We start from the raw sequence: 113970 nt of genomic DNA on the forward strand, positions 1-113970 counted from the left end.
AACCAGATGTCGCCGATGATGACCGGATTGCTGGTCACGATGTTGCATTTGCCGGTGGCGCGGTTGCCGACCACCCAGAACAGTCCGTCGGCGAGACTCACCGTTCCCGACGCGAGCAACAAGCTACCCGCAAAAATCAAACGCTTCATGGCTTTGCTCCTGCCATGCAGGTAGGCCTGCGGCCGCATTGACGATACCCCAGCTCATGCGACGCGTGTGATCGTGGTTAATCCGCGTGCGCCGCAATCGCTCGGGAAATGATCAAACTATCCCTTTGCGCTGGCGCGGCCCTTCGGGTCCGGATCGTGCTCTAGATGTCGCGGCCTTCGACCTTTTCGGTCAGCGCCTTGACCTGATCGGGGATCTTCTCGAGGTACGGATTGACGGCGAGCGCCTTGCGGTAGGCCTCGAGCGCGCGCTTCTCGTCGCCGACCTCCTGCATGATCATGCCGAGCCCCGCGAGCGCGCCGAAATGGCGGGGTTCGCGGATCAGCACTTGCTGGATGTCGGCGAGCGAGCGGCCGTAGTCGTTCTGCATGTAGTAGAGCGTGGCGCGCCGGTTCCAGGCCTCGATGTAGTCGGGCCTGAGCTTGATGACCGAATCCAGCAGCTTGATCGCGACGTCGATCTTCTGCGCGTCGACCGCGGTCTTGGCCCGCGCCATCAGCAGCGAGGCGGTATCGCTCGGGGTCTGGAGCCAGATCGCCCAGATCCGCGCCTCGACATGCTTGGCGCTGACATCGTCGGGCGCCGCCTTCAGCGCGCCGAACAGGAAATCGAGATTTTTGGTGCGATCGACCTTGGGCAGCTTGGCCGGCGCTTCGGGAAGCTTCTTCTGCTTGCCGGGCGGGGACGGCGGCTCAACCTGCTGCGCCGCGGCCGGCGCGAGGCCGGCGGTTCCCAGGGCAAGGGCCAGACACAGGGTGCGCGCGAAAACGAATCTCACTGCCAGGACTCTCACTGCCATGACCGAAGTCTAGACGCGTAAAGCCGCCCTTGCAAAGCAAAGGCGGCGTCAAACTCGTGTGAGACCGTGGTCTTGCGGGGCGCGCGGGGCGTCCGGCAGGGCTAATCAGCCCTGGCGAGCCTTGAAGCGGCGCTGCACCTTGTTGATCACATAGACCCGGCCCTTGCGGCGGACCAGGCGGTTGGCGCGATGGCGACCGCGCAGCGATTTCAGCGAGTTACGGACCTTCATGGCAGAATCCTGAACGTTCGAAAGGCCGTGTTCGGCACTACCGTTTCGGCACGCGCGAATGTGGCAAAATGAGATTTTTCCCGCTGGCGGACGACCGCCCGGGACGGGGCGGTTCTTAAGGCATGGCGGGAGGTCATGTCAATGTTAACTGCCCGGTTCCGAACCGGCAATTTCGCGAAAACAACCCCATGCACAGTAGAAACGGCCGGATCGGCCCGATCTGCCGCATCAGAGGCCAGGCACAGCAAAGACTTTTGCGGGCTGCGGTTTTGCTTCCAGCGACGCCTTGCCAAATTCGTTATATCATATAATCAATTTGGCAACCCGTCGGGAGGAAACCAATGCCGAAGCTGAAGCTGCCCAACATCGACGATGTCGTCGCCATCGACATCCACACCCACGCCGAAGAGCCCTGCGGCTGCCACGCCGACGACGGCTATGACGACTTCCAGGCGCAGATGGCGGAGTACTTCAAGTCGCCGAACAAGCATCCGCCGACCGTGCCGGAGACCGCCGCCTACTATCGCTCCAAGAACATCGCCGCCGTGATCTTCCCGGTCGACGCCGAGCGCGAGACCGGTTTCCGCCGCTACAACAATTACGAGATGCTGGAGGTCGCCTCCGACCATCTCGACGTCCTCATCCCGTTCGTCTCGATCGACCCGCACAAGGGCAAGCTCGGGGCGCGCGAGGCGCGCAAGCTGATCGAGGAATACGGCGTGCGCGGCTTCAAATTCCATCCGACCATGCAGGGCTTCTATGCCAACGACCGCATGGCCTATCCGCTCTACGAAGAGATCAACAATGGCGGCGCCATCGCGCTGTTCCACACCGGCCAGACCGGCGTCGGCTCGGGCATGCCCGGCGGCATGGGGATGCGGCTGAAATATTCCAACCCGATGTACATGGACGACGTCGCGGCCGATTTTCCCGACCTCAAGATCATCCTCGCCCATCCCTCCTTCCCCTGGCAGGAAGAGGCGCTGTCGGTCGCGACCCACAAGCCGAACGTCTACATCGACCTGTCGGGCTGGTCGCCGAAATACTTCCCGCCGATCCTGGTGCGCTACATCAACTCGATTCTCCAGGACAAGACGCTGTTCGGCTCGGACTGGCCGGTGATCACGCCGGACCGCTGGCTGTCGGACTTCGCCAAGATCGACATCCGCGACGAGATCCGGCCGAAGGTGCTGAAGGCCAACGCGCGCAAGCTTTTGGGTATCTAGCGCGGACGCTGAGAAGACCGCTGGCGTGGCAGGGCAACGCTCGAGCTGCCGACGGCAAGGAGACCGCCTGACGGCGGTCTCCGGAAGTTCACCGCGTCTGATCAGGCAGCTCGCTTGAAAGCCTCCCGCGCCGCCTCGTTGGCACGATCAAAGGCAAGGCGGGTCTCCGCCAGGGCCGCCATGAGTGCGGACCATGAGTGGGTCCCCGCCTCTCTGAGCTTCTCCAGTTTTTTCTCCGCCTCGATTGCATCGGCATTCATGCGCTTCAGGGCTGCGTCGATGTCGCCGCGGCGCTCGGACGCAAAGTTCTTGGCATCGCTGCCGAGCTTGTCGGCGGCTTCGCGCCACGCCTTGAGCTGCGCTTCGGCCTGAAGCTTGAACGTCGCCTGTTGCTGCTCGATCTGCTTGCCGAAGCTTTCGACGTATTTTCCGGCCTCGGTCTCGAACACGCGCCAATCGGCTTCCATTCTTGATTTTGCCTGGGTCCAGGCGGCCTCGCCGACCTCCGACTGCTTCTTCACGGTGTCGCGGAATTCGTCGCGCTGCTTGCAGAGATCCGCCAGAACCTTCGTGGCCTTCTCACGCGCTTCCGACTGCACCTCGGAAGCCCTGGCTTCGAGCGAGGTCACCGTTGCTTCCATTTCGTCGAGACGCTCCTTGGCCCAGTTGGTGAAGAAATTGATGTTGTTTTGCGTGACCATTGCTTCGTGTCCATGGTTCGAATGGTACCGCCCCAGTTTCCCGACTAACACGCTGCGCCACGCGCGTTCTTGACGTGAGTCAAGCAACGTCGCCGAGCTGATGAGGGCTTCGATGCCGAGGACAGAAACCCTCACTTGCCAGATCAAGCGCCAGCCCGGGACTCAAGGATTTGTAGGTCGCGAGCGGCGCCTGCGCCATTGCCGGGTGCGCGAGCATCAACAGGACGGTGGCCGCAAGCAGGGTGCGAGCGAGCATGGTTTCTCCGACGTGAGCTGGTCGACGTCGACTTTAATCTAGGGCGTGTACTCTTAACGCGCAGAAGTCCGGTCTTGAAGGCTTAGCGGAAATGTTCCGCTCGGTCAGCGCATTGCCGCTGATGACCCGATTGAGACATCCTCTTGACAGTCGGGCGATGAAGAACGCGGTCTGTCGGCTGAGCCATCAAAGGCCCATGTACGCCCAAGAGGGAGTACCACCATTTTTCTATCGCGATTGGCGGCCATGAGGTTGTTATCGTCTTGTCGGAAATGGCAAAAACCCTCACCCTTGGTTCGGCCAGTTCATTCCGACATTGCTTTGATGAAAAGCTAGGAGGGAACATGCGCAAATATGTCCGTGGTACCTTCGTCGCCGCGCTAGGTCTTGCTTTTATCGGTGCGGCCCTCAGACCAATTGCAGCAGAAGAGCCTTACAAGGCTCAGCTCGACGCGTTGCGCAAATCGCTGGAGAAATATCAGGACTACAAGGTAGCCGTGCGCGACCTCTACCTGTCGACGGTGGGCTGCGTGCACTATTCTGGCGAGAAAGTTCCGCACCACATGGAGTATGCCAAAGGCGCTATGGGAGTGCACTTTGCCAATGTCACAGTGCAGGGCGCTCCCGATCCGATGAAGCCCAACGTATTGATCTACGAACCTGTGGGCAAGGAATTGAAGCTCGTGGCTGTTGAGTGGTTGGTGCCTCTAACGGCAGATACCAAGCAGCGCCCCTCTCTCTTCGACCAACCCTTCATGGGCCCGATGGAAGGACACTGGCCGCTCATTCCAAAGGAGTTTGTGCATTATGATCTGCATGCCTGGTTGTTCAAGGACAACCCGCTCGGCATGTTTGCGCCCACCAACCCGAATGTTAGCTGCGAGGGCTACGACTTTTCCCTGCTGGAAGAGCCGACCATGATGGTGCCGGGCCCATAAGCCAATCGCGAGGTCGGCTTCTGGCCCATCAGCGAAGTGGTAGCACGCCTCATTGAGGTCCGTTCAATGGGGCATAGCGGACTGAGCTTGCTCACGTTGAGTTTTTCGCGTTTTGACCCCACAGAAGGCACGGCATCGGGCCGGGCAGATGTCGGCCTCGACCCGCTTCGGACATCGCGGTTTGGCAAACAGGGCAGTAAGACTCCCGGGCGCATCACGAGGCAATATGAGGCGGCGGGAGTTCATCGGGCTGGTTGGTGGTGCAGCTGCTTCGTCGGTTGTGGCGCAAGCAAACTTTTTCCGCTTTAGCGGGCGCTAAGCGGGACGGGCAAGTAATCTTATGCTCGTCGGTTGCTACTTTTGCTGAACGCGGCTGAGATAATCGACAACAGCGAGGATGCGTTTTCGCACGACGACTTCGGGGCTTTGCTCCGGCCCGGCCATCTTCCAATAAGACGGATCAACATAGTGAGGCAAGTTGACAATGGGGTTGAATCGTTCCCCCCAAATTGGCATCTCACGAGTGCCGTGAGCAGGAATTGTTTTCGATCCATCTATGGTTTCATAGACAGCGTTCGTGGGAAAGACCCCGTTGTTGTTCTTGGCCAACACCGTCAAATCGGGAGGCGGGATCTTGAGCTGGTCGCTGACCGGTCCTTTGCCCTTTGCATCCGCGCCATGACAACTCGCGCACGAAGACTGAAATTCTGACTTGCCGATGTCGAGGTCTTCAGCCTGAGCCGCGGCAGCGAAAGCAGCGGTAAGGCCGGCAATTATCAACCAACCACACTTTACCATGTCGCGCTCCGACGCTGGCTAGAAAGGCTTTACTACTAGCCGCTTTGCGCTCCGACAGATTGACGCATATCAAGACTGGCTTCCGGCTTAGGCTTGTGAAGGCTCTGGGAGTGGCATGCTTTCGCCGGCTGATCGGACTTAAGAGCCCGCGCCCTAGTCATCTGGAACGCAAGTTCGTCACATTAGTTGATAGCTCGAATCTCTACAGAGGAGAGAGCTCGTGGCTAATGCAGGTGAGCGAGGCCGGCCGATCGCGCCGTTGGTGCTTAGTCCGCAGGAGCGGGCGTACTTGGAGAGGCAAGTTCGTCGTCATCGCGTTGCCCGATCGCTATCTGAGCGATGCCGCGCGATCCTGCGATGCGCGGATGGATTGCCAAGCAAGTCTGTGGCTGCCGAACTCGGCCTGCACGAACACACCATTGGCAAGTGGCGTCGCCGATTTTTGAAGGACCGCTGTGATGGCCTGCTTGACGAGGCACGCCCTGGCCGCCCTCGAACCATCAACGACGATCAGGTTGCTGAGGTGATCGAGCGGACGTTGCGGACGACGCCAGCCGATGCCACGCATTGGTCGATCCGCTCGATGGCTGCGGAAACCGGCTTTTCCCACACCACGATCCGCCGAATGTGGGCGGCGTTCGGCTTGCAGCCGCACCGTAGCCAGACATTCAAGCTATCGAGCGATCCGCTGTTCGTCGACAAGGTACGCGACATCGTCGGCCTTTACCTGTCCCCACCGAACCGAGCCCTTGTCCTCAGTGTCGATGAGAAAAGCCAGATCCAGGCCCTGGATCGCGAGCAGCCGGTCCTTCCGATGATGCCGGGCGTACCGGAACGGCGCACGCACAGCTATGTGCGGCATGGTACGACCTCGCTGTTTGCCGCGCTCGATGTCGCCTCGGGATTCGTCATCGGCAAATGTTACAAACGCCACCGGGCAATCGAGTTCTTGAAGTTCCTCAAAGAGATCGACGCTCAAGTCCCTGAAGGGATCGATGTCCATATCGTCATGGACAACTACGCCACTCACAAAACACCCAAGATCAAAGCGTGGCTCGCCCGCCGGCCGCACTATCATGTCCATTTCACGCCGACTTCCGCGTCATGGATCAACCAGGTCGAGCGCTGGTTCGCTGAGCTCACCAGAAAGCAGATCCAGCGAGGTGTTCACACCTCCGTCAGGCAACTCGAGGCCGACATCCGTACCTTCATCGATTTGCACAACAGACACCCGAAGCCCTTCAAATGGACCAAGTCCGCAGACCAGATTTTGGCGTCCGTCAAACGCTTCTGCCACAAAGCCCAGCAGACATTATGTGGCGAACTTTAGATTCAGGTGACTAGAGTGATGCCGTGCTCGCCGATCTCGCGCTGCTCTGCTACCACCCGCATGGTCTGGGCGCGTCCGCCGTTCGGTCGCTATCGGGGATAGATCGGACATGGAGCGGATAACCCATGTCGGTCGCAAATGACCCGTAGCGGACTCTCGCATCGGCTACTAGTCAGCTTCAACGTAGCGAATGATGCTCTGATTTTGAACGTTTGCAACCAATTCATCCGCGCGGGACAAAAGGCGGCGGAGCAGGGGCGACGGATTAGTCCGATTGTATCCCAGCGCCAGATCGACCGTCGGCGTGCCGCCCTCGAGCGCTCTGGCGACGACGTTCGGTGCAAGCATGTTCTGCGCATAGAGCGGGACGAGGCTAATTCCGCCTGTGGAAGCCACGAGCGACATGGCCGATGATATGTTTTCGCCTTCATACTTCGCCTTGAGGGTAATGCCGACCCGAGATGCGTAATTATGTATGACCTCTTGCAAGACCGGCGATGTTCTTGCCGAGCTGACATAGATCTCGCGGGCGAGATCCTGCGGACGAATCTTCTTCCGTGATGCCAAGCGGTGTTCGGCCGGCAGCACGGCAATCAAGGGCTCCTTCGCCAATATCTTGAAGACGACGCCCTCGTTGTCTTTCTCCGGACGAAGGAAAGCGATGTCCAGCTTTCCCCGCATCAATGCCAGTGCGAGTTCTGGCGAAGATTGCGTGCTGAGCGTCACGTCGACATCGGGGGCTTCCTCGCGGAGGATGCGCAGCAACTGGGGGAGCCACATCACCTCCAGCCCGACGAGAAAGCCCATCGAGAGGACGGGCCTTTGCGGTTGCGCCGTCTGCCGGGCCCCTTCCGTTGCGGCCTCGACCTGCAGCAGCGCCAGCCGCGCATGATCGAGAAACACGCGTCCGGCAGCGGTCAGCGTCACGCCGCGCGCCTGGCGCTCCAATAACTGGACGCCGACTTCGGCTTCCAGATCGCGAATTTGCCGGCTCAAGGACGGCTGGGAGGTGTTCAGTCGCCGTTCGGCGGCGTTCAGCAGGCTGCCTTCTTCAGCGACGGCAACGAAATAGCGCAGGTGCCGGAGCTCCATGATCCCTCGTATATCTTCCAGGCATAGCTCGAAGCCTACAAGGTCTTGGTCAGGAGCCAAAGGGGGATTTACCGTTTCGCAGTCTTCAACCAAAAAAAGGACAACGAACAATGTCTTCGCCGAAGCATAGTATCGTCTTCAGCAAAGTGATCCCAGCACTCCAGGCCGATAGGAACGGCGTGATCGCAATTCAGTACGGCCTCGACAATTCTGCAGCGCGATCGAGAGTGGCGTCCCTCATTTAGCGGGAAACGCGCGCGAATGCGCAGGAGCGACGAATAGCGCCGCGCCGGATCCGGCGATAACGCGTCGGCGATCGGGTGTTGGCACGACAAGGGCTTGCCGGCGAGGCCGCTGAACATCGTGTCTTTTGGAAAGCCAGGGGGCGCGATCTGTGGCCTGATCAGCTTGCGCCTGCCTGCTTTTTTAGACCCCCGTCCGCAAACTTTTCAACAAAGATCTAACAGCGCAGATGGAGCGACTCGATGTCGACGATCACGACTACAGACGGCGTAAGCATCTTCTACAAGGATTGGGGATCAGGTCAGCCGATCGTGTTCAGCCACGGCTGGCCGCTGACAGCGGACGACTGGGATGCCCAGATGATGTTCTTCCTTCATCACGGGTATCGTGTGATCGCCCACGACCGGCGCGGCCACGGCCGGTCCGACCAGCCCGGCACCGGCAACGACATGGACCACTGGGTTGCCGACCTCGCGGCCCTGACTGAACACCTCAACCTGCGCGACGCGATACATATCGGGCATTCGACAGGTTGCGGTGAGGTCGCTCGCTATGTTGCTCGCCACCCGGCGCGCGTCGCGAAGGCCGTACTGGTCGCTTCACTGACGCCGAACATGTACCGGAGCGAGGACAATCCGTCCGGTCAACCGCCGGAGTGGTTCGAAGCGATCCGGGCAGGTATGTTGGGTAACCGGTCGGAGTTCTACCGTTTCGTCCCTGAGAATCCGTTCTACGGCTACAATCTCGATGGAGCCAAGCCTTCGGAGGCCATCATCGCCAACTGGTGGCGCCAAGGCATGGCCGGTGGTGCCCTCGCTCACTATACGACTGTCGACTCTTGGCTCGAAGACTATACCGAGGATCTCAAGAAGATCACCGTGCCGGTGCTGGTGATGCATGGCGAGGCGGATCAAGTCGTCCCATTCGCAAGTACCGTGCCGCGTGCGGTCAACCTGCTTAAGAACGGGTCGCTGAAAACTTATCCAGGCTACCCCCATGGCATGCTCACCACACATGCGGATGTCCTCAACCCCGACCTGCTCTCGTTCATCAGGACTTGACGACATCGCTCATCCATCATCGCCTCCCGCGCGAAGGAGATGCCGTTTGCAAGGCGGCCTCCCCTTCCAGTTCAAGAGATGGTGTGCAACGGCCGCCTTTGGCCCAACGCGGAAGTCCCGCGACGTCCGCTTTCGCGCCGCTATCGGGGGCATAGCGGACGTCTAACGGCGTCCCGATTAATGAGTACGCGCGCTAGTCATCTGGAACGCAAGTTCGTCACATTAGTTGATAGCTCGAATCTCTACAGAGGAGAGAGCTCGTGGCTAATGCAGGTGAGCGAGGCCGGCCGATCGCGCCGTTGGTGCTTAGTCCGCAGGAGCGGGCGTACTTGGAGAGGCAAGTTCGTCGTCATCGCGTTGCCCGATCGCTATCTGAGCGATGCCGCGCGATCCTGCGATGCGCGGATGGATTGCCAAGCAAGTCTGTGGCTGCCGAACTCGGCCTGCACGAACACACCATTGGCAAGTGGCGTCGCCGATTTTTGAAGGACCGCTGTGATGGCCTGCTTGACGAGGCACGCCCTGGCCGCCCTCGAACCATCAACGACGATCAGGTTGCTGAGGTGATCGAGCGGACGTTGCGGACGACGCCAGCCGATGCCACGCATTGGTCGATCCGCTCGATGGCTGCGGAAACCGGCTTTTCCCACACCACGATCCGCCGAATGTGGGCGGCGTTCGGCTTGCAGCCGCACCGTAGCCAGACATTCAAGCTATCGAGCGATCCGCTGTTCGTCGACAAGGTACGCGACATCGTCGGCCTTTACCTGTCCCCACCGAACCGAGCCCTTGTCCTCAGTGTCGATGAGAAAAGCCAGATCCAGGCCCTGGATCGCGAGCAGCCGGTCCTTCCGATGATGCCGGGCGTACCGGAACGGCGCACGCACAGCTATGTGCGGCATGGTACGACCTCGCTGTTTGCCGCGCTCGATGTCGCCTCGGGATTCGTCATCGGCAAATGTTACAAACGCCACCGGGCAATCGAGTTCTTGAAGTTCCTCAAAGAGATCGACGCTCAAGTCCCTGAAGGGATCGATGTCCATATCGTCATGGACAACTACGCCACTCACAAAACACCCAAGATCAAAGCGTGGCTCGCCCGCCGGCCGCACTATCATGTCCATTTCACGCCGACTTCCGCGTCATGGATCAACCAGGTCGAGCGCTGGTTCGCTGAGCTCACCAGAAAGCAGATCCAGCGAGGTGTTCACACCTCCGTCAGGCAACTCGAGGCCGACATCCGTACCTTCATCGATTTGCACAACAGACACCCGAAGCCCTTCAAATGGACCAAGTCCGCAGACCAGATTTTGGCGTCCGTCAAACGCTTCTGCCACAAAGCCCAGCAGACATTATGTGGCGAACTTTAGATTCAGGTGACTAGTTCAGCGCACCGTATGTCAGGTCGTCGAATACGGTGACACTGTCGGCCTTGGTCCACAAGCCGATCATGCCGGCGTCCCTGATCGATTCGTCCTCGACCTCGAACATCGGCTTGCCGTCATACATTACCCTGAATAGCTTTCCCGCGAATTCGCAGCGTAGGGAATGCCATTGACCTGATGGCACCGATACCTTGACGCCATAGCCGCCTTTCCGGCCGACGATATCGAGCGCGCTGCGAACACCTTTGATCGTCTTGTAGAGCACGACATTGTCTTCAAGCGCGTTGGCCCGCACGACATAGTAATTGTCGGCATCCTTTGCGCGCCAGACAATACCGGCCGCACGATCCTCGGAGCCTGAGATCGCCTTGAACTTGACCTCGACGAACCCGTCCAGGATGCTGGTGCCGTTCCTGAGCGCCACTGGAAACGTCGCCTGACCGGATTGTTTCAGGACGTTCGGCTTGCTTGGCGCCGTCGACTCCGCCTCGACCGTCCATTTGGGCTGGCCACGACCCGTCTTCGTCAGAGTCCAACCTTCGGGCGCTGCGCCGATTGCTGCGTTGTCAAAATTTACAGTGTCTGCCATCGCGTTTCCTTCCACCGACAATAGGAACAGCGCCGCCCCCAAGAGCGCTACGCTCATTCTTCGCACGGCGTCTAAGCTTCCCGCCTGTATTGATCGTAGAGTGTCGCAGCGTTGTCCCATTTGATCGCTTCCATGTAGATGTCGACATACTTCGCGGCCGCGGCGCCGTAATCCATGTGATAGGCGTGCTCATACATGTCGAGCACCAGCACGGGGCGTCCGCCGGCCAGCGTCGTCGTGTGGTCGGCGGCCCACTGATTGACCAGCCGCTTGTCGCGCGGTGAGTAGGAAAGAATCACCCAGCCGGAGCCGCCGCCTTCGGCCTTGCCCATGGCGGAGAACTCCGCGCGCCACCGCTCCATGCTGCCGAAATCGCGCGCGATCGCCTCGGCAAGTGCTGTGCTCGGCTTGCCGGCACCGCCGAGCCCGTCGAAATAGATTTCATGGAGGATCATCGAGTTTGACGCGACGAGCTCCTCGCGCTTCAGGCCGTTGATGACGAAGTTCGGAGCTTTCGCGAAGTCGAGCTCGGCGAGTTGCGTTCCGATCGCGTTCAGTCGCTTTACGGCGCCGACATAGTTGTTCTCGTAGTGACTGACGAGCACCTTCTCCGAGATGCCGGCAATGGATTTCGGATCGAACGGCATCGGCTTGGGCTGGTATGTCATTGGCTTGGCTCCTGTTGGCTGATTGGCTTGCGCAAGGGCTTGCGTCCCCGCGAGTAGTGCGGTCGACGCCGCGGCGGCCCCCACGCCCCTGATGAAGTCTCGGCGGTCGGTATTCGTGGTCATGAAGTCCTCCACTTGATCGTCGTCCCCAACGTCCCCCGCGTACTCGCTAGCTCTTGGTGCTCGCCGTCTTGTCGCGTGCGCAAATAGACCGCGCGGTCCTCGTCGATACGGACATCGACGAGACCGGCGCGCTGGCGGCACCAATTGACGGGACAATTTCTGTGATGAGATCGAGATGAAAGCAGACATGCAGCGTCCTTGGTGACCAGGACGCGATACTTGGGCATGTCGCCTCGCGGGGAGATCGCAGATCCCCGTGCCTCGAATTAAGCGCCTGCCGGCGGCAGTGTCAATCTGCTGCGCGACGCCGCCGGGGTGACGATTTCTTGAAGAAGGTTCCGACCTTGTCGCGCACCGGGCCGTTTCGGTATTGTCCGTGCGCCTCCCGCAAAGATCCCAAAGGAGCGAGCCAATGAGCCTCAAAGCCGTCGTCTTCGACGCCTACGGAACGCTCTACGACATCCAGTCGGTCGCTGACATCACCGAGGATGCGTTTCCGGGCTACGGCGAGATCATCACGCAGGTCTGGCGCATCAAGCAGCTCGAATACACGTGGTTGCGCTCTCTGATGCAGCGCTACCAGGACTTTGACGCGGTCACGCGCGACTCACTCGCCTATACGCTGCGCATCCTTGGGCTCGCTTATGAGCGCGAGGAATTCGAGCGCGTGATCGAAAAGTATCTGCATCTCGATCTCTATCCGGATGCAACAAGCGCGCTTGCGGCCTTGAAGCCCCGACAACTCGCCATCCTCTCCAACGGCAGTCCGGACATGCTGAACGGGCTCGTGCGCAACACCAAGCTTGACCGCCTGCTCGATGCCACCATCAGTGTCGATGCCAAGAAGGTCTTCAAGCCGAGCCCGGCGGCCTATGAGCTGATCGGCGAGGTGCTCGGCACCGCGCCGGACGAGGTTCTGTTCGTCTCCTCCAATCCCTGGGACGTCGCGGGCGCGAAGTCGTTCGGGCTGAACGTCGCCTGGATCGAACGGGTGACGCCGGAAGCCATGGCGCTGGCTTGCGTCGAGAACGAACTCGTGGCACCGCTGACGATGTTCAAGGCGATCCGCACCCAGATGGACGAGCTTGGCTTTGCGCCGGACCACCGCGTCCGCTCGCTCTCCGAGCTGCCAAGTATCATCTGAGGTAGGTACGCCGCCCGCCCGTGAGACTGGAATGAGCCTGGAATCCGTTCGCGCCTTCTTCGCCGAGAAAGCCCCCGACATCTCCGTCATTGAATCCCCGATCAGCTCCGCGACCGTGGCGCTGGCGGCCGAGGCCTATGGTGTCGAGCCGGGGCGAATCGCCAAGACGCTGTCGTTGCGGATCGGCGAGCGCGTCATCCTGATCGTCGCCGCCGGCACCTCGCGCATGGACAACAAGAAGGTGAAGACGCAGTTCGGCGGCAAGCCGAAGATGCTGGGGCTGGAAGAGGTCGCCGAGATCACCGGCCACGAGGTCGGCGGCGTCTGTCCGTTCGGACTGAAGGCGCCGCTGCCGGTCTATTGCGACGTATCGCTGAAGGCGTTCGACGTGGTGGTGCCGGCCGCAGGCTCGACTCACAGCGCGGTGCGCATCACGCCCGAGCGGATGGCCGAGCTGACCGCGGCCGAATGGATCGATGTCTGCGAAATCAGGCCTTAAGAGACGTTAATCGTCCTCATCGTAAGGCCGCGGCTGCGGGGGCGGCGGCGCAGCATTGTAGCGCGGTGGCGGCACCGCCCGCCCTCGCGGGACCGGCTGCTGCGGCTGCATCTGGTTGTTGGATTGGAACACCGCACGGCAGGCGCTGGAGAGCTGGGGCGTGTTCTGCTGCAAGCAGGCCGTGATGCGGCTCACGTCCGGAATCTGGTCGCTGCACAGGCGCCACACATCCGGTGTGCAGGCCATCTGCTGTTCCATGGTTCCGCGATATTCCTCGGCGAATGCTGCGCCTTGCGCGACGATGCCGCCAATTGCGAGCGCCACACCCAGCGCAATCCGCTCTGTTCGCATGTCTCGATTCCTTCCAGAGTTTCTCGAATTCTCATCAATCAATGAGACGCGGGCAGGTTCTAGACGAACAAAAAAATGTGAATGTCGGGCCGGAACCTACTCCACCCGGCCGATCTTCTTCACCGCCGTGATCAGCCGCGCACTGTCGTCGGCGACGAAACGCGAGAACTCCGGCGCGTCCTGATAGGCGACGAGACTGCCCGAGGCCTCGAAGGACTTGAGGACCTCCGGACTCGCCATCACCTGCGCCATGGCCTCGCGCAGCCGGGTCGCGATCGGCGCGGGAAGAGAGCTCTGTGCAAAGAGCCCGGCCCATATGTACATCTCGACATCCTTGTAGCCGAGTTCCTGGAAGGTCGGCACGTCGGGGAAGCTCGCGATGCGTCGCGCACCGCAATTGCCGAGCACGCGCAGCTTGCCGTCGTCGACCTGCGGCTTCAGCGTACCGGGCGCGGCCGCGATGGCCTGCACGGTGCCGCTGAGCAACGCGGTGAGCGCGGGACCCGCGCCGCGGAACGGCACGTGCAGCAATTTGATGCCGGCGCTGTTCGCAAACATCTCCATCGCCACATGCAGCGTGCCGTACGGCCCGGACGAGCCATAAGTGATCTGGCCCGGCCGCTTCTTCGCGTCCTCGATGAAATCCTGCGCGGTCTTCCATGGCGCCGAGACCGGCACCGCGAGCAGCGTGGGATCGGCGAGCACGCGCGCGATCGGCATGAACTGCGAGACTTCGTAGGCGACGGGACGGTCGAACAGCCGGTCGGCCTCCGGCAGCACCGCGAGCGACGAAAGGGTCATCAGCAGCGTGTAACCATCCGGCTCGGCGCGCGCCGCCGCGGCATTGCCGACCGATCCGCCGCCGCCTCCGGCGCGGTTGTCGACGATCACGGGCTTGCCGAGGATCCGCTCCAGCGCCATGGCCACGGGGCGCGCGGCGAGATCGGCCTGGCCGCCGGCCGGAAACGGCACGATCATGGTGACGTTGCGGGCGGGATAGCCCTGCGCGAGCGCCTGGTCCGGTAACGCAGCCCGCAACAACGGCAATGCCGCAACCGCGCGCAAGAGATCGCGTCGATCCATGGTGGTCCCTCCCCCTGATTTTCTTTGTTTCGCGGCCAGCCTAGCGCGGCGATCGGCAAGAACAAGACGTTTACGAAGTGCTAACCATGTTCGGTCCGGCCCGGAACGCATCCCCGGACCGGCTGTTGCCCTTCCAGGGAGTGAGTGATGCGCAATCTTCAAACCATTGACGTCGCGTTGGACGAGATGCTGGTCAATCTCGCGGCGATCGTGCTGCGGCTGTCAAAGCCCGAGGTGACGCGAACCCCGGAAGCGCGGCGCGCATTGGCGCAATCGGTCCACCAATACGCGGTCTGCGCGGCACGCTCGACGGACCCGCGCGTCCACGAATTGAAATCCGAACTGGAGGGGACGCTGAAGCCGAGCCTGCGCATCGTCGCGATCAACGGCGTGAAGGTGTCGTAGGCGAGGTGGTAGGCACGCCTCGCTTTGCCCACCTGGCGAGATCTCGTAGGGTGGGCAAAGGCGCGCTCTTCGCGCGCCGTGCCCACCATCATTCGCCGAATTGCCCCGAAATGTCCCGCATATCCCCTCCCCAATCCACGGGAAGTGTTCCTTGCTCGACATAGCGATGGAAGCTGCTGAGAGACCAATCGCGTACTCGCCTGACGAAGCCGTGCTTCACAGGATTGAAATGTATGTAATCAACGTGCCGCTCCAGATCCGCGTCGTCGCGAATGACGTGCTCCCAGTAGCGGCGCTGCCAGATGCCTTTCTCGCGCTTGAGCAGCTTACTTGCCGAGCGCTCCTGCGGTTCTAAGCCTCGTGAAAAGCCACCTTTGATCAGATTCCACCGCGACGAAAAATCGAAGTCGTGGTCGGGAAGCGACCAAATGGCATGGAGATGATCGGGCAGGATACAGATCGCGACCGTCTCGAACGGGCGGCGTTGCTGGACGGTCTGATAAATTCGCCTCAGGCGATCAACATGATCCACGAGCAGAGTGCTTGAACGATCGGCAAGCACGACCGTAAAGAAGAACATGCTGCCTTGTGCGCGCCGATATCGAGACACTTGCGATCCCCTCAGGCAAAGCCGTGGGCACGCTTCGCTTTGCCCACCCTACGGAAGCTTGCGCAGACGATAGACTAGCGAGATCTTGTAGGGTGGGCAAAGGCGCGAAGCGCCGTGCCCACCACAGGTCTATCCGGCTTTCCCGCCTTTCCTCACTCGCCGCTTGCACGTGCCCGGCAGCTTTGCCGCGAGAAAATCGGCGAGCGCTTCGACGCGTGCGGGGCGCGGGCCGCCGGGCGGCGTCACCAGGTGCACGGCGCCTTCGGCCTGCTTCCAGTCCTTCAGGATCACCTCGACCTCGCCGGAGGAGATGGCCTCGCCGACGATGAATTCGGGAAGCTCGGCGATGCCGAGGCCGGCGATCAGCGCCGGCATCACCGCTTCACCGTTGTTGACGCGGAGTTGACCGCCCGGACGCACGCTTGCCTGCTCGCCGGCGGAATTGGTGTAGTGCCAGACATTGGGCGTGGAGAGATAGGCGTAGCTGAAGCATTTGTGCTCGGCCAGATGCATCGGATGCGTCGGGCGGCCGTGACGCTTGAGGTAGGACGGCGCCGCCACCGTGAAGCGCGGCATGGTGAACAGCCGCCGCGCGATCAGCGAGGAATCCGGCAGCCGCGCGATCCGCACCGCCATGTCAAAACCCTCGCCGATCAGATCGATGGTCGCATCGCTCAGATGCAGATCGACCGAGACTTCCGGATAGGTCTCGAAGAACTCCGGCAACAGCGGCGCCACCGCCTTGATCCCGAACGTCATGGGCACGGCGAGCCGCACGAGGCCGCGCGGCGCCACCGATTGCGCCAGCGCCTCGTTCTCCGCCGCCTCGCCATCGACGAGCAGGCGCGTCGCGCGCTCGGCGAGCTTGTGCCCGGCATCGGTCAGCGCGAGCCGGCGCGAGGTGCGGTTGAACAGCCGGGCGCCGAGCCGCTCCTCCAGCCGGGTGACGGCCTTCGACACCGTCGCCTTGGACATCGCGAGCTCGCTCGCGGCCCCCGCAAACGACCGTAATTCCACGACTTTTGCGAAAATCGCGAGCGCCTCGAAATCGGGGAGTTTTGCCATGGGAGCGGGTCCGTAAGGAGTAATTCAGGAAACAATGCGTTTCAACAGTTTCTATTTCTATACCACAGGCGGAGGCTTATCCAAGCGTCATCAGAAATTCAGGAATGGAGAAATCCAATGACCAAGAAGCTCTCAGGCAAGGTTGCCCTCGTCACCGGCGGTTCGCGCGGCATCGGCGCAGCCTCAGCCCGCGCGCTCGCCGATGAAGGCGCGGATGTCGCCATCAGCTACGTCGCCTCGCCCGACAAGGCCGAAGCGGTCGTCACGGAGTTGAAGGCCAGGGGCGTCAAGGCTCGCGCTTTCAAAGCCGACCAGGCCTCGGCCAAGGACGTCACCAAGCTCGTCAACGACGTCGCCAAGGAATTCGGCCATCTCGATATCCTCGTCAACAATGCCGGCGTCGCCGCGGGCGGCGCGACCGACGATGCCAAGGCCGACACCGACGCGCTGGAACGCCAAGACCAGGTCAACGTGCATGGCGTGATCGCGGCGATCCGCGCCGCGTCGCAGCTGATGGGCGAAGGCGGCCGCATCGTCACGGTCGGCTCGATGCTGGCCGACCGCGCCTCGTTCCCCGGCCTTGCCGACTACGTCGCCACCAAGGCGGCCGTGGTCGGGTACACCAAGGGCGCGGCGCGCGACCTCGGCCCGCGCGGCATCACCGTCAACGTCGTGCAGCCCGGCTCGATCAACACCGACATGAACCCGGACGACGACCGCGACTTCGCGGAAGCCCAGCGCAAGCAGCACGCGCTCCAACGCTTCGGCCGCCCCGAGGAAGTCGCCGCCGGCGTCGTCTTCCTCGCAAGCCCGGAGGCCTCCTTCGTCACCGGCACCGTGCTCAATGTCGACGGCGGGTTTGGCGCGTAACGCCAAACCCCTCCCCTCCAGTCAGGAACCCACATCCATGATCGAACTCAGACCTTTCGCAAAGCTCGGCGGCGCCGACCACGGCTGGCTCAAGGCCAAGCATCACTTCTCCTTCGCCAGCCACTACGACCCGAACAACATGGGTCACGGCTCCTTAAGGGTGTGGAACGACGACGAGATCGCGCCGAACACGGGCTTTCCCGCCCATCCCCATGCCAACATGGAAATCATCACCTATGTGCGCGAGGGCGCGATCACCCACCAGGACAACCTCGGCAACGAGGGACGCACCGAGGCGGGCGACGTGCAGGTGATGAGCGCCGGCAGCGGCATCCGTCACTCCGAGTACAATCTCGAGCCGAGCAAGACCCGGATCTTCCAGATCTGGATCGAGCCTGTGGCGCGCGGCGGCCAGCCGACCTGGGGCTCGAAGCCGTTCCCGAAAGGGGACCGCTCCGGCAAGCTCGTCACCATCGCGAGCGGCTTCAAGGACGACACGGACGCACTGCCGATCCGCGCCGATGCGCGGGTGCTCGCCACCACGTTGAAGGCCGGCGAAAGCGCGGAGTACGAGCCGCAGAAGTCGCGGCATCTCTACCTCGTGCCCGCGGCAGGCTCGGTCGAGATCAACGGCGTGCGCGTCAACGCCCGCGACGGCGCCGCGATCCGCGAAGAGAGCAGGTTGAAGATCACGGCGCTCGAAGATTCCGAGCTCGTGCTCGTCGACGCGGCCTAGCGGCGGCGAGCTACATCATCTTCCGTCATTCCGGGATGGCGCGAAGCGCCAGACCCGGAATCTCGAGGTTCCGGGTTCGATGCTTTGCATCGCCCCGGAACGACGGAGCAATCACGAACACTCACTGATCACCCAACGGAGACCACCATGACCAAAGTTCTCGTCCTCTATTATTCCGCCTATGGCCACATCGAAGCGATGGCCAACGCCGTTGCCGAAGGCGCGCGCGAGGCCGGCGTCACCGTCGACATCAAGCGCGTGCCCGAGCTGGTTCCGGCCGAGGTCGCCAAGGCCTCGTACTACAAGGTCGACCAGGCCGCTCCGATCGCCAAGATCGAGGACCTCACCAATTACGACGCGATCATCGTCGGTACCGGCACGCGCTTCGGCCGGATGGCCTCGCAGATGGCGAACTTCCTCGACCAGGCCGGCGGGCTCTGGGCCAAGGGCGCGCTGCACGGCAAGGTCGGCGGCGCCTTCACGTCCAGCGCGACCCAGCATGGCGGCCAGGAGACGACGCTGTTCTCGATCATCACCAACCTCCTGCATTTCGGCATGGTCGTGGTCGGCATGAACTACGGCTTCGCCGGCCAGATGAAGCTCGACGAGGTCACCGGCGGCGCGCCCTACGGCGCCACCACGATCACCGGCGGTGACGGCAGCCGCCAGCCCAGCGCCAACGAGCTCGCCGGCGCGCGCTATCAGGGCCGCCAGATCGCGGAGACCGCCAGGAAACTCCATGGCTGAGCGGCACGGCTGAGCTCCACGGTTAAGCTGCGCGGTCAAAGTTGACGATCGACCGCATGGCTGATGCGACGCGGGCGGCATTCTCTTTCGGGAATGCCGCCCCATCTACGTATTCAGGGATATTTGACCAGAAGCGATACGAATGGCTTTCGAACTCTTGTTGATTGCGCAGATGATCCGCAGGCCCGCCCAGGCGCTTGCGCGGCGCTGGTATTGCCGCAGCCTGTTCCGCGCCTCGCGCGGCCGGCTTCACTGTGCAGGTTGCACGGGATCGTGAGACGGCAATCCCCCTAGGCCTGCGTGATGTCGGCGTGAGGCTGAACTGACGCCGTCGGCGTGGGCGCCGGCGCCGTCGACAGCCACCAACCCTCACCGGCGAACCAGCACGTCTCGTCGGGAGCGCCTTTCCTCCGCAACGACTGCACGCTCTCCCATCCTCTCGCGAACGCCTCAGCCAATCGCCGACCGGCCTCCACATCCTGCAATCCTGCGCAGCCTATGAATTGGGCCCGGCTGAGAAATTTCGCCGGCCAGATCGCGTCGTCGTCAGGACGCGCGATCATCAACATACCGCCGTGCATGCCTTCCGGCGCCAACGGAAACACCAGCCGCCCGCCGGGCCGTAGCGCCTCGAGCCACTCCGTGGCCGGCTGCGCCGCGCCGGCGCAGACATAGATCACATCCGCAGCCGGCAGATCGGACGCGATGCCCGAACGGTCGTGCACATCCGCATGGGCGATATCCCTGAGATTTTCGCGCGCCAGTCCTGCCAGACGCTGGTCGATCTCGTAGGCATGGACGCGGCCGCCGGGTCCGACGAGATGCGCGAGGATCGCGGTGTAGTAGCCGCTACCCGCACCGATCTGGATCACAGTCTCGCCTTCCTTCACGGCGCAGTCGCTGAGCCAATGGGCGTGCGCACCGGGCATTCCGATATTGAGGCCACGCGCGCTGTCGAGCGCCAGCAGCGTGTTCTGATAGATGAACGCGGGATCATCATCGGGCGTCACGACATAGGGATGACCGCCGAGACAGATCGACCACGGCCCGGGCCCGACGAAAGGCTCGCGCCTGACGGTCCGAAAGGCCTCCTCGATACGGGGATCCGCGGCTCTCGCCGCGGCGCAGATCAACTGCGCATAGAATGCGCGATATTTTGCCGAACGATCTTCCATGTCGCCTCCGTGAAACGGAGACGACGATAACACAACGATTGCGATATTCGAGCGACATCTGCAATCGGGGGGCGCGTGCTCTAGCGCGTTCCCTTGCCCATCGCCCGCGACGCGACAGCGGCCAGCCTGGGATGGCGGCGCAGGCCCTGCGCGGCATGGTCGCGCCATGCGTAAGGAGCGCCGCGCCAGGACAGCGCGACGCTGGCGTCGGTCAGCGCGACCTTCTCGGCGCCGAAGCGGCGCTTGTAGTCCTGGTTGCCGATGCTGAGATCGAAACGGCGCACGCCCTCCGCATGCAGCGCCGCCATGGTGCGCTCGGTGACGAGCAGTCCCGGCGAGCAGCTCGACCATGAATCGCCGGCGTGGCTGATCCGCAGCAGGAAATAGGTCGCGCCATGCCTGACGCCGAACGTGGTGGCAACGACGCCCTCGTCGCACACCAGCGCCGAGATGACGACATAACCATCCGCAACACCCTGGCGCGCGACGTCGCGATAGAATCGGGCATGCGTGTCGTCGTTGAGCACGAACCGCGAGCCGAGCTTGCGCATGCGCGCTTGCTGCTGCGCGTCCATCACGTCCAGCAGCTCAAGCGCGCGCGCGACATCCGTGGCGATCTCGAACCGCGCGCCGGCATGACGGCTGAACACGCGCCAGCAGCGCGGCATCTGCATGCGCTTGATCGAGGCCTGATAGCCGTCATAGTCGTCGCCCGTCAGCACGAGATTGCCGTTCAGCGAGCTGGATCCGATACGGCCGAGCGACACCAGCGGGTTCGGCTTGCCGCCGACATGCGCCGGCATCTTCCTCAGGCGCAGCAGGTCGAAGCGATCGGGCAAGGCGCAGAGCGCGTCGACCAGCGCCTTGCCGATCGCATCCATCGCCGCCGCATCCAACGCGGCATCGAGCGCCAGGATCGGCGCGTTGTTGTCGGAGACGCCGAGGTCGGCGAACTCGACGACGCGGATGCCGCGCCTGATATGGCTGATCATCGGCACCGCCGCGATGTCCTTGCCGGTCGCGGCATCGGAGATCACGGCGATCAGCGGCGCGAGATCGTGAAACGCCTCGTACCAGGCGCCGAGCCAGTAGCCATGCTGGAACGCGGTGCGATGGCCGGCCTTCAGGCGCAGTGCGGCCTGCCGCCAGTCACGCACGAAATCGACCGCGATTCCCGACGTGCTGGACACCCGATCATCTGGTTGCTCGACGCTGAGAAACGCCATCCGCGGGTCATACAGTGACTGAATGTTTCCAGATAGATTATGTTTTGCCGCAGTCCACAAGTGACGTCGCCGCATATCGTTAAGCGGATGCCACTTACGGCCGTTCCGGCTGCGACAAGCTGTCAGCGCGCGGCTCCGTTTGCTCGACGCACTGGAACCTGGCCAGGAAATGCAGACCGGCCGCGGCAAGCGCGAACATGAACCAGATCGGATTCTGCCGTTCGAGCAGGAAGGTCTCGGTCGTCCCGTAGTACAGGCCGAACAGCCACACGGTCAGGAACAGTTTGACCAGCGCAGCGCTGCGGTTGTGAGCCTGGGCCGACTGGAAATTACGGAGCGGCGCGAGCACGAAGACGAGGACGACGAGCAGCAAGCCCGGCAGGCCGATGGTGACCGCGAGGTCGAGATAGCTGTTGTGGCTGTGCGCGGCGGACGTCGCCCATTCGGCGCCCTGGGCGGTCTGCCGCGCCGTCACGTCGTCCCAGAAGGCCGCATAGCCGTGGCCGATGATCGGCTTTTCGGCGACGGCCGCGAGCGCGAACTCCCAGATGTCGGAACGGCCGGTGAAGGTGGGATCGAGAGGAAGCAGCCGCGTCATGGCGCCGAGCGACGGGCTCACGACGCTGCCGACCGTCAGCAGGTTCATCACGATCAGCGGGACGAAACACATGAGCCGCTTCAGCCACAGGCTTGGCGTGGCACAGACCAGCGACGCGAGGGCGTAGATCGCAAGGCACAGCACCGACGACGTCTTGCCGCCGGTGAAGATCAGGAAGATGCCCGCCAGCGCGGCGATCGCCGGTCCCATCACGAACGACCCGACGCTGCAGAGGTAAATGCCGACATAGACCAGGATGGTCATCACGGGAGATGCGACGTTCTTGTGGCCGAAACTGCCGCGCCAGTCGCCGGCAAGCTGCGGCTCGGTGACGTCGAGCGCGGTGTGGATGGAATATTGCGGCGCGAGGAAGACGCCGAGATAGCACAGCACCAGCAGCACGAGCGCGGCAGCGCCGAGGCACAGGTTGAAGCTGCGCTGCGTCGGCGGCAGCAATGGCAACAGAACGGCGAGCGACGTCACGCTGGCCGCGAGCACGAAGCGCTGCATCGAAACGCCGCGGCTCTCTGAGAAGACGATGTTGATCAGCAGCCAGCCGACGAGGCAGAGATGCAGCGGGGTCACCAGGCTCTTCAGCGCGGGCGCATCCGTGGCGGCGACGAGCAACACGGCGATTGCAGCCAGGAGGCCGAAGGAGATGTAGGTGAGCGCCATTCGCCCGCCGACGACGGTGGTGACGTCGGGATTGCGCAAATCGGGAAACGGATCGAGCGTCACCAGCACGAGGAGCAGGGCCGCAACCGCGACGAGGCAGCGCGCCGCCAGCGCGGCATTCAGACCGGCAAGCCCATCGCACAGGACGTGGCCGAACGATCGGGCCTCGACGTCGGTCATGTCAGCGGCACTGCGATCCATGGCTCAAGGCCGGCCTGGTGAACCCGGGGAAGCAAGCGACAAGTCTTAGCTCGTCCTCGTTAACCATCCGTCAACCAGAAGGCCGGACGCGTCGGACGCCTTCTGCCGCCGCGCCACGCTTCGCGCGATCTCGTAATATTGCAGCGCTCGCTGTTCCAGCGTGAGATTGTCGAGCACGAAGCCGCGCGGATCGAACGTGCCAGCGGCGCAGCCGGCCCAGAAATCGTCCCAGCCTGCCTCGAACCCGGCGGTGTCGACGAACCTCGTGCCGCAACGGTGATCCCAGTACGGCACCGACGACACCGGTTCGAACTTCACGCGATGCGGATAATAGTCGGGGTCCCGCCACGGGCCGCCAGGGTCCCAGGCGAACACCGGCACGCCGCAGGCCAGCGCCTGCTGATAGGCGATGCCCTGGCTTTCGTTCTGGCACAGGAAGATCATCGCGCGCGAGCGCGCCAGCGCGGCCTGATAGTCCTCTTCCTTGTAGCTGCCATAGCGCAGCTCGGTGAACGAGCGCCCCTCCTTGAGCAGCCGGGCGCGGACAGGCTCGATCAACTCCGGCGCATAGCGCTCGCGGTCCCAGTGGACCTTGTCGTAGATCAGCACGTCGACAGTCTTCTGCGAGGCGCGCGACGGCGCCCAGAGATCCGTGTCGATGCCGACGGGCCAGGCCTCCGTGTCGGGCCAATACGGCCGGTACATGTCGGCGTACCACTGGCCGGGCACCACGACCTTCTTCACCGGCAGGCGCTTGAACAGGTCGGGATCGTCGAGCGGATGATTGTGGGCGGCGACGCCGAGCAGGATCGGATTCTTCCACGCGAACTTGTCGAGCAGGAAGGTGCGACCGATGATGCAGGCGACTTCCTCGGGATGCTGCGCGACGTAGCCGTAGTCGTTGACGCGGTAGCGGATGCCGAGCCGATCGAGCCCCGCGCAGAGATTTAGGAACACGCGAAGCTGCCCGCTCATGCGCGGCTCGCCGAGCAGCATGCGGCGCGCCATGCGCCGCAGATGCCGGTCGCCGGGAAACCAGCGGTCGTCCTTGTCCTCGTAGAAAAGGTTGAGGACCATGTCGTCGGGATCGTAGTCGAATGTCTTTGCGGGCACTGGAATCCATCCGCGGCAGCCGAGTGCGCATTCTCGCATGGGACCGGCTGTCGCACTCTTCCAAGTTTGCGACAGGCTTAATGCCAACGGCTTAACGTTATTCTGCGAATCCGGCGTCGCGCAGGCCTTCCGAGAAACGATTTGGCCGTAATGCGGGTATCATCCGCAGCGGCCAAGGTTGCCATCGATCGCATCTGCAGATGCGCCCTGGTTAACGAATCCTTAAAGCGAGCCGCAGCTTGATCACCGCCGAAGACGTTCTCGATTTACCGGTCAGCGCACGCGTGGCGACGCAAGCGCGCCTCCCGCTGCCGGTGGGCTCGACCACATCGGTGTCCGTCGTCATTCCCGCCAAGAACGTTGCGGCCTATATCGGCGAAACCCTCGCCAGCGCGCTGGCGCAAGGCGAGGTGACCGAGGTGATCGTCGTGGACGACGGTTCGACCGACAACACCATCGCGATCGTCCGCGCCATTCGCGACCCGCGGCTGCGCCTGATGACCAACGATTCCGCCGGCGTATCGGCCGCGCGCAATCTCGGCGCGCGACATGCCAGCGGCGAGTGGCTCCTCTTCCTCGATGCCGACGACCGCCTGCGCCCCGGCGCGGTCGCGGCACTGCTGGCCGCAGCGCGCGGAGCTCCGCGCGCCGTCCTCGTCTACGGCGACTACAACACGATCGACAGCGAGGGACGGCAGGTCGGCCGGCGCGACCTCTTGAAAGGACGCCGCAAGCCCTCCGGCGACGTGCTGACGCGGCTCGCGGCCGGCAATTTCATCGTCAATGGCGGCATCGCGCTCGCGCGCGCGGAGGCCTTCCGCGCCATAGGCGGCTTCGACACCTCCCTCAGATATTGCGAGGACTGGCACTGCTGGTGCCGCCTTGCTGCAATCGGCGAGTTCGAGTTCGCACCAAAGCTTCTGCTCGACTATCGCCTGCACACGGCCAACACCATGAACGCGGCTGTGCGGACACCGCAGGATTTCTTCCCGGCGATCGCGCGGGTCTTCGACGACGGATTGATCCTGGCGAGATTGCCCGAGGGCACGGCAGCCCGGCTGCGGCAGGCGGCCGAGATTCATCTCGTCACCTATTCGGCGATGCAGGCGGTCCGCTTCGGCAGATATCGCCAGGCCTTCATCTATCTCGGGATGATCGGCCGCCGCTCGCTCACCTCGCTGCCGCGCTCCGCGCTCAGGGTTGCCCTCGCCTGCTTTGGCATCTAGTCCGCCGCCATGGCGTCAGGACACGATCTTCGAGGCCTCGTAGGGCTTCGGCTCGATGCCGAGCGCTGCCAGCAACGAGCCGAGTGCGACCATCACGGGATGCATCGCGACGACGGCTTTCGACGTCGCCAGCAGGCGGGCCGCGCGTAGTAAAGACAGCGGCAGCCGGCCGAGCATCTGCGCAAACACCCGCACCCGCGCCGCCACGCCCTGCGCGGCCTTGTACTGCACACGGTAGTTGATCGCGCCGATACGCAGACCGCGCTTTGCGATCCAGCCGAGGCTGGTGCGGCTTTGTGGCACGGTCTCGGTGATGACCGCCTCTGTCGTCCAGTGGAACGTCATGCCGGCATCGCGGCAACGCACGAAGAAGTCGCAGTCGCCGCCGCCGAGGAAGTTGAAGCGCAGATCGAAAGCCGGACTGCCGAGCCGATCGAACGCCGCACGCGTGATCAGGCAATTGCCGCAGCCATAGATCAGCGGCACCGCGCCGCTGTAGTCATAGGCAGGGCGGAAGGCGGGATGACGCGAAAGCCAGGGCTGGCTGTCATCGTCGAAGTCAGGCAGCACCGGCCCGCCGACCACATCGGCGCCGGTCGCCTCCGCGGTGCGAACCATCAGTTCGAGCCAGTCGGGCGAGGCGATCTCGTCGTCGTCGATCATCAGGAAGCGGGTCGCAGCGGGAAACAGCGCCTGCGCCGTCTCGAACGCAGCGTTGATCGCCTGACAGTTACCCTGCCGCTGCTCGACAAGGCAGATGCCCTGGAGCCGGCCGTCGGCGAGATACTCCGCGGCAACCGGCGCGCTCTCGCGCCGCGCGGCATCGTTCTCCACCATGACGACGGCGAAGGAACGCGGGGTTCGCTGGCTCGCGAGCGATTCCAGCGTCAGCCGCAGATGCTGCGGGCGGCGGAAGCAGGGAATGCAAACAACAATGCCGACCGACAGGTCGATGACGCGAGAGCTCGCCGCGATCTCCCGGTTGGGATCGCGCACGGCATCCGAGAGCCGGCTGGCGGACAGGTCTGTCGGGATCAGCGTCATGGCGTTCTAGATGCCCGAGATATGTTGAAAAAGCCCTGCGGCAATCGCATCAGCCGGTGACGTCCCGTGAGGACACAGTGCCACGGGACAGATGCGTGCCAAAGTGAACGGCCGGACCGAGGCGCGAAACGGCACCATTCCGCGGATCTCTCGACAATGCAGACCTGCCGCCATGCGCTTAACCGCTTTCGCGTGTTTTCCCTGCCAATCCATGCGCGCGTGGTACTGCAAGTCGCAGTCCATCGGCCGCGGACGGCGCGACAGGGACAATGCTGTAGTTAACGGCCATGCGCATTAACCCGACCGTAAGCACCGCGACCGGTGAAGCGTCGCGGCACCAGATTTGCTCTTCGGGCATGCGAGACTTTTCCTGTAAATTTGAGTCGAACAAGCGCGGTCAGAAAATATGAACAAGCCAGCCACGATCGATTTCGCGACAGCTACGGCGATCCAGATCCCCGCGGCCACCGCGCAAGCCCAGGCGCTGCACGATCTGGTCCCCGGCGAAGCCCGCGACAGCCTGCTCGCCGTCCACGACGTACTGCGCCGCGAACTGCCGCAGGGCCGGCTCGCCATCTATGAAGCCGGCGGCGGCTCGTGCAGCGTTCTGCCGCCGGAATTGCTGAGCCGCAGCCAGGTCACCGTCGTCGACATCGACGAGGACCAGGTCCGCAACAACACCTACGCGGACGAAGCCATCCTCGGCGACGTGCAGACCTACCGCTTCGGCCGCGAGACCTTCGATCTTGTGATCTGCTACAACGTGATCGAGCATCTGCCCAACGTCGACGCTGCGCTCCTCAATTTTCGCGACGCACTCAAGCGCGGCGGGATGATCCTGATCGGCGCGCCCAATCCGCGCTCGCTGTCCGGCGTCGTCACCAAGTACTCGCCGCACTGGTTCCACGTCTGGTTCTACCGGCACATCCGCGGCATCAGGGATGCCGGCCTGCCCGGCGAACCACCGTTCCCGACCTTCTTTCATCCGCTGGTGACGTTGCCTCGGCTCGAAGCGTTTGCGGCCGCCAATGGCCTCGAGATGACCTATCGCCGTGAGGTCGAGAGTCCGCGCTATCCCGAGATGCGCCGGCGCAAGCCGCTGTTCGCAGCTCTGGTCGATGCCGGCGCCGCAATGCTGAACGCCGTGCTCCCGCGCGGCACCGACGTTCGTCGCGGCGATTATCACGTCATCCTGCGGAAGAGCTGACAATCATGGCACGCGCGCGGTCCATCGCAGGACGAGCGAAGCCTGGCGGCCTTGCTGCGCGCGGTAACGAACCGTTAATCCCTTGGGGACCCCGGCATCGCGAGTGTCACAGTGACGCGCCGAGGCGCGGCGTGCGCTTAAACGCTTTGTTTGCCATTTCGGTGAATAGTCCCTCAATGAGTATGGTTAATTTTCCCTGTTGCGTTGATTGGGCACCTATATCCCGGGTGCGTGGCGTAAAGCGAAGAGTAACCCCTCAGCCCGCGGTCGTTGGAATGAAAGCTGGGGACTATGCTTGACTACAACCAGCCGATAGATCGGGCCGGACCGGAGGTCCCGCGACAAAGGCCTCAAACCGGCTTCAACGTGCTGGAGCTCGTCAATCTGCTCTGGCGGCGGAAGATCGCGATTGCCGCTGCCGCACTCCTCGGTGCGACGCTTGCCGTCACCGTGGGCAAGAGCGTGACGCCCCGCTACACCGCCACCGCCCAGCTCTATGTCGACCCGCGCGAGCTTCAGCTGGTCGATCGCGAGCTCACGCCGCGTGCCCAGGACGTCTCCGGCATGGCCATGGTGGTGGAGAGCCAGGCCCGCCTGATCACCTCGAACAGCGTGCTGCTCCAGGTGATCCAGCAGGCCGGCCTCGACAAGGACCCCGAATTCGGCGGCGGTGATGCCAGGAGCCTGATGTCGTCGCTGCTCGGCCTGATCGGCCTTCAGCCCCGTGCGCCGTCCGCCGCGGAAACCAAGGAAGTGCAGCTCGCGGCGCTCGACGCGCTGAACCGGCACATCACGGTCCGCAAGACCGAGAAGAGCTTCATCGTCGACATCGAGGTCTGGTCGACCGATCCGGCGAAAGCGGCGATGCTCGCCAACACGCTGACCAGCGCCTACCTCGCCGAATCCCGCAACTCGCAGGCTTCGGCCGCGCGACGCGCCACCAACGATCTCTCCGGCCGCCTCAAGGAGCTTCGCGAGCGGTTGCGCAGTGCCGAGACCGCGCTCGCCACCTACAAGGCCCAGAACAATTTCGTCGGCACCCAGGACGCGCTGATCAGCGACCAGCAGCTCTCCGCCAGCAATCAGCGGCTTTCCGCGGCCCGCGCGGCGACAATGGACGCACAGGCGCGGCTCGACCAGATCGAGGCGAGCCGGCGCACCGCTGCAGATGCCGGCGCGAATTCGGAGGCGCTGCAATCGCCAACCATCGCGAACCTGCGCGCGCAATATGCCGACGCCCGCAAGAAGTACGCGGAGCAGGCCGGCGAGCTCGGCCCGCGCCATCCGGCGCTGCGCCAGACCGAGAAACAGGTCGAGGATCTCAAGCGCACCATCAACGAGGAGATCGATCGCTTCGCGCAGTCCGCCAAGAACGATCTGACGCGCGCCCGCGACTACGAGGCCTCTCTGAACCGGGCGCTGGAGGCGCAGAAGCGGCAGAGCGTGCAGCTCAGCCAGGCCGCCGTGCGCCTGCGCGAGCTCGAGCGCGAGGCCGATGCCAGCCGCGACGTCTATCAGTCCTTCCTCAAGCGCTCGCGCGAGACCGAGGAGCAGGAGACCCTGAACACCTCGGCGGCCCGCGTCATCGGCGAAGCCACCGTGCCGCAGCGGCGCTCGTTCCCGCCGGCGATGAGCCTGTTCGCCATGATCGGCTTCATCTTCGGCGCGCTCGCGGCTTCGAGCTGGTTCGTCGCGGCCGAGCTCCTGTTCGCCGGCGCCCCCACGCCGGCCCGCCGTGAACGCACACCGGCGCCGCAAGCTCCCCGAGCACCAGAGACGACGCGGACTTCGGAGATTGCCCGGCCTCAGCAGGCATCGCGCACTCCGGAAGTCGCGCAGGCTCTGCCGGAAGTTGCCGCGCCATCGCTGCAGCCCTCGATGGTCGAAAGGCCCCTGATCGAAAAGCCGCTGATCGCGCGCCTGCAGGAGGCCGATGTCATCCACACGCTGGGTGCCATTCTCGCCACCGGCGGCGGCGTCGACCTGACACGGCTGGGCTGGCCGACGCTGCGCCCCGGCTTTCCCCTCACGACGCTACTCAATGCCTGGCGCGACATGCGCGCCGCGGTGGCCCGGCGCGCCGGCGGCAAGGCGATGCCGGTGATCGCGCTCATTGGTGCGAGCGAGACCACCGGGCGCAGCGTGACCGCGCTGAATTTCGCGCTCGCGGCCGCGCGTGACGGTGCCCGCGTCCTGATGATCGATGCCGACCATCAGGCACGCTCGCTCTCGAACAAGGTCACCCGTCCCGGCAAGAGCGAGCCGAGCGCGCTCGGCTGGCTCTCGATCGGCAGCAAGACCGCGCGCGAGATCAAGACGGTGAACGGCATTTCGGTGCTGCCGGCCGCCGAAGGCGACGCGGGTAAAGCGGCCGAGGCCATCCGCAAGGCGATTTCGCAGGCGCGCGCCGCCGGCGGCTATGACCTCGTGGTCCTCGACGGCCCCGCGATGCCGCTCCCGGCCGGCGGCCGCAAGCTGCTTGACGATGCCGACGCACTGGTTGCGGTACTGCCGACCAGCCTCGACATCAACGACAGCCTGGAAGAGATCCTGAGCACGCTCGGCCGCGCCGAGCGCAAGCTCGTCGGCGTCGTGCTCGACGAACTCGCGCCCGCAACCCAGGCGCGCCAGCGAGGCAGACAATATGCTTGAGCGCCGCGTCAATCTGGACGGCCGGGCCGCAACCGCCGACGTGCCGCGGATCACCGTCGGCGGCCTTCGCATGGCCGCGCTCGACCTGGAAGCGACCGCCGACTTCATGATCGAGGCGACCGATCCGCGTCATCGCATCGGCCGTCCGTTGCACCTGACCTCGGCCAATGGCGAGGTGCTGGCGCGCTGCTCGACCGAGCCGGAGACCGAACGCCTGTTCCGCGGCGCCGACCTGATCAACGCCGACGGCCAGCCGCTGGTGGCGGCCTCGAAGCTGCAATCCTGGTTCCCGCTGCCCGAGCGCGTCGCGACCACGGACCTGTTCCACGTCGTCGCGCGCAAGGCCGAAGCGGTCGGCCGCACCTTCTACATGTTCGGCGCCAGCGAGGCCGAGAACGCCGCGGCGGTCGAGAACGTCCGGAAGATGTATCCGAACCTCAAGATCGTCGGGCACAGCCACGGCTATCTGCGCGGCGAGGCCCTGCGCGCGAAGGTCGAGGAGATCAACGCGCTCGCGCCGGACTATCTCTGGGTCGCGCTCGGCGTGCCCAACGAGCAGGCATTCGTGGAGCAATACACGCCGCTGCTGACCAATGTTGGCGTTATCAAGACATCGGGCGGCCTTTTCAACTTTTTGTCGGGCAGCCGGTCCCGCGCGCCGCAATGGATGCAGAAATTCGGACTCGAATGGGCCTGGCGCACCTGGCTCGAGCCACGCCGCCTGTTCTGGCGCTATTTGACCACCAACCCCCGCGCACTCTATCTTCTCTTCAGCCGCAAACGGCCTTCCAATCGCTGAGAGAAGAGTAGAAGACGATATGACCGACCGACCGACCGTCCTCGTCACAGGGGGCGCGGGCTATATTGGCTCGCATGCCTGCCGCGCACTGTCTGCCGCCGGCTATCAGCCCGTCGTTTATGACAATCTCTCGACAGGTCATCGCAGCTTCGTCGCCGGCCCCCTGGTGATCGGCGACCTTCTCGACGGTGCAGCGTTGGCGCGCGCCTTTGCCGACCACAAGGTCACGGCGGTGATGCATTTCGCGGCGGCGAGCCTCGTCGGCGAATCCATGACCGATCCGCAGAAGTACTACATCAACAATGTGCAGGGCACGCTGTCGCTGCTCCAGGCGATGCGCAACGCCGGCTGCCATCGCATCGTGTTCTCCTCGACCGGCGCCGTCTACGGCAACGCCGATTCCAAGGAGCTGCCGGAAGACTTTCCCTGCGCGCCGATCAATCCCTATGGCGCCTCGAAATGGATGATCGAGCGCATGCTCGCCGACTATCGCGCGGCCTATGGCTTCGGCGCGTTCTGCCTGCGCTATTTCAACGCCAGCGGCGCCGATCCGGCCGGCGGCATCGGCGAACTGCGCGACAACGAGACCCATCTCATTCCGCGAGCCATGATGGCCCTGCAGGGCCATGTCGACTTCGCTGTCTTCGGCGACGACTACGACACGCCCGACGGCACCGCGATCCGCGACTACATCCATGTCACCGACCTCGCCGCCGCGCATGTCGCGGCGCTGAAGCTGCTGGAACAGGGACATGCCGGCGGCAGCTTCAATCTCGGCACCGGCTCCGGCTTTTCGGTGCGCGAGATCCTCAACGCCATCAGGCAGGAGACCGGGCGCGAGGTGCCGCACACCGTCAAGCCGCGCCGCGCCGGCGATCCCACCTATCTGGTCGCCGACCCGTCCGCCGCGCGAAAAGTTCTGAACTTCGTGCCGCGTCACTCCGACCTGCCTACGGTCATCCGCACCGCCTGGGCCTGGCACCAGAAGGCACATCCGTTCAGGTCGCGTTAGGTAATCGTAACACCCGCACCTTGCCTGCCGTCCCTCCAAACGGCTAGAATGGACGTTCGCTGCCGCCGTCGGCGCATCGCTGACGGCCGCATTTCAGGCATTGCCGACGATGATGTCGGCATGCATGGCTCGGCCAATTTGCGCGAGCCAGCTTTTTCCGAGCGTCAAGGCCACGATCAAATCCGCGCGTCGGCCTGTCATCGGGCGCGGATTCCGGGAGTATCGACCGCATGCATCAGGCTGCACGCCTGGAGTTCGAGCGCGTGATGGATGAGTTCGTTCGCTGGCATGTCGTGCCCGGGGACGAGCGCTCGCCTGCGCCTGCCTGGTGGTGGGGGCCTGCCATGGCGGTGGTCGACGATCACGAGCCGATGAGCGGCGCATGGTGCTCCGAGCTCGGCTTGAACGAAGGCGCGAGCTTCGCCGACGGTGCGCGCACGATACTCGCGCTGTTCGTCGAGCAGACCTCGCTGACGGGGCCGCAGGATTTTCCGCGCAAGGCCGAGGCCACGGATCACGAGGTCCGCGAATTGCACCCGCAACCGTCAGACGACAGCGCGTTTCAGCCGTAACGCCGCCGCTTCGCGGGCGGCGGGATCCGGTTCCGGCTGGAGCGGCGGCGCGATCGGCAGAACCATCGGCCGCAGCAGTTCGGCCATCTGCCGCGCCGGCAGCGGCTTCGAGATCAGGAAGCCCTGCATCTCGTCGCAGCCGTGGGTGCGCAGGAACGCTTCCTGCTCGGCGTTCTCGACGCCTTCGGCGACGACGGTCATGCCGAGCGCCTTGCCCATGCTGATGATCGCCTGCGCAATCGCCTGGTCCTCCGAATCCTGCGGCAGGTCGCGCACGAAGGAGCGGTCGATCTTGATGGTGTCGATCGGGAAGTGCTTCATCAGCGACATCGACGAATAGCCGGTGCCGAAATCGTCGATGGCGAGGCGGATGCCGCGGCTCTGGATGGCGTCGAGCACCTTGAGCGCGCGCCCGACATTGCGCATCATCATGCTCTCGGTGACCTCCAGCTGGAGCAGCACTGGCGACATGCCGGAGGCCGCCAGCGCCTCGTCGACATCCTGCAACAGATGTTCGTCGACGAACTGCCGCGGCGACAGGTTCACCGCCATCGACAGCGGCAACAGGCCGCGGCGCTGCCAGGCCATCGCCTGCGCGCAGGCCTCGTTCAGTACCCAGCGGCCGATCGGCACGATCAGCCCGGTTTCTTCCGCAAGCGGAATGAACTGTGCCGGCGAGACGCTGCCGAGATCGGGATGTGCCCAGCGCAGCAGCGCTTCCACGCCGGTGATCTGGCCGGTCTCCATGTCGACCTTGGGCTGGTAGTTCAGCGAAAACTGCTCGCGCTCCAGCGCCCGGCGCAGCGCGCTCTCGAGCGACAGCCGCTCGATCGACTGCGTCTTCACTTCCTTGGAGAAGAAGCGGTAGCCGTTCTTGCCGTCCTCCTTGGCGAGATACATCGCCATGTCGGCGTTCTTGGTCAGCGTCTGCGCGTCGGAGCCGTTGGCCGGATACATCGCGATGCCGATCGAGGCCGTGGTGTGACACTCGTGGCCGGCCAGTTCCATGGGCTCGGCGAGCGCCGCGAGCAACCCGGTCGCAATCCGCTGCACGTCGTCGATCTCGCCGCACTGGTCGAGGATCACCACGAACTCGTCGCCGCCGAGGCGCGCCACCACGTCGCTTGTCCGCAGCGCACCGCGCAGCCGGTTCGCCACTTCGAGCAGGAGCAGATCGCCGGCCTCGTGGCCCAGCGAATCGTTGATGACCTTGAAGCGGTCGAGATCGATGAACAGAACCGCAAAACGGTGATCGTGGCGCTGCGCGGCGTCGATCGCCTCGCGCAGCAGCCCGTTGAAGGTCTCGCGGTTCGGCAGGTCGGTCAGGCTGTCATGCGAGGCGAGGTATTCGATTCGCTCGTCCGCCTGGTTCTTCTCGTCGGTGCGATCGAAATTCTCCATCGCAAAGGAGACGTTGTCGGCGAGGCGCTGCAGCAGCTCGACGAACTCGGACGTGAAGGTGCCCGGTTCGGTCGACATGTAGATCATGACGCCCACGGCCTGGTCGTGCGCGATGAGCGGAAACGCCGCGCCCGACCGTGCGCCGTCGCCGCGGACGACGGCATGGAAGACACGGACGCGATCGTCGTTGAGATAGTCGTTGCTGATGCAGGGCTGGCGTGTGCGGAATGCCGTGCCGCTCATTCCGCGCCCCTCGGGACGCTCGGGGTCGATGGAGAGGCGGATGTTGCGCGTGGTTTCGGCGGACGGCCCGGCCGCGGCCACGATCTCGAGCTGGTCGCTGTCGGCCCTGGCCAGCGCGATCGTCGTCGAGGTGAACTTGGCGCCGTTCGATGCCGCGAGGCAGACGAGGTCGAACAGCTCGGCGCGCGACTTCGCCCGCATGATCGCCTCGTTGGTGGCGCTCAGCGCCGCGAACATGCGCGTCAGGCGCTCCTTCTGCGCCTCGGTGCGGGCCTTTTCCTCGGCCCGATCGAAATTGTCGAGCGCGAACGAGACGTTCTCGGCAAGCCGCCCCAAGAGCTGGATCAGGTCCGGCGTGAACGCGCCTTCGTCGACTGAAAGGAACAGCAGCACGCCGACCGCCTTGCTGCCGTTGCTGAGCAGCGGGAAGCAGGCCCCCGATCTCGTGCCCTGGATGCGCGCGATCTGGTGCCAATGCGCCGTGCGGATGTCGGTGAGAAGCTCGTTGGCGACGCAAGGGATGCGCGTGCGGAAGGCGGTGCCGGTCAACCCCCGGCCTTCCGGATCTTCCGCCGACGTCGAGAACCGCCACGACTTGACCTGGTAGCAGCTCTCACCCTTGGTCATGGCGATGTCGAGGTAATGTCCGGTTTCGTCCACCAGCGCGATGGTCGCGGAGGAGAACGTGCCGCCGAGCACCGCGGCTTCGCAGACCACTTCGAACAATTCGGCGCGGGTCTTCACCCGCATGATGGCTTCGTTGGTCGCGCTCAGCGCCTCGAGCATGCCCCGCAGACGATTGCGCTGGATTTCGGCCTTGGCCTTTTCATCGGCGCGATCGAAATTCTCCAGCGCGAAGGCGACGTTGGCCTGAAGCTTGCGCAACAGCTCGACGAACTCGGGCGTGAAGGTACCGCGCTCCGGAGAATTGAACAGGAACACGCCCTCGACCCGGTCGCCATTCAAGAGCGGCAACGCCGCGGACGACGCGATCCCGGTGCGGCGGGCGCTGGCCTGCCACGGCGCAATGCGGTCGTCGGCGAACACGTCGTTGCTGACCGAGGGCTGGCGCGTGCGGAACGCAGTGCCGGTCAGCCCGCGTCCCTCCGGCACCTGGTCGGAGGTGGAGAACTTGAAGGTGCGGACCTGTTCGGCGTTCGGCCCATAGCTGGCGACCACGCGCAGCAGCTCGGCACGATGGTCGGCGAGCGCAATGGTGACCGAGGTGAACTTGGCGCCCTTCGCCGTCGCCTCGCAGACGAGGTCGAACAGCTCGGCCCGCGTCCGCGCGCGCAGGATCGCCTCGTTGGTGGCGCTCAGGGCCGCATACATGCGGGCGAGACGCTCTTCTTCCGCGGCGATATTGGCCTTCTCTGCCTCACGGTCAAAATTCTCGATCGCGAACGAGACGTTCTCCGCCATGCGCAGGAGCAGCGCGACGACTTCCTCGTCCTTGGCCCACGACCTGCTGACGAAGGACAACAGCACGCCGACGCTTTCGCCGTGCTTGATTAGCGGCGCGACCACGCAGGCGGCGACACCGGTGTTGACGTTGGCCTGCTCCCACGGGGTTCCCCGGGTGCGGCTGGCGAGATCTTCCTCGATGACGGCCTTCTGCGTCCGGAACACCTCGCCGGAGATGCCCTTGCCATAGGGATTCTCCGGATCGATCGAATAGCGCGCCTGGGTGACCAGCTCCAGATTCTGTCCCGTAGATGCGACCGGCTTCATCCAGTGCGAACCCGGTTCGCGGAGCAGGACGATGGTCGCAAGCGACTTGCCGCCATGCACGGAGGCGTCGCACACGAGCTGGTAGAGCTCCTGCTCGGTCTTGGCGCGGAGAATGGCCTCGTTGGTGGCGCTGATGGCGCCGAACATGCGGTTGAGCCGCCGCGTCGCCCGCTCGCTGGTCTGCCGCGCCGTCTCACGCGCGAAATTGTCGAGGGCATAGGAGATGTTGGCCGACATGCGCTCGAACAGCGACACCATCTGCTCGTTCAGCGAGCCGGCTTCGCTGCGGGTCACGTACAGCACGCCGACGCTCTTGCCGTTGCAGAGCAGCGGCAACGCCGCGGCAGCGCCAATGTGGGCCTTGGCGGCGCCCTCGCGCCACGCCAGCGAGCGCGGATCGTTCAGATAATCGTTGCTGACGCACAGCCTCTGATCGCGAAACGCCTCGCCGCCGACGCCCAATCCTTCCGGCGTGCCGGCGTCCGTGGTGATCTCGATCGAGCGCAGCCGCTGGATATCGTCGCCGCAGCCGGCCGCAAAGCAAAGCCGCCGGCCGTCCGGTCCCACCAGGAACACGGCCACGGCCAAAAAGTCCCCGCTCGAAAACCCGGCGTCGCAGACCTTCTGGTACAGCTCGTCCGGCGATTTCGCGTAGAGGATCGCTTCGTTTATGGCGCTCAACGCCGCAAAGGTGCGCGCGAGTGTCGTCGGCACGATCTCAGCTCCCGGGCATTTCTGCCTAATTTTCCCGGGTACTTTATGAACGGCCATCGCCTAAGTGGTCGTTATTGCGTGTCGCAAACCGTCGATCAGAGTGAACGAGCTGCGAACGACCCCCGCCAAACTGTCGAGAATACCGCCGGCCGGAACGAATCTTCGACCAAAGGCGCGCTCTCTTTACGAATTTGCAGCCCTGTATTGGTTTACGGGAGATTGATATCGGTCCTGCGCTTTGAGACGATGGTCCCCAACAAGCGCCCGCCAGCTATCATGATAAGGGCGATGACCGGGGAAACGCCATGCCGATCGTCAGGGCCGACCGCCTCACGCGCATCAGCGCCGCCCTGCTCCAGGCGGCGGGAGCTTCCCAGGAAGAGGCCGATGCGGTCGCGACCGGCTGCGTCAACGCCAATCTCGCCGGCCACGACTCCCACGGTGTGATCGCGGTTCCCACCTATATCGACCGCATCAAGGCCGGGCACATCGTTCCCGGCGCGACATGGACCATCGTGCAGGAATCGCCGACCACGACCGTAATCGACGGCCATTGGGGATTTGGTTTCCACGTCAACGCCAAGGCAATGGCGCTGACGATCGCGAAGGCGAAGACGGCGAACGTCGCCGCCTGCACCGTGTTCCGGCAGAGCCATGTCGGCCGCCTCGCCGCTTATCCGCTGATGGCGATGCGCGAAGGCATGATCGGGATTGCAACGGCGGACTCCGGCCGCTCGCCGAAGCACGTGGCGCCGTTCGGCGGCAAGGAGGCGCGGCTCGGCACCAACCCGATCTCGATCGCGGTGCCGTCCGATCTCGATGCGCCGTTCTACCTGGACATGGCGACCTCGGCGGTCGCCGCCGGCAAGATCCAGCTCGCTGTGGCCCGCGGCGATAAGATCCCGACGGGATGGATCATCGATGCCGAGGGACGGCACACCACCGACCCGACCCAGTATCGCAAGGGCGGCGCGCTGCTGCCGCTCGGCGGCACCGAGGGCTACAAGGGCAGCGGGCTTGCCGCCATGGTCGAGGTGCTGTGCGGCCTGCTCACCGGTCTCGGCTTCGGCGTCGAGCCGACGGGGCGGCACAATGACGGCTGCTTCATGGCGGTGTTCAACGTCGCCGCGTTCCGCCCGCTGAAGGAGTTCAAGCGCGAGGTCGCCGAATTCGCGCGCTATCTGAAATCGACCCCGCCCTCCGAGGGCAGCACCGGCGTCTACTATCCCGGCGAGATCGAGGGCGTGCGCGAGCATCAGCGGCTGCGTGACGGCATCGAGGTCGAGGATGCCACCTGGGACAAGCTGCGCGCGCTGGCGCGGGAATACCGGCTCGACACGGTGCTCGATCTGGCCTGACGCAATTCGGAGAACAGCAGCATGACGCGGCAGATGGTACTGGTCGGCTTCCTCCAGGCGCAAAACTGCACCAATTTGCCGAGCTCCTGGCGGCATCCGGACTCGCGCGACGATTCGATGTCGGCGGATTACTATCAGGAGATCGCCAGGATCCTCGAAGCCGGCAAGTTTCACATGGCCTTCTTCGACGATCGCCTGGCGATGCCGGACCGCTACGGCAACGACCACGCCCATACCGTCGAATACGGCATCCGCTGCGTGAAGATGGACCCGCTGATCGTGCTGACCACGATGGGCATGGTCACCGACAGGCTCGGCCTTGGCGCGACCTGCTCGACCACCTATTACGAGCCGTTCGACGTCGCGCGCCGCTTCGCGACGCTCGATTTGATGTCCGGCGGGCGCGCGGGCTGGAACGTCGTCACCTCGCTCAATGACGGCGAGGCGCTCAACATGGGCCGGGACTCCCATCCCGAACACGATTCCCGCTACGACCGCGCCGACGAGTTCATGGAGGTCGTGCTCGGGCACTGGGACACCTGGGAGGACGGCGCGCTCATCATGGACAAGACAAGCGGCCGCTTTGCCGATCCGGCCAAGGTGAAGCGGCTCGATCACAAGGGAGCGGCCTTCAAGTCGCGTGGCCCCTTCACCGTGCCGCGTTCGCAGCAGGGCCATCCCGTCATCATCCAGGCCGGCGCATCCGGCCGCGGCCAGCGCTTTGCCGGCCGCTGGGGCGAGGTGATCTTCACCGCCGCGCGCAACCTCGCCGCGGCCAAGGAGGGTTATGCGGCCGTCCGCAACGAGGCGGCCAAAGCCGGCCGCGATCCCGACCAGATGTTCCTCTGCAACCTGACGACGCCGGTCTGCGGCGCGACCAAGGCCGAAGCCGAAGACAAGATGGCGCTGATCAACAAGCTGCCGCTGCAGATCGACGCGCTGTCGCTGCTCGCCGAAGCGCTCAATTACGATTTCGCCTCCAAGGACCTCGACGCGCCGCTGACCACGGAAGAGCTGAAGAGCATGCAGGGCATTCTGGGCATCCGCGACGGCGTGCTGAAGAATTCAGGCAAGAGCAATCCGAGCGCGCGCGATTTCGTCACCTTCTCCGGCCGCGGCCAGGTGCAGGACGCGATGGTCGGCGGCCCCAAGGAGATCGCGGACAAGCTCGAAGAGATGTTCGTCGAGCGCGGCTGCGACGGCTTCGTCATCGCGGCCACCTACGTGCCCGGCTCCTACGCCGATTTCGTGCGCCATATCGTGCCGGAGTTGCAGCGGCGCGGCTTGTTCCAGAAGGACTATGCCGGCAAGACGCTGCGGGAAAATCTCGGCTTGAGGCGGCCTGCCGCCGGCGCCTGGAAGGTGCAGCCGCGCGATGCTGCGGAATAACTGGAGGATCCGACATGCGCTGGCTGAAATTCTCCGCCTCGGACAAGACCTCCTGGGGGATCGTTGAAGGCGACCGGGTCATCGCAATCGACGGCGATCCCTTCGGCGAATGGCAGCGCACCTCGCGCACGCTTCCGCTTGGCGAGGTGAAGATCGAGCTGCCGCTGATCCCGCGCACCTTCTATTGCGTCGGCCTGAACTATTTGAAGCACCTGAAGGAGGCCGCCGACAAGCGCGGCGAGGTGCCGGCCGTGCCTGACAGGCCCGAGATCGGCTATCGCGCGCAGAACGCGCTGATCGCACACGACGAGGAGGTCGTGATCCCCTCTTTCGCGACGGACAAGATCCACTACGAGGGCGAGCTCGTCGTCGTCATCGGCAAGAAGGTCAAACACCTCACCAAGCAGAACGCGATGGATTGCGTGTTCGGCTACACCATCGGCAACGACGTCAGCGAGCGCAGCTGGCAGAAGGCGGATCGCAGCCTGTGGCGCTCGAAGAACGCCGACACGTTCAAGCCGATGGGCCCGTGGATCGAGACCGAGGCGAATCTCGCCAGGATGGAGACCGTCGTCCGCGTCAACGGCAAGGAGACCAACCGCTTCTACACCAACGACATGATCTTCGGCGTGGTGCCGTTCCTGGTCGAGCTGACCAAGTACTTTACGCTATGGCCGGGCGATGTGATCTGGATGGGCACCGACGGTGCCTCGCCGGACATTAGGCATGGCGATGTCGTGGAGATCGATATCACCGGCATCGGCACGCTGCGCAATCGGTTCGTGCGGGAGCAACGGTAGATCAGCTCGCGCCGCCTGAGCGGCCCTTCACATGATCGATAAAGGCCCGCAACTTCGGCATGATTTGTCGGTGACCGGGATAGTACAGGAACACGCCCGGCGTCATCGGCGCGAATTGCTCCAGGACGGGAACGAGCTTTCCCGCCGCCATGGCACCGGTGGCCAGCGGTGCGGGCACTTGCGCAAGACCCACACCTTCGACGGCGGCTCCGAGCATCGTCGGAAAGTCGTTGGCGATGAAAGGTCCCGCAACCACAATCTCGATCGAACGACCGTTGTCGTCGAGCGACCATGACGCAAGCGCACCGTTCGATCGTCGCAATCTCAAGCACGCGTGCTCGCGCAGATCGTCTGGCCGCTCGGGCCGACCGCGGCGGGCAAGGTAAGCCGGGCTACCGAGGATAATGAGCGGTAGCGGATTCGTCAGGCGCACCGCGACCATGTCGGGGGCGATGAACTGGCCCAACCTGATGCCGGCGTCAAAACCTTCGGCTGCGAGGTCGACCAGCTCTTCGCTTGCGGCAAGCTCCACCTCGATCTCGGGAAATGCCCGGCAGAACGACGCGATCAGCGGCTCCAGCAGGATCGGCGCGACGGAGCGCGGTACGGTGAGACGCAGGAGGCCGGCCGGTCGCTGTCCGAGCTCGCGCGCCGCCCCGCTTGCCGCGACGAGCTCCTCGAAGGCGGGTCTGGCGCGCGCAAGGAATCTTTCGCCGGCTTCGGTCAAACCGACGCTGCGGGTCGTGCGGATGAAGAGCGCGGCGCCGACGCGCGCCTCGAGCGCGCGTATCGCCTGACTGATGGCCGATGGCGTGACCCCGAGCTCAGCTGCCGCTCGGCGGAAACTGCGATGTTGGGCGACACTCAGGAACGCCTCCACGCCGTCCAGTGCACCGTGCCTGACTGTGAAGTTCTGCTTCATAGCCCGTCAACATTATCGCGAATAGTAACTCGCGGGAAGCGGCCTTACATCCGAATTGCAAATGAGCCGTGCCGCCGCAGCAACCGCCGCGATCGGAGAAACGAAATCGATGAAGACAGTCCGCAACGTCGTCTTGAACGTCGTCTTGGCAGTCACCCTCATACTCACAGGCGCAATCTCCATGGCCGATCCTTCACTTGCCCAATCACAGACCGCGTCGCCGACAACGGGGGTCATGGTCATCCTGACCGTCAAGGCGGGCGTCACCCGAGATCAGATCATGGCCGTCATGCCCGATGAAATCAGGCAGACCGTGCAGCTCTATCTCAACGGAACGGTTCGCGAATGGTATTCGCGATCCGACGGGCGCGGCGCCGTATTCCTGTTGAATGTCAGGGATGTCGCCGAGGGACACGCGATCATGGAGGGCCTGCCGCTCGCGCGGCGGGAACTCATGGACCACGACTACATCGCAGTCGGTCCGCTGATGCCGCTCGGTCTGCTGATGGCCAAGCCCTGAGCGTCCGCCGACGCCGAACCCACCGGCTTCGACCACACTGGCCGGACAGGCCACCACAAGGAAATCCGAACGTGCCGCAAAGCTTCAACCTTCCCTTCGTGCTCAGCGTCGCCGGCGCTTTCCTGACAAGCGCGGTGGTGGCTTCGATCTACGTCTGGCCGGCACTCCGCGTCATGCCGCGCTATGAGGCCCTGAGACTTCTCGTGGCCTTCAGCGCGTTCAGGTTTTTCGGCATGAATTTCATGGTGGCGGGATTCGTATCCGCGGAGTTGAGCCCGAATTTCGCCGCCGAGGTCGGATGGGGGGGATTGCCGCCACTCTTGCGCTCGCGTCAATCGCAGCACTCTCCTGGCGATGGTCGATCGCAATTCCGGTGGTCTGGGCGTTCAACGTCTGGGGCACGCTGGATCTCCTGAATGCCTACTACATGGGCGTGACGAAAATCCAGGATCCCGGCCTCTTCGGCGCCGGCATTTATATTCCAGCCCTCTACGTGCCGCTGCTGCTCGTCAGCCATGTTCTCGTCTTCATGATTCTGGTGAGGTCCGGATCGGAAGAAGAAACGGCCTGACATGGCCGCTGGCCGCGATCTCGTGCGTCCACCGCAGCCGACCTCTCTCTAGGGAACGCCGATGAACAGCGATGCTGCTTCCGTTGCCGCCCCGGCCCAGCCTGCCATCCGGCTCGGCTTGATGTGGACCGTTCTATTCACGATCCTGCGGACCTGGCTGATCTACTCGCTCCCCGCACTTCCGCAGAGCGGCTTTCCGGCCCTCGGCGTTCGGCTGCTGGCCCATGGGCTCATTGCGCTCGGCCTGTGGCTCGGGCTCGAAAACACCGCGTTGACGCCAGAGCAACGCCGGGCGACCTGGCTGGTCGTCATGGTCCCCTTCACGCTTTGGGCTGCCCTCGCCTGGACGGCAGCCATCAATGGTGCATTCCGCACGGGTGCCTCCTCCTTGCCGCTGCTTCCCGCGGCGATCCTGCTGCCAGTGATCGTCGGCACTCCTGTGCTGATGCTATCGAAGCGGGTCGGGCAATTGCTCGATGCAATGCCGACGACGTGGCTCATCGCCCTTCAGGTCTATCGCATCTTTGGCAGTCAGTGGCTCGCTTACTGGCTGCGCGGGGTGCTGCCGGGCGTCTGGGCATTGCCGGCAGGAGCCGGCGACGTGCTGACCGGACTGTTCGCGGTGCCGGTGGCGATCGCCTTGGCGGCCGGGACGGCCGAGGAGCGGAAAGGAGCGATCTTCTGGAATATCTTCGGCCTCGCAGACTTCGCCGTCGCGATCGCCCTGGGAATGGCGATGTCGCCTGGCCCGTTCCAGCTCATCGTTCCGGATGGCCCGAGCATGGCCATTGATACCTTTCCGAACGTGCTGACCCCGGCCTTCGTCGTGCCAAGCTCGATCCTGCTGCATGCACTGTCGCTGCGCCAACTGCGCCGTCGCAGCCGGGTGGAGACGTATGAGTCCCCGCGTTGTCTCAGAACGGCAGCGCCACGCCGGTCTTGATCTCCTTCAGCACCACATTGCTGCGGACGTAGCGGATGCCGGGGATGCGGAACATGAACTCGTCGAGGAATCTGTTATAGGCCGCCATGTCCTGCACGACGACGCGCAAATGATAATCGGCGTCGCCCGTGGTCGCGAAACATTCCAGCACCTCGCGGCGCGTCGTGACCCTGGCCACGAATTCGTCGACGAACTTCGCATCGTGCCGCTCCAGCGAGACGTGGAGGATGGCCGACATCGTAAATCCCGCCTGCTCGCGCGCGACCAGCGCCGCATAGCCTTGGATGACGCCGCTCTCCTCCAGCGCGCGCACCCTGCGCCAGCAGGCGGAAGTGGACATGCCGATCTCGTCGGCGAGCTGCTGATTGGTGGCGCGACCATCCTTCTGAAGGTGGGCGAGTATTCGCGTGTCCTGTTCTTCGATCATGGAGGCCTCCCCGGGCCGAGAACATCTACCAAATTTGATTGCCTTGCGCAAAATTCTACCGAAATTTTGATCTATGCGGGACAAATAGGTAAGACCTACCAGCCTCCCAGGCATAATCTTCCAGCTTCAGGCAGGATGCCGCGCGAGGTCCACCATGGACGCCATTCCGTCACTCGACGCTTACGAGCTCTCCGACCGCTACGACCGCGAGGACGGCCGCGTCTTCCTCACGGGTACGCAGGCCATCGTCCGCATCGCACTCGACCAGGCGAAGCGCGACCGTATGCGCGGTCTCAACACCGCCGGCTTCATCTCCGGCTATCGCGGCTCGCCGCTCGGCGGCATCGATCTCGAGCTGTGGCGCATCCAGGAGCGCCTCAAGCGGGACCGCATCGAATTCCTTCCGGCCGTGAACGAGGACCTCGCGGCAACCGCCGTGCTCGGCTCGCAACAAGTCGAGACGCAAGCGGAGCGCGAGGTCGATGGCGTGTTCGGGCTCTGGTACGGCAAGGGCCCCGGCGTCGATCGCTCCGGCGATGCGCTAAAGCACGGCAACGCCTATGGCTCCTCGCCGCATGGCGGCGTGCTGGTGGTCGCCGGCGACGACCATGGCTGCGTCTCCTCCTCGATGCCGCACCAGTCCGACGTCGCCTTCATGAGCTGGTTCATGCCGACGTTGCATCCAGCCGATGTCGGCGAATATCTGGCGTTCGGCGAATATGGCTACGCGCTGAGCCGCTTCTCCGGCATGTGGGTCGGCTTCAAGGCGATCTCGGAGATCGTTGAATCAGGCGCATCCGTCGCGCTGCGCCCGCCGCGCGCCTTCCGCACGCCCGACTTCACGCCGCCGCCGGGCGGCCTGCATTATCGCTGGCCGGACCTGCCGGGACCGCAGATCGAGGAGCGGCTGGAGGCGAAGAAGCACGCGGTCTATGCCTTTGCAAAGGCCAATCCGATCGACCGCCACATCTACGACATTCCGAACGCCACCTACGGCATCGTCACCACAGGCAAGGCGCATCTCGACCTGATGGAAGCGCTGCGGCTGATGGGCCTCGATGAGGCGGCCTGCCGCAGCATCGGCATCGACGTCTACAAGGTCGGCATGGTCTGGCCGCTGGCGCTGCATGACGCGATGGACTTCGTGAAGGGCAAGCGCGAGATCCTCGTTGTCGAGGAAAAGCGCGGCATCATCGAGAGCCAGTTCAAGGAGTATTTCTACGACTATCCCGGCACCAAGCCCGAGCGCATGGTCGGCAAGCATGACGAGCGAGGGGCGCGGCTGATCTCCTGGATCGGCGAATTGTCGCCGCGTGCGCTGGCTGGCGTGCTCGCCCGCCGGCTCGATCCGATGTTTCCGGGCCTCAATCTCGCCGCGCGCGCGGCCGCCTTGATGCCTGAAGCCGCCCGCACGATCAACGTCAGCGGTGCGACACGTACGCCTTATTTCTGCTCGGGCTGCCCACACAACACGTCGACAAAGGTACCTGAGGGCTCGAAGGCGCTGGCCGGCATCGGTTGCCACTTCATGGCGAGCTGGATGGACCGCGAGACGTCGTCGCTGATCCAGATGGGCGGCGAGGGCGTGAACTGGGCAGCGTCGTCGAGATTCACCGGCAACAGGCACATCTTCCAGAATCTCGGCGAAGGCACCTACTATCACTCCGGCTCGATGGCGATCCGGCAGGCGATCGCCGCCAAGGCCAACATCACCTACAAGATCCTGTTCAACGACGCCGTCGCCATGACCGGCGGCCAGCCGGTCGACGGCCCCATCAGTGTCCATGCCATCGCGCATAGCGTCCGTGCTGAAGGCGTGGCGCGCATCGCGCTGGTGTCGGACGATCCCGCGCAGTTTTCGCCGGCGGACCTGCCCATCGGCGTCACCATCCATCCGCGCGAGGAAATGGACCCCGTGCAGCGCGAGCTGCGCGAGGTCTCCGGCGTCTCCGTCCTGATCTACCAGCAGACTTGCGCCACCGAGAAGCGGCGCCGCCGCAAGCGCGGGCAGATGGCCGACCCCAAGCGTTTTGCCTATATCAACGACCTCGTCTGCGAAGGCTGCGGCGACTGCTCGGTCGAATCCAACTGCCTCAGCGTCGAGCCGAAAGAGACGCCGTTCGGCCGCAAGCGGCAAATCAACCTGTCGGCCTGCAACAAGGATTTTTCCTGCCTCAACGGCTTCTGCCCCAGTTTCGTGACTGTCGAAGGCGCGACGCGCCGGAAGAAGAGCGCGAGCGAGATCGGCGCAGTCGGCCGCGCGGCGACGCTTCCCCTGCCCGCTCCCGCCACGCTCGACCGTCCCTACGACCTGCTGGTAACAGGCGTCGGCGGCACCGGCGTGATCACCGTCGGCGCGCTGATCGGCATGGCCGCGCATCTCGAACGGAGCGGCGTCTCGGTCCTCGACTTCACCGGCTTTGCGCAGAAGTTTGGCCCGGTGCTGAGCTACATCCGCCTCGCCGCCTCGCCCGAAGCGTTGCACCAGGTCCGCATCGACCAGGGCGCGGCCGATGCGTTGATCGGCTGCGACCTCGTCGTGAGCTCCGCGCCGAAGGCGTCCGGCACCTATCGCCGCGGTACGCGCGCCGCTGTCAACACGGCGGAGATGCCGACCGGCGACGTCGTTCGCTTCCGCGATGCCGATCTCGCCTCGCCCGCCCGCCTGCGCGCGATCCGGCAGGTCGTCGGCAACGACAATCTCGACACCATCAACGCCAACGCGCTGGCCGAACGGCTGCTGGGCGATGCCGTCTATGCCAACATCATCATGCTGGGCTTTGCCTGGCAGCGCGGACTGATCCCCGTCTCGCTGCAGGCGCTGCTGCGCGCGATCGAGCTCAACGGCATCGCGGTCGAGCGCAACAAGCAGGCCTTTGCCTGGGGCCGGATCGCCGCCGCCGATCCGGACTTCTTGCCGAAGGCGGACGATACGCCCAAAGCCGAGACGCTCGACCAGCTCATCGCCCGCCGCGCCGATTTCCTCACCGCCTATCAGAACGCAGCTTATGCGGCACGCTACCGGACGATCGTCAATAAGGTTCGCAACGCCGAAGCTGCGCTGAGCAGCGAGGCGATGACCGAGGCCGTCGCACGCGCGCTGTTCAAGCTGATGGCCTACAAGGACGAGTACGAGGTGGCGCGCCTGCACATGCAGACCGGCTTCCTCGACGAACTGAAGCGCGAGTTCGAGGACGGTTTTAGCGTCCAGTATCACCTTGCGCCGCCGTTCCTGCCGTCCGAACGCGACGCCCGTGGCCGTCCGCGTAAGCGCGCCTTCGGCCAGTGGATCCAGACGCCGCTTGCCCTGCTCGCGCGGTTGAAGGGGTTGCGCGGGACGCCGCTCGATCCGTTCGGTTACACCGCCGAGCGGCGCACCGAGCGGGAGCTGATCTCCTGGTATGAGGGCGTGATCGAACGGATGCTGCACGAACTCGACGCGGCGCGCCTGCCCGATTTCATTGCGATCGCCAAGGCTCCGATGGAGATCCGTGGCTACGGCCCGGTCAAGGACATCGCGGTCGCGAAGGTGAAGCCGGAGGTCGAACGGCGTCTCGCCGATGTGATCGCCGCATCGCCGGCAGAAATGCGCGCCCACGGTTGACGTGAAACACCGATCCCGGCAGCAATGCCGGCAATCCCGGTGTCCAGATTCCAATCGCGCTCGGCGCGACGAGCAAATTGCCGATTGGCCTTGAGCTCGACGGCCCGGCAGGCAGCGATCGTCGCTTGCTCGCGATCGGCATCGCGCTTGACGGCGTGTTCGGGCGGCGGCCGCCGCCGCACCGGTCATGAATACGGATTGATCAGCTTCTGCTGCTCGGCGCTGTGCGCCACCAGCATGTCGATGAAGGTCCTCACCTTCGCCGACAGATGATGGCGATGCGGATAGACCGCGTTCATGGACAGCTCGACCGTCCGATATTCCGGCAACAGGCGCACGAGGTGACCGGCTTCGAGGTCGTCCTGAATGAGAAACCCCGCCATCAGGCAGACGGCAGCGCCCCCCAGCGCGACCTTCCGCAGCGCTTCTCCGCTGTTGGTGACGAAGCTGCCGGATATCCGTACCGATGCCGGCGTGCCCTTGCGATCGAGGAAGCGCCATTCATCGCCAAACGGATAGTTCAGGTGACGGCCGCAATTATGCGCAGTGAGCTCGTCGAGCTTCTGCACCCGGCCGTGCTTCTCGATATATTCGTGGGAACAGCACAGCACGTGACGCCAGGTGGCGAGGCTCCGCACGATCAGGCTCGAATCCGGCGGCGGGGTCATGCGCACGGCAACGTCATATCCTTCCTCGATGAGGTCGATGTCGGCTTCGCCCATGCGCAGATCGATCTTGAGCTCCGGATAGGCCGACAGGAGTTTCGCCACAACCGGCGCGACGAACGGGACCATGTGCGTGGCGACGTGGACGCGCAACGTGCCGCGGGGCACCGACTGCAATTCGCTCGCGATATCGTCGGCCTGTTCGATATCGGCGAGGATCTGGACGCAGCGGTCGTAATAGGCCTTGCCGATCTCGGTGAGGTTGACCCTGCGCGTGGTGCGCTGAAGCAGCCTCACGCCGAGCCGGTCTTCCAGCGCCTGGACGTGATTGCTCACCATGGTGGTCGACATGTTGAGCTTGCGGGCTGCTGCGGAGAAGCCGCCGGTCTCGACCACCCGGCTGAAGACTTCGAGGCTGGTCAATCGGTCCATGCCACCTGATTATCCGCTCTTGATCGATAATCTCAAGGTTTTCGCCCCGATTATCTATCAGATCATCTCGCGTATGACATGGCGCATGGGTTAGCAGCAATCGCTCGACAGGCGCGGCAATCGCTCTGGGGCAGTCGCACGTCTGGTTCGGTAGACCACACACCAGGGCGAACCCCGGACTATCCACCCCGAGTGGATAATCCTTTCAGCATTTCGCCGATTATCGCTCGAGCTGGAAAGACCGATAGTCCCTTCCAGCCGATAGGAGACCGTCATGTCCGAGCTGCCCCGCGCTGAAAACTTCCAGCAAGCAACTGAAATTACTCAGGATTATTCCAAGGTGCCGCTGCGTGTGCCGATCCGTGACAAGCTCCGGCGCGCGGCCTTGGTGCTCGCGCTCCTCGCGGGCACGGCGGCGGTCGTCTATTACGGACACGACTACTGGACCAACGGACGCTATCTCGAGACGACCGACGACGCCTATGTCAAGGCGGACTCCACGATCGTCGCGCCGAAGGTTTCCGGCTACATCGCGAAGGTCCTGGTCGGCGACAACGAAAAGGTCAAAGCCGGCCAGGTGCTGGCCAGGATCGACGACCGCGACTTCAAGGCGGCGCTCGATCAGGCCCGCGCCGATGTCGCCGCCGCGGAGGCTTCCGTGCGCAACCTCGATGCCCAGCTCGAACTGCAACAGCCGATCATCGAGCAGAGCACGGCCGATGTCACGGCTGCGGACGCCAATCTGAAATTCGCCCAGGAGGAGCGCGCCCGCTACGACGACCTGATGAAGTCGGGCTCCGGCACGATCCAGCGCGCACAGCAGACCGATGCCGCGCTGCGCGCCAGCAACGCGCAATTGCAGCACGCCAAATCAGGCCTTCTGGCCGCACAGCGCAAGGTCGACGTGCTCACCACCCAGCGCGCCCAGGCCACGGCCCAGCTCGAACGCGCCCGCGCGGTCGCGCAGCAGGCGGCGTTGAACCTGTCCTATACCGAGATCACCGCACCGGTAGACGGCACGGTCGGCGCCCGTAGCTTGCGCGTCGGCCAGTACGTGCAGGCCGGCACGCAGTTGATGGCGGTGGTGCCGCTCGATGCGGTCTATGTGGTCGCGAACTTCAAGGAGACGCAACTCACCCATGTCCGCGCCGGCCAGCCGGTCGAGCTGCGCGTCGACAGCTTCCGCAGCCAGACCCTGCGCGGTCATGTCGACAGCCTGTCGCCGGCCAGCGGGCTCGAATTCGCGCTGCTGCCGCCCGATAACGCCACCGGCAATTTCACCAAGATCGTGCAGCGCGTCCCGGTGAAGATCGTGCTCGACGATCACAGCCTCACCGGCCTGCTGCGGCCCGGCATGTCGGCGGTGCCGACCGTTGACACCAAGCAGGCAGTGCTGGCTGAGCGCGAGACGGCAAAGCGCCTCGCTGACAACACCTCGCGCCCGAACGGCGGCTGACGTCGAGGATCATGCGGCAGGATTATCAAGCCCTGCCGCATGATCCTTCCAGGACTTCCTCGATTATCGAAACCATCCACCCAGCGCATCCTGTCTCCGTAACCGAGACGAGGCTTCCATGAGCACGCTCCAACCGACCGTCAACGCCGCCTCCGCCGCCAACTTCCCCGCGCCGGCCGCGGCTCCCACGATTCCGGCCGTGTCGGCCAAGACCTGGATCGCGGTGATCGGCGCGACGCTCGGCGCCTTCATGGCGGTGCTGAACATCCAGATCGTCAACGCCTCGCTCGCCGACATCCAGGGCGCGATCGGCGCCGGCATCGACGACGGCGGCTGGATCTCGACCTCCTATCTGATCGCGGAGATCGTGGTGATCCCGCTGTCGGGCTGGCTCGCCCAGGTGTTCTCGATCCGCATCTACCTCCTCACCAACGCGATCCTGTTTCTGGTGTTCTCGGCGGCCTGCGCGCTGGCGCAGGACCTGCCGCAAATGATCGTCCTTCGCGCCGTGCAGGGCTTTAGCGGCGGCGTGCTGATCCCGATGGCGTTCACACTGATCATCACGCTCTTGCCGAAGGCGAAACAGCCGATCGGACTTGCGCTGTTTGCGATCTCTGCGACATTCGCACCCGCCATCGGCCCGACCATCGGCGGCTATCTCACCGAGAATTGGGGCTGGCAGTACATCTTCTACGTCAACCTGGTTCCCGGCACGCTGATGATCGCGATGCTGTGGTTCTCGCTGGAAGCAAAGCCGATGAAGCTGTCGCTGCTGCGCGAGGGCGACTGGCCGGGTATCGTCACCATGGCGATCGGCCTCTCCGCGCTGCAGACCGTGCTGGAAGAAGGCAACAAGGACGACTGGTTCGGCTCGCCCTTCATCGTCAAACTGTCCATTATCGCCGTCATTGCGTTGACCGCTTTCCTCGTGATCGAGCTGACTGCGAAGAAGCCGCTGTTGAACCTGCGTCTGCTGGTTCGCCGCAATTTCGGCTTCGGCATCCTCGCCAACTTCCTGCTCGGTATCGCGCTGTACGGTTCGGTGTTCATCATGCCGGTCTATCTGTCACGCATCCAGGGCTACAATGCCGAACAGATCGGCATGGTTCTGGCTTGGACCGGCTTGCCGCAGCTGTTGCTGATCCCTCTGGTGCCGCGGCTGATGCAACGCTTCGACGCCCGGATCATCATCAGCGTCGGCTTTGCGCTGTTCGCGGCCTCCAATTTCATGAACATCTATATGACGAATGACTACGCCACCGATCAGCTGTTCTGGCCCAACGTCGTTCGCGCCGTCGGACAGGCGTTCGTGTTCGCGCCGCTCTCGGCCGTCGCCACGGCCGGAATCGAGCCGGAGAATGCCGGCTCCGCATCGGGCCTATTCAACATGATGCGCAACCTCGGCGGCGCCATCGGCATTGCGCTGCTCCAGACCGTGCTGACCAAGCGCGAGCAGTATCACTCCAACGTTCTGATGCAGTCGGTCTCGATGTTCGAGCAGGCCACCCGCACGCGGCTGGAACAGCTCACTCAATATTTCGTCAATCACGGCATCCTCGATCGTGCGGATGCGTCGCATCGTGCCTATGTCGCAATCGGCCATATCGTGCAGAAGCAGGCCTATATCCTGGCCTTCAGCGACACCTTCTACCTGCTCGGCATGGCGCTGATCGTGGCCCTGATCGCCGTCCTCTTCCTGAAGAAGCCCGGCCAGACCTCGGCCGGTGGAGCCCACTGACGTCACCCCAGCAAAAAGGAGAACGACCATGAAGCCCCGCATGAACTACTACCAGGCCGCGCCCGACACGCTCAAAGCCCTGATCGCGGTGGACGATCAGATCAAGGCCAGCGGCCTGGAGCAATCCCTGATCGAACTGGTCAAGACACGGGCGTCGCAGATCAACGGTTGCGCCTTCTGCATCAACATGCACACCGAGGACGCCCGCAAGCGCGGCGAGACCGAACAGCGGCTCTATCTTCTCAATGCCTGGCGCGAATCTCCGCTCTACACCGATCGCGAGCGCGCTGCCTTGGCCTGGACCGAAGCGGTGACGCTGATCTCCGAGACGCACGCCCCCGACGACGTCTACGAGCAGGTCCGCGCGCAGTTCTCGGAGCAGGAGACGGTCAACCTCACCATGCTGATCGGCACCATCAACGCGTGGAACAGGATCGCGATCTCGTTCCGCGCGGTCCATCCGGTGAAGGTGAAGGCGTCGGTGGCGTGATGCTGCGGCGCCGCCTCGGGCACAAGTCTCGTAGGGTGGGCAAAGCGGAGCGTGCCCACCACTCCCTATCCCAATCGCTGAGAGACGGTGGGCACGGCGCAAGCGCGCCTTTGCCCACCCTACAATAGCCGAGAGTACGCCCTAAACCGCCGTCGCCCTGGCGAATTCCACGTAGATCTCGCGCAGACGCGTCGCCATCGGGCCGGGCTTGCCGTCGCCGATTGTCTTGCCATCAATCGCGACCACCGGCTGCACGAACGACGAGGCCGAGGTGATGAAAGCTTCCTTGGCAGCGAGCGCCTCGGCGACCGTGAAGGACCGCTCCTCGACGCGGAGCTGACGTTCTTCCGCGAGCGCGATCACGGCCTTGCGCGTACAGCCCGGCAGGATCGCGTTGGAGTTCTTGCGCGTGACGATGACATCGTCCTTCGTCAGGATGAACGCCGACGATGAACCGCCCTCGGTGACGTATCCGTCCTGCAGCATCCAGGCTTCGCCTGCACCGGCTTCCGCCGCGGCCTGCTTCGCCAGCACTTGCGCCAGCAGCGCCACGCTCTTGATGTCACGCCGCTCCCAGCGGATGTCGGGCACGGTGATCACGTTGATGCCGGTCTTGGCCGAGGCGGCATTGATGATGTCCTTTTCCGAGGTGAACATCACCAGGCTCGACTTGACATCAGCCTTGGGGAACGGGAAGTCGCGGCCCTTGTCGGCGCCGCGCGTGACCTGGAGATAGACGAGGCCGCTCCCGAGCTTGTTGCGCGCGATCAGCTCCTTTTGCAGCTCGGTGATGCGCTCGACCGTCTCCGGCAGCCTCAAGCTGATCTCGCCGACAGAGCGCTCGAGCCGCGCCAGGTGCGAGGCGTTGTCGACCAGCTTGCCGCCCAGCACGGCCGAGACCTCGTAGATGCCGTCGGCGAACAGGAAGCCGCGGTCGAGAACCGAGATTTTGGCGTCCGAGAGCGGGACGAATGAGCCGTTGACGTAGGCGATCGAGTCCAAGGCAGGTCTCCTGGCGGGAAAAGGGGATTTGGCCACGGGTATAGGAGATTTAGCGAGCCCGATAAACCCTCGATCCGTCATTCCGGGGCATTCGCAAAGCGAATGAGCCCGGAATCTCGAGATTCCGGGTTCGATGCTTCGCATCGCCCCGGAATGACGGCGCCGGTTAATGCGACAGAATCTTCGACAGGAACTTCTGCGCGCGGTCGCTGCGCGGCTTGCCGAAGAAATCCTCCTTCGCCGCGTCCTCGACGATCTCGCCGCGATCCATGAAGATCACGCGGTTGGCGACCTTGCGGGCAAAGCCCATCTCGTGCGTGACGACCATCATGGTCATGCCCTCGCGGGCGAGATCGACCATGACGTCGAGCACCTCGCTGACCATTTCAGGATCGAGCGCCGAGGTCGGCTCGTCGAACAGCATGACGATCGGATCCATCGCGAGCGCGCGCGCGATCGCAACGCGCTGCTGCTGGCCGCCGGAGAGCTGCGCCGGGAATTTCTGCGCCTGCTCCTTCAGGCCGACGCGCTCCAGGAGCTGCATGCCTTTCGCCACCGCCTTGTCGTACGGCCGTCCCAGCACCTTCTGCTGGGCAAGGCAGAGGTTCTCGATGATCTTGAGATGCGGGAACAGCTCGAAGTGCTGGAACACCATGCCGACGCGCGAGCGAAGCTTCGGCAGGTCGGTCCTGGGATCGTTGACCTTGGTGCCGTCGACGCTGATGTCGCCCTCCTGGAACGGCTCGAGCGCGTTGACGCATTTGATCAGCGTCGACTTGCCCGAACCCGAGGGACCGCAGACCACGACGACCTCGCCCTTGGTGACGCTGGTGGTGCAGTCGGTCAGCACCTGGAAGGTCGGGGTGTACCATTTGTTGACGTGGCTGATTTCGATCATGACCGACACGCTCTATCGAATGATGGCGATGCGCGCCTGGAGGCGACGCACGCCGAAGGACGCGACACAGGAAATGGTGAAGTAGACGACGGCGGCGAACAGGTACATCTCGACTAGGCGGCCGTCGCGCTGCGCGACCTTGCTCGCCGCGCCCAGAAAGTCCGGGATCGAGAGCACGTAGACCAGCGAGGTGTCCTGGAACAGCACGATGGTCTGCGTCAGCAGCACCGGCAGCATGTTGCGGAACGCCTGCGGCAGCACGACGTAGCGCATGGTCTGGGCGTAGGTCAGGCCGAGCGCGTTGGCGGCGGCGGGCTGGCCGCGCGAGATCGACTGGATGCCGGCGCGCATGATCTCGGAGAAGTACGCCGCCTCGAACATGATGAAGGTGATGAGCGAGGAGGCGAACGCGCCGACGCTGATCGGCCGCGACGCGCCGGTCACCCACTGCCCGATATAGGGCACCAGGAAGTAGAACCAGAAGATGACCAGCACCAACGGCAGCGAGCGCATGAAGTCGACATAGACGCCGGCGATGCGGCCGAGCACCTTGAAGCCCGACAGTCGCATCAACGCGATCGCGGTGCCGAAGATCAGGCCGCCGAGGCCCGCCAGCGCCGTCAGGGTCACCGTGAACGTCATGCCCTCGTAGAACAGGTAGGGCAGCGCGCGGCGGATGACGTCGAAATCGAGATTACCGAACATTGCGCTATTTCCCCGTGATGTAGCCGGGGATCGCGACATAGCGCTCGAGGAAGCGCATCGCGGTCACGACGACGGCGTTGACGAGGAGATAAAGGATGGTCGCGGCGGTGAAGGCCTCGAACACCTGGAACGAGAATTCCTGCATCGAGCGCGCCTGTCCGGTCAGCTCGATCAGGCCGATGGTGATGGCCACCGCCGTGTTCTTGATGGTGTTGAGGAACTCGGAAGTCAGCGGCGGCAGGATGATGCGGAACGCCATCGGCAGCAGCACGTAGCGATAGCCCTGCACGGTGGTGAGCCCGAGCGCGGTCGCCGCCATCTTCTGCCCGCGCGGCAACGAACCGATGCCCGCCTGCAATTGCACCGCGACGCGCGCCGACATGAAGAAGCCGATGCCGATCGCGGCCGTCCAGAACGGCGCATTCGGCAGTTGCTTCAGCCACAGGCCGGCGGACTTCGGCAGCAGCTCCGGCAGCACGAAGAACCACAGGAAGAGCTGCACCAGCAGCGGCATGTTGCGGAAGAACTCGACCCAGCAGAAGCCGAACCGGTAGGCCGCCTTGGACGGCAGCGTGCGCATGACGCCGACGAGCGAGCCGAACACCAGCGCGATGATCCAGGCGAGCACCGCCGTCTTCAGGGTCAGCACCAGGCCCGACAACAGCATGTCGAGATAGGTGCCGGTCCCCATCGGGTTCGGCTCGAAGAAAATTCCCCAGTTCCAGTGGTAGTTCACGTGTCCCTCGCGCGAACGCGCCAATCACAGATGTCGTAAACGTCTATGCAAATGTCCGGCCACTCCCTCCAGAATGGCCGGAATTTGCTTCCTCTCCCCGCAAGCGGGGAGAGGCGAACAACTCAGCTTACTTGTAGTCGTCCGGGTTCGGCGAGTCCGTCGGCTTGGCGAACTCGTTCTTCAGCTCGGCCGAGATCGGAGTGTTGAGGTTGAGCCCCTTCGGCGGGATCTTGGCCGTGAACCACTTCTCGTAGATCTTCTGGCCTTCGCCCGAGGTGTAGAGCGCAGCGGTCGCCGCATCGACCACCTTCTTGAACGGCGCGTCGTCCTTGCGCAGCATGATGCCGTAGGGCTCGGGCTTGGAGAAGGCGTCCTTGGAGATGACGTAGTCGTCGGGCGACTTCGAGCCGGCAACGAGGCTCGCGAGCAGGATATCGTCCATCACGAAGGCGACCGCGCGATCGGTCTCGACCATCAGGAAGGATTCGGCGTGATCCTTGGCCGGGATGATGTTGGCGCCGAGGCCTTTCGCAACATTGGCCTCGGTGAGCTGCTTGATGTTGGTGGTGCCGGCGGTCGAGACCACGGTCTTGCCCTTGAGATCATCGATCGACTTCAGGCCGCTCGACTTTTTGAACACGTAGCGGCTGGCGGTCAGGAAGTGGGTGTTGGTGAAGGCGACCTGCTTCTGGCGCTCGGCATTGTTGGTGGTCGAGCCGCATTCGAGGTCGATGGTGCCGTTGGCCATCAGCGGGATGCGGGTCGCCGAGGTCACCGGATTGAGCTTGACCTCGAGCTTGTCGAGCTTGAGTTCCTTCTTCACGGCGTCGACGATCTTGTAGCAGATGTCCATCGCGAACCCGATCGGCTTCTGGTTGTCGTCCAGATAGGAGAACGGGATGGAGGAGTCGCGGAAGCCCAGCGTGATGGCACCGGTGTCCTTGATGTTCTTCAGCGTGCCGGTCAGCTCCTGGGCCCCGGCCTGGCTGACGACGAAGGTCGCGGCCAGCGCGAGCCCGATGTGACGGAAATGCTTCACTTTTTTGGTCCCCTTTCAGGATGATGCGGCCGGATGCAAGCACAAATCAGGCCGGATTAGAATGTGACTTTCGACTGGATCGCCGCTCAGGTTAACGGCTCAGGTGAGTGGCTTGGGCAATTCGCCGAGATCCCAGAACAGGCCGGCCATCACCGTCAAGGCCTCTTCGGTCAACGGCAGCAGGATGTGCTCATTGGGCGCATGCTGGGAGCAGCCGGGATAGGAGTGCGGGACCCAGATCGTTGGCAGGCCCAGGATCTCGGAAAACACGTCGTTCGGCAGCGAGCCGCCGAAGTTCGGCAGCACCGCCGGCGCCTTGCCGGTGGTCTCCCGCACCGAATCCGCCGCCCATTTGATCCAGGGGCTGTCGAAATCGGTACGCGAGGCGGCAAAGCTCTGTGCGGCCCGCACCTCGACCATCGGGAAACCCTTTTGCACCAGATGCGCGCGGACGGCCTCGATCAGGCCGTCGACCCTGGTGCCGACGACAAAACGCAGTTGCAGCACGGCATTGGCGTGGCCGGGAATGGCGTTGGCCGGCTTCTCGATATTGCCGGACGACATCGCCAGCACTTCCAGCGTGTTCCAGGCGTAGAGGCGTTCGGCCGCCGACAGGCCTTCCTCGCCCCAGTTCTCCGCCAGTGCCGGCTCGTCCGCGGTCGGCACCACCTCCACGTCCGCAAGATAGCTGCGGATCTGGTTGGTGAGCCGCGGCGGCTTCAGGGCCTCGAGCTGGAGACGGCCATGGCCGTCGACCAGCGTCGAGATCGCGTTGACCAGAATGGTCGCGGGGTTGGCGAGCACGCCGCCCCAATTGCCGGAATGATGGCCGCCGTCGCGCAAATTGACGTCGAGATGGATGCGGATGCCGCCACGGCAGCCGAGGAAGAGTGTCGGGCGATCTGCCGACAAACGCGGTCCGTCGGAGGCCATGAACAGATCGGCCTTGAGTGCATCGCGATTGAGGTCGCAGACCTTGCCGAGATCGGGCGAGCCGATCTCCTCGCCCATCTCGACGATGAATTTGGCGTTGAAGCCGAGCTTGCCGCCGCGGGCCTCGCGCACCGCGCGGAGCGCCGCCATGTTGATGCTGTGCTGGCCCTTGTTGTCGGCGGTGCCGCGGCCGTAGAGGCGCGTGCCCGCAACCGTCGTGCGCCAGGGATCGCGGCCATCGCGCCATTCGCCTTCCATGCCGTCGACGACGTCGCCATGGCCGTAAATCAGCACGGTCGGGGCGGATGCGCTCTCGTGATGCTCGGCGAACAGGAACGGCGCCTTGCCGCTGGGAGATTCGACCATGCGGCTTTGAAAATCGAGCGCAGCGAAGGCCGGCTGCATCTCCTGTTCCAGATAGGCACGCAGCTCCGCACCGCGCGACGGATTCTGGCTCTCGGTCTTGAAGGCGACGCGGCGGTCGAGTTCGGCGAGGAACGCGCCCGAACTGAAATCCTCACGGGCACGGGCGATGGCGGCGGCTCTGGTCATGATTTGCTTTTCGGACTTCGAGGAAGGACCCTACCCGAGACAGGACGGCCTTCGATAGTGGCGGGGACTTGGATTGTTCTTGTACTTCTCTTGTAGTTCTCTTGGGATTTCGTTCTTGCTCGCTTGAGATTGGCTTGCCAAGGGCAGCAGTGCTGCTGATTTTGGCCTTGCCAAGAGCAAGTTATGTGCAAGAAGTTCGCCAAGTTGGGGCGCACGTCTATCATTCGAAGAGCGCTCGGTACAGAGCGCCGGGGGACCATTATGGCCAAGCAGATCAGGCTCAACGCCTTTGCGATGAATTGCGTCGCCCACCAGTCGCCGGGCCTGTGGACCCATCCGCGCGACCGCACCGCCGAATATAATCGCCTGCCCTACTGGCTCGACCTCGCCAGGACGCTGGAGCGCGGCCGTTTCGACGGATTGTTCCTGGCCGACGTGCTTGGCGTCTACGACGTCTATGGCAACAGCCCTGACGCAGCCTTGCGCAATGCAGCACAGACGCCGTCGAACGAGCCGTTGCTCCTGCTCTCGGCGATGGCGGCGGTGACGCAAAATCTCGGTTTCGGCGTCACCAGCAATTTGTCCTTCGAGCCGCCCTACCCGTTCGCGCGGCGGATGTCGACACTCGACCATCTCACCGAGGGCCGGATCGGCTGGAACGTCGTCACCGGCTATCTCGACAGCGCCGCCCGCGGCGCCGGCAAGGACAAGCAGACCGGACATGACGACCGCTACGACATCGCCGACGAATATATGGAGGTCGTCTACAAGCTCTGGGAAGGAAGCTGGGAGGACGATGCCGTGCTGCGCGACCGGGCGCGCGGCATCTTCACCGATCCCGCGAAGGTTCATCGCGTCAATCACGAGGGCGCGAACTACCGCATCAACAACACCATCCATCTCAGCGAGCCGTCGCCGCAGCGCACGCCCGTGCTGTACCAGGCCGGCACCTCGCCGCGCGGCCGCCAATTCGCGGCGCGTCACGCCGAATGTGTGTTCATGTCGGGACCGTCGGCCAAGATCATCGCGCCGCGCGTCTCCGCGATCCGCCAGGAGGCTGCCGCACTCGGCCGCAATCCGGCGGAGATCCTCATGTTCAACATGATGACGATCATCCTCGGCAACACGGAGGCTGAAGCTGCGGCGAAATATGCCGACTACCGCTCGCATATCAGCCCGGAAGGCGCCCTGGCCCTGATGTCGGGATGGACCGGCATCGACTTCTCCGGCTACGAGCTCGACCAGCAGGTCCGGCACGTCCAGAACGACGCCGGCCGCAGCGCGCTCGACAACGTGACCCGCGGCGACCCCGACCGCGTCTGGACCGTGCGCGACGTCATCGAGCATGTCGGCATCGGCGGCGCCGGTCCGGTCGTGGTGGGCACGCCGGAGAGCGTCGCAGACAAGATCGAGGATTGGTTCGAGAAGACCGACGTCGACGGCCTCAACGTGGCGTTCGCGATCTCGCCCGGTGACTTCGAGGACATCGCCGACATGCTGGTACCGGAGCTGACGCGGCGCGGACGGTACAAGCCGGAGTATGCGAAAGGCACGTTGCGGGAGAAGCTGTTCGGCGCGGGGCGCGCAAGGCTCGACACGCCGCATCCGGCGGCGGGGTATCGGGTGGCGAAGACGGGGTAGGCGCCACCCCCAATGTCGTCCTGGCGAAAGCCAGGACCCATTACCCCAACAGGGAGTTTGGCGAAGACTGGTCGTTCGGGATTAGTACCACCCGCACACGATAGATCACGCGGTATGGGTCCTGGCTTTCGCCAGGACGACGATGTGGAGGCATTGTGCACGCTGCCTCCACACCGTCACTGCCCTACACCTTCCCGTCCACCATCACCTCGATCAGCTTCGTCCCCGGCCGGCCAAACGCCGACGACAGCGTCGCCTTCAGCTCGCTTGGGTCGCTGATCTTGATCGCCTCGCACCCCAATGCCTTCGCGACCCCGGCGAAATCCACCGGCGGATCGATGAAATCCATGCCGACATAGTTGTCGTCGCCATGGAAGGCGAGCAGGCGCTGCTTGATGATGCGATAGCCGCCATTGTTGGCGATGACGACGTTGAGCGGCAGCTTGTGATGTGCCGCCGTCCAGAGCGACTGGATCGAATACATCGCGCTGCCGTCGCCGGAGAAGCACACCACGGGACGATCCGGATTGGCGATGCTGACACCGACCGAGGCCGGCAGGCCCCAGCCGATGCCGCCGGATGCAAGGCCGTGATAGCCGAAGCGATCGCGGTGCGGATGCAGGTTCGTGATCTGGCGGCTGGAGGTGAGGCCTTCGTCGACGAGGATGGCGTTGCCGGGCATGGCCTCTGTCATTTGCAGCACCAGATAGTCCGGATCGATGGGGTTGCGGCCCGCACTCTTGCCGATCTGCTCCACCAGCGCGGCGCGGCGCGCGCTCCAGTTCTTCGGCGCAAGCTCGGCGAGACGCTGCCTGGCGCGTTGCGCCAGTGCCGCGCCGCCCATCTCCTTCAGCACCGGGATCAGCGCGCGCAGCGTTTCCTTGACGTCCGCCTTTAGCGCAATCTCCGCGCCAAAATTCTTGGCGATCTCCCAGTCGATGAGGCCGACCTGGAGAATTGGCAATCCATCCGGCAGCGGATCGACCTCGCTATAGACCGACATCCGCAGCGGATCGCCGCCGAGCGCGATCAGGAGGTCGTAGGGCGCGAGCGTGTCGCGCGCGACCTTCTGCACCCGCGCCAACGTGCCGACGAAGCTCGGGCTCTCCGAGAGGAAGTGCGAGCCATAGGGCGTCGAGGACTGATAGGCGGCAGCGCCGAGCAGCTCGGCGAGCTCGGCCGCCTCCTTCAGCGCGTCGCTCTTGACCACCTCGTCCATGGTGACGATGACAGGACGTTCGGCCTTGAGCAGCCGCGCGGCAAAGGCCTTCAGCGCCTCGTCCGACGGTTTGGTGCGCGTGTCGATGCGGGTGGAGCGGCCAAGATCGATGCCGGCTTCGCTGTTGAGGATGTCACCGGGCAGCGAGATGAACACCGGCCCGGTCGGCGGCGTCATCGCGACCTTGGCGGCGCGGCGCACGATGCGCGGCAGATCCTCCAGCCGCGTCACCTCGACCGCCCATTTCACCAGCGGCTCGGCCATGCGCACCAGCGGGCCGTAGAGCACCGGCTCCATCAGGCCGTGCCCCTGCTCCTGCTGGCCCGCGGTCAAAATCATCGGCGTGCCCGTGAACTGGGCGTTGTAGAGCGAGCCCATGGCGTTGCCGAGGCCGGGCGCGACATGGACGTTGCAGGCGACGAGCTTGCCGGAGGCACGGCTGTAGCCGTCGGCGATCGCCACCACCAGGCTCTCCTGCATCGCCATGACATAGGTGAGATCAGGGTGGTCCTTCAGCGCATGCATGATCGGCAGCTCGGTGGTGCCGGGGTTGCCGAACAGATGGGTGATGCCCTCGTCCTTGAGCAGCGCGAGAAAAGCGGAACGGCCGGTGATCTTGTTCTTCATGTTTCCTCCAGAAGCGGGCGTTGCCGCAAGGACGGAGGCATGATGGCCGAACTTGGCCGAGGCACGCAAGGAAGCGCCGTCATGGCAGACTTGCGTCGGCGCGCGCAAGCTGGGAACATGCTCGGGCGTAAACCTGCACGGGGAGACGCGATGGCCTATGACGAGAACACCGCGGCGCGGGTGCGCAAATTGCTGGCGGGTCAGCGATACGTCGCGGAAAAGAAGATGATGGGCGGCCTCTGCTTCATGGTGAACAACACCATGTGCTGCACCGTAAGCGGGCGCGGCGGCATGCTGATCCGCGTCGGCCCGGAAGCGCATGCACGCATGCTGCAGGAGCCGCATACGAGCCCGATGGAAATGCGCGGGCGCATCATGAGCGGCTTTGTACGCGTCGCGCCGGACGGCTATCAGGGCGATGCCGAGCTGAAAAAATGGGTCAAGCGCGGGCTCGACTTCGTGGCGGCGAATACCGCGGGACGCAAAGCGGCGCCGCGGAAGGCTGTTTCGGCGAAGACTGAGGTCGCCGCCAAGGCTAAAACACCTCCTCGCGGCCGAGCTCGAAAGGGTTTTCGCCGCTAGCGCGCTTCTTCTTTTTCGAGCGCTGCCAGACCACACCGGGAAAGCCCTTCAACGGCACCAGCGGCTCGCCGGTATAGGCCCATTCCTGGAGCTCTTCGATCGCGATGTGATAGAGCGGCTGGCGGCCGGTGCGCTCCCTAAACAGCGCGCGGGGGATGTTGACCATGTGGGGCCCGCGCGGCCGCTCGTAGGCGATCGGCGTGCCGCAATGCGAGCAGAAGCTGCGCGCGGTTTTGGTGGCCTTGTCCTCGTAGCGCGTGAGCGCGGTCTTGCCGGAGGTGATGCGAAAGCGCTTCTTCCAGCTCCCGACATAGGTCGCGTAAGCCGCGCCATGGGCGCGGCGACTACTGGCGGAATGATCGTGCCAGGCCCAGCGCGCGGGAACGTCGATCTCGAAGGTGACCTTGCCGCAGAGGCATTGACCGGTGGCGGTTCCTGCGGCGGCTGCGGCTTTGGCCATCGTCTCTCTCCGTCGTCGTTGCAGAGACGACAATACACGATCGTCATTCCGGGGCGCGACGAAGTCGCGAGCCCGGAATCCATCGGGCCGCGTACTCAGAGGCGACATGGATTCCGGGCTCGACGCTCCCGGGCCGCGCTTCGCGCGGTCCCGAGCGTTGCCCCGGAATGACCGAGGGAGATTACGCCGGTGTCAGCTCGTCATACGCCGGATAGTCGGTATACCCCTTCTCCTCGCCGCCGTAGAACGTGGCCCGATTGTAGGGCGTGATCGGATAATCGTGCCGAAGGCGCCGCGGCAGATCGGGGTTGGAGATGAAGATACGGCCGAAGGCGATGATGTCGGCATGGCCGTCGGCGATCGCCGCATTCGCGGTCTCGCCGGTAAACCCGCCGGCGGTCATCAGCACGCCGCTGTAGAGCGGACGGAACAGCACCATCGCCGACGGTACATTCTCCCAGTGGACGTCGGCGCGCCCGGCGCCGCTGGAGCGCGGCTCGATGAAGTGAAGATAGGCAAGACCGAGCTTGTCGAGCGCCTTCACGACATGGGTGTAGAGCGGCATCGGATCGGGCTCGCCGGAATCGTTGGCGATACCGTGCGGCGACAGCCGCACGGCGACGCGGTTTGCACCCCAGACGTCGATCGCGGCCTGCGTGACATCGAGCAGAAGCCGCGCGCGATTCTCTATTCCGCCGCCATATTGATCGGTGCGCTGGTTGCTGCGCGATTGCAGGAACTGCTCGAGCAGATAGCCGTTGGCGCCGTGGATCTCGACGCCGTCGAAGCCGGCGGCGAGCGCATTCTTCGCGCCCTGCCGGAACGCCTCGACGATGCCCTTGACCTCGTCCGTCTCCAGCGCGCGCGGCGTCTCGTAGTCGGCGATCTTGCCTTCGGCCGTCATCGCCTTCATGCCTTCGGCCTTGATCGCAATCGCCGAGGCCGAGACCGGCAGCTCACCGCCATGGAAGGACGAATGCGAGACGCGGCCGACATGCCAGAGCTGGAGGAAGATGATGCCGCCCTTGGCATGCACGGCATCCGTCACCTTGCGCCAGCCGGCGATCTGCGCCTCCGAATAGATGCCGGGCGTCGCCGGATTGCCGCGGCCGTGCGAGAGCACCGGCGAGGCTTCGGCGATGAGCAAGCCGCCCGGCGTCGCGCGCTGGCCGTAATATTCGGCATTGAGCGGCCGCGGCGAAAAGCTGTCGCGCTCGGCGCGCATGCGCGTCAGCGGCGCCATCGCGACGCGATGCGCCAGCTCGTACGGACCGACCTGCAACGGATTGAACAACGCCGGAAATTTCATGCTGGCCCCAAAGTGGCTATGGAAGGATGCGGATCATATAAGAGGAAGAGACGGCCTGAAAAGATGGTGCCCGGTCTCCCTCTCCCCGTTCTTACGGGGAGAGGGTTGGGGTGAGGGGCCGCCTCCACGAAAATGGTGAGAGCTGGACTCGCGGAAACTCCCCCTCACCCGGAATCCGCGCTACGCGCGCATTCCGGCCTCTCCCCGCAAGCGGGGAGAGGCGAAGTGGCGCCGCGAACGCGGGAACCACGCTACGCCGTCTTGATCCAGACGGCCTTCACGTTGAGATACTCCTCGACGTGCTGCTTGCCGGACTCGCGGCCGTAACCGCTCATCTTGTAGCCGCCGAAGGGCACGGCCGGATCCATCGCCTGGTAGCAGTTCACCCACACCGAGCCGGCACGCAGGCTCTTCGCGACCGCATGCGCCTTGCTGACGTCGCGCGTCCACAGGCCCGAGCCGAGGCCGAACGTGGTGTTGTTGGCGCGCTTGACCAGTTCGTCCATGTCCTTGAACGCGATGGCGGAGATGACGGGGCCAAAAATCTCCTCCTGCGCGATGCGCATATTGTCCTGGACGCCCGCGAACACGGTCGGCGAGACGAAGAAACCCTTCGACAGCGCGCCTTCGGTGACGCGGCCGCCGCCGGCGAGCGCCCGCGCGCCTTCCTTCTGGCCGATATCGAGATAGCCGGTGACGCGCTCGAGCTGCTGCTCGGAGACCAGCGGGCCGATCTGCACGTTGGGATCGAGACCATTGCCGACTTGCAGCTTCTTGCCGAACTCGGCGACGCGGCCGACGAACTCCTCGTAGATCGACTGCTCGACGAACAGGCGCGTGCCGGCACTACAGATCTGGCCGGAGTTGGCAAACACCGCCATCGCGGCGCCGGGCACGGCGGCATCGAGATCGGCGTCCGCGAACACGATGTCCGGCGACTTGCCGCCAAGCTCGAGCGAGACGCGCTTGAGGTTGCCGGCCGAGGCGCGGATGATCGACTGTCCCGTGACGTGCGAGCCGGTGAAGGCGACCTTGTCGACGTCAGGGTGCGCGGCGAGCGCAGCGCCCGCGGTCTCGCCATAGCCGGGCACGACGTTGACGACGCCGGGCGGAATGCCCGCCTCCATCGCCAGCTCGGCGATGCGCAACGAGGTCAGCGGCGCCTCTTCAGCGGGCTTGAGCACCACGGTGCAGCCGGTGGCGATCGCGGGGCCGATCTTCCAGATCGTCGCGGTGAGCGGGCCGTTCCAGGGGATGATGGCGCCGACGACGCCGATCGGCTCCTTCAGCGTGTAGGAGAAGATTTCGCCCGGCAGCGAGTTCTCGATGGTCTCGCCATGGATCGCGGTGGTCTGACCGGCGTAATAGCGCAGCATACCGACGGCGCGGAGGCGATAGGCACGGGTGCGGCTGAGCGGCGCGCCCATATCGAGCGTGTCGAGCTGCGACAATTCGTCGAAATTCTTCTCGACGAGATCGGCAAGCTTCAGCAGCAGGTTCTGCCGCTCGAACGGCTTGACCTTGCTCCAGGGTCCTTCGAAGGCGCGGCGGGCGGCGGCAACGGCGCGGTCGATGTCTTCCTTGTCACCCTCGGCAACGGTTGCGAGCAGTTCGCCGGTCGCGGGATTGTGAGTCTCGAAGCGCTTGCCGGAGGCGGCATCGACCCATTTCCCGTCGATCAGCATCTGCTTGTAGGACCCATTGGCGAACGGGTGGCGCGTGATCGGAATAGCCTGCGACACAGCCATGGTTGCACTCCCTGTCAGGTGATTGATTGGGTTCGATCTCGGCGGGATCGTTGGGCGAGAAAGGATACAGCGGTGCCGGAAAGGCGTAAAGGCGGCGTGGAACGAAGACCTCCCATGCCGACTTGTGCAGGGTCGCGCGAACGCCATGTTATAGCTCGACCGAACTTGACGCCGCTCCCCGGAGAATGAGCCATGTCGCATCCTGTCATAGCCAAGGGCAATGTCGCCGTGATCACCGGGGGCGCATCCGGCATCGGCCTCGCCGCCGCCATCGCCTTCGCGCGCGCGGGAATGAAGGTGTGCATCGCCGACGTCGACCAGGCGCGACTGCAGGAGGCCGCAACAAGACTGGCATCCGTCACCGCCGCCACACATGTGATGACATTCGTCGTCGATGTCAGCCGCGCCGAGAGCGTGAAGGAACTGGAACACGCCGTCGGCGCGCATTTCGGCGGTACCGATATCCTCATGAACAATGCGGGCATCCAGCCCGGCAGCACGCTGTTCGGCGAGCCCGATAACTGGCAGCGCATCATCGCCGTCAACATGTGGGGCATCATCAACGGCTCGCGCATCTTCGCGCCCAACATGATCGCGCGCGGCAAGGCCGGCCTGATCATCAACACCGGCTCGAAGCAGGGCATCACCACGCCGCCCGGCGATCCCGCCTACAATGTCTCGAAGGCCGGCGTGAAGGCTTTTACGGAAGCGCTCCAGCATGAGCTGCGCAACACGGAAGGCTGCCACATCACGGCGCATCTGCTCGTTCCCGGCTTCGTCTTCACGGGGCTGACCGCGAAGGGCCGCACCGAGAAGCCGGCGGGAGCCTGGACGCCCGAGCAGACCGTCGACTTCATGATCGCGCGGCTCGAGGCCGGCGATTTCTACATCCTGTGCCCGGACAACGACGTGCCCCGCGCCCTCGACGAAAAGCGCATGCTCTGGGCCGCCGGCGATATCGTCGAGAACCGGCCCCCGCTGTCGCGCTGGCACCCGGACTATGCGGACGCGTTCGCGAAGTTCGTGAAGGGGGGCTAGGCGCGCTCTTTCGCACCCTCTCCCCGTTCTTACGGGGAGAGGGTGGGGCGAGGGGCTGCTTACGCAAACTGCGGTCTGAACTATCGAAGGGATTTCGCAAGGGGTGGCCGTGGAGTCGGAGAGACTTTTGTCGCTGCGACTCAGTGCCATGCCCCTCACCCGGATCGCGTCGGACGATGCTTCGCATCGCCGAGGGCGATCCGACCTCTCCCCGCGGAAGGGCGGGGAGAGGTTAAGAAGCCTACAGCGTCTCTTGCTGATGCCCGCAATTCTTGCAGGCGAACTTGACGCGGCTCTGGCCCTTTGGCGCCTGCACCCGGTTCGGGGCGCCGCACTTGCCGCAGACCGCCTCGATCCGGGTATCGCCCTGCTTGACGACGATGGTCTTCTTTTCCATCGATTCGCGGATCAGGCGCTCGGCCTCCTCTCGCAGGGATTGTTTGGACAAAGCTCATCTCCGCCATGAATGCGGGCGAGGCTTATCGCACCTGCGTCGGAATCACAATCCGTGATGGTGATCGCGGCGTTATCAACATGTCATTCCGGGTTGGTCCGCAGGACCAGACCTCAGGTACGCACTTGCGCACCGGGGAATCTCGAGATTCCGGGTTCATTCGCTGTGCAAATGCCCCGGAATGACGGTGTATGACTTCAGACCTCGACAATCACATAGCTGTCCTCGACATGCACCGGAAACGTTTCGGCAACATACGGGCCCTTCTGCAATTCGTCGCCCCGCTCCACCGCGACCGGATATGACCTGATCCTGACGCGTTTCGGATCGAACCAGGACTGGCCGTTGCGCATGTCGAACTCCCAGCCGTGCCAGGGACAGCGCAGCATCTCGCCGACGCGAGAGCGCTGATAGATGCCCGGCTCGGGCGAGGTCAGCCGCGCCACGCAGGCCGCCTTGTCCAGCGGGGCACCTTCGTGCGGGCAGCGGTTCAGAAGCGCAAAGAACTCGCCGTTGACGTGGAACACAACGATGTCGCGGCCCGCGACGTCGACGACCTTGTTGCCGCCGGGCGGGATCTCGGAAGTGCGGGCGACGATGTGGCGGGCCATGCTGGTTTCAGAACTTGTAGACCGCGCGGGCATTGGTGCTGAAGATCTTCTTCCGCTCAGCCTCGGTCAGCGGCGTCTTGAAGGCGAAGCGCGGATCGTCGAAGTCCCAATGCGGATAGTCCGACGAGAACAGCAGACGGTCGATGCCGACCCATTCGATCAGCGCGCGCAGGTGCCGGGCCTCGTCCGGCTCGTCGATCGGCTGGGTCGTGAACCAGAAGTGCTCGCGGACGTATTCCGAGGGCCTGCGCTTGAGGTGTGGCACCTCGCTGCGGAACCGCTCGAAATGCTGGTCCATGCGCCACACCGCTGACGGAATCCAGCCAAAGCCGCCCTCGATGAAGACGATCTTCAGCTTTGGAAAGCGCTCCGGCACGCCCTCGATGACGAGGCTCGCAAGCTGCGCGGCAATGGTGTGCGCGTTCGACTGGTGCTCCTCGACATAATAAGACGGCCAGCCGCCGCCGGTCGGCGCGTGGCCGCCATAGCCGCCGACATGGATGCCGAGCGGCAAGTCCAGTGCCTGCGCGCGCTCGTAGATCGGCCAGTAGCGGCGGCGGCCGAGCGGCTCGTTGGCGCGCGGCGAGACGTTGATCTGGATGTATTCCCCGACCTTGGCGCAGCGCTCGATCTCAGCAATGGCTAGCTCGTTGCCGTCCTGCCCGACCAGGATCGACGCCTTCAGGCGCGGATCCCGATGCGACCAGAACGCCAGCTGCCAGTCATTGATGGCGCGCTGGATCGCGGCGCCGAACTCCAGGTTCTGCTGCGAGAAGATGAAGAGATCGAGCACCTGGAGAATGCCGAACTCGACGTCGAGCGGATCGAGATGCTGCTTGCGCATGAAATCAAGATCGGAACCGGGCGGCCCCCCGGTCGGCGGCCAGGCATCGCGCCGCGCGATCAGCGGCGAGGACCGCGGATAGGGCGTGGTGAACAGATAGGGCGTGCGCAGATGGCTGCCGTATTCCTTCAGGTGCTGCTGCCAGCGCTTCGGCAGGAATTCGTTCAGATCGTCGGTCGAGCGAAGACTCGGATGGACGTCGCAATCGACGATGCGCAGCCGCGATGCGGCGGGCTTCTCGTCGTCGCGCAGCGGACGGTCGATGACTTCGCTCATGCGGTCCTCCAAAATCAGTTGGCGAGCGACAACCGCGGAAACGTCTCCAGCGGGTTGTCGACGCACATCTTCGCGATGATGCCCTTCGGCAGGTTCGGCGGGATCGGATCGTCGCCGTCGAACTGCCAATGCGGGTAGTCGGACGCGAACAGGAACATTTTCTCGGAGCCGATCTGGTCGATGATCTCCTCGACGCTTTTCGCGTCGCTAGGTGCATCGAACGGCTGCATGGTGACGCGAAAATTGTCGCGGATGATCGATGCCGGCTCGCGCTCGACCCAGGGAACCTCGACGCGCACGCCGCGCCAGGTCTTGTTGGCCCGCCACATGAAGGCCGGCAGCCAGCTTACGCCCGACTCCATCAGCACGACCTTCAAGTTTGGGTATTTGCCGAACACCCCCTCATAGATCAGGCTGAGGATCTGCGCCTGAAACGCCTGGGCCTCGACGAAGTAATATTCGTAGCGATGCGACGGCCAGCCGGCCGAGCTCGGCGCTTGGCGATATTGCGTGCCGGCGTGGATCGCGAGCGGCAGCTTGTACTTTTCTGCGAGCTGATAGACGGGCCAGAAATGTCGCCGTCCCAGTAGCGTCTCACCCTGCGCCAGCACCAGGATGGAGACGAAGCGATTGTCGCCGGCGCGGCGCTCGATCTCCTCGATCGCGAGATCCGGCGCCTGCATCGGCACCACGATGGAGGCGCGCAGGCGGGAATCGCGCGCAAGCCATTCGGCGGCGATCCAGTCGTTGATGGCCTTGCAGAAGTCGGCCGCCATGTAGGCGTCGAAGACGGCCTGCGCGCCGTAGAGCACGTTGAGGATGGCGTGGCTCGCACCCAATTGGTCGAACGCGCCCTTCTGCACCATGGCGAGATCGGAGCCGGGCTTGGCGCCGTTGGCCGGCCGCCAGTCGGCGCGGCCCGACAGCGGCATGCCCGGCGGATAAGAGGTGAGATCGAGCCCATCGATGGCGCGGCTCACCACCTGCTCTTTCCAGTGATCGCTGAGATAGGGAAGCAGCGTCGTGCGCGTGCCACCAACGGCCGGGTGGATGTCGCAGTCGATCCGCGTCGCCGCCATTGGGGGTTCCTCGGAGTTTCCTCGCGCAGTCTTTATTGGCGGCGTTCTTCGCGCCGCCCGGGCAGAGTGCGCCGGCCGACGCCGCCACGCAAGGGCGCGCGCCCGCGCGATCCGTCATGGCTCGGTTGCATTTCGCGGGCGCGATATGTGGATCAGCTGCGCGGTGGATGCTCTGGCACCCACCGCGTCAGATTGCAAACCGCTGCGCACTTCTCTCCTCAAGCCGCCTTGGAGACCTCCATCAGCAGACGCTCGGCCTTGGCATCCTCGATGCGATTCATCAGCCGGCTGCTCTCGTGATTGTCGCGCACGGTCTTGGTCAGCGTGACGCAGGTCTGGAGCAGCATCGCGACGCCCATGGTGAGATAGCCCTTCATCCAGAGGTCGATCGGCAGGAAGAAGATGCCGATTGCGACGAGGAAGGCGGAAGCCGCGAAGGACACGTAAGTGAAGGTCACCCAGGCGCTGCTGTGGGGCTGGCCGTTCTGGTTCATGGTCGTCTCCTGTTGGTTCGAATGATGATGGGATCTGAGTTCAGGCAGTCGGCTGGTGCTTGGACTTCAACCGCGCCAGCACGTCGTCCGCGGTCGTCTTCAGCCGGGGGCCGAAGCCCTGCTCGGCGAGTCGTTCGGCGGTCGCGAGCGGACCGGTGGCCGCATCGAGCTCAAACAGCGCGTCATCGGCGGCCTGGGCTTCCATCTGGCGCTCGCGCAGGCGCCTCAAGGTGCTCTCCGCTTCCGGCAACGTGGATTCGTAAGGACGTGCGGCCTCGATGCCGCTGCGGCGAAGCGAGCGCACCGCTTCCGAGGCACGGGCGAGGCGACGGCCGCGATCGAGCTCGGTGATGCGGGCCTGCGCAGTCGCGACGTGGCGCTTCAGCCGCGCGATCTCGGTTGCGAACAGCGCGCGTGCCGTCATCGCCGCATCGCGGTCGGCTTCGAGACCCGCGATGGCTTCGGCGGCCTCCTTGGCGAGATCCTCGCGGCCGCCATCGAGCGCCGCCACCGCGCGGGTCTCGAGATCGGCGATGCGCGCGCATGTCGCCTCGAGCTTGCGACCTTCCTGCTGGTCCTGCGCGATCGCCAGCGCCAGCGTCCGTTTGCTGCGCTCCACCGCGGCAGCGGCATCGCGCATCTGCTGATCGAGGATCAGCAGGGCCGTACGGTCCTCCAGCTCCTCGCCTGCGGCGGCCACGCTGCCGCGGAAAAGTGTCACGACGGTCTTGAACATCTGCAGCTCCCTGTTTATGAGCGTTGCTCACAGATGCTTTGTAGCAGGAATATTGAACACCGTTCAATAAATATCTGAGCGACGCTCAAGAATTTGACTCCAGATGACTAAGGCCTTGGAACGTCGAGCGAAACTTCGGACCGACCTGATCCAGGCGGCCGAGCGAATGATCGCTGAGCGGGGGTTGGCGGGTCTGAAAACCCGCGATTTGGCCCGCGAGATCGGCTGCGCCAATGGTGCGGTCTACAATCTCGTCGCCGACGTGGACGAGCTCGTCCTGCGGGTCGGCTCGCGCACGCTGCATCGCCTCGATGAGGCGCTCAGCGCGGCGGAACGCGCCGGGGAGCCCTCGCCGCAGGAAACGCTGGTCCGCATCGCCATTGCCTATTGCGACTTCGCCGCCGAAAACCTCGAACTCTGGCGCGCGCTGTTCGAGCACCGCATGGCCGCCGACAAGATCCTCCCCGACTGGTCCGTCGACGATCAGCTGCAGCTGTTCCGCCACATCTACCACCCGCTGGCGCTGCTGCTTCCCAAGCGCAGTCAGGAAGAGCTCGGCATCACCGCGCGCAGCCTGTTCTCGGCCGTGCATGGCATGGTGGCGCTGGGACTGGAGCAGAAACTGGTCGCCGTTCCCCTGCCGGCGCTGCGCAAGGAGATCGCAAACCTCGTGCGCGCGATGATCGACGGGCTGGTCGCGCGGGCGGAGTAAAAAGATCGGCGGCGGCTGACTAAAATTTCGCCTGTCGCATCGCGAGTGGTGCGCTTAGCCTTCGGGCCGTCCCCTCACCTCTATCCGGAGTCTCTCATGCCCCTCCTCATCCGCGGCGGCACCGTCGTCAATCACGATCATTCGCGCCGTGCGGACGTGCTGATCGACGGCGAGACCATCGTGGCGGTGGGCCCGTCGCTCGAGGCGCCCACAGGCACCGAGGTCATCGATGCCGGCGGCGCCTACGTCATTCCGGGCGGGATCGATCCGCATACCCATCTCGAAATGCCGTTCATGGGCACCGTCACCGCCGACGATTTCGAATCGGGAACCAAGGCGGCACTGAGCGGCGGCACCACCATGGTGGTGGATTTCTGCCTGCCCGATCCCGGCCAGTCGATGCTCGCGGCCTATCAGGAGTGGCGGCACAAATCCGAGAAGGCCGCCAGCGACTACGGCTTCCACATGGCGGTGACGTCGTGGTCGAAGCAGATTTTTGACGAGATGGAGACCGTGGTCAAAACCTACGGCATCAACACCTTCAAGCATTTCATGGCCTACAAGGGCGCGCTGATGGTGAATGATGACGAGCTCTACAACTCGTTCGCGCGCTGCGCCCATCTCGGCGCGATGCCTGTTGTCCATGCGGAGAACGGCGACGTCGTCGCCTTGATGCAGGAGGCGCTGATCGCGCGCGGCGTCACCGGCCCCGAGGGCCACGCTTATTCGCGGCCGCCTGAGGTCGAGGGCGAAGCCACCAACCGCGCCATCATGATCGCGGACATGACCGGCACGCCGGTCTATATCGTGCACACCAGCTGCCGCGAGGCGCATGAGGCGATCGCGCGGGCGCGCGCGGCGGGAAAGCGCGTCTATGGCGAGCCGCTGATCCAGCATCTGCTGCTCGATGCCGGCGAATATCAGAACAAGGACTGGGATCATTCCGCGCAGCGCGTGATGTCGCCGCCGTTCCGCGACAAGTCGCACCAGAATAGTCTTTGGGCCGGCCTGCAAGCCGGCTCGCTCCAGGTGGTCGCGACCGACCATTGCGCCTTCACCACGGAGCAGAAGCGGTTCGGGCTCGGCGATTTCAGGAAGATCCCGAACGGCACCGGCGGCCTCGAAGACCGCCTCGCGTTGTTGTGGACCGCGGGCGTCGCCACGGGGCGGCTGACAAAGGAGGAGTTCGTCGCGGTGACCTCGGCAAACATCGCCCGCATCCTCAACATCTATCCGCGCAAGGGCGCGGTCGCGGTCGGCTCGGATGCCGATGTCGTGGTGTGGGATCCCAAGGCGACAAAGAGCATCAGCGCGAAGCGGCAGATGAGCCGGATCGATTACAATGTGTTCGAAGGCTTTGCCTGCACCGGCGGACCGGCGGCGACGCTCTCGCGCGGCCGCGCCGTCTGGACGGATGGCGATCTGCGCGCCGAGGCAGGCGATGGCCGCTACATCGAACGCCCCGCCTTCTCGCCCGTGCATGTGGCGAATTCGACCTGGAAAGAGCTGACCGCCCCGCGCGCAGTCGCACGCGGAGCGGTGACGCCTTGAGAACGCGATCCACGCGGGATGCGACGCCATGAAGCGCGGTTGATGGCACGCGCTTTGCCTCTTTATGTCGCAACTTTCTCTCAAGGAGGCCGCGATGAGCGCATCATCTTCCGACATGAACCGTCGCAGCGTCGTGCTCGGTGGCCTCGGTATCGCCGGAATGACGGCCGTCGCGCCTCCCTTCGCCCGGGCGCAGGGACGCAGCGAGACGCTGCTGGTGGTGCAGGAGCTGGGGCCGAACTCGCTGGACATGCAGGGCGTCGGCTCCAACCAGACCGTGAACGGCCTGTCCTGGAATTGCTACGATCGCCTGCTGACCTACGCCTCCAGGACGCTGCCCGATGGGACCGTGTCCTATGATCGCGAGAAGCTCGCGCCTGAACTCGCCGAGAGCTGGGAGGTCGCGGCCGACGGCATGGCCTGCACCTTTCGCTTGCGAAAGGATGCGAAATTCCACGACGGCGCGCCGGTCACGGCCAGGGACGTCAAATGGTCGTTCGACCGCGCCGTGAAGGTCGGCGGCTTTCCGACCTTCCAGATGTCGGCGGGATCGCTGGAAAAGCCCGAGCAGTTCGTCGTGGTCGACGACCACACCTTCCGCATCGATTATGTGCGCAAGGACAAGATGCTGCTGTTCAATGTCGCGGTGGTCGTGCCCTTCATCATCAATTCCGAGCTCGCCAAGAAGAACGCAGCGCCCGAGGATCCGTGGGCGCTGGCCTGGCTGAAGACCAACGAGGCCGGCGGCGGCGCCTACAGGATCGAGAGCTGGAAGCCCGGCAGCGAGACCGTGCTGGCGCGCTTTGACGACTGGAAGAGCGGACCGCTGCCGAAGGTCAAGCGCGTGATCGCGCGCGACGTCCCCTCCGCAGGCACGCGGCGCGCGATGCTGGAGCGGGGCGATGCGGATATCTCCAGCGGCTTTGCGCCGCGCGATTTCGAGCAGATCATCAGGGAGGGCAAGGTCAAGGTATCAGGAGTGCCGATCCCGAACGCGCTCTGGTACGTCGCGCTGAACACGGCAAAGCCTCCGTTCGACAATGCCAGGCTGCGCCAGGCCGTCGCCTGGGCGATGCCTTACGAGCAGATCCAGAGCAGCGCCTTCTTCGGACGCGCCGTTCCGATGTATGGCGGCGCGGCCGATGTCTCAAAGCCGGTCTGGCCGCAGCCGTTTCCCTATGTCACCGATCTCGACAAGGCCAAGGCCCTGATGAAAGAGGCAGGCTTCGAGTCCGGACTGGAAACGACGCTGTCGCTCGACACCGGTACGGCGACCGTCGGCGAGCCGACCGCGATCCTGATCCAGGAGAGCCTCGCCAAGATCGGCATCAAGGCAGGAATCGAGAAAATCCCCGGCGCGAACTGGCGCACGACGCTGAACAAGAAGGAGCTGCCGATTGCCCTCAACCGCTTCAGCGGCTGGCTGGACTATCCCGAATATTACTTCTACTGGAATTTTCACGGCAACAATTCGATCTTCAACATCTCCTCCTACCAGAACAAGGAGATGGACGCGCTGATCGACAAGGCACGCTTCACCACGGATGCGGCGGAATACGACAGGTGCGTGAAGGATTTCATCGCGCTCTGCATGCGCGACGTTCCCGTCATCCCGCTCAACCAGCCGATCCACGACGTCGCCATGCAGAAGGCCGTCACCGGCTACGAGTTCTGGTTTCACCGCGAGCCGGACTACCGCCAGTTCGCGAAGGGCTAGTGCCGATCGACGAAGCGGACGCGGCCTGAGGCGGCTCGCGCCTGCTCGGTCGGAAAGCTCCGCACCAGTCGCGTTTCGCTCGCGTGAAGCATCGCCGCGTCGAGCCTGCCCTGCCGCGATCCGTCCAGCGCGCAGGCAAAGATCCGGTAGAACTGCGCGCTGTCATAGGCGACCAGCAGCATATCGACGCCGGCATTGATCGCCTCGATCACGGCCTTGCAGACGTCGTTCTGGTAGATCGCGCCCATCACGAGGTCGTCGGTCATCACCATGCCCTGGTAATTCCATTTGTCGCGGATGATGCCCTGGACGACCCGCTTCGAATGCGACGCGGCACGATCGGGATCGACGGCCGTGAGCGTGACATGGCCGACCATGAGCGCGCTATGCGAATGCGAAAGCACCTCGCGGAACGGCAGCCAGTCGGTTGCCTCCAGCTCCCTCACCGGCGTGTTGAGACTGGCACTGAAATGATGAGTGTCGGTGCGCACGCGCCCGATGCCGGGAAAATGCTTGAGCGTGGCGCCGACGCCTGAGTCTTCCAGCCCGCGGACATAGGCGTTTGCGATCGTGCTGACCACGACGGGATCGGTCGCAATCGCGCGCTGGCCGATCAGCGTATGGAAATCGAGGCGGTTGCGCCTCTGCGGCGGCTTGAGGTCGAGCACCGGCGCCAGATTGAGATTGACGCCGAGGCCGGCGAGCTCGCGGCCGTGGATGCGGCCGAACTCCTCGGCTTTGGTCTGCTGCTCGTCGGGGGCAAGCGAGGAGAGGGTCGCGAGCGCCGGCACCTTTGTCAACGGCGGCGCGAGATGCCCGACGATCCCGCCTTCCTGGTCCGCGGCGACGACCAGCGGCGGCAGCCCCACAGCGCGCCGCTTGTCCTGGAGCGCCGCGATCTCGGCGCGCAGCGCCTCGATGGTCCGGCCCCGGATGTTGTGCCGGGTGACGTAGACGCCGCCGATCAATCCCTGCTCGGCAAGGCGCGCGACCTCGGGAAAGGAGGAATAGCCGACCATGAAGTGAGGCCCGAGCTGACGCGCCTCATTGGCGCTGGCGGCAAGAACATCGTGCTTGCGCAACTCGAACTTCAGATGCGCTGCCGTCATCAGCAGCGGCGGCAGGCACCAGAGCATGACGAGAAGCTTGCCGGCCATGGTGCGCCACCGCCCTCTGCGAAGCAGAAGCATGACGATCGCGATGCTTGCAACGACAAGCACGATGTTTCCGGCGCCGCGCAGCGGGACCAGATAGGGATCGTTCTTGTTCGCGGCCGCGAACGCGACGACAGGCGCGGCCAGCCAGAGCAGGATGAGACCGATACGGCGGAGGAATTGCATGATGCGTCACACGCTAGGAGTGGCGAATGCTTCGCACCTAACAAAGCGATTTGCGCTGCGCGAGAGGCAAGAGCGCACCTGCACGAAAACTGCAAAAGACTCCTGAAACCGTGCAGACGATGATCCCGCCTTCTGCACAGACGCCGTTCAGACTTCGTGACGTTACCCATCACGAGAGGTCTTTTGGACATGACGAGCCTGGCTTCGACGATCGCAGCGGACATCCAGCCGATCAGGCATTCCTCGATTCCAGCCAAGCTTGGCTGCGCGCTGGCGCTGGCTGCGCTCGCCGACTGGCTGTTCTATGGCGAGCGCATCGGACTGTCGCTCACGCTGTTTGCGACCGCGATGGCTTGCGTGTCGGCGCTGCTCAATCATGCGGCCCTGGATCTGCGGCGCGCCATGATCGCTGCGGCCATTCTCGTCGCCGGCCTCGTGCCGGCCGTCGAGGAGCTCAACACGCTGTCCTTCCTGATCCTCATCACGGCGCTGGCCATTGCGCTCATGGTCGCGACCAATCCGGAAACGACCGAGTTCACCGAGCGTGCCCGTGCGCTACGCAATTTCTTCCTGCTCGGTCCCTTCAGGTTCTTCCTCGACGCGCTCCAGGTGTTCAACATGTCGGCGTTCACCCGCGGCATCGCGCTCTGGCTGCTGCCGGTGGCGCTCGGCACCGTCTTCGTCGCGCTGTTCGCGGCGGCCAATCCGGTGATCGAGCAGTGGGTGTCGCTGCTCAATCCAAAAATCCTCCTCGAATATGTCAGCGTCCCGCGTGTGCTGTTCTGGACGACGATGCTGGCGCTGGTCTGGCCGTTCATCCATGTGCGCTGGCGGCGGAGGAAAGTTGTTACCACGACGGATGCCGATGGCCCGGTGCCGCCGCCGCTCCCGCCCCTGGTCCCGGCCGAGTTCGTGGGCCCCTCGGCGATTCTGCGCTCGCTGATCCTGTTCAACCTGCTGTTCGCCGCACAGTCCATTCTCGACGGCATCTATCTCTGGGGCCATGTGGCGCTGCCCGACAATCTGACCTATGCGTGGTACGCCCATCGCGGCGCATATCCGCTGATCGCGACCGCGCTGCTCGCCGCTGCCTTCGTGCTGGTCGCGATGCGGCCCGGCGGGCCGGCCGAGAAATCGAAGGTGATCCGACCGCTGGTCTATCTCTGGGTGGGCCAGAACGTGCTGCTCGTCGCCTCCTCCATCCTCCGCCTCGACCTCTACGTGGGCATCTACATGCTGACCTATTGGCGGATCGCGGCCTTCATCTGGATGGGTCTGGTGACACTCGGGCTGATCCTGATCGTGGCCCGCATCGCGCTCGACCAATCCAATCGGTGGCTTGTCGGCGCCAATCTGATCGCGTTAACGATCGTGCTCTATACTGCCTCGCTGGTGAACTTCGATGCGTTCATTGCCGACTATAATGTTGCCCACAGTCGGGAAGCATCGGGCAACGGCGTGCAGATCGACATCAACTATCTCCTGACGCTTGGGCCACAGGCGCTGCCCGCCATCGACAAGGCGATCTTGCTGCGGCCCGGCAGCCCCGAGAGCTGCCTTGTGTCGCGCCGCGACCGCCTTGTAGAACAGCAACGTCAGGATCTGGCCTGGCGGAGCTGGGGCTTTCGAAACTGGCGGCTCCAGCGCAGGCTGGAGGCGCAGGTGAAGAACCAGCCGGCAGGGTGAGCGGAGAGTTTACTTGGCGCATCGCATTCTCATCGTCGACGACGAGGGCCACATCCGCGAGGTCATCCGGGTCGCCCTGAAGAAGGCCGGCATGGACGTGATCGAGGCCGGCGACGGCAAGGAGGCACTCGCCCGCTTTGCCGCCGACAGGCCGGATTTGATCGTGCTCGACGTCGGCATGCCCGAGTTCGACGGCCTCGACGTCTGCCGCGAGATACGCAAAGGCTCCGACGTGCCGATCCTGTTCCTGTCGGCGCGCGACGAGGAGATCGACCGCGTGCTCGGCCTCGAGATCGGCGGCGACGACTACGTGACAAAGCCGTTCAGCCCACGCGAGCTGGTGGCGCGGGTCAACGTCATCCTGCGCCGGCTCAGCCCGCGCAATGGCGAGGTCAAGGCCGGGCCGAGCGCGCTGGCGCAAGGTGGCCTGCTGATCGATCCGGAGCAGCATGTGGCGTCGTTCGCCGGCACGCCGCTGAAGCTGACCGCGATCGAGTTCGGCATCCTGCGCGCGTTCCTGACCCGGCCGACCTCGGTGTTCAACCGCGAGCAGCTGATGCGCGCGGCCTATCAGCTCAACATCCAGGTCTCCGACCGCACCATCGACAGCCACATCCGCAACATCCGCGCCAAGCTCGCGGCGCTTTCCTGCGACAACGTGATCGAGACCATCCACGGCGTCGGCTTCAAGCTCGGCCGCTGCGAGAAAGAGGCATGAGCGCGGCCCCCGACAAATGGCGGCCGTCGCTGGGGCTCGTGATCTTCGCGGTGCTGACGACCGTCGCGGTGCTGCCGCTGGTCGGCCTGTTCTTCTTCCGCCTCTACGACAACCAGCTGATCCGCCAGACCCAGGCCGAGCTGATCGCGCAAAGCCGCGTGCTCGCGACGATCTATGCGCAGGAGGTCGCGGCAAGGCTCGACAGTGGCCTGACGCTCGGAGCCGAGGTGCCGCCGGGCGTGCTGCCTGATCCGGGCGACCAGGTCACGCCGATCCGTCCCGCGCTTGACCTCACCGCCAACGATCTGCTCCGCCGGCGGCCCGATGCACAAGCAGCAATCCGGCCGGCGCAGCCCGCCTATGTCGAGATCGGCGCAAGGCTGACGCCGATCATCCGCGAGACCCAGAAGGTGACGCTGGCGGGTTTCAGGATCCTCGATCCGCAGGGCGTGGTGATCGCCGGGCGCCAGGAGGTCGGGCAGTCGCTTGCCCATATCGAGGAGGTCGCGGACGCGCTGCACGGGCAGTATCGCGCCACCCTGCGCAACCGCGTGCCGGACAAGCCGCCGCCGCCGATCTACTCCTTCAGCCGCGGCCTCGGCGTGCACGTGTTCTCGGCGATGCCCGTCATCGTCAGCAACCGGGTCGCGGGGGTGATCTACACCACGCGGACGCCGAGCAACATCTTCGACCATCTCTACCAGGAGCGGGCTAAGTTCGTGCTGGCCGGGCTCGCCGTGATCCTCGGCACGATCGCGATCGGCCTCGTGTTCTCCCGCACCATCACGCTGCCGATGCGCGAGCTGATCGACCGCGCCGCCAGAATTGGCCGCGGCGACCGCGAGGCGTTCAGGCCGCTGCGGCACTACGGCACGCGCGAGTTCGCCCAGCTCTCGCACAGCTTCCTCGGCATGGCCGAGCAGCTGGCGCGGCGCTCCGACTACATCGCGACCTTCTCGGCGCACCTCACCCACGAGCTGAAATCGCCGCTGACCTCGATCAAGGGCGCGGCCGAGCTGTTGCAGGATTCGGTTCAAGGAAAATCCGAGGGCCTGACGCCGGCCGAGCAGAAAACGTTCATCGCCAACATCCTGTCCGACACCCAGCGGCTGGAGGCGATGGCGCAGCGGCTGCGCGAGCTCGCCCGCGCCGAAAGCCTGCCGCAGAACGAGCGCACCGAGCTTGCGCCCGTCATCGCCGACCTCAGGAGCAGATTTCCGGAAAGCTCCATCGAGGCCAGCGGCAGCCTCGACCGGGCGATCGGCATGTCCGGCGAGAAGGCATTGATCGTGCTGTCGCATCTCGCCGACAACGCGGTGCGGCACAAGGCTGGGACAATCAGGCTGGAGGCGGTGGACGAGCGCACGACCCTGCTTCTGACCGTGAGCAATGACGGCGAGCCGATCTCGGCGCCGAACCGTGACAGGATCTTTGACGCGTTCTTCACCACCCGCCGCGACCAGGGCGGCACGGGGATGGGGCTGGCAATCGTGCGCGCGGTGATGGCGAGCCATGGCGGCTCGATCAGGCTGAAGCCGACCGACGAGGGCGCGGCTTTCGAGCTGCAGTTTCCAGTCGCCTAGATCGCGAACACCCAGGCGGCGACGATGGTGCCGATGGTGACGAGACCGGCGATGGTCCAGCCGGCGGCATATTCCAGCTCAGGGTGACCGGTCGCCCGCATGATCTCTGCCGGATCGGCGGTATGCTTCTCTGCCATGACAGCCTCGCACGTTTCTTCCCGTGTCTAAGGATAAGTCGCGCCAGCCGCCAGAAGGTTCCATCACGGACGTGCGAGGGACACAAAGACGCGAAAACAACCCCATGCACAGTAGAAAGCCCGCTCCGGCGCGCGGCCCGGTCGCGCCGCACAACCTTCTGACACATCGGTGCAAAACGTCCCCGCCGCGCAATTCCCGCGTGCCCCGCGCCTTGCCTTCCAAATCCGGTTGCATGCTAGACTGGACGCTGTCCACGGCAGGAGGGAAGCATGGCCGACAACAAGGCAAAGCGGGGCGGAGCCGATCGCGCCCTGATTGCGCTCACCGAGAAATACGAAGTCGCCTATTGGTCGAAGAAGTTCAAAGTGACGCCGGCCAAGCTGAAATACGCCGTCAAGAAGGTCGGCCACTCCGCCAAGAAGGTCGAGGCCTACATCAAGCTCCAGAAGCACCGCGCCTCCGACAAGAGCCGGATCGCGCTGAGCGAGGCCTATGAGGTCCGCTACTGGTCGAAGAAATTCAAGATCACCCCGGCCAAGCTGAAGGCCGCTGTGGCCGCAGCCGGCCATTCCGCCAAGAAGGTGGAAGCGTATCTCGCGGCCCAGAAGGCGGCAAAAAAGGCCAGGAAGGCGAAGAAAACGGTCAAACGGAAGAAGGCCGCCTGAGATTTCGGGCCCATGGAGGCAGGGATGAAATCCGGCCGATCGATCCTATCCTGCGCCCTTGTTCTTGCCGCCACGTCCCACGTCGCCGGCGCCTCCGCAGCCACGCCCGCAAAGGTCTCGGGCTCGGCGGCGCTGGCGCTCGCGGGCGTGATCGCGCCGCTGTCGCCGAACCTCACCGGCGCCGAGAAGAAGGCGGTGGCGATGCTGTTCGCCGCCAATGCCGACATTCCCTACAAAAAGGCCATTGTGGTGACCGCCGACCGGATCGTCTGCCGCACCGGCAATGTCGACATCACCGTTCGCAATTGCGAGGTGACCTTCGGCAAGAAGGTGAAAACCGTGAACGGCTCCACTGCCAACGAGATCTTCGCGACGGAAGCGCTGGCCGGCGTTCCGCCCGACGGCGCGGCGGGATCGAATTTCGAGAGCCTCGCCAAGCTGAGCTGCACGATCGACCCCAACGCGATCAGGCGGAAGGACGGCAGCGGCGCGGATTGCACATTCGAGCCGGGGAATTGAGCGCCGAGGGCGCCGTCAAATCGCCTCAAGACCAGCCAACTAATAAGGCGAATTGAAAAGACAGGCCCCAAGAGCGAGCCAATATGAGCGCGCAAGGCCCGGCACCATCATGAAGAATTATCTCGCATTTTTGCTTGTTCTGACCGTCTCGACAGCTTCCGCGCATGGTCCGGTTCCGACGCGGCTGGCTGCGCCATCCGATCTCGTCCGCGTCGGGCTGACCGACAACGACACCACCGCCGGCGGCACCGCGCGGCTCTGCGAGCAGGTCACCTTCGCGCGCGGCCTGCGCTACGGCGAGAGCGAAGCCAATGTGCTCGATGTCGCCACCAGCGCGACAAAGGCGGATACGCCGCGGCCGGTCCTGCTGTTCGTGGCGGGCGACACTTTCACCGGCGACCATGCGGCGCCGGAGCTGTCGCGCCAGATCCAGGACCAGATCATGTGCTTTGCCGCGCGCAACGACATGATCGGGGTGCGCGTCAACTATCGCCTCGCGCCGTTGGCGAGCTGGCCCGCCGGGGCGACGGACGTGGCGGCGGCACTGTCCTGGGTCCACGGCAATATCGACCTGTTCAATGGCGATGCCCGCGAGATCGTCGCGGTCGGCTATGGCGCCGGCGCCTTTCACGTCGCCACCCTGCTGGCGCATCCCGAGCTCCAGACCGACCGCGCCGACGTCGCGGGCGTCGTGCTGGTGTCAGGGATCTATCGCGTGGGCAAGGACGCCAGCGACAACGAGAAGGCCTATCTCGGCACTGACGCCACCCAGTACGACAAGCGCTCGGTCTTCCCCGGCATTCTCAATGTCGACGTGCCGATCGTGCTGGCCTGGGCCGCGGACGATTCCACCAGGCTGGTGGCGCAGGGCGAGACCCTGAAGAAGACGCTCTGCGGCGCCGGCCATTGTCCGCGCGGCACCATCCTGCGCAGCCGCGACGGCATCGCCGCCGCCTTCGGCCTCGACGGCTCCGGCGACAGCCTTGCCGAACCAACGCTGCTGCTGGTGCATCAGTTGGAGGCGCGGGGGCTGCCGTAGCGGGGAGTTGCGGGCGCCGCGTTTTAATTGCTCCGACCTTTTGCTGGGCCACCCCTCTCCCCCGCCCTCCCCCACAAGGGGGGAGGGAGCGCAGCGGTGTGCGCCGCTACGCTGTGCCTCACCGCATTGTCGCAATTGATAAGAACGAACGCGTGCCACAACGAAGGTGCGTTCCCTCCCCCCTTGCGGGGGAGGGTTAGGGAGGGGGGTGCCACACGGCACACTCCCTCGTTTGTCAGCGCGTCAGCACGCCTGCCGCTTTCGTTCGCGCTAACAGCTGCGCTGCTTTGAAGTGCGCCACCAAGCCACAGCTTTGACAAACGCTTGACGTAGATCAACTCGCCTTGGTGCGGACTGAGCCGACCTCGTTGGGGGCCAACAACAAGGTGTCGAGCATGCGCGTCACCGGCAGGCTGCTATTCATTGTGATCATCGCCTTCGCTTCGCTCGGGGCGATGTCCCAGCAACGGTCCGAACAACCGGCAAGCGACAACGAGATCCGCATCGGCAATGTGATGCCGTATTCGGGGCCGCTCTCGGAGTTCGGCGCGATCGGCACCGCGGAGGCCGCCTATTTCGACATGATCAACGCGCGCGGCGGCATCAACGGCCGCAAGATCCGCTTCATCACCCGCGACGACAATTCCGATCCGGCGGCCGCGCTGGAGCTGACCCGCAATCTGGTCGAGAAGGACGACGTCCATCTGATGTTCGGCTCGTTCGGCACGCCCGGGAATCTCGCCACGCGCTGGTATCTGAACGAGAAGAAGATCCCGCAGCTTTTCCTCGCCACCGGCGACGAGGAGCTGAGCCAGGCCAAGGCGTTTCCCTGGACCATGGGCTGGCAGCCGTCGTTCCGGTCGGAGGGACGCATCTACGCCAACTACATCCAGGCCTATTATCCGCGGAAGAAGATCGTGGTGCTCTGGCAGAACGACCAGTTCGGGCGCATGCTCTACAAGGGTATCCAGGAAGGCCTCGGCGATCTGAACCGTCACGTCCTCGTCGACATCGCCTTCGATATCAACGACGAGCATCTCGAAGGGCACGTCTCGATCCTCAAGCGCGCCGGCGCCGACATCTTCGTCTTTCTCGGCGTGCCGTCGACGGCGTCCAAGGTGATCAAGCTGGCGGCGTCGCTCAAATGGCGTCCGGTCTTCATCGTGAACGACGCCTCCGCCTCGATCGCCAATGCGATGGCGCCCGCGGGCCTGGAGAATTCGGCCGGCGTGGTCTCGGCCGCCTTCCTGAAGGATCCGAGCGATCCCGCATGGAAGAACGATCCCGCCATGAAGGACTGGTTCGCCTTCATGGATAAATACCACCAGGTCGAAAGCACCAACAACAGCGCGGCAGTCTATGGCTACGCCGCGGCCGAGGCGCTGACCAAGGTACTGAAGCAATGCGGCGACGATTTTTCGCGCGAGAACATCATGCGTCAGGCGGCTTCGCTGAAGAGCTATCAGCCTTCCCTCGCGCTCCCCAACATCAGGATGAACACCTCGCCGGACAGCTATCTGCCGATCAGGCAGATGCGGCTGGTGCAGTTCGACGGCCGTTCCTGGCAGCCCTTCGGCGACGTGATCGAAACCGCATTCACGGAAGGCGCGGCGCGGTAGCCTGCTCACGCGCACCTTTTGCTGGGCTACCCCTCTCCCCCGCTCTCCCCCGCCCTCCCCCGCAAGGGGGGAGGGAGCGCAGTGTGCCACGCGGTGAGAGTTCGGCTCACAAGCTCAATGAGTTCACAGAACCAAAGCCAATTATTGCCACCTTGACGCAGCCACGCGCACAACTGCGTTCCCTCCCCCCTTGCGGGGGAGGGTTAGGGAGGGGGGTGCCGCACGGGGACTCTCTCGACCGGTAAAGCGGCTGCGCACCCTCACGCCGGCTTCAGCGAGGCCAGCGCATTCTCCAGCAGCGCGCGCACACGCGCGGCATCGCCTGACTTCACCACCGCGGGGTCGAGATAGAGCTCGAGGCCGGGCGCGCGTTCGGTGATGATGCCGCTGTTCTCCGCCGCGGCATCGTTCAGCGCGTCGACCGAATAGGGAATCACCTCGCGGCTGATGCCCTTCATCGTGATCGCCGGCAGCGCGTGGGCGCGGACGATGTCGCTGACCAGCGCAAAGGTCTCGTAGCTCAGCACGATGCCGCCGGGCTCGGCGATCGATTGCAGGCGCGCGGCGAGGTTCGCCTCGGCACCGATGATGGTGTAGTCCATGCGGTCGCTGCTGCCGAAATTTCCGACATTGCAATAGCCGGAATTGATGCCCATGCGCGAGCGGAACGGCTGCTCGATGCCGGAGGCGCGCCACTTCGCATTGAGCTCGGCAAGCCGCTGCTGCATGCGCCAGGCCATCTGGAGGCAGGCCTGCGCATCGGCGCGGTCGCCCCGGGTCTCGGGGTCGCCGAAGAAGATCAGCATGGCATCGCCGATGAACTTGTCGATCGTGCCGCCATGTTCGTGGGCGATCGCCGACATCTCGGTGAAATATTCATTGAGGAGTTGCGTCAGTTGCTCGGGCTGGAGCCGCTCCGCGGTCGCCGTAAAATTCTGGATGTCGGAGAAGAAGATGGTGAGCTTCTTGCGCTCGGTGTGGATGATGACGTCCTTCTGGCCGGAGAAGATGCTCTTGTAGACCTGCGGCGGGATGTAGCGCGAGATCTTCATCGAGAGCGAGGCGAGGAAGTCGTTGGCGGATTCGAGCTCCTTGTTCATGCCCTTGATGCGGCTCGCCTGGCGGCGCTGGAGCGAGAGGAAGGACAGGCCGCTGCCTGCGGCGATCAGGAAATAGGCCAGCAGGAACTTGAACGAGAAGATGTTGGCGGCGATCGGCTGGGCGATGATCACCTCCTGGATGCCCCTGATATCGCCGACCTTCCAGTCCTTCTTCGGGCTTTCGGGGTGGCTGTTGTGACAGCTCACGCAGGCCGGGCCCATCGTGACGGGGGCGACGAGGCGGACCTTGTCGTTGAACAGCGAGGTCTCGGTCTCCAAGATCTTCTGTTCGGGATCCCTGCGCAGCGCGTCGAGCGCGTCCTTCTCGAACTTGTCGAGCTGGTGCGGCGCACGGTTCTGGAACGGGAAGTCCGAGACGAAGCGGTAGGTGATGTTCTCCTGCTGCGCGCCGATCACCCGTCCGAGCTCCAGCGACAGCGTCGCCGGGATCGGGATCGCGCCGGGAACGGATTCGTAATTGTGAACCACCCTGGTCGTACCATTCGGATTGGCGATGATGCGCCCGACCACGTTGGTCGCGTAATAGCTGCGCACACTCGTGATTACCGAATTGAGATCGGCGGCCTGCCGGCGCAGCGCCGTCTTGGAGAGCTCGGTCAGGTCCAGCCACACCGCGAGCGGCAGAGCGAGCAGCAGGAACGCGATCGCGGCACCGGTCAGGACGCCGCTCTTGCGCTGTTCTTCGGCGATCTCTTGTTTCACACTGTGGCTCCGTTGTGTGCGCTTTTGTCGCAAACCTCCCGGGATTTGCGGCAAAGCCTGCGGCGGCACAGAGCCAACAAAAGCGGGCGCGCGCAACCCCATTTTATGGTGGTCTCATCAAGCGTCTTTCCGTTTCATCACGAAGGTTTAAGATCGGGATCAACCTGCGTTGATCATCCGGAGCCAGTGCCCATGACCGAGACCGTCCGCATCAAGCGCTTCAATGCGCGGCCCGTGATCGTGCCGATGAACCTGCCGCTCCAGACCTCGACCGGGGCGGTTGCCAGGGCGCCGCTGGTGCTGATCGACTGCGAAACCGACCAGGGCGCCCGCGGGCACGCCTATCTGTTCTCGATCACGCCGTCGGCCCTGAAGCCGCTGACGGCGATGGTCACGGAAATGTCGGAGCTGCTTGCCGGCGACGAGCTGCTGCCGCTCGAGATCGAGCGCAAGTTGGCCCAGCGCTTCACGCTGCTGGGCCTCGCCGGCCTGCAGCGGCTGGCGCAATCCGGCATCGACATGGCGGCCTGGGACGCGCTGGCCCGCAGCAAAGGCCTGCCGCTGGCAAGGCTCCTCGGCGGCGCGCCGAAGCCGGTCAAGGCTTACAATTCGAAGGGGCTCGGCATCATGCCGGCAGGCGCCGCGGTGGAGGAGGCGCACAGGTTGCTGGCGGAGGGTTTTCACGCCGCCAAGATCCGCGTCGGCCGGCCCGATGCGCGGGAGGATCTCGCGGTGGTGCGCGCGGTGAGAAAAGCCGTCGGCGATCAGGTCACGCTGATGTGCGACTACAACCAGGCCCTGACGGTCACCGAAGCCATCCGCCGCGGCGAGATGCTCGACGACGAGGGCTTGAGCTGGATCGAGGAGCCGATCCGCCACGACGACTACGAGGGTTGCGCCCGCATCGCGGACGCGCTGCGCACGCCGGTCCAGATCGGCGAGAATTTTGACAGCGCCTTCTCGATGCAAGCGGCGCTGTCGGCGGAAGCCTGCGACTACGTGATGCCTGATGTGCAGCGCATCGGCGGCGTCACCGGCTGGCTCCGCGCCGCCGCGCTCGCGCATGCCTCCGGCATCGAGATGTCGACGCACCTGTTCTCGGAAGTCAGCGCGCATCTCTTGTGCGTGACGCCGACCGCGCACTGGCTGGAATATGTCGACTGGGCCGACGCGGTGCTTTCGACGCGATTGAAGATCAAGGACGGCTTTGCTCTGCCGAACGAGGAGCCGGGCAACGGCATTGCGTGGGACGAGGGAGCGGTGAAGAAATATCTGGTCAGCTGATCCGGCTACGCTCGCGCGAAGGAAAAGCCGGGCTGGCCGCGAAGGAAACCGTCGGCAAAGGCGACGCCCGGGTAAAGCTCGGACAGGCGGCCATTTGCCTCTTCGGCTGACCTGCGCCCGTCGAGCACGTCGCGAAAGGTCTTTGCGACTTCGACCATGTCGCAGTCCTGCGGCGACAGGCGCAGCGAGCCGATCCCGGCCTCGCGCAGCGCACCGATGTCACTGACGAGATTGGTGCAGGCATGCGACAGGGTCTGCACGCCGTTGATGGTCAGGAAATCCTGCTGGTCCAGCGTCTTCAGCGCGAGCCCGTCGGGGTCCTTCTCGCAGACGAAGCGGCAATTGTCCTTGGCGAGCTTGTGAAGCCGCGCGTGATAGCAGCGGGCCGCGATCGCCAGCGGCACCCTGCCGAAAGCGAATATCTCGATCACGGCCTCCGGCAGCGCCGCGGCGATCGCCGCCGCTGATGCGACCGGCAGTTCGGGCGGCAAGCAGATGCGCGCGGCGCCTTGCCGGACGTGAAAGGCCGCACTGGTCTCGTTGTAGATGTTGACGAAGGGCCCGATGGCGTGCGGCCGGCCCTTGATCGACCTGAGGCAAGTGAGGTCGTTGACCTCGACCAGCGCGTCCCCGGCGGCGCAGAGCTCTTCGGTCTGACGCCGTTCGCGCCGCAGCGACACCAGGATCAGCGAGCCCAGCAGGACCTGCTTGCCGGCCTGCTGGAGGCGTTCGATCACCTCAGGCAGATGCCCGGCGAAGAACGGAGACCGTTTCGAGCACACGATCTCACCGACCGATACGACGTCGACCGGCGCCTCGTCGGCGATCCGGAAGTAGAAATCGCGCCAGCGCTCCGGCGCCCAATTGTACAGGACCGGACCGAGACTAAGCTGCATCGGGGCATCTCTCATTCATGGTTGGACCGCCAGCCCTCGCTTCACCAGTCATCGCCGAACGATCATCGCCATGTCTTGCGATAGGCGCCGAGCGTGGAGGCCTGGCCTTCGGTGAACGGCTTCAGGCTCACGATATCGGCTTCGCTTCCATCCTCCAGCGTATCGAGCGCGCGGCGGAAGTGACGGACCACGCTCTCGATATAGGCGCGTCCGCGCTGGCGTCCCTCGATCTTCAGCGCGGCCACGCCGGCGCTCCGCAATCCGCCGAGCAGCGTCGTGGCGTCGAGGCTGACCGGATCCTCGAAAATGTAGCCGTCACCAAGCGCCGTCGAGAAGCGCCCCTTGCAAAGCGTCGGATAGCCCGCGGCTTCCTGCGGAGCGAAGCGGTTGATGGTGAAGCCGCCGAGCCGGGATGTCGTTCCTTTCGCGGTCTCCTCATAGGCCACGTGGCTTGCCGGCGAGCAGACGCCCTGCATGTTCGGCGATTTCCCGGTGGCATAGGACGACAGGGAGCAGCGCCCTTCGGCCATCACGCAGAGGCCGCCGAACACGAACACCTCGGTCTCGCATGTCGTCTCGCGGGTGATCTCGGCGATCTCCGAAACGCTGAGCACGCGCGGCAGCACGACGCGGCGCGCTCCGAACGTCTCGACATAGAAGGCGATGGCGTCGGGGTTCGCGGCCGCCGCCTGCACCGAGACATGCAGGCGCTGGTTCGGATGGCGCCTTGCGACATAATCCATCAAGCCGATGTCGGCGACGATCAGCGCGTCCGCACCGGCATCGACGGCATCGTCCACCGCCCGTTGCCAGAGTGCCACGGACGACGCCCGCGGAAAGGTGTTGATAGCGACGAGGATGCGCGCGCCGCGTCCGTGGGCAAAGGCGATCCCCTTGCGCAGCTCGCCGCGGCTGAAGTTCAGCCCCGGAAAATTGCGCGCATTGGTCTCGTCGTTGAAGCCGCAATAGACGGCGTCAGCGCCCGCATCGATGGCGCTCCGCAGCGCGGCCGGCGTGCCGGCGGGACAGATCAGCTCCATCACCCCTGCTCCCGGGGCGCGCCGGTCAACCTGTCCCGCGCGAGCTCGAACGAACGCCTGGCCGGCTCGCCCAACGGACCGAACAGGGACGCCAGCTCCGCGGCCAGATCGAGCCGCGCATCGTCGATCGCGTTACGCAAGGCCAGCACCGCCTCCATGTCGCCCTCGATTCCGAGCTGGCGCGAGAACATCAGCGCATCGCCGTCGACCCTGCCCTCGACCAGGGCCAGCAGGTTCGCGAGCGAGGCGGAGACGCAGGCGTCCAAGCCGGATGGCAATTCGCGCACCACCGACAATCGCGCTGGCGCGGCCTCGACGATGAACGCGAACGGCAAGTCGGTCGGCTTGATTCCGAACCGTGCACGGCGATGTTCGCCGAGCCTGTCGAGCAGGCCGGGATTGCGCCTCAGGATCCGCTCCAGGAACCCACCGAGAACGAGTTGCAGCGGCAGCAGGGGCAAGGGACGCAGCGCGAGCGCGAGAAGCGGCGGGATTGTCGGCAACGGGCCGGACGCGAGGGACGAATGACTCATGGGACATATCTGAGCCGATTGCGCGCGAATGTATTTGAGCGGGAACAATGAGGAGCGAAATCGCTCCGGCTAGCTTCTGCTCCTTTCAGGAGATTGTCCGCTTGCAACGTGACGTTCCGCGCTTCCGCGAATTATCCGACTTCCTGCGCTTCATCGAAGGCAAGGGACAATTGCGACGCATTCGCGAACCGGTCTCCGTGGTCCATGAGATCACGGAGATTCACCGGCGCGTCATCGGCGAGCACGGACCGGCACTATTGTTCGAACGGCCGATCAGGGCCGACGGCCTTCCATCCGGCATGCCGCTCCTGACCAATCTGTTCGGCACGGTGGAGCGGACCGCGTGGGGCATGGGCATCACGCCTGACCGGCTCGAAGAGCTCGGCGCGATGATGGCCGAGTTGCGCGCACCGCGCCCCCCGCACGGCGTTCGGGATGCCTGGCGCAAGCTGCCGCTGGCCCGCGCCGCGCTTGCGACCCGGCCGCGCTCGCGCGCAGCCGCGCCGGTGCAGGATCGCGCCGCCATGGGCGAGGACATCGATCTGACGAAACTGCCGGCGCAGATCTGCTGGCCGGGCGAGCCTGCCCCATTGATCAGCTGGCCACTGGTCATCACCGCGCCGCCGGCATCGCCGGCCGCCGACCAGGAGGAGAATGTCGGCGTCTATCGCATGCAGATCCTGGGCCGCGACCGCGCCATTGTCCGCTGGCTCGCCCATCGCGGCGGCGCCCGGCATCATCAGCAATGGAGGGCCGTGGGGCGCGACATGCCGGTCGCAATCGTCATCGGCGCCGACCCCGCGACCATCCTTGCCGCGGTAATGCCACTGCCCGAGACGATCTCCGAGCTGCGCTTCGCGGGCATCCTGCGCGGTGAGCGGCCCGAGCTGACGCCCTGCCTCACCGTACCGCTCGAGGTCCCTGCCACGGCCGAGATCGTCATCGAGGGCTTTGTCTCGGCGACCGAGACGGCGGCCGAAGGTCCCTATGGCGATCACACCGGTTACTACAATTCGGTCGAGCAGTTTCCGGTGCTGCGCGTCACCGCCATCACGTCGCGGCAACAGCCGATCTATCTGTCGACCTTCACGGGCCGCGCGCCGGACGAGCCGTCCCGGATCGGCGAGGCCCTGAACCGGCTGTTCGTGCCGCTGATCCGGCAGCAATTCCCCGAGGTGACCGACTGCTGGCTGCCGCCCGAGACCTGCTCATACCGGGTCGCGATCGCATCGATCAAAAAGCGCTATCCCGGCCAGGCACGGCGGCTGATGCTGGGCCTGTGGTCGATGCTGCCGCAGTTCAGCTACACCAAACTATTGATCGTGGTCGACGACGACATCGACATTCGCGACTGGCGCGAGGTGATGTGGGCGGTGGCGACGCGGAGCGACAGCTCGCGTGATCTCGTGGCGCTGTCCGACACGCCGATCGACTATCTCGACTTCGCTTCGCCGAAATCCGGCCTCGGCGGCAAGCTCGGGATCGACGCCACCACGAAGATGCCGCCGGAGACGGAGCGGGAATGGGGCGAGCCGCTGGCGATGGATTCCGCCGTGATCGCCAAAGTCGATGCGATGTGGCCGGCGCTCGGTCTCGGCGGGATCGGCGGGCTGCAGCTACGCGAGCCCGCATGAGCGAGCGGCATGGCGTGATCGTCGGCATCAGCGGTGCCTCGGGCGCGGCCATCGGCGTGCGCATCGTCGAGCGGCTGACGGAGAATCCACACTGCGCGGTGCATCTGGTGATCTCACCGGCAGCGGAGCGTACGCTCGCCGAGGAGGTCGGCCCTTCGGCGCTGCCGCGCCTGCGCGCCCTCGCCTTTCGCGACCATGCGGTTTCGGACATCGGTGCCAGCATCGCCAGCGGCTCGTTTCCGGTCGGCGGCATGATCGTGGCGCCATGCTCGATCCGGACGCTGTCGGCGGTTGCCTTCGGACAGCTCGACAATCTTCTCGTGCGCGCCGCTGACGTGCAGCTCAAGGAGCGACGGCGCCTGGTGCTGCTGGTGCGCGAGAGCCCGCTGCATCTCGGCCATCTCCGCGCGATGGTCCAGGCCACCGAGATTGGCGCGATCGTCGCGCCGCCGCTGCCGGCCTTCTATCTGAAGCCGCAGTCGCTGGCCGAGATCGTCGATCAGATCGCCTGCCGCGCGATCAATCTGCTGAACCTGCCGGACATTGCGGCGCCGGCGCAGAAATGGCACGGCGATAGATAGGCGTCAGCGCGCAGCTGCATTGAAGTCCGTCGTCTCGGGCAGGCCGTTCTGGCGCCGGTCGATGAGGGCGTTCATCGTTGCGCGCAGGTGCGACAGGGATTATCGATGCTCCATGACCACCTGGCGCCCTCATCCTCACATCCGCGTCGTCGCGATCGGCCTGCACTGGCGGGACGGGCGCCTGCTCGCGGCCGAGGTGCGCGACGATGCGGGCCGGATCAAGGGCGTCCGTCCGCTCGGCGGCGAGATCGAGTTCGGCGAGAGCTGGCGGGCGGCGCTTGTGCGGGAATTTTGCGAAGAGCTCGGCATCGACATTGCCATCACGGGCGAACCGCTGGTGATGGAGAACATCTTTGCGCATGAGGGAGAGACCGGGCACGAGGTGATGTTCATCGCCGAGGTCGCGTTTCCCGACGGCGCATTCAGCGGACAGGATCGCATCGATTTCCGCGAGGATAACGGCGAGCAGATCGTCGCGCGCTGGTTCGACCTCGCCGATCTCGACGTGGAGGGCGGACCCAGCCTCTATCCGACCGGATTGAAGGATCTGCTGCTGGAGGCAAGAGACGGAACTGCGTGAGAGCCGCCACTCTCGTCAGGTTCCGCCCGTATCGCGCCGATAGCGGAAGTCGCAATGCGGCGCGCCTTGCATGATCGTCTGCGTGCGCGTGAGCCTGACGTCGGGGCCGAACCCTTCCGCGGTCGCGAAGTCGGCGGTGCAGACCAGGAGAAAACCGAGCTCCGGCTCGCCCAGCGCCTTGTAGAACTCGGCATAGGCGCATCGCTTGACGTCGAACGCGAAGGCGTCGTGGCTCTGCTCGATCACGTCATAGGCGAGCGCATCGTCGCGGGCATAGGTCCTGAACGCCGACGAGACGGCCTTGCCGAGATCGCTCTCGTTCTTGGCTTTCCAGAATTCCTCGCCGAAGCCGCGATAGAGATCGCCGAGCGTCTTGCGCACCAGCGCATTGGCGCGCGCCTCGCCGAGCTCGGCCTGGAGCGCCTTGACCAAGGGCACCAGCACCTGCGCCTGGATTTTTGCCTGTTCGATGACGGACACGCTCATGGGCAACCTTCATCCGGGTTACTTCACGCCACAGCACGATAACTCAACTTGCTGTTGGCGGCGAGAGCTTGCCTGTTTCGTCCTATGACATCCCAAAGCCTACGTTTCCGTGATGTCAGGGTTATCGCCGATCGTGCAATTCTGAAAACGTCGACGCAGCCATCAATGGTATGATGCGTACCATTCAAATGCCGCCGGCAGATGACCAGAGGTGAACATGATCCGACCCGAGATATCTCCAAGCAACGTCAGGCCACGACGTTCTTCACGACGCCGTCCTGTTGCGGCGCTGGCCGCGGCACTGTTTCTCGCCACCACGTACTGGTCAGTCGGAGGCGCGCAGGCTGCCGCGAATGACGCCGAGGCACGAGCGATCTTCGAGAAATTCATCGCGGCACAGAATGCGCATGATGCCGATGCGGTGAAGGCGATGCTCTTGAATTCGCCCGGCACGCTGCTGTTTGCCAGAGGCATCGAGACGCGCGGCCGCGACGAAGTCGCCGCCCGGTTCAAGACGTATTACGAGGGCACCTGGCACCTCGAGCCCGACATGTCGAAATTCCACGTCGCCGTGATTTCGAACGAGGTCATGCAGATCCTCGTGCCGATCGTCTTCACGCGCGCACTTCCGGGCAAGCCGGCGCAGCAGAATACGTTTCTGATCAGCCAGACCTACGTGCAGGATGCGGCCGGCTGGCACGTCGCCTCCATCATGCCGGTGGCGAATACGGAACTGAAGTAGAGGGGGATTGGGCCTGCCTGGCCGAAGCTCGCGGCGGCAGCCCGCCTTCGCCCTTTGGGCGCCGGCGCGGCATCCTTCTCTCGCTATCGCGAGCGAAGGATGGTGGGCACGACAGGGATCGAACCTGTGACCCCTACCATGTCAAGGTAGTGCTCTCCCGCTGAGCTACGTGCCCTAGAGGTCATTTCATCGGTGGGGTCCCTATAACGGCTCAGGGGACCCGGCGCAAGGACGGAAGGAGGCCGATTTAGGCCGCCAGCATCTTGTTCACTTCGCTGACCAATTCGCGCAGATGCACGGGCTTGGACAGCACCTTGGCGTTCTTGGGGGCGTCCGAATCCGAGTTCAGGGCGACCGCGGCGAAGCCGGTGATGAACATGATCTTGATGTCGGGATCGAGTTCCGAGGCCCGGCGGGCGAGCTCGATCCCGTCCATCTCCGGCATCACGATGTCGGTCAGCAGCATCTCGAACGGCTCTTCGCGGAGCCGCTGGTAGGCGGCCATGCCGTTGTCATGGGACGAGACCTGAAAACCGGCGTTTTCCAGCGCCTTGACCAGGAAACGGCGCATGTCGTTGTCGTCTTCGGCGAGCAGGATCTTTGGCATGGCAGGAAACGTCGAATCCCCAGAGGATATCAGCAGAGGTCACTAAGCCCGACAGAGGGTAAATTTGGGGTGAAAATCTTTACCCTGGACGGATCGCGCTGCCGGCTCCTTGTGAACCGGAATGCGGATCGAATCAATCGAAGCCGACCGGACGATCCCCGCCTCGCTGCCTGCACGGTTAAGACATGTTCCAGCGCAGATCACATCTTTTCGCTTGGCAGAATGGTTGCGATTCCGGACAATGACGACACATGAGAGCCGCTCGACCGGCCGAATCAATCCGTTCAAGCCTTTGCCGGGCCTTACAGGATCCTGCGGGGCCGGATCTTGTGGCGTGAAGGGACGAAGCCTGGGAATAAGGGACGAAGCCTGAGAAGATGACCCGGTTTGACGGCGAGATGTCGCCAGCGTTCGAGATCGTCGAGCCCGCCGAATGGCGCGCGCCGGTTATCTTCAACTCGCCCCATTCCGGCTCGACCTATCCGGACGAATTCCTCAGCGCCTCCAGGATCGACCTGCCGACGCTGCGGCGGTCGGAAGATTCCTTCATGGACGAGCTGATCGGCCATCTCAGCGCCCGCGGCTTTCCGACCGTGCGGGTTAACTTTCCCCGCTCCTATGTCGACGTCAACCGCGAGCCCTACGAGCTCGACCCCCGCATGTTCACCGGGCGGCTGCCGAGCTTTGCCAATACCCGCTCGATGCGGGTCGCCGGCGGCCTCGGCACCATCCCGCGCGTGGTCGGCGATGGCCAGGAGATCTATCGCGACCGTATCCTGGTCGACGATGCGTTGGCGCGGATCGAGACGCTCTACAAGCCCTATCACCGCGCGCTGCGCCGGCTGATCAACAAGGTGCACCAGATGTTCGGCACGGTGGTGCTGGTCGACTGCCACTCGATGCCCTCGGTCGGCGTCAGCAGGGACGAGCCGCGCCGGCCCGACATCGTGATCGGCGACCGCTACGGTACGAGTTGCACCCCGCTGTTACCCGACCGGGTCGAAGAGACCATGGGCGGGCTCGGCTATTCGATCGGCCGCAACAAGCCCTATGCCGGCGGCTTCATCACCGAGCATTACGGCAACCCGGCGAGCGGGCTTCACGCGGTGCAGCTCGAGCTCAACCGCGCGATCTACATGGACGAGCGACGACGCGAGCGCAGTCCGCGCTTTGCGCAAGTGGCAACCGACTTCGGCGTGCTCGCCGACGTGTTGGCGGCCACGATCCCGTTCGGCGATCTCGGACCGTTCCAGGCCGCGGCGGAATAGGCGGTAAGCCTGCGACGCGCGACCACGTCGCGGATCAGGGACCAGACACAGCTGCGAGCGTATCGGACGCCGGATCTTCACTTCGCGTTTTCGCACAGCCGAAGTGAAACAGGCGACCCAAAGAAAAAAGGGCCGCTCGCGAATGACGCAAGCGGCCCAAGTCTAGGGAGGAAACGCCCAAGGAGGGCAGCGGTAACGCAGAGCGCTACCGCACCGCAACAATATGCGGCCGCGCCGCACAAAGTGCAAGGGCTTTTGAGCCATTTCCCATGCAAAACACACATGGCTCTGTTGCTTCCAGAGAAACCCAGATTCAGTTCCTTTGATAAGGAAATTCAATGGGTTGATAGTCATTTGCATACGAACAAGGCATGTTCGGAACTAAGTTTTCAACTCAATGATCGATATTTGGCCAGCAGATGGCTCGGATGAGGCAACCGGCATCGGCATCCAAAATACCAGGGTGCAAATCAAGACAGCGCTGCACGCGAGAGGCGAATTGAGATAGGCAGATGCGAGCTTCACCCGACTTTCGTTTTGAGGATGCGCCGTGACGGTGATCGACTTCTCAGCCTTCATCGGAGGGCTCGCCACCGCCTCCGGCGAAACCATCCTGCCGTTCTTCCGCACCTCGCTGTCGATCGACGACAAGAGCAAGACCAAGGATTTCGATCCGGTGACCGAAGCCGACCGCGCCGCGGAGGCGGTGATGCGGCGGCTGATCAAGGCCAATTTCCCCCAGCACGGCATCGTCGGCGAGGAATTCGGCAATGAGCGCGAGGACGCCGACTATGTCTGGGTGCTCGATCCCATCGACGGCACGAAGTCCTTCATCGGCGGGTTCCCGATCTGGGGCACGCTGATCGCGCTGCTGCACAAGGGCGCGCCGGTGTTCGGCATGATGCACCAGCCCTTCATCGGCGAGCGTTTTTCCGGCGACAACGGCTCGGCCAACTATAAAGGCCCCTCCGGCGAGCGTCGGCTCCAGGTCCGCCGCTGCGCTTCGCTGTCGGAGGCGACGACCTACACCACGAGCCCGCTGCTCATGAACGAGCGCGACCGCGCCATTTTCGGCCGTATCGAGAAGGGCGCGCGGCTGTCGCGCTATGGCGGCGACTGCTACTCCTATTGCATGCTGGCGGCCGGCCACGTCGATCTCGTGGTCGAGACCGAGCTGAAGCCCTACGACATCGCGGCCCTGATCCCGATCGTGACCGGCGCCGGCGGCGTCGTCACCACCTGGGAAGGCAAGCCGGCCCAGGGCGGCGGCCGCATCATCGCGGCGGGCGATGCCAGGGTCCACGAAGAAGCTATGAAACTGCTCAACGGATAGCCGCCCCAAGAGGCTTGTATGAAAAACTGGCGTAAGCTCTTCCTCGCAAGCCTGCTTCTGTTTCCCGCCCTCGCCTCCGCCCAGAATTTTCCGGCCAAGCCGATCAAGCTGATCGTGCCGTTCCCGGCCGGCGGCCCCAACGACATCATCGCGCGCGTGATCGGCCAGCGCATGTCCGAGCTCTCGGGCCAGCCGGTGCTGATCGACAATCGCGGCGGCCAAGGCGGCGTGCTCGGCACCGACGCGGTCTCGAAGGCCGCGCCCGACGGCTACACCATCGCGATCTCCTCAGCCGGCGCGCTCGCGATCAGCCCGAGCATGGAGCGGGTCGCCTACGACGCATTGTCCGACCTCACGCCGGTGACGCTGGTTGCAACCGTGCCGGAAATGCTTGTCGTCGCCACCAACGTGCCCGCCAAGGACATCGGCGAATTGATCGCGCTCGCCAAGGCGCAGCCCGGAAAGCTCAACTTCGCCTCCTCCGGCCCCGGCAGCCTGCCGCACCTCGCCGGCGAATTGTTCAAGCTGACCGCGAAGATCGACATCGTGCACGTGCCCTATCGCGGCGCCGCACCCGCGGTGAACGACCTGCTGGGCCAGCAGGTGCAGATGACGTTCCTCGATCTTCCGGTGCTGCTGCCGCAGGTCAAGGCCGGCGCCTTACGGCCGATCGCGGTCGGTTCAGTCGAGCGTGCACCGACCGCGCCCGAGGTGCCGACGACGGCGGAAGCGGGCTTTCCTGATCTGCGCATCGAGAACTGGTACGGCATGGTCGCGCCCAAGGGCACGCCGAAGGAGATCGTCGCAGCGCTGCATGGCCTGGCGACCAAGGCGATGGCGGATCCGGCCGTGAAGGAAAAGCTCGCCGCGCAAGGCGCGACGCTTGTTGGTGATGAGCCGGAGCATTTCCGCCAATTCATCGCGGACGAGACCAGGAAGTGGACGAAGGTGATCAAGGACGCCAGGGTGGAGACGGCGAAGTAGCGCTCGGTAAGCGAACGCCCTCACACCGCCTCGGCCCGCAAATGCTCCACCAGCATCTTGGCCGGGCGCGGCAGCGTCTTGAAGCTTCGCGCGCAGATCACGAGTTTGCGGTTGGCGAAGGCATCGCGCAGGCGGACCATGGCGAGCGGCATCAGCTTGGCGCAGCGGCGGGCAGCGGCTTCGGGCACCAGGGCGACGCCGACATCGGCGGCGACCATCTGGCAGATCGCATCGAAGTCGCGCAGGCGCGCGCGGTAATGCGGCCGCATGCCAAGCCGGGCCGCGTGTTTCGAAATATGAACCTGGAGCGCGGTGGCGCTGGTGAGCCCGACGAACTCGCACGCGCCCGCCTCCTGAAAATCGATCTGGCGGCGGCCGGCGAACGGGCCGCGCCGTGACGTCACCAACGTCAGGTGATCCTCGCTGAAGACGAAGCGCTCGATATGGTCGGGCAGCGCGTGCTCCGCGGCGAAGCCGAGGTCGGCGGCACCGGCGGTGATCGCCGCCGCGATGTCGGTGCTCTCGCGCTCCTCGATGTCGATGGCGACGTCGCGATGCTCGCGCAGGAAGCCGGCCAGCGCCTTCGGCAGATGCTCCGACAGGCCGGAGGTGTTGGCGAGAAAATGCACGCTGGCGCGCACGCCGCTGGCAAAGCCGGCGAGATCGCCGCGCATGGCGTCGATCTGGTGAATGACGAGACGGGCATGATCGAGCAGGCTCTCGCCGGCCGCGGTCAACTCAACGCCGCGGCGGCCGCGCTTGAGCAGCGCGACGCCGAGCGCATCCTCCAGCCCCTTGATGCGCGCGCTGGCCGAGGCCAGCGCCAGATGCGACCGCTCCGCGCCGCGGGTGATGCTGCGCTGGTCGGCGACTGCGATGAACAGCTGGAGATCGACGAGATCGAAACGCATTTGGTCTCCTCCAACCAAGCCTTCGTCCATAGCGAAGGCTGTCTCCGTAACCTCCAGATTGTGCCCGGGCGCGGCTTCGGTCAATGTGCAGGTCATGATCGACCCTTTCCTCATTGTCATCGCCGCCGTCTTCCTGGTCGCCGGATTCGTCAAGGGCGTGGTCGGGCTCGGCCTGCCGACCGTCTCCATGGGCCTGCTCGCGGTGAGCATGGCCCCGAGCCGCGCGATCGCCATCGTCATCGTGCCCGCCATCATCACCAACATTTGGCAGACTTTCGTCGGACCGTACTTGCGCGACATCCTCAGGCGGCTGTGGCCGCTGATGATCGGCACCGTGATCGGCTGCTGGCTCAATGCCGGCGCGCTGACCGGCCCGCATGCGCGCTACGGCACGATCGTGCTCGGCGCCCTGCTCGTGATCTACGCGGTGATAGGCCTGAACAAATTCCAGTTCCGCGTCGCGCCGCAGAACGAGAAATGGGTTGGTGGCGTGGTCGGCGTGGTCACCGGCGTGATCTCCGCCTCGACCGGCGTGCAGGTGATCCCCTCGATGCCGTTCATGCAGGCGATCGGCATGGAGAAGGACGAGCTGGTGCAGGCACTCGGCGTGTTCTTCACGACCGCGACGCTGGCGCTCGCCTTCAACCTCACCGCCGGCGGATTGCTGACGCCGGCCAATGCGGTGCCGGGCGCCGTGGGCCTCGCCATGGCCTTTGCCGGCATGCTCATCGGCCAGTCGGTGCGGGCGCGGATGCCGGCGGAGGCGTTTCGCCGCTGGTTCCTGATCGCGATGATCCTGCTCGGCCTTTATCTGGCCGGCAGCGCGCTTCTGAAGGAATTCGCCTGAGAAGAGGCTCACGCCTTCGGCGCGTAGCCCGGCACCCATTTATCGTATTGAGGCAGATCGTCCTGGATCGTCCACCACGGCGCGCGCGACGAGGTGAAGACGTGGAGGCGGGGCCTGACGTCAGGATCGTCATCGAGCAGGCCGGCGGGAATGCTGACGGTCGGCAAATAACTCGCCTTGCCCGGCGTCAGGCAGCCGCAGGTCTTGCAGCGATGGCGAAAACTGCCCGGCGCGGACTCGTAAGCCACCGTCATGTCCTCGCCCGCGACAAAGCGAAACTTGTCGGCTTCAACATGGGCATAGGTGGCGAATGCCGCGCCGGTCAGCTTGCGGCAATTGACGCAATGACAATGCGTCAGCGTGCGAACCTCGTCGATCTCGAAACGCACGGCGCCGCACAGACAGCTTCCACGAATCATCGAAACCTCCCGCGCGCGGCCTCTATCGGGCCGATTGCATGCCACACCAGTCATTCGTTCGAACGAGTTACCGCGTCTCCAGCATGGCGACGCGGACGCCGAGATAGATGAACAGGCCGCCGAGCGCACGGTTGACCCAGGCGATCGCGCCCTCGGAGGCCCGCAAGCGGTGCGCGGCCTTTGCCGCGAACGCCGCCAGCACCAGGCACCACAGCGTTCCCGTGCAGATGAAAATCAGGCCGAGGGTCAGGAAGGCGAGCGGCTTGTGCGGAGAATCGGCTGCGACGAATTGCGGCAGGAAGGCCAGGAAGAACAGCGCGACCTTGGGATTGAGCGCGTTGGTGAAGACGCCCTGGAGGAACACCCGCCGCAGCGAGCTCCGCGCCGGCTCGTCGATCGCCGATGCCAGCGTCGGGCGCGACCACAGCATCTGAAGTCCCGTGACGACCAGATAGGCCGCGCCAACCAGCTTCAGGATCGAAAAAGCGGTAGATGAGGCCATCAGCAGGGCCGAAAGGCCGATTGCCGCGCCTGCGACGTGGAAAAAACAGCCGCAACTGATGCCCAAGGCGGCGGCAGCCCCGCCCCGCCAGCCCATCTGCATGCTGCGGCCGATGACGTAGACGGAGTCCGGTCCCGGCGTGATGTTGAGCAGCACGCCCGACAGGATGAAGAGCCAGATTTCGTGAATGCCCAGCATGTGAGGTGCCCCGCCGCCCCGTCCGTCTCAAGGGATCGGGCTTAGTCGGTTCGGCGGCCGTCGTCCACCGCCGGGACTGCGTAGGATTTACCTTGAATTTGCAATGCGGATCATACTTTCCCGCGGCCTCATCTGCTCTATAAAGGCAGGGTTCTTGAAATGCGGGATTCGAGGCGACTGCCACGCCGTGGCCAGTCCTCCATCCTTTGGAGCTCCGAGAATATGGAAAGACGTCTGGCTGCCATTGTTTGCGCCGATGTCGCCGGCTATTCGCGCATGATGGGCAGCGACGAGGCTGGCACCCATGCCGCCTTCAAGGCGCATCGCAGCGCGATTCACCCCATCATCCTCAATCACGGCGGCCGCGTCGTGAAGAACACCGGCGACGGCTTCCTGCTGGAGTTCCCCTCGATCGTCGGCGCCACCGAAGCCGCGATCGCGATGCAGACGCTGATGGCGGAGCGCAACCACCATCTGCCGGCGGACCGCGCCATGCAGTTCAGGCTCGGCATCCACATGGGCGACGTCATCGCCGACGAGGACGAGGTGTTCGGTGACGATGTCAACATAGCCGTCCGCCTGGAATCGGTGGCGAGCCCCGGCGGCTTCGCCATCTCGGCCAAGGCCTACAGCGAGGCGAACAAGCATCTCACCGTGCCGCTGGTCGATGGCGGCAACCATCGCTTCAAGAACATCAAGGATGCGGTCGGGGTCTGGACCTGGAAGCCCGAGGGCGCGCGGGCGATCGCCCCCGAGCTGAGGGAGGCCTCCGCACTCTCGCAGCAGTACCGCACCGCGATCGTCGGCGTGCTGCCCTTCGCCAATCTCAGCGACGCCCAAGACGAATACTTCTCCGACGGCCTGACCGAGGATCTGATCCACGCGCTGTCGCTGCAATCCTTCTATCGGGTGCTGAGCCGCAACTCGACCTTCGCCTTCAAGGGCAAGAACACGAGCACTCGGCTGATCGCGCGCGAGATCGACGCCACCTATCTGATCCAGGGCTCGGTGCGGCGCGCCGGAGCCAAGATCCGCGTCACCGCGGAGCTGATCGCGCCGGAGACCGGCGAGCAGCTCTGGACCGGGCGCTACGACCGCGACATCGGCGACTTCTTCGCGATGCAGGACGAGATCACCACCAACCTGTCCGCCGCCATCGCCACCGAGATCGTCCGCGCGGAGGCCTCGGCGCCCGCGCGGCTCTCGACCGACGTGACCGCGTGGGACCGTTTCCTCAAGGGGCTGTCGCATTACTACCGGCAGACCAAGGAGGACCTGGCCGCCGCCGTCGACCTGTTCCGGGAGGCCATCGCGGTCGATCCCAAGCTGTCGATCGCGCACGCCTACCTCGCCACGATCCAGATCCAGAGCATCCAGTTCGGCTGGGTCAAGGGCACGCGGGAGATGTGGGCCGAGGCGATGAACCTCGCCGAAACCAGCGTCCGGCTCGACCCGCGCTCCTCCTTCGCGTTCTCGATCCTGTCCTGGGCCCATGCGATGGAAGGGCATTACGAGGCCGCGATGGACGCCGCCAAGCGCGCGGTCGCACTCAACCCCTACGACAACGGCGCGCGCGGCGTGCTCGGCATCTGCCATTTCGTGATCGGCGAGCACCGCGAGGCGATCGAGCTGTTTTCGATGGCCGCGCAGCGCGACAACAGCGACCCGCGCTACCAATGGGCCGCACTGAACGCGTTCAGCCATTATCTGTTGGGGCAGTATGACGCGACCCTGTCGTGGGCCCGCGAGCAGCTCTACATCAACCCGAACCACATGCAGGCGCTGGCGATCCGTGCTGCAGCGCTGGCGCAATTGGGGCGGACCGGCGAGGCCGTCGAGGCGACCCGCGTGCTCATGGGCAACTACCCGACCCTGAATGTCGACCGCCATTTGCGCAATTTCCACTGGAAGCGGCCCGAGGACCTCGCTCATTACCGCGAGGGGCTTCTGAAGGCGGGCGTGCCGCTCGGCAAGCTGACGCTGGTCCAGAGCGACGTCAAACGCGCCGCCGAGTCCTGACAGGCGGACTGCGGCCGCGCGACGATCTCACGTCCGCTCTTGTTGACAGCACAGTGAATTCAGCCACACTTTGTCACACGCTGAAGTAGTATAGTCGGCGGCGGCCGCGCTGGCTGTTTGTTAGGACTTTCCGCGCTTGATCGGCGCGTCTGATTTTCACGATTCGCTGTTTTCAGGAATTGGGCCATGCATCACCCCGCCTCGAAGCCCCCCTTCGACCCCTCGATCGGGGTCTCGCCGAACAATCCCTGTCCATTCCTGCGCGGCCTCGTCGGCGAAGGCTTCGTCGACGGCGGGACCGTCCCGCTCAACACGCTGTCGCAGACCATCGCGAATGCGAGCGGCGAGACGGGGCTGATGAAGAGCTGGGCCCGGATCCAGGTCCGGGGCGTTGCGCTCATCGCCAACGGATTTAGCCACATCCTGAAAAGCATCCGGTCGGGCCCGCAGCTCGACGAACTGCGCGGTGGCCCTCTGGACAAGCGCGGCGCCGGCTCGCGCGTCCTCGGCGTCGACGGCAAGGTCAACGAGGACGAGATCGCGCGGCTCCAGAGCTTCGGCCGGACCTACACCGATCCGGACACCGGCAGCAGCGAGCCCGGCCTCAACGCTGCGGAAATCAAGACCTTCATGCACGAGAACCTCAAGCGCGCAGGCAGCGCCGCGCGCTGGTACTACCCCGTGCTGATGCAGTTCGAATGGCCCGTCCTGCTGAAGATCATGGGCAAGGGCACGGGTAAGGAGAATCGCTATCTCAGCGTCGCCGACGTGCGCACGCTGCTGAACGCGCGCCAATTCCCCGACCGCATCAACCAGCGGATTTTATCGCAATCGCTGCTGTCATCCTGCGCGCTCAGGTTTCGCTGGGCTCTCGGGATCATAGCGTTCCTGTTCGCGGCCGCTCTTGTCGCTCTCGTGGCGGTCGCCGAATTCCCCGACCAGGTCCGCGCCATGCTGCCGCAGAAGGGAGTCCTCGCACAGCTGCTGCCGCCGCCCTTGCCAAAACTCCCGGAGACGACGGCGGCCTTCTGGCTCGAGCAGAACTGGTCGCTGGAGGACCGGCACTGGTTCCACCACACCAGCCAGGGCACCGCGACCTTTCCGGTTCCCTACACCTGGTTCATGGCGCTGGAGCAGCCTCGTCTTCGCCTGATCTCACGCCCCGGCATGGTGAAGGACAGCGCCTATCTCGAGCGCTTCGGCTTCATCCAGAGCCCGCAATCCATCAAGACCGACGCAACCACGCTGCGGAGCTTCGGCTACGCCAACGTCTACGACACGACGCAGCCGAAGAGCCTGTCGACCGATTGGTCGCAGGTCGAGAATGTCGACGGCCTGCCGGTCGGCTTCGCGCGGATGACGGGCGTCGTCGATCCCGCGACCGGCCGCCGCGAGGAAGACAAGATCGGGCTGACCTGCGCCGCCTGCCACACCGGGCACGTGCGCTACAAGGGCGTGGACGTGCGCTTCGACGGCGGCCCGGCCATGACCGACCTGAAGAAACTCGAGAGCGTGACCGGGCTCTCGATCGCCTACACGCTCTACGTGCCGTTCCGCTTCAAGCGGTTCGCCGACCGCGTACTCGGCCCCGATGCGAGCGACGCCGACCGCAATGCGCTCAAGCAGAGCCTCAAGGCGACCCTCACATTCCTGCTCGACTGGCAAAAGGGTTACGACAAGACGATCGCCGGCAAGAAGACCTGGGACGGCAAGCAGCAAAAGGACACGGAAGAAGGCTTCGGCCGTCTCGATGCGCTCAATCGCATCGGCAACCAGGTGTTCTCCCAGGATTTCGCGCTGAGCGGGGTCAAGGGATTCGAGAAGAACCTGCATGCCCAGGACGCGCCGGTCAGCTTCCCTCCGATCTGGACCGTGCCGTGGCTCAAATTCGCGCAGTACGATGCCTCGATCGAGCAGCCGCTGATCCGCAATGCCGGCGAGGCGCTCGGCGTGACGGCGCTGCTCAACCTGTCCGACGCCTATCCCAAGGACAGGCTCTACCGGTCCTCGGCCGATGTCACCAACCTGCACTGGATCGAGAGTCTGCTGGCGGGCCCCAATCCCTACGCGCAGAAGAAGCTCGGCGGACTGACCTCGCCGAGATGGCCTTCGCAGATTCTCGGCGACGACTGGAAGATCAATCCGGACCGCGTCAAGAGCGGCCGCAAGCTCTACGCAAAGATCTGCGTGGAGTGCCACCTCGGTCCCGTCAACGATCCCGAGTTCGACAAGGAGTTTCCGCAGGAGAGCGTGTGGTCGTCGTCGCGCTGGGAGCGCATCGGCGACGAGATGGTGCTCAACCCGATCCAGAAGAGCGTCACGGGCATGGGGACGGATTCCGCCCAGGCCAGAGTCCTGGAGAAGCGGACGGTCTCGGTGCCGGGCTTCCTCGATCTGAATCCGACACGCATCCTCGGCGACCAATGGAAATGCACCAACCTGCCGGAGACGACCTCGACCGAAATGCCCTATTCGGTTGGGCTGATGGCGATCGTCGACATCGTCAGCCGCAAGGCGATGAATGACGCTCAAATCCCGCCCGACGCGCAGAAGCGCTGGTGGGGCGCCCGCGCCAATTGTCCCAATCCCGGGCCGCAGCCGCCGGATCCCAAGGAGCCCGGTCCCTGGTATCGCGCGCGCCCGCTGAACGGGGTGTGGGCCACCGCGCCCTATCTCCACAACGGCTCAGTGCCCTCGCTGGACTGGATGCTGCGGCCTGCTGCCGAGCGACCCAAGAAATTCTGCATGGGCCAGCGCGACTACGATCCGAAGCTGGTCGGCTTCGCCGTCGTCGAGGGCGAGCGCTGCAAGACCGGAGAAACGCAGTTCTCGACCACCTGGCCCGACGGCACCGAGATCAACGGCAACAGCAATCTCGGCCATTCGTTCGAGGGCAAGGGGCCGCCGCACAAGGACGGCGTCGTCGGCCGCCTGCTGGAAGAAGAAGAGCGCAAGGACCTGATCGAGTATCTGAAGACGCTGTAGCGCGGTCCTTTCACCTCTCCCCGCATCCGCCTTCGCTGAAGCTTCAGCGGACGAGAGCGGGGCGAGGGAGCGCACCGTCACTGCCGCTCACTTGAACAGCGGCGTGCCCGGCACGAAGGCGTCGAAGGCGGCCCAGAACTGGGAGCGGTAGCGGTCCTGCTCCTGGAGGATCTCGTGCTTCGAGCCGGCGATCACGAGATGGGAGCCGGCGCGCAAATGGTAGGCGAACTCCTCGATCGCGGCGGTCGAAACCACGGTGTCGCTGGAGGCCGCCAGCATCAGGATCGGCTGGCGGATCTCGGAGGGGTAGTTCATGCCCTTGAAGGTGTGCATGGCGCGGAAGGCGCTATCGGCCCAGGCGACCGTCGGTGACGCCAGCCCGAGCGTCGGATCCTCCTCCAGGATCGCGGCGTTGCGCGCATAACGCACGGGATCGCTGGTCAGGGGATTGTTGATGAAGGGATCGAGCCCGGTGATGCGGTCGCTGCCGCCGGGAACATAGCGGCCGCCCATCCCCATCAGGCGCATCGTCTTCAGAAGCGCCCGCGACGGAAACGAGGTGGTGCGGCCTGGCAGGTCGATCATCGGCGCCGACAGCACCATGCGGTCGAACCAGCGCTTGCCCGCATGCGCAACGCGCAGCAACACCGTACCGCCCATGGAGTGGGCGAGCGCGAAGAAGGGCGGCGGGCAATCCGGCAGCACCACCTGCTGCACGAAGGTCTCGACGTCGATTTCGAAATCGGCGAAGTCGCGCACATAGCCCTTGCGCGGATCGCGCAGGCGGCGCGAGGAGTGGCCCTGCCCGCGCCAGTCGATCATCGCCACCGCAAAGCCGCGGTCGCGCAGGTCGCGCACGGTCTCGAAATATTTCTCGATCTGCTCGCTGCGTCCGGTGAAGACGCAGACCGTGCCCTTGCGGTTCGCCGGCGGCGCCCAGCGCGCAAAGCGCAGCTCGGCGCCATCGGGTGTCTTGATGGTGCCGCTGACGACGTCTTCGGGAACGGGATTGGACGGAATCGAGATCAGCGTCATTGGGCGAGAAATGCTGAAAATCAAGGGCGGGAGCGCCGAAAAGGCGCAAGTTGCCGCCCTCTTGAACGCCGTTCCCTTGAACCCATATCACCATGGTGCAGGCCGCTACCAGTGTTTCGGAACCGGAACATCAGGCTGCACACAGACTAAAGCCCGGCCCGATTGGCGGGCGGGTTACCAAACAGTCGCTCAATGGAGGACTTGACCATGCGTACCTACGATCTCACCCCCTTCTATCGTTCCACCGTCGGCTTCGACCGTCTCTTCAACCTGCTCGACCAGGCCGGTTCGGACGGCAGCCCCGGTTATCCCCCCTACAACATCGAGCGCACCGGCGAGAACGCCTACCGCATCACCGTTGCGGTCTCGGGCTTTGCCAAGGATGAGCTCTCCATCGTCGCGAAGGAAAACACGCTGACGATCAAGGGCGAGAAAGTCGCAAACGAGAACTCGAAGTCCGAAGTGATTTACCGCGGCATCGCCGCGCGTGCCTTCGAGCGCGCCTTCCAGCTTGCCGATTTCGTGCAGGTGAAGGACGCCTCGCTCGAGAACGGGCTGCTTCACGTCGATCTCGTCCGCGAGATTCCCGAAGCCAAGAAGCCGCGCCAGATCGCGATCAACGCCGGCGCGCCCAAGGCGCAGGTGATCGAGAACTCGGCCGCGCAAGTCGCCGCGTAAAACACGCACGCCACTTCCAGGTTGCGAAAACGCCCCGGTGCCCCGGGGCGTTTTTTTCGTTTGCACCGCATCACAGACTGGTGAGCCTCGTAACAGCGCGGCCTCTCCCTCCGTCCTTTGGGCATCGAACCCAAAACAAGACGGAGAACGATCATGACACTTTGGCGCAGCCTTTTCGTCGCCGCGAGCCTGCTGGCGGCTCCCCTCAGCCTCGCTCACGCACAACCCCCGCAAACCGCGAAGGCCAAGAACGTCGTGCTGGTGCACGGCGCCTGGGCCGACGGATCGAGCTGGTCCGAGGTGATCCCGATCCTCCAGGCCGCCGGCCTTCACGTGACTGCCGTGCAGAATCCGCTGTCGTCGCTTGCGGACTCGGTCGAGGCGACCAAGCGCGCGCTGGCCGAGCAGGACGGGCCGACCGTGCTGGTCGCGCATTCCTGGGGCGGCACCGTGATCAGCCAGGTCGGCACCGACCCGAAGGTCACCGGCCTCGTCTATATCGCCGCACGCGCGCCCGATGCCAACGAGGATTTCGTCGCGCTGTCGAAGCAATTCCCGATCGGCCCGGTGCGCGCCGGCATCATCGAGCGCGACGGCTACACCAAGCTCTCGGAAGACGCTTTCCTGAAATATTTCGCCAATGGCGTGAAGCCGGAACGGGCCAAGGAGCTCTATGCCGTGCAATGGCCGACCGCGGCCTCGATCTTCGCCGGCCGCACCACGGAAGCTGCATGGCACGCCAAGCCGAGCTGGTACGCGGTGTCGAAGAACGACGACACCATCAATCCGGATTTCGAGCGCTTCCTCGCCAAGCGCATGAACGCAACGACGATCGAGCTCGATGCCGGCCACCTCTCGCTGGTGTCGCATCCGAAGGACGTGGCGAACCTGATCCTGGAAGCTGCGGGGTATCCGCGGAGCTGAGAGGCGATTGCCTGTGATGCAAAAGGCACCTGAAATCTCAGGCGCCTTTTATCTTTGCTCCAACATCGTCCTGGCGAAAGCCAGGACGACACCGAAAATGTCGTGAGCGCCGTCGCGCCAAACGAACTGCGCGCTAATCCAGTCCCTGCGCGGCCGGCATGTCCTGCGTCGGCAGAATCGTCGCGGCGGGCTTCGTCTGACCCACTGTCGGCGCAGCGGCCTGCGGCGCAGCCTCGGCGGGCTTGGCCTGCACGGCGGCGGTCTGCTGCGCGGGCTGTGCCTGCGGTGCTTGAGCTTGCGGCGCCTGGGCCTGCTGTACCGCAGGCTCGGCCGGCTTCACGGCCGCGACCGGCGTCTCGCCGCGCTGCGGAGCCGCCTTGGGCAGCGGCACGGTGCGCCTTGCGACATGCGGGATCGAGGCCGGCGGGCGCGGCGGGCCGCTGCGGACCACGGTCGGCGGCGGCAGCGCGCTTTGCGGGCCGTAGGGCGCGACCGTGGGCTGCTCATAGGCCGGTGCCATGCCGTAGGCATCGGCGGCGGGCATGAAGCGGATGATCCGGCCGTCGCGGGCGTCGATCACGAGCCGGCCGTCGTCGCCGCGGCGGTCGATCACCGAGATGGTGTAAACGCTGCCGCGCAGCCGCGGGATGCCGAGCGGCGAGAAGCCGTTGTCGCGCAGCACCGCATAGACCTCGGTGGCCGGCAGCAGCGCCGGGCCGCGTTCCTCGTAGCCATAGCCATAGCCGTATCGCGGCGGCGGAGGCGGCGCGGCGTCCGGCGGCGCATAGGGCCCGTCGAAATCCGACACCGCGATCGCAGCCCCTCCCGCAATACCGTTCGTCGGAACTTGCGCCTCTGCCGCGGTCGCAGCCAGCGCCAGCGCGGCGGCGGCCACACATCCTGGGAAAAACTTCATGGTCGACACGCTCCTGTCAGCCCCCGGATGGATCGCGCTCTTTCGCTTCTTGCGGCGTGGCGCGCCTTCCGAAGGGTCGATCCGAAGCTTCATTTGGGATTTCGGCGTCCACAGGGCCGGATCAGGGCGCGTTTGCTTCAAAACCGGGGCTGCGCAACTTTCGGAAAGCGATTGATTGACAGATCGGGAATCGGGACTTTCGCGCGCTTGTGTGATAGACAAAAATTTGGCAAGGTGATGGTTAGGACAGGAAAGCTGTCTCAATTTTGCTTGCGGTTCCGGCATAGGGATTGCAACGAAAGTTGGTGCTTCCGAGCACCAAGAAGGCAACAGGCAAAGCCGTTCACGGGGACGTAGAACGCCTTGGCCTGAATTTAAGAAAATGCGGCTCGCAGCGGACGAGCGGTGACCCAGAGGCGGGTGCCGCGGAACGCCCAAGGTGCGCCGAAGATGGCGGTGAGACAGCTTGCCGCATGGAGAGGACGAAGACATGAACGGGTCGCAATTCGAGCGCGCAAACATCGTGGCAGAAGAACTGTCGGCGACGGTCGCCTCGAAAACGACTGATCCGATTCAGGAACACAATTCGCGGCCGCCCGCCGAAGGCCTCTACGATCCGAGCCTGGAAAAGGATTCCTGCGGCGTCGGCTTCATCGCCAACATCAAGGGCAAGAAGTCGCACAAGATCGTCTCGGACGCGCTGAGCATCCTCTGCAACCTCGAGCATCGCGGCGCTGTCGGCGCCGATCCGCGCGCCGGTGACGGTGCCGGCATCCTGGTGCAGATCCCGCACGCCTTCTTCAGCCGCAAGGCCAAGGAGCTCGGCTTCACGCTGCCGCAGCCCGGCGAATACGCCATCGGCGCGCTGTTCATGCCGCGCGACACCGCCTGGCGCAACGTCATCAAGAGCATCATCGCCGACCAGATCAAGGAAGAGGGCCTGACCCTGCTCGGCTGGCGCGACGTGCCGACCGACAATTCCTCGCTCGGCGTCACCGTGAAGCCGACCGAGCCCGCCTGCATGCAGGTGTTCATCGGCCGCAACGGCACCGCCAAGACCGAGGACGATTTCGAGCGCCGGCTCTACATTCTGCGCAAGTCGATCTCGCAGGCGATCTACCAGCGCCGCGACCGCGGCCTTGCGGGCTATTACCCCTGCTCGATGTCCTGCCGCACCGTGATCTACAAGGGCATGTTCCTCGCCGACCAGCTCGGCAAGTACTATCCCGACCTGCACGAGGCGGACTTCGAGAGTGCGCTGGCGCTGGTGCATCAGCGCTTCTCGACCAACACCTTCCCGGCCTGGTCGCTGGCGCATCCCTACCGCATGATCGCGCATAACGGCGAGATCAACACGCTGCGCGGCAACACCAACTGGATGGCGGCGCGCCAGGCTTCGGTGAGCTCGGAGCTCTACGGCAAGGACATCAACCGGCTCTGGCCGATCTCCTATGAAGGCCAGTCCGACACCGCCTGCTTCGACAACGCGCTCGAATTCCTGGTGCAGGGCGGCTACTCGCTGCCGCACGCCGTCATGATGATGATCCCGGAGGCGTGGGCCGGCAATCCGCTGATGGATGAGAAGCGCCGCGCCTTCTACGAATATCACGCCGCGCTGATGGAGCCGTGGGACGGCCCCGCCGCGATCGCCTTCACCGACGGCCGCCAGATCGGCGCCACGCTGGACCGCAACGGGTTGCGGCCGGCGCGCTATCTCGTGACCAAGGACGACCGCATCGTGATGGCGTCCGAGATGGGCGTGCTGACGATCCCCGAGGACCAGATCATCACCAAGTGGCGGCTCCAGCCCGGCAAGATGCTGCTGGTCGACCTCGAGCAGGGCCGCCTGATCCCCGACGACGAGATCAAGGCCGAGCTCGCCAAGAGCCATCCCTACAAGGAGTGGCTGGAGCGGACCCAGATCGTGCTGGAAGAGCTGCCGAAGGTTCCGACCACCGGCGTGCGCTCCAACCTGTCGCTGCTCGATCGCCAGCAGGCGTTCGGCTACAGCCAGGAAGACATCACCATCCTGATGACGCCGATGGCGGCGACGGGCGAGGAAGCCGCGGGCTCGATGGGCAACGACACGCCGATCTCGGCGCTGTCGGACAAGGCCAAGCCGCTGTTCACCTACTTCAAGCAGAACTTCGCGCAGGTCACCAACCCGCCGATCGACCCGATCCGCGAAGAGCTGGTGATGAGCCTCGTCTCGATCATCGGACCGCGGCCGAACCTGTTCGACCTGCAGGGCATGGCCACCACCAAGCGCCTCGAAGTGCGCCAGCCAATCCTGACCGACGCGGATCTCGAGAAGATCCGCTCGATCACCGACGTGGCCGACACCCACTTCAAGTCGCGCACGCTGGACACCACCTTCCACGCCGGGCTCGGCGCAGCCGGCATGGACCAGGTGCTGGACGAGCTCTGCGCGCGCGCCGAAAGCGCGGTGCGCGAGGGCGTCAACATCATCATCCTGTCCGACCGCATGGTCGGCACCGACCGGGTCCCGATCCCGGCACTGCTGGCCTGCGCTGCCGTGCATCATCATCTGATCCGCGTCGGACTGCGCACCTCGGTCGGCCTTGTCGTCGAATCCGGTGAGCCGCGCGAAGTGCATCACTTCGCCTGCCTTGCCGGCTACGGCGCCGAAGCGATCAATCCTTACCTCGCGTTTGAGACCATCATCGCGATGAAGGACCGCCTGCCCGGCTCGCTCGACGACTACGAGATCGTCAAGCGCTACATCAAGTCGATCGGCAAGGGTCTTTTGAAGGTGATGTCCAAGATGGGCATCTCGACCTACCAGTCCTATTGCGGCGCGCAGATCTTCGACGCGGTCGGCCTCAAGGCGGACTTTGTCGGAAAGTTCTTTGCCGGCACGCATACCCGCGTCGAAGGCGTGGGTCTGGCCGAGATCGCGGAAGAAGCCGTGCGCCGCCATGCCGACGCGTTCGGCGAGGCGCTGGTCTACAAGACCTCGCTCGACGTCGGCGGCGAATATGCCTATCGCAGCCGCGGCGAGGACCATGCCTGGACCGCCGAGTCGGTCGGGCTGCTTCAGCACGCTGCGCGCGGCAATTCGCTGGAGCGCTATCGCGCCTTCGCCAAGATCCTGAACGAGCAGTCGGAGCGCCTGCTGACGCTGCGCGGCCTGTTCCGGATCAAGAGCGCCGAGGAAGAGAAGCGCAAGCCGGTGCCGCTCGACCAGGTCGAGCCGGCCAAGGACATCGTCAAGCGTTTTGCCACCGGCGCGATGAGCTTCGGCTCGATCTCGCGCGAGGCGCACACCACGCTCGCGATCGCCATGAACCGGATCGGCGGCAAGTCGAACACCGGTGAAGGCGGCGAGGAAGCCGACCGCTTCAAGCCGCTGCCGAACGGCGATTCCATGCGCTCGGCGATCAAGCAGGTCGCCTCGGGCCGCTTCGGCGTCACCACGGAGTATCTCGTCAACTCCGACATGATGCAGATCAAGATGGCGCAGGGTGCCAAGCCCGGCGAAGGCGGCCAGCTGCCCGGCCACAAGGTCGACGCGACCATCGCCAAGGTCCGGCACTCGACGCCGGGCGTCGGCCTGATCTCGCCGCCGCCGCATCACGACATCTACTCGATCGAGGACCTGGCGCAGCTCATCTACGACCTCAAGAACGTCAACCCGACGGGCGACGTCTCGGTCAAGCTCGTCTCCGAGATCGGCGTCGGCACGGTCGCCGCGGGCGTCGCCAAGGCGCGCGCCGACCATGTCACCATCGCGGGCTTCGAGGGCGGCACCGGCGCTTCGCCCCTGACCTCGATCAAGCACGCCGGCTCGCCGTGGGAGATCGGCCTTGCCGAAACCCACCAGACGCTGGTGCGCGAGCGGCTGCGCAGCCGCATCGTGGTCCAGGTCGATGGCGGCTTCCGCACCGGCCGTGACGTCGTGATCGGCGCGCTGCTCGGCGCCGACGAGTTCGGCTTCGCTACCGCGCCGCTGATCGCTGCCGGCTGCATCATGATGCGCAAGTGCCATCTCAACACCTGCCCGGTCGGCGTCGCGACCCAGGACCCGGTCCTGCGCAAGCGCTTCACCGGCCAGCCCGAGCACGTGATCAACTACTTCTTCTTCGTTGCGGAAGAGGTCCGCGAGATCATGGCCTCGCTCGGCTTCCGCACCTTCAACGAGATGATCGGCCAGGTTCAGCTGCTCGACCAGACCAAGCTGGTCGCGCACTGGAAGGCCAAGGGGCTCGACTTCTCCAAGCTGTTCGTCAAGCAGAAGGAAGAGAAGGGCCAGAAGATCTATCACTCCGAGCGCCAGAATCATCATCTGGAAGGGGTGCTCGACCGCACGCTGATCGAGCAGGCGACGCCCGCGCTCGATCGCGGCGCGCCGGTGAAGATCGACGCTACGATCAACAGCACCAACCGTTCCGCCGGCGCCATGCTGTCGGGCGCGGTCGCCAAGATCTACGGC

104 protein-coding genes, 1 tRNA gene and 1 pseudogene (2 of these 106 only partly in view) are annotated in these 113970 nt (G+C 64.6%); 55 read left to right on the forward strand and 51 right to left on the reverse strand.

What is annotated here, in order from left to right; all coding sequences use genetic code 11:
* From EI171_RS43040 to ykgO, 3 genes are all read right to left on the reverse strand, one after another.
* A protein-coding gene (locus tag EI171_RS43040) for a hypothetical protein (RefSeq protein WP_161536758.1) crosses the window boundary here: on the reverse strand, positions 1-149 show its 5' portion. 112 nt of this gene lie to the left of the window's left edge; 149 of the gene's 261 nt are visible here — the first part of the coding sequence; its start codon is at positions 147-149; its stop codon lies off the left edge, out of view.
* Positions 150-310: 161 nt separating this feature from the next.
* Complete coding sequence (locus EI171_RS43045; RefSeq protein ID WP_161537186.1) at positions 311-952, reverse strand: tetratricopeptide repeat protein; 642 nt, start codon at positions 950-952, stop codon at positions 311-313.
* A gap of 120 nt (positions 953-1072) precedes the next feature.
* Positions 1073-1198 (reverse strand): type B 50S ribosomal protein L36, encoded by a 126-nt coding sequence (gene ykgO, locus EI171_RS43050; protein ID WP_006611362.1) that lies wholly within the window; start codon positions 1196-1198, stop codon positions 1073-1075.
* Between the two features lie 341 nt (positions 1199-1539).
* Between ykgO and EI171_RS43055 the strand changes: the two genes are divergently transcribed.
* The gene (locus EI171_RS43055; RefSeq protein ID WP_161536759.1) at positions 1540-2424 is read left to right on the forward strand and encodes an amidohydrolase family protein; all 885 of its coding nucleotides are present in this window, start codon (positions 1540-1542) and stop codon (positions 2422-2424) included.
* Between the two features lie 101 nt (positions 2425-2525).
* Here EI171_RS43055 and EI171_RS43060 read toward each other — a convergent pair whose 3' ends face one another.
* Positions 2526-3272: a hypothetical protein gene (locus EI171_RS43060; protein ID WP_333924775.1), complete on the reverse strand. Its 747-nt coding sequence runs from the start codon at positions 3270-3272 to the stop codon at positions 2526-2528.
* A gap of 453 nt (positions 3273-3725) precedes the next feature.
* Here EI171_RS43060 and EI171_RS43065 point away from each other — a divergent pair, with 453 nt between their 5' ends.
* Positions 3726-4319: a hypothetical protein gene (locus EI171_RS43065; RefSeq protein WP_028174598.1), complete on the forward strand. Its 594-nt coding sequence runs from the start codon at positions 3726-3728 to the stop codon at positions 4317-4319.
* A 354-nt stretch (positions 4320-4673) separates the two neighbouring features.
* Here the strand turns inward: EI171_RS43065 and EI171_RS43070 are convergent, their stop codons facing one another.
* Entirely contained in the window at positions 4674-5117 is a 444-nt protein-coding gene (locus EI171_RS43070) for a cytochrome c (protein WP_011090283.1), read from the reverse strand.
* Positions 5118-5337: 220 nt separating this feature from the next.
* Here EI171_RS43070 and EI171_RS43075 point away from each other — a divergent pair, with 220 nt between their 5' ends.
* A complete protein-coding gene (locus EI171_RS43075) occupies positions 5338-6447 on the forward strand; it encodes an IS630 family transposase (RefSeq protein WP_161533493.1) in 1110 nt (369 codons plus the stop codon).
* 168 nt (positions 6448-6615) lie between these two features.
* On the opposite strand, the gene EI171_RS43080 is transcribed toward EI171_RS43075, so the two are convergent.
* The gene (locus EI171_RS43080; protein WP_011090284.1) at positions 6616-7539 is read right to left on the reverse strand and encodes a LysR substrate-binding domain-containing protein; all 924 of its coding nucleotides are present in this window, start codon (positions 7537-7539) and stop codon (positions 6616-6618) included.
* 485 nt (positions 7540-8024) lie between these two features.
* Between EI171_RS43080 and EI171_RS43085 the strand changes: the two genes are divergently transcribed.
* Together EI171_RS43085 and EI171_RS43090 are read left to right on the forward strand one after the other, a co-directional pair.
* Positions 8025-8843 carry an alpha/beta fold hydrolase gene (locus tag EI171_RS43085; RefSeq protein WP_011090285.1) on the forward strand — a complete coding sequence of 273 codons (819 nt, stop codon included), beginning with the start codon at positions 8025-8027 and terminating at the stop codon, positions 8841-8843.
* A 260-nt stretch (positions 8844-9103) separates the two neighbouring features.
* Entirely contained in the window at positions 9104-10213 is a 1110-nt protein-coding gene (locus tag EI171_RS43090; protein ID WP_161533493.1) for an IS630 family transposase, read from the forward strand.
* 10 nt (positions 10214-10223) lie between these two features.
* Here the strand turns inward: EI171_RS43090 and EI171_RS43095 are convergent, their stop codons facing one another.
* Complete coding sequence (locus EI171_RS43095) at positions 10224-10817, reverse strand: hypothetical protein (protein WP_246740408.1); 594 nt, start codon at positions 10815-10817, stop codon at positions 10224-10226.
* A 71-nt stretch (positions 10818-10888) separates the two neighbouring features.
* Positions 10889-11485: a superoxide dismutase gene (locus EI171_RS43100; RefSeq protein ID WP_028173935.1), complete on the reverse strand. Its 597-nt coding sequence runs from the start codon at positions 11483-11485 to the stop codon at positions 10889-10891.
* A 535-nt stretch (positions 11486-12020) separates the two neighbouring features.
* Between EI171_RS43100 and EI171_RS43105 the strand changes: the two genes are divergently transcribed.
* Both EI171_RS43105 and EI171_RS43110 read left to right on the forward strand, forming a co-directional pair.
* Positions 12021-12752: a haloacid dehalogenase type II gene (locus tag EI171_RS43105; protein ID WP_060909004.1), complete on the forward strand. Its 732-nt coding sequence runs from the start codon at positions 12021-12023 to the stop codon at positions 12750-12752.
* A 31-nt stretch (positions 12753-12783) separates the two neighbouring features.
* Positions 12784-13251, forward strand: coding sequence for a YbaK/EbsC family protein (locus EI171_RS43110; RefSeq protein WP_011090290.1), 468 nt, complete (start codon positions 12784-12786; stop codon positions 13249-13251).
* Positions 13252-13257: 6 nt separating this feature from the next.
* On the opposite strand, the gene EI171_RS43115 is transcribed toward EI171_RS43110, so the two are convergent.
* Both EI171_RS43115 and EI171_RS43120 read right to left on the reverse strand, forming a co-directional pair.
* Positions 13258-13602: a hypothetical protein gene (locus EI171_RS43115; RefSeq protein ID WP_011090291.1), complete on the reverse strand. Its 345-nt coding sequence runs from the start codon at positions 13600-13602 to the stop codon at positions 13258-13260.
* A gap of 96 nt (positions 13603-13698) precedes the next feature.
* Entirely contained in the window at positions 13699-14685 is a 987-nt protein-coding gene (locus tag EI171_RS43120; protein ID WP_161536761.1) for a tripartite tricarboxylate transporter substrate binding protein, read from the reverse strand.
* A 147-nt stretch (positions 14686-14832) separates the two neighbouring features.
* Between EI171_RS43120 and EI171_RS43125 the strand changes: the two genes are divergently transcribed.
* Positions 14833-15090, forward strand: coding sequence for a hypothetical protein (locus tag EI171_RS43125; protein WP_028173932.1), 258 nt, complete (start codon positions 14833-14835; stop codon positions 15088-15090).
* An 88-nt stretch (positions 15091-15178) separates the two neighbouring features.
* Here the strand turns inward: EI171_RS43125 and EI171_RS43130 are convergent, their stop codons facing one another.
* Complete coding sequence (locus tag EI171_RS43130; RefSeq protein ID WP_060909005.1) at positions 15179-15670, reverse strand: transposase; 492 nt, start codon at positions 15668-15670, stop codon at positions 15179-15181.
* Between the two features lie 159 nt (positions 15671-15829).
* Positions 15830-16765, reverse strand: a complete 936-nt coding sequence (locus EI171_RS43135; protein WP_060909006.1) for a LysR family transcriptional regulator — start codon at positions 16763-16765, stop codon at positions 15830-15832.
* A gap of 117 nt (positions 16766-16882) precedes the next feature.
* Between EI171_RS43135 and EI171_RS43140 the strand changes: the two genes are divergently transcribed.
* From EI171_RS43140 to wrbA, 3 genes are all read left to right on the forward strand, one after another.
* Positions 16883-17635, forward strand: coding sequence for an SDR family NAD(P)-dependent oxidoreductase (locus EI171_RS43140; RefSeq protein ID WP_011090295.1), 753 nt, complete (start codon positions 16883-16885; stop codon positions 17633-17635).
* A gap of 37 nt (positions 17636-17672) precedes the next feature.
* The gene (locus EI171_RS43145; protein ID WP_161536762.1) at positions 17673-18371 is read left to right on the forward strand and encodes a pirin family protein; all 699 of its coding nucleotides are present in this window, start codon (positions 17673-17675) and stop codon (positions 18369-18371) included.
* A 147-nt stretch (positions 18372-18518) separates the two neighbouring features.
* A complete protein-coding gene (gene wrbA, locus EI171_RS43150) occupies positions 18519-19118 on the forward strand; it encodes an NAD(P)H:quinone oxidoreductase (RefSeq protein WP_028173929.1) in 600 nt (199 codons plus the stop codon).
* Between the two features lie 290 nt (positions 19119-19408).
* Here the strand turns inward: wrbA and EI171_RS43155 are convergent, their stop codons facing one another.
* From EI171_RS43155 to EI171_RS43170, 4 genes are all read right to left on the reverse strand, one after another.
* Positions 19409-20293, reverse strand: a complete 885-nt coding sequence (locus tag EI171_RS43155; RefSeq protein WP_161536763.1) for a protein-L-isoaspartate O-methyltransferase — start codon at positions 20291-20293, stop codon at positions 19409-19411.
* An 80-nt stretch (positions 20294-20373) separates the two neighbouring features.
* Positions 20374-21519, reverse strand: coding sequence for a GNAT family N-acetyltransferase (locus EI171_RS43160; protein ID WP_161536764.1), 1146 nt, complete (start codon positions 21517-21519; stop codon positions 20374-20376).
* Positions 21520-21613: 94 nt separating this feature from the next.
* Complete coding sequence (locus tag EI171_RS43165) at positions 21614-22993, reverse strand: O-antigen ligase (protein ID WP_161536765.1); 1380 nt, start codon at positions 22991-22993, stop codon at positions 21614-21616.
* 45 nt (positions 22994-23038) lie between these two features.
* The gene (locus tag EI171_RS43170) at positions 23039-24106 is read right to left on the reverse strand and encodes a glycosyltransferase (protein WP_161536766.1); all 1068 of its coding nucleotides are present in this window, start codon (positions 24104-24106) and stop codon (positions 23039-23041) included.
* 239 nt (positions 24107-24345) lie between these two features.
* Here EI171_RS43170 and EI171_RS43175 point away from each other — a divergent pair, with 239 nt between their 5' ends.
* Positions 24346-25332 (forward strand): glycosyltransferase, encoded by a 987-nt coding sequence (locus EI171_RS43175; RefSeq protein ID WP_161536767.1) that lies wholly within the window; start codon positions 24346-24348, stop codon positions 25330-25332.
* A gap of 15 nt (positions 25333-25347) precedes the next feature.
* Here EI171_RS43175 and EI171_RS43180 read toward each other — a convergent pair whose 3' ends face one another.
* Positions 25348-26376 carry a glycosyltransferase family 2 protein gene (locus tag EI171_RS43180; RefSeq protein ID WP_028173924.1) on the reverse strand — a complete coding sequence of 343 codons (1029 nt, stop codon included), beginning with the start codon at positions 26374-26376 and terminating at the stop codon, positions 25348-25350.
* Between the two features lie 406 nt (positions 26377-26782).
* On the opposite strand from EI171_RS43180, the gene EI171_RS43185 reads away from it, so the two are divergent.
* From EI171_RS43185 to EI171_RS43205, 5 genes are all read left to right on the forward strand, one after another.
* On the forward strand, positions 26783-27583 hold the full coding sequence (locus EI171_RS43185; RefSeq protein WP_028173923.1) for a bifunctional 2-polyprenyl-6-hydroxyphenol methylase/3-demethylubiquinol 3-O-methyltransferase UbiG: 801 nt from the start codon (positions 26783-26785) through the stop codon (positions 27581-27583).
* 291 nt (positions 27584-27874) lie between these two features.
* Complete coding sequence (locus tag EI171_RS43190; protein WP_161536768.1) at positions 27875-30235, forward strand: exopolysaccharide transport family protein; 2361 nt, start codon at positions 27875-27877, stop codon at positions 30233-30235.
* A complete protein-coding gene (locus EI171_RS43195; protein WP_028173921.1) occupies positions 30228-31034 on the forward strand; it encodes a WecB/TagA/CpsF family glycosyltransferase in 807 nt (268 codons plus the stop codon). Before EI171_RS43190 ends, EI171_RS43195 begins: the two co-directional genes overlap by 8 nt.
* 19 nt (positions 31035-31053) lie before the next feature.
* A complete protein-coding gene (gene galE, locus EI171_RS43200; RefSeq protein ID WP_028173920.1) occupies positions 31054-32046 on the forward strand; it encodes a UDP-glucose 4-epimerase GalE in 993 nt (330 codons plus the stop codon).
* Between the two features lie 230 nt (positions 32047-32276).
* A complete protein-coding gene (locus EI171_RS43205) occupies positions 32277-32618 on the forward strand; it encodes a hypothetical protein (protein ID WP_011090308.1) in 342 nt (113 codons plus the stop codon).
* On the opposite strand, the gene EI171_RS43210 is transcribed toward EI171_RS43205, so the two are convergent.
* Positions 32592-36707: a GAF domain-containing protein gene (locus EI171_RS43210; protein ID WP_161536769.1), complete on the reverse strand. Its 4116-nt coding sequence runs from the start codon at positions 36705-36707 to the stop codon at positions 32592-32594. The two genes, EI171_RS43205 and EI171_RS43210, sit on opposite strands and share 27 nt — an antisense overlap.
* 305 nt (positions 36708-37012) lie before the next feature.
* Here EI171_RS43210 and EI171_RS43215 point away from each other — a divergent pair, with 305 nt between their 5' ends.
* From EI171_RS43215 to EI171_RS43225, 3 genes are read left to right on the forward strand one after another with little or no spacing between them, the layout of a single operon-like run.
* Positions 37013-38065 carry an Ldh family oxidoreductase gene (locus tag EI171_RS43215; RefSeq protein ID WP_161536770.1) on the forward strand — a complete coding sequence of 351 codons (1053 nt, stop codon included), beginning with the start codon at positions 37013-37015 and terminating at the stop codon, positions 38063-38065.
* Between the two features lie 21 nt (positions 38066-38086).
* Positions 38087-39454, forward strand: coding sequence for an LLM class flavin-dependent oxidoreductase (locus EI171_RS43220; RefSeq protein ID WP_161536771.1), 1368 nt, complete (start codon positions 38087-38089; stop codon positions 39452-39454).
* 14 nt (positions 39455-39468) lie between these two features.
* Positions 39469-40254 (forward strand): fumarylacetoacetate hydrolase family protein, encoded by a 786-nt coding sequence (locus EI171_RS43225; RefSeq protein ID WP_161536772.1) that lies wholly within the window; start codon positions 39469-39471, stop codon positions 40252-40254.
* Between the two features lies 1 nt (position 40255).
* Here EI171_RS43225 and EI171_RS43230 read toward each other — a convergent pair whose 3' ends face one another.
* The gene (locus tag EI171_RS43230) at positions 40256-41176 is read right to left on the reverse strand and encodes a LysR family transcriptional regulator (RefSeq protein WP_161536773.1); all 921 of its coding nucleotides are present in this window, start codon (positions 41174-41176) and stop codon (positions 40256-40258) included.
* 61 nt (positions 41177-41237) lie between these two features.
* Between EI171_RS43230 and EI171_RS46320 the strand changes: the two genes are divergently transcribed.
* The 3 genes from EI171_RS46320 to EI171_RS43245 all read left to right on the forward strand — a co-directional run bounded on the left by EI171_RS46320 (position 41238) and on the right by EI171_RS43245 (position 43210).
* Positions 41238-41696 carry a hypothetical protein gene (locus tag EI171_RS46320; RefSeq protein ID WP_246740409.1) on the forward strand — a complete coding sequence of 153 codons (459 nt, stop codon included), beginning with the start codon at positions 41238-41240 and terminating at the stop codon, positions 41694-41696.
* A 298-nt stretch (positions 41697-41994) separates the two neighbouring features.
* Positions 41995-42267, forward strand: a complete 273-nt coding sequence (locus tag EI171_RS46325; protein WP_246740410.1) for a hypothetical protein — start codon at positions 41995-41997, stop codon at positions 42265-42267.
* Positions 42268-42328: 61 nt separating this feature from the next.
* The gene (locus EI171_RS43245; RefSeq protein WP_161536774.1) at positions 42329-43210 is read left to right on the forward strand and encodes an MFS transporter; all 882 of its coding nucleotides are present in this window, start codon (positions 42329-42331) and stop codon (positions 43208-43210) included.
* On the opposite strand, the gene EI171_RS43250 is transcribed toward EI171_RS43245, so the two are convergent.
* The gene (locus EI171_RS43250) at positions 43182-43637 is read right to left on the reverse strand and encodes an Lrp/AsnC family transcriptional regulator (RefSeq protein ID WP_011090317.1); all 456 of its coding nucleotides are present in this window, start codon (positions 43635-43637) and stop codon (positions 43182-43184) included. The two genes, EI171_RS43245 and EI171_RS43250, sit on opposite strands and share 29 nt — an antisense overlap.
* 154 nt (positions 43638-43791) lie before the next feature.
* Between EI171_RS43250 and EI171_RS43255 the strand changes: the two genes are divergently transcribed.
* A complete protein-coding gene (locus EI171_RS43255) occupies positions 43792-47241 on the forward strand; it encodes an indolepyruvate ferredoxin oxidoreductase family protein (RefSeq protein ID WP_161536775.1) in 3450 nt (1149 codons plus the stop codon).
* Between the two features lie 5 nt (positions 47242-47246).
* Positions 47247-47432: pseudogene (locus EI171_RS46330) on the forward strand (amidase); the annotation flags it as partial.
* Here the strand turns inward: EI171_RS46330 and EI171_RS43265 are convergent.
* Positions 47427-48338, reverse strand: coding sequence for a LysR family transcriptional regulator (locus EI171_RS43265; protein WP_161536776.1), 912 nt, complete (start codon positions 48336-48338; stop codon positions 47427-47429). The pseudogene EI171_RS46330 and the gene EI171_RS43265 overlap by 6 nt on opposite strands.
* 274 nt (positions 48339-48612) lie before the next feature.
* On the opposite strand from EI171_RS43265, the gene EI171_RS43270 reads away from it, so the two are divergent.
* From EI171_RS43270 to EI171_RS43280, 3 genes are all read left to right on the forward strand, one after another.
* Complete coding sequence (locus EI171_RS43270) at positions 48613-49794, forward strand: HlyD family secretion protein (protein WP_161536777.1); 1182 nt, start codon at positions 48613-48615, stop codon at positions 49792-49794.
* Between the two features lie 118 nt (positions 49795-49912).
* Positions 49913-51532 carry an MDR family MFS transporter gene (locus tag EI171_RS43275; protein ID WP_161536778.1) on the forward strand — a complete coding sequence of 540 codons (1620 nt, stop codon included), beginning with the start codon at positions 49913-49915 and terminating at the stop codon, positions 51530-51532.
* Positions 51533-51560: 28 nt separating this feature from the next.
* The gene (locus EI171_RS43280; RefSeq protein ID WP_028173905.1) at positions 51561-52022 is read left to right on the forward strand and encodes a carboxymuconolactone decarboxylase family protein; all 462 of its coding nucleotides are present in this window, start codon (positions 51561-51563) and stop codon (positions 52020-52022) included.
* Positions 52023-52163: 141 nt separating this feature from the next.
* Here the strand turns inward: EI171_RS43280 and EI171_RS43285 are convergent, their stop codons facing one another.
* The 6 genes from EI171_RS43285 to EI171_RS43310 form a co-directional block, all read right to left on the reverse strand.
* Positions 52164-53024, reverse strand: a complete 861-nt coding sequence (locus EI171_RS43285) for a D-amino-acid transaminase (RefSeq protein ID WP_161536779.1) — start codon at positions 53022-53024, stop codon at positions 52164-52166.
* A gap of 166 nt (positions 53025-53190) precedes the next feature.
* Positions 53191-53922: an amino acid ABC transporter ATP-binding protein gene (locus EI171_RS43290; protein ID WP_011090324.1), complete on the reverse strand. Its 732-nt coding sequence runs from the start codon at positions 53920-53922 to the stop codon at positions 53191-53193.
* A 12-nt stretch (positions 53923-53934) separates the two neighbouring features.
* Positions 53935-54627 (reverse strand): amino acid ABC transporter permease, encoded by a 693-nt coding sequence (locus EI171_RS43295; RefSeq protein WP_011090325.1) that lies wholly within the window; start codon positions 54625-54627, stop codon positions 53935-53937.
* A 4-nt stretch (positions 54628-54631) separates the two neighbouring features.
* On the reverse strand, positions 54632-55363 hold the full coding sequence (locus tag EI171_RS43300; protein ID WP_011090326.1) for an amino acid ABC transporter permease: 732 nt from the start codon (positions 55361-55363) through the stop codon (positions 54632-54634).
* A gap of 127 nt (positions 55364-55490) precedes the next feature.
* Positions 55491-56402 carry an amino acid ABC transporter substrate-binding protein gene (locus tag EI171_RS43305; RefSeq protein ID WP_161536780.1) on the reverse strand — a complete coding sequence of 304 codons (912 nt, stop codon included), beginning with the start codon at positions 56400-56402 and terminating at the stop codon, positions 55491-55493.
* 99 nt (positions 56403-56501) lie between these two features.
* Positions 56502-57887, reverse strand: coding sequence for a M20/M25/M40 family metallo-hydrolase (locus EI171_RS43310; RefSeq protein ID WP_161536781.1), 1386 nt, complete (start codon positions 57885-57887; stop codon positions 56502-56504).
* A 261-nt stretch (positions 57888-58148) separates the two neighbouring features.
* Between EI171_RS43310 and EI171_RS43315 the strand changes: the two genes are divergently transcribed.
* Positions 58149-59528, forward strand: a complete 1380-nt coding sequence (locus tag EI171_RS43315; protein WP_161536782.1) for an LLM class flavin-dependent oxidoreductase — start codon at positions 58149-58151, stop codon at positions 59526-59528.
* 184 nt (positions 59529-59712) lie between these two features.
* Here the strand turns inward: EI171_RS43315 and EI171_RS43320 are convergent, their stop codons facing one another.
* Positions 59713-61374: a thiamine pyrophosphate-binding protein gene (locus EI171_RS43320; RefSeq protein ID WP_161536783.1), complete on the reverse strand. Its 1662-nt coding sequence runs from the start codon at positions 61372-61374 to the stop codon at positions 59713-59715.
* A 39-nt stretch (positions 61375-61413) separates the two neighbouring features.
* Between EI171_RS43320 and EI171_RS43325 the strand changes: the two genes are divergently transcribed.
* The gene (locus EI171_RS43325) at positions 61414-61956 is read left to right on the forward strand and encodes a TfoX/Sxy family protein (RefSeq protein WP_246740411.1); all 543 of its coding nucleotides are present in this window, start codon (positions 61414-61416) and stop codon (positions 61954-61956) included.
* Here the strand turns inward: EI171_RS43325 and EI171_RS43330 are convergent.
* The 3 genes from EI171_RS43330 to EI171_RS43340 form a co-directional block, all read right to left on the reverse strand.
* Positions 61910-62416 carry a GFA family protein gene (locus EI171_RS43330; RefSeq protein WP_161536784.1) on the reverse strand — a complete coding sequence of 169 codons (507 nt, stop codon included), beginning with the start codon at positions 62414-62416 and terminating at the stop codon, positions 61910-61912. The genes EI171_RS43325 and EI171_RS43330 overlap by 47 nt on opposite strands.
* A gap of 181 nt (positions 62417-62597) precedes the next feature.
* Positions 62598-63725: an alkene reductase gene (locus tag EI171_RS43335; protein WP_161536785.1), complete on the reverse strand. Its 1128-nt coding sequence runs from the start codon at positions 63723-63725 to the stop codon at positions 62598-62600.
* Between the two features lie 251 nt (positions 63726-63976).
* Positions 63977-65473, reverse strand: coding sequence for an aldehyde dehydrogenase family protein (locus EI171_RS43340; RefSeq protein WP_161536786.1), 1497 nt, complete (start codon positions 65471-65473; stop codon positions 63977-63979).
* 192 nt (positions 65474-65665) lie between these two features.
* On the opposite strand from EI171_RS43340, the gene EI171_RS43345 reads away from it, so the two are divergent.
* On the forward strand, positions 65666-66511 hold the full coding sequence (locus EI171_RS43345) for an SDR family oxidoreductase (protein WP_161536787.1): 846 nt from the start codon (positions 65666-65668) through the stop codon (positions 66509-66511).
* 241 nt (positions 66512-66752) lie between these two features.
* Here EI171_RS43345 and EI171_RS43350 read toward each other — a convergent pair whose 3' ends face one another.
* The 6 genes from EI171_RS43350 to EI171_RS43375 form a co-directional block, all read right to left on the reverse strand.
* Entirely contained in the window at positions 66753-66959 is a 207-nt protein-coding gene (locus EI171_RS43350; protein ID WP_027547442.1) for a hypothetical protein, read from the reverse strand.
* Positions 66960-67162: 203 nt separating this feature from the next.
* Complete coding sequence (locus EI171_RS43355; RefSeq protein ID WP_028173896.1) at positions 67163-67576, reverse strand: Rieske (2Fe-2S) protein; 414 nt, start codon at positions 67574-67576, stop codon at positions 67163-67165.
* Between the two features lie 7 nt (positions 67577-67583).
* Positions 67584-68696, reverse strand: coding sequence for an amidohydrolase family protein (locus EI171_RS43360; RefSeq protein ID WP_038967354.1), 1113 nt, complete (start codon positions 68694-68696; stop codon positions 67584-67586).
* Positions 68697-68710: 14 nt separating this feature from the next.
* Positions 68711-69775, reverse strand: coding sequence for an amidohydrolase family protein (locus EI171_RS43365; protein ID WP_161536788.1), 1065 nt, complete (start codon positions 69773-69775; stop codon positions 68711-68713).
* Between the two features lie 218 nt (positions 69776-69993).
* Positions 69994-70269 (reverse strand): YiaA/YiaB family inner membrane protein, encoded by a 276-nt coding sequence (locus EI171_RS43370; protein WP_011090339.1) that lies wholly within the window; start codon positions 70267-70269, stop codon positions 69994-69996.
* A 40-nt stretch (positions 70270-70309) separates the two neighbouring features.
* Positions 70310-71005 (reverse strand): PspA/IM30 family protein, encoded by a 696-nt coding sequence (locus EI171_RS43375; RefSeq protein WP_161536789.1) that lies wholly within the window; start codon positions 71003-71005, stop codon positions 70310-70312.
* Between the two features lie 103 nt (positions 71006-71108).
* Here EI171_RS43375 and EI171_RS43380 point away from each other — a divergent pair, with 103 nt between their 5' ends.
* From EI171_RS43380 to EI171_RS43390, 3 genes are all read left to right on the forward strand, one after another.
* A complete protein-coding gene (locus EI171_RS43380; RefSeq protein WP_161536790.1) occupies positions 71109-71717 on the forward strand; it encodes a TetR/AcrR family transcriptional regulator in 609 nt (202 codons plus the stop codon).
* Positions 71718-71813: 96 nt separating this feature from the next.
* Complete coding sequence (hydA, locus tag EI171_RS43385; protein WP_161536791.1) at positions 71814-73268, forward strand: dihydropyrimidinase; 1455 nt, start codon at positions 71814-71816, stop codon at positions 73266-73268.
* A gap of 94 nt (positions 73269-73362) precedes the next feature.
* Positions 73363-74985, forward strand: a complete 1623-nt coding sequence (locus EI171_RS43390; protein ID WP_161536792.1) for an ABC transporter substrate-binding protein — start codon at positions 73363-73365, stop codon at positions 74983-74985.
* Here the strand turns inward: EI171_RS43390 and EI171_RS43395 are convergent.
* The gene (locus tag EI171_RS43395) at positions 74982-76325 is read right to left on the reverse strand and encodes a glycoside hydrolase family 3 protein (RefSeq protein ID WP_161536793.1); all 1344 of its coding nucleotides are present in this window, start codon (positions 76323-76325) and stop codon (positions 74982-74984) included. The genes EI171_RS43390 and EI171_RS43395 overlap by 4 nt on opposite strands.
* 189 nt (positions 76326-76514) lie before the next feature.
* Between EI171_RS43395 and EI171_RS43400 the strand changes: the two genes are divergently transcribed.
* The 3 genes from EI171_RS43400 to EI171_RS43410 are packed head-to-tail and all read left to right on the forward strand — an operon-like array spanning position 76515 to position 80312.
* Positions 76515-78011: a DUF4153 domain-containing protein gene (locus tag EI171_RS43400; RefSeq protein WP_161536794.1), complete on the forward strand. Its 1497-nt coding sequence runs from the start codon at positions 76515-76517 to the stop codon at positions 78009-78011.
* A 13-nt stretch (positions 78012-78024) separates the two neighbouring features.
* Entirely contained in the window at positions 78025-78729 is a 705-nt protein-coding gene (locus tag EI171_RS43405; protein ID WP_161536795.1) for a response regulator transcription factor, read from the forward strand.
* Positions 78726-80312, forward strand: a complete 1587-nt coding sequence (locus EI171_RS43410; protein WP_161536796.1) for an ATP-binding protein — start codon at positions 78726-78728, stop codon at positions 80310-80312. The genes EI171_RS43405 and EI171_RS43410 overlap by 4 nt, the downstream gene beginning before the upstream one ends.
* Here the strand turns inward: EI171_RS43410 and EI171_RS45215 are convergent.
* Complete coding sequence (locus EI171_RS45215; protein WP_007597071.1) at positions 80309-80449, reverse strand: hypothetical protein; 141 nt, start codon at positions 80447-80449, stop codon at positions 80309-80311. The two genes, EI171_RS43410 and EI171_RS45215, sit on opposite strands and share 4 nt — an antisense overlap.
* A gap of 270 nt (positions 80450-80719) precedes the next feature.
* On the opposite strand from EI171_RS45215, the gene EI171_RS43415 reads away from it, so the two are divergent.
* The 4 genes from EI171_RS43415 to EI171_RS43430 all read left to right on the forward strand — a co-directional run bounded on the left by EI171_RS43415 (position 80720) and on the right by EI171_RS43430 (position 84292).
* Positions 80720-81115: a DUF3606 domain-containing protein gene (locus EI171_RS43415; RefSeq protein WP_011090348.1), complete on the forward strand. Its 396-nt coding sequence runs from the start codon at positions 80720-80722 to the stop codon at positions 81113-81115.
* A 24-nt stretch (positions 81116-81139) separates the two neighbouring features.
* Positions 81140-81634: a hypothetical protein gene (locus EI171_RS43420; protein WP_060909038.1), complete on the forward strand. Its 495-nt coding sequence runs from the start codon at positions 81140-81142 to the stop codon at positions 81632-81634.
* A gap of 109 nt (positions 81635-81743) precedes the next feature.
* A complete protein-coding gene (locus EI171_RS43425) occupies positions 81744-82673 on the forward strand; it encodes an alpha/beta hydrolase (RefSeq protein ID WP_161536797.1) in 930 nt (309 codons plus the stop codon).
* Between the two features lie 395 nt (positions 82674-83068).
* Positions 83069-84292 (forward strand): ABC transporter substrate-binding protein, encoded by a 1224-nt coding sequence (locus tag EI171_RS43430; RefSeq protein WP_028173882.1) that lies wholly within the window; start codon positions 83069-83071, stop codon positions 84290-84292.
* A 260-nt stretch (positions 84293-84552) separates the two neighbouring features.
* Here EI171_RS43430 and EI171_RS43435 read toward each other — a convergent pair whose 3' ends face one another.
* Positions 84553-86115 carry an adenylate/guanylate cyclase domain-containing protein gene (locus EI171_RS43435; protein WP_161536798.1) on the reverse strand — a complete coding sequence of 521 codons (1563 nt, stop codon included), beginning with the start codon at positions 86113-86115 and terminating at the stop codon, positions 84553-84555.
* Between the two features lie 192 nt (positions 86116-86307).
* Between EI171_RS43435 and EI171_RS43440 the strand changes: the two genes are divergently transcribed.
* Positions 86308-87399 carry an enolase C-terminal domain-like protein gene (locus EI171_RS43440; RefSeq protein WP_161536799.1) on the forward strand — a complete coding sequence of 364 codons (1092 nt, stop codon included), beginning with the start codon at positions 86308-86310 and terminating at the stop codon, positions 87397-87399.
* A 5-nt stretch (positions 87400-87404) separates the two neighbouring features.
* On the opposite strand, the gene EI171_RS43445 is transcribed toward EI171_RS43440, so the two are convergent.
* The 3 genes from EI171_RS43445 to EI171_RS43455 all read right to left on the reverse strand — a co-directional run bounded on the left by EI171_RS43445 (position 87405) and on the right by EI171_RS43455 (position 89868).
* A complete protein-coding gene (locus tag EI171_RS43445; RefSeq protein ID WP_161536800.1) occupies positions 87405-88295 on the reverse strand; it encodes a U32 family peptidase in 891 nt (296 codons plus the stop codon).
* A gap of 62 nt (positions 88296-88357) precedes the next feature.
* Positions 88358-89335 carry a peptidase U32 family protein gene (locus EI171_RS43450; protein WP_161536801.1) on the reverse strand — a complete coding sequence of 326 codons (978 nt, stop codon included), beginning with the start codon at positions 89333-89335 and terminating at the stop codon, positions 88358-88360.
* Positions 89335-89868 (reverse strand): SCP2 domain-containing protein, encoded by a 534-nt coding sequence (locus EI171_RS43455; RefSeq protein ID WP_028173877.1) that lies wholly within the window; start codon positions 89866-89868, stop codon positions 89335-89337. The genes EI171_RS43450 and EI171_RS43455 overlap by 1 nt, the downstream gene beginning before the upstream one ends.
* A 47-nt stretch (positions 89869-89915) precedes the next feature.
* Here EI171_RS43455 and EI171_RS43460 point away from each other — a divergent pair, with 47 nt between their 5' ends.
* The 3 genes from EI171_RS43460 to EI171_RS43470 all read left to right on the forward strand — a co-directional run bounded on the left by EI171_RS43460 (position 89916) and on the right by EI171_RS43470 (position 92663).
* A complete protein-coding gene (locus tag EI171_RS43460; RefSeq protein ID WP_246740412.1) occupies positions 89916-91502 on the forward strand; it encodes a UbiD family decarboxylase in 1587 nt (528 codons plus the stop codon).
* Complete coding sequence (locus EI171_RS43465) at positions 91499-92083, forward strand: UbiX family flavin prenyltransferase (protein ID WP_161536803.1); 585 nt, start codon at positions 91499-91501, stop codon at positions 92081-92083. The genes EI171_RS43460 and EI171_RS43465 overlap by 4 nt, the downstream gene beginning before the upstream one ends.
* A gap of 112 nt (positions 92084-92195) precedes the next feature.
* Positions 92196-92663, forward strand: a complete 468-nt coding sequence (locus EI171_RS43470) for an NUDIX hydrolase (protein WP_161536804.1) — start codon at positions 92196-92198, stop codon at positions 92661-92663.
* Between the two features lie 15 nt (positions 92664-92678).
* Here the strand turns inward: EI171_RS43470 and EI171_RS43475 are convergent, their stop codons facing one another.
* Positions 92679-93149, reverse strand: a complete 471-nt coding sequence (locus tag EI171_RS43475; protein ID WP_161536805.1) for an L-2-amino-thiazoline-4-carboxylic acid hydrolase — start codon at positions 93147-93149, stop codon at positions 92679-92681.
* A gap of 217 nt (positions 93150-93366) precedes the next feature.
* Between EI171_RS43475 and EI171_RS43480 the strand changes: the two genes are divergently transcribed.
* Positions 93367-93891, forward strand: a complete 525-nt coding sequence (locus EI171_RS43480) for a nuclear transport factor 2 family protein (RefSeq protein WP_161536806.1) — start codon at positions 93367-93369, stop codon at positions 93889-93891.
* A 100-nt stretch (positions 93892-93991) separates the two neighbouring features.
* Here EI171_RS43480 and EI171_RS43485 read toward each other — a convergent pair.
* Positions 93992-94066, reverse strand: a tRNA-Val gene (locus EI171_RS43485).
* A 72-nt stretch (positions 94067-94138) separates the two neighbouring features.
* Positions 94139-94498: a cell cycle two-component system response regulator CpdR gene (cpdR, locus tag EI171_RS43490; RefSeq protein ID WP_007597092.1), complete on the reverse strand. Its 360-nt coding sequence runs from the start codon at positions 94496-94498 to the stop codon at positions 94139-94141.
* 377 nt (positions 94499-94875) lie between these two features.
* Between cpdR and EI171_RS43495 the strand changes: the two genes are divergently transcribed.
* The 3 genes from EI171_RS43495 to EI171_RS43505 all read left to right on the forward strand — a co-directional run bounded on the left by EI171_RS43495 (position 94876) and on the right by EI171_RS43505 (position 98083).
* The gene (locus EI171_RS43495) at positions 94876-95766 is read left to right on the forward strand and encodes an N-formylglutamate amidohydrolase (RefSeq protein WP_011090455.1); all 891 of its coding nucleotides are present in this window, start codon (positions 94876-94878) and stop codon (positions 95764-95766) included.
* A gap of 550 nt (positions 95767-96316) precedes the next feature.
* On the forward strand, positions 96317-97099 hold the full coding sequence (gene hisN, locus EI171_RS43500; protein ID WP_011090456.1) for a histidinol-phosphatase: 783 nt from the start codon (positions 96317-96319) through the stop codon (positions 97097-97099).
* An 18-nt stretch (positions 97100-97117) separates the two neighbouring features.
* Positions 97118-98083, forward strand: coding sequence for a tripartite tricarboxylate transporter substrate binding protein (locus EI171_RS43505; protein ID WP_161536807.1), 966 nt, complete (start codon positions 97118-97120; stop codon positions 98081-98083).
* Positions 98084-98103: 20 nt separating this feature from the next.
* Here the strand turns inward: EI171_RS43505 and EI171_RS43510 are convergent, their stop codons facing one another.
* Positions 98104-98994, reverse strand: a complete 891-nt coding sequence (locus EI171_RS43510; RefSeq protein ID WP_028173870.1) for a LysR substrate-binding domain-containing protein — start codon at positions 98992-98994, stop codon at positions 98104-98106.
* Between the two features lie 94 nt (positions 98995-99088).
* Here EI171_RS43510 and EI171_RS43515 point away from each other — a divergent pair, with 94 nt between their 5' ends.
* Positions 99089-99841 carry a sulfite exporter TauE/SafE family protein gene (locus tag EI171_RS43515; RefSeq protein ID WP_028173869.1) on the forward strand — a complete coding sequence of 251 codons (753 nt, stop codon included), beginning with the start codon at positions 99089-99091 and terminating at the stop codon, positions 99839-99841.
* Positions 99842-99849: 8 nt separating this feature from the next.
* Here the strand turns inward: EI171_RS43515 and EI171_RS43520 are convergent, their stop codons facing one another.
* Together EI171_RS43520 and EI171_RS43525 are read right to left on the reverse strand one after the other, a co-directional pair.
* Positions 99850-100260, reverse strand: a complete 411-nt coding sequence (locus EI171_RS43520; RefSeq protein WP_028173868.1) for a GFA family protein — start codon at positions 100258-100260, stop codon at positions 99850-99852.
* Positions 100261-100327: 67 nt separating this feature from the next.
* Complete coding sequence (locus tag EI171_RS43525) at positions 100328-100960, reverse strand: LysE family translocator (protein ID WP_011090461.1); 633 nt, start codon at positions 100958-100960, stop codon at positions 100328-100330.
* A gap of 222 nt (positions 100961-101182) precedes the next feature.
* Here EI171_RS43525 and EI171_RS43530 point away from each other — a divergent pair, with 222 nt between their 5' ends.
* Together EI171_RS43530 and EI171_RS43535 are read left to right on the forward strand one after the other, a co-directional pair.
* The gene (locus tag EI171_RS43530; RefSeq protein ID WP_028173866.1) at positions 101183-102979 is read left to right on the forward strand and encodes an adenylate/guanylate cyclase domain-containing protein; all 1797 of its coding nucleotides are present in this window, start codon (positions 101183-101185) and stop codon (positions 102977-102979) included.
* A 186-nt stretch (positions 102980-103165) separates the two neighbouring features.
* Positions 103166-105964 carry a di-heme-cytochrome C peroxidase gene (locus tag EI171_RS43535; RefSeq protein WP_161536808.1) on the forward strand — a complete coding sequence of 933 codons (2799 nt, stop codon included), beginning with the start codon at positions 103166-103168 and terminating at the stop codon, positions 105962-105964.
* 87 nt (positions 105965-106051) lie between these two features.
* On the opposite strand, the gene EI171_RS43540 is transcribed toward EI171_RS43535, so the two are convergent.
* Positions 106052-106999, reverse strand: coding sequence for an alpha/beta fold hydrolase (locus EI171_RS43540; RefSeq protein WP_011090464.1), 948 nt, complete (start codon positions 106997-106999; stop codon positions 106052-106054).
* A gap of 207 nt (positions 107000-107206) precedes the next feature.
* Between EI171_RS43540 and EI171_RS43545 the strand changes: the two genes are divergently transcribed.
* A complete protein-coding gene (locus EI171_RS43545) occupies positions 107207-107677 on the forward strand; it encodes an Hsp20 family protein (RefSeq protein ID WP_028173863.1) in 471 nt (156 codons plus the stop codon).
* Between the two features lie 153 nt (positions 107678-107830).
* On the forward strand, positions 107831-108601 hold the full coding sequence (locus EI171_RS43550; protein ID WP_161536809.1) for an alpha/beta fold hydrolase: 771 nt from the start codon (positions 107831-107833) through the stop codon (positions 108599-108601).
* Between the two features lie 133 nt (positions 108602-108734).
* Here the strand turns inward: EI171_RS43550 and EI171_RS43555 are convergent, their stop codons facing one another.
* Positions 108735-109517, reverse strand: a complete 783-nt coding sequence (locus tag EI171_RS43555; protein ID WP_161536810.1) for a hypothetical protein — start codon at positions 109515-109517, stop codon at positions 108735-108737.
* Positions 109518-110007: 490 nt separating this feature from the next.
* On the opposite strand from EI171_RS43555, the gene gltB reads away from it, so the two are divergent.
* Positions 110008-113970 carry the 5' portion of a glutamate synthase large subunit gene (gene gltB / locus EI171_RS43560; protein WP_161536811.1) on the forward strand. It continues 771 nt past the right edge of the window, so the window shows 3963 of its 4734 coding nt (coding positions 1-3963); it begins with the start codon at positions 110008-110010; the stop codon falls past the right edge of the window.

The organism is Bradyrhizobium sp. LCT2 (assembly GCF_009931255.1).
Classification (GTDB): domain Bacteria; phylum Pseudomonadota; class Alphaproteobacteria; order Rhizobiales; family Xanthobacteraceae; genus Bradyrhizobium; species Bradyrhizobium diazoefficiens.

Bases quoted from the DNA above. Each gene is read 5' to 3' on its own strand.
- EI171_RS43345 (WP_161536787.1), top strand. From the start codon at position 65,666: ATGTCGCATCCTGTCATAGCCAAGGGCAATGTCGCCGTGATCACCGGG.
- EI171_RS43540 (WP_011090464.1), bottom strand. From the start codon at position 106,999: ATGACGCTGATCTCGATTCCGTCCAATCCCGTTCCCGAAGACGTCGTC.
- EI171_RS43530 (WP_028173866.1), top strand. From the start codon at position 101,183: ATGGAAAGACGTCTGGCTGCCATTGTTTGCGCCGATGTCGCCGGCTAT.
- EI171_RS43515 (WP_028173869.1), top strand. From the start codon at position 99,089: ATGATCGACCCTTTCCTCATTGTCATCGCCGCCGTCTTCCTGGTCGCC.
- EI171_RS43180 (WP_028173924.1), bottom strand. From the start codon at position 26,376: ATGACGCTGATCCCGACAGACCTGTCCGCCAGCCGGCTCTCGGATGCC.
- EI171_RS43390 (WP_161536792.1), top strand. From the start codon at position 73,363: ATGAGCGCATCATCTTCCGACATGAACCGTCGCAGCGTCGTGCTCGGT.
- hydA (WP_161536791.1), top strand. From the start codon at position 71,814: ATGCCCCTCCTCATCCGCGGCGGCACCGTCGTCAATCACGATCATTCG.
- EI171_RS46320 (WP_246740409.1), top strand. From the start codon at position 41,238: ATGAGCCGTGCCGCCGCAGCAACCGCCGCGATCGGAGAAACGAAATCG.
- EI171_RS43100 (WP_028173935.1), bottom strand. From the start codon at position 11,485: ATGACATACCAGCCCAAGCCGATGCCGTTCGATCCGAAATCCATTGCC.
- EI171_RS43445 (WP_161536800.1), bottom strand. From the start codon at position 88,295: ATGCAGCTTAGTCTCGGTCCGGTCCTGTACAATTGGGCGCCGGAGCGC.
- EI171_RS43110 (WP_011090290.1), top strand. From the start codon at position 12,784: ATGAGCCTGGAATCCGTTCGCGCCTTCTTCGCCGAGAAAGCCCCCGAC.
- EI171_RS43120 (WP_161536761.1), bottom strand. From the start codon at position 14,685: ATGGATCGACGCGATCTCTTGCGCGCGGTTGCGGCATTGCCGTTGTTG.
- EI171_RS43415 (WP_011090348.1), top strand. From the start codon at position 80,720: ATGGCCGACAACAAGGCAAAGCGGGGCGGAGCCGATCGCGCCCTGATT.
- EI171_RS43205 (WP_011090308.1), top strand. From the start codon at position 32,277: ATGCATCAGGCTGCACGCCTGGAGTTCGAGCGCGTGATGGATGAGTTC.
- EI171_RS43450 (WP_161536801.1), bottom strand. From the start codon at position 89,335: ATGGAGCTGATCTGTCCCGCCGGCACGCCGGCCGCGCTGCGGAGCGCC.
- EI171_RS43480 (WP_161536806.1), top strand. From the start codon at position 93,367: ATGATCCGACCCGAGATATCTCCAAGCAACGTCAGGCCACGACGTTCT.
- wrbA (WP_028173929.1), top strand. From the start codon at position 18,519: ATGACCAAAGTTCTCGTCCTCTATTATTCCGCCTATGGCCACATCGAA.
- EI171_RS43315 (WP_161536782.1), top strand. From the start codon at position 58,149: ATGGCCAAGCAGATCAGGCTCAACGCCTTTGCGATGAATTGCGTCGCC.
- EI171_RS46325 (WP_246740410.1), top strand. From the start codon at position 41,995: ATGGGGGGGATTGCCGCCACTCTTGCGCTCGCGTCAATCGCAGCACTC.
- EI171_RS43460 (WP_246740412.1), top strand. From the start codon at position 89,916: ATGAGGAGCGAAATCGCTCCGGCTAGCTTCTGCTCCTTTCAGGAGATT.
- EI171_RS43165 (WP_161536765.1), bottom strand. From the start codon at position 22,993: ATGGATCGCAGTGCCGCTGACATGACCGACGTCGAGGCCCGATCGTTC.
- EI171_RS43245 (WP_161536774.1), top strand. From the start codon at position 42,329: ATGAACAGCGATGCTGCTTCCGTTGCCGCCCCGGCCCAGCCTGCCATC.
- EI171_RS43330 (WP_161536784.1), bottom strand. From the start codon at position 62,416: ATGGCCAAAGCCGCAGCCGCCGCAGGAACCGCCACCGGTCAATGCCTC.
- EI171_RS43065 (WP_028174598.1), top strand. From the start codon at position 3,726: ATGCGCAAATATGTCCGTGGTACCTTCGTCGCCGCGCTAGGTCTTGCT.
- galE (WP_028173920.1), top strand. From the start codon at position 31,054: ATGACCGACCGACCGACCGTCCTCGTCACAGGGGGCGCGGGCTATATT.
- EI171_RS43335 (WP_161536785.1), bottom strand. From the start codon at position 63,725: ATGAAATTTCCGGCGTTGTTCAATCCGTTGCAGGTCGGTCCGTACGAG.
- EI171_RS43280 (WP_028173905.1), top strand. From the start codon at position 51,561: ATGAAGCCCCGCATGAACTACTACCAGGCCGCGCCCGACACGCTCAAA.
- EI171_RS43225 (WP_161536772.1), top strand. From the start codon at position 39,469: ATGCGCTGGCTGAAATTCTCCGCCTCGGACAAGACCTCCTGGGGGATC.
- EI171_RS43365 (WP_161536788.1), bottom strand. From the start codon at position 69,775: ATGGCGGCGACGCGGATCGACTGCGACATCCACCCGGCCGTTGGTGGC.
- EI171_RS43070 (WP_011090283.1), bottom strand. From the start codon at position 5,117: ATGGTAAAGTGTGGTTGGTTGATAATTGCCGGCCTTACCGCTGCTTTC.
- EI171_RS43135 (WP_060909006.1), bottom strand. From the start codon at position 16,765: ATGGCAAAACTCCCCGATTTCGAGGCGCTCGCGATTTTCGCAAAAGTC.
- EI171_RS45215 (WP_007597071.1), bottom strand. From the start codon at position 80,449: ATGGCAGAGAAGCATACCGCCGATCCGGCAGAGATCATGCGGGCGACC.
- EI171_RS43160 (WP_161536764.1), bottom strand. From the start codon at position 21,519: ATGGCGTTTCTCAGCGTCGAGCAACCAGATGATCGGGTGTCCAGCACG.
- EI171_RS43430 (WP_028173882.1), top strand. From the start codon at position 83,069: ATGCGCGTCACCGGCAGGCTGCTATTCATTGTGATCATCGCCTTCGCT.
- EI171_RS43550 (WP_161536809.1), top strand. From the start codon at position 107,831: ATGACACTTTGGCGCAGCCTTTTCGTCGCCGCGAGCCTGCTGGCGGCT.
- EI171_RS43520 (WP_028173868.1), bottom strand. From the start codon at position 100,260: ATGATTCGTGGAAGCTGTCTGTGCGGCGCCGTGCGTTTCGAGATCGAC.
- EI171_RS43380 (WP_161536790.1), top strand. From the start codon at position 71,109: ATGACTAAGGCCTTGGAACGTCGAGCGAAACTTCGGACCGACCTGATC.
- EI171_RS43105 (WP_060909004.1), top strand. From the start codon at position 12,021: ATGAGCCTCAAAGCCGTCGTCTTCGACGCCTACGGAACGCTCTACGAC.
- EI171_RS43475 (WP_161536805.1), bottom strand. From the start codon at position 93,149: ATGAGCGTGTCCGTCATCGAACAGGCAAAAATCCAGGCGCAGGTGCTG.
- EI171_RS43505 (WP_161536807.1), top strand. From the start codon at position 97,118: ATGAAAAACTGGCGTAAGCTCTTCCTCGCAAGCCTGCTTCTGTTTCCC.
- EI171_RS43055 (WP_161536759.1), top strand. From the start codon at position 1,540: ATGCCGAAGCTGAAGCTGCCCAACATCGACGATGTCGTCGCCATCGAC.
- EI171_RS43190 (WP_161536768.1), top strand. From the start codon at position 27,875: ATGCTTGACTACAACCAGCCGATAGATCGGGCCGGACCGGAGGTCCCG.
- EI171_RS43395 (WP_161536793.1), bottom strand. From the start codon at position 76,325: ATGCAATTCCTCCGCCGTATCGGTCTCATCCTGCTCTGGCTGGCCGCG.
- EI171_RS43420 (WP_060909038.1), top strand. From the start codon at position 81,140: ATGAAATCCGGCCGATCGATCCTATCCTGCGCCCTTGTTCTTGCCGCC.
- EI171_RS43275 (WP_161536778.1), top strand. From the start codon at position 49,913: ATGAGCACGCTCCAACCGACCGTCAACGCCGCCTCCGCCGCCAACTTC.
- EI171_RS43375 (WP_161536789.1), bottom strand. From the start codon at position 71,005: ATGTTCAAGACCGTCGTGACACTTTTCCGCGGCAGCGTGGCCGCCGCA.
- EI171_RS43545 (WP_028173863.1), top strand. From the start codon at position 107,207: ATGCGTACCTACGATCTCACCCCCTTCTATCGTTCCACCGTCGGCTTC.
- EI171_RS43370 (WP_011090339.1), bottom strand. From the start codon at position 70,269: ATGAACCAGAACGGCCAGCCCCACAGCAGCGCCTGGGTGACCTTCACT.
- ykgO (WP_006611362.1), bottom strand. From the start codon at position 1,198: ATGAAGGTCCGTAACTCGCTGAAATCGCTGCGCGGTCGCCATCGCGCC.
- EI171_RS43215 (WP_161536770.1), top strand. From the start codon at position 37,013: ATGCCGATCGTCAGGGCCGACCGCCTCACGCGCATCAGCGCCGCCCTG.
- EI171_RS43095 (WP_246740408.1), bottom strand. From the start codon at position 10,817: ATGGCAGACACTGTAAATTTTGACAACGCAGCAATCGGCGCAGCGCCC.
- EI171_RS43125 (WP_028173932.1), top strand. From the start codon at position 14,833: ATGCGCAATCTTCAAACCATTGACGTCGCGTTGGACGAGATGCTGGTC.
- EI171_RS43355 (WP_028173896.1), bottom strand. From the start codon at position 67,576: ATGGCCCGCCACATCGTCGCCCGCACTTCCGAGATCCCGCCCGGCGGC.
- EI171_RS43290 (WP_011090324.1), bottom strand. From the start codon at position 53,922: ATGATCGAAATCAGCCACGTCAACAAATGGTACACCCCGACCTTCCAG.
- EI171_RS43085 (WP_011090285.1), top strand. From the start codon at position 8,025: ATGTCGACGATCACGACTACAGACGGCGTAAGCATCTTCTACAAGGAT.
- EI171_RS43410 (WP_161536796.1), top strand. From the start codon at position 78,726: ATGAGCGCGGCCCCCGACAAATGGCGGCCGTCGCTGGGGCTCGTGATC.
- EI171_RS43340 (WP_161536786.1), bottom strand. From the start codon at position 65,473: ATGGCTGTGTCGCAGGCTATTCCGATCACGCGCCACCCGTTCGCCAAT.
- EI171_RS43320 (WP_161536783.1), bottom strand. From the start codon at position 61,374: ATGAAGAACAAGATCACCGGCCGTTCCGCTTTTCTCGCGCTGCTCAAG.
- EI171_RS43195 (WP_028173921.1), top strand. From the start codon at position 30,228: ATGCTTGAGCGCCGCGTCAATCTGGACGGCCGGGCCGCAACCGCCGAC.
- EI171_RS43295 (WP_011090325.1), bottom strand. From the start codon at position 54,627: ATGTTCGGTAATCTCGATTTCGACGTCATCCGCCGCGCGCTGCCCTAC.
- EI171_RS43525 (WP_011090461.1), bottom strand. From the start codon at position 100,960: ATGCTGGGCATTCACGAAATCTGGCTCTTCATCCTGTCGGGCGTGCTG.
- EI171_RS43265 (WP_161536776.1), bottom strand. From the start codon at position 48,338: ATGGACCGATTGACCAGCCTCGAAGTCTTCAGCCGGGTGGTCGAGACC.
- cpdR (WP_007597092.1), bottom strand. From the start codon at position 94,498: ATGCCAAAGATCCTGCTCGCCGAAGACGACAACGACATGCGCCGTTTC.
- EI171_RS43115 (WP_011090291.1), bottom strand. From the start codon at position 13,602: ATGCGAACAGAGCGGATTGCGCTGGGTGTGGCGCTCGCAATTGGCGGC.
- EI171_RS43130 (WP_060909005.1), bottom strand. From the start codon at position 15,670: ATGTTCTTCTTTACGGTCGTGCTTGCCGATCGTTCAAGCACTCTGCTC.
- EI171_RS43185 (WP_028173923.1), top strand. From the start codon at position 26,783: ATGAACAAGCCAGCCACGATCGATTTCGCGACAGCTACGGCGATCCAG.
- EI171_RS43325 (WP_246740411.1), top strand. From the start codon at position 61,414: ATGATGGCCGAACTTGGCCGAGGCACGCAAGGAAGCGCCGTCATGGCA.
- EI171_RS43360 (WP_038967354.1), bottom strand. From the start codon at position 68,696: ATGAGCGAAGTCATCGACCGTCCGCTGCGCGACGACGAGAAGCCCGCC.
- EI171_RS43510 (WP_028173870.1), bottom strand. From the start codon at position 98,994: ATGCGTTTCGATCTCGTCGATCTCCAGCTGTTCATCGCAGTCGCCGAC.
- EI171_RS43400 (WP_161536794.1), top strand. From the start codon at position 76,515: ATGACGAGCCTGGCTTCGACGATCGCAGCGGACATCCAGCCGATCAGG.
- EI171_RS43270 (WP_161536777.1), top strand. From the start codon at position 48,613: ATGTCCGAGCTGCCCCGCGCTGAAAACTTCCAGCAAGCAACTGAAATT.
- EI171_RS43310 (WP_161536781.1), bottom strand. From the start codon at position 57,887: ATGACCAGAGCCGCCGCCATCGCCCGTGCCCGTGAGGATTTCAGTTCG.
- EI171_RS43145 (WP_161536762.1), top strand. From the start codon at position 17,673: ATGATCGAACTCAGACCTTTCGCAAAGCTCGGCGGCGCCGACCACGGC.
- EI171_RS43230 (WP_161536773.1), bottom strand. From the start codon at position 41,176: ATGAAGCAGAACTTCACAGTCAGGCACGGTGCACTGGACGGCGTGGAG.
- EI171_RS43140 (WP_011090295.1), top strand. From the start codon at position 16,883: ATGACCAAGAAGCTCTCAGGCAAGGTTGCCCTCGTCACCGGCGGTTCG.
- EI171_RS43255 (WP_161536775.1), top strand. From the start codon at position 43,792: ATGGACGCCATTCCGTCACTCGACGCTTACGAGCTCTCCGACCGCTAC.
- EI171_RS43535 (WP_161536808.1), top strand. From the start codon at position 103,166: ATGCATCACCCCGCCTCGAAGCCCCCCTTCGACCCCTCGATCGGGGTC.
- EI171_RS43455 (WP_028173877.1), bottom strand. From the start codon at position 89,868: ATGAGTCATTCGTCCCTCGCGTCCGGCCCGTTGCCGACAATCCCGCCG.
- EI171_RS43555 (WP_161536810.1), bottom strand. From the start codon at position 109,517: ATGAAGTTTTTCCCAGGATGTGTGGCCGCCGCCGCGCTGGCGCTGGCT.
- EI171_RS43495 (WP_011090455.1), top strand. From the start codon at position 94,876: ATGACCCGGTTTGACGGCGAGATGTCGCCAGCGTTCGAGATCGTCGAG.
- EI171_RS43220 (WP_161536771.1), top strand. From the start codon at position 38,087: ATGACGCGGCAGATGGTACTGGTCGGCTTCCTCCAGGCGCAAAACTGC.
- EI171_RS43080 (WP_011090284.1), bottom strand. From the start codon at position 7,539: ATGGAGCTCCGGCACCTGCGCTATTTCGTTGCCGTCGCTGAAGAAGGC.
- EI171_RS43250 (WP_011090317.1), bottom strand. From the start codon at position 43,637: ATGATCGAAGAACAGGACACGCGAATACTCGCCCACCTTCAGAAGGAT.
- EI171_RS43465 (WP_161536803.1), top strand. From the start codon at position 91,499: ATGAGCGAGCGGCATGGCGTGATCGTCGGCATCAGCGGTGCCTCGGGC.
- EI171_RS43425 (WP_161536797.1), top strand. From the start codon at position 81,744: ATGAAGAATTATCTCGCATTTTTGCTTGTTCTGACCGTCTCGACAGCT.
- EI171_RS43440 (WP_161536799.1), top strand. From the start codon at position 86,308: ATGACCGAGACCGTCCGCATCAAGCGCTTCAATGCGCGGCCCGTGATC.
- EI171_RS43155 (WP_161536763.1), bottom strand. From the start codon at position 20,293: ATGGAAGATCGTTCGGCAAAATATCGCGCATTCTATGCGCAGTTGATC.
- EI171_RS43470 (WP_161536804.1), top strand. From the start codon at position 92,196: ATGACCACCTGGCGCCCTCATCCTCACATCCGCGTCGTCGCGATCGGC.